Here is a 112,848-nt window from a genome sequence, read left to right as displayed (position 1 = left end):
TGGCTCATGGATCGACCGGGCACTACCCGAAACCGTCGAAAACGGAGAGCGCGGCTATTGGTTGCCTGCCAAGTTCCCCCCAACCAACAAACACGACTGGCCCGAGTGGCGTAGCTGGCTCATCGCATCTGGCTGGACCTTGTTTGCGCCATCGAAGCAGGAGCTTTGCAATGCGGTCTGAGCAAAGAGCAAGGCGACCCATGTCATACGCTGACGCTGCTGACACGGGAGCTTGCGAGGGGTGGCAAGCCTCCCCTTCGAACCCCACCGGCGCGTGCACGCCCCACGCCAAAGCACCGCTCACCGAGACCTTTGTCTTGCGTTGCAGCGTAGCTGAAAAGGCCCAGCTTCGCGCTAAAGCCGAAGCTGCGGGTGTGCCTGCCGCGACCCTTTTACGTGAAGCCTTGGGTCTGACGGAGGCTCGTCGTCGCAAGCCGACACCCCGCGTTGATCCTGCGCTTGTGCTGGCCGTCGGACGCATCGGCGGCAACCTCAACCAGATTGCGCGGTTTGTGAACCGGGTGCTTTTGGTCGGGCGGATTGACCATGATGCGCTGGCAATCGCCCGCCAGTTGGTTGTGATTGAACGTCAGCTTGCCCAGATCCTCGATGAGGCACGGCAATGCTGATCAAGTTCTTTTCCAACGGTAAAGGCCCGGGTGCCGGTCCGGTCGGCTATCTCGTCGCGCGTGAGGTGCTGGCCTACGACACCAATCGCGATCTGATCCGCGATGCTGATGGCCGACCTATGACGGTCACGCGCAATCCTTTGCCAGAAGTGCTGCGCGGCGATCCCGCCCGCACCGAGGCCCTGATTGATGCCAGCCGCAATCAATGGACCTACCGTGCAGGCGTCATAAGCTTTGCCAGCGAAGACGCCCCGACTGAAGCCCAGCAGGCCGAAGTCATGGACGCCTTCGAGCAGCTGGCTTTTGCAGGCATGGACGGCGAGCAATTCGATATGCTCTGGGTCCGGCACAGCCACGAAGACCGCGTTGAACTGCATTTCTGCACGCCTCGTTTGGAGCTGACCACGGGCAAAAGCCTCAACATTGCGTCTCCCGGCTATCAGGCAGCCTATGACAGCCTGCGCGATCTAATGAACAAGACGCATGGCTGGGCTGATCCGATGGACTTAGACCGCGCACAGGAGGTCCAAGCCACCGTTGAAGCCCCTACGCGGGCACAAGGCCGAGACGAACTACACGAATGGATTTTGGATCAGATCAGTGTCGGTACCATCATCGACCGTGCCAGCATGGTCGATGCTCTGAGCGACGCAGGTTTCGACATTCCTCGCGCAAGCAAAAACTACATCACCGCGAAAGACCCTGACACAGGGGAACGCTGGCGATTGAAAGGAGAAATTTTCCATGACGACTGGCAAGCCGAACCGCCTAGCCGAGAAATTGAACGCGGATCTAGAAGCGATCCGCAAAGAGCACGCCGACTTGATGGTGTCACAGTTGCAGAGCTTCAGGAGCGATATTCAGGACAGTGTGAGGCTCGCGCGGGATACAATCGAGACCGATACCAGCACGTTTCTGGATTGGAGCGGGAGAGCTTGGCAGGACCACATCAACACGATCAGGCGCTTGATGCGGCTTTCACCATGGATGGTGAGCTTGGCGTGTCTGTTGATGGTGTTCGCGACATTGGCGCTGACGTTTCTCTGGAGTTGGCAACTGTCCGAGATGACGAGTCGCACGCGGTTGGAGACGCTGGGCTTACAGACAGTGCAGCACGAGGGCGCGACCTATCTGATCCTGCCACCGGAAACAGCGAGCATTCGCAGTTGCACGATGGCGGGTCAGTCGGTTTCCTGCATCAAGGTGGAGGCGAACTAGATGGATCAGCCCCTGACAGCCTTGGAGCGCGACTTGCTGGCCTGCGTCGAGCGATTGGTAGCGGCCTGCGAAACCTCAGCACAGGAATTGCGCGGCTTAGAGACACGCTCGACGGACGGGATCGAAAAGAAGCTGAATGGGTTGGTGCAATGCGTACTGCTGCTCATGAAATCACATCTCTTGTCAGTGAAAACATTGGCCGACTTGCTGACCGAGGAAGAGACCTACGCGACGCTGGAAGAGAACTTGCAAGCCAGCTTGAAGCTAGTGAGAGCCGCCGAGAAACAGCTGAACGAGAGTTGAGCGAACGGCAATTTGAACGAGACCAAAGCCATGGCCTCGGACTATAATTTCAAAAGGAAAAACAATGACAATCGAACACCATCACTTCACCATGAGCTACCACCAAGCCCGCGATTACGGAATTGATTATCGCGAGTTTGAGAAAGTGGACAGCTTGCCTGAAGGCATCCCATTAATCGCCGTTGCAGGCGTCTGGGGCGACTACAGCAACATTCGATGCCTTTTCATCGACGCCGATGGCAACGGATACATGCGGAATGTTCGGAAGTGGGGAGAACATGGGTATTTGATCAAGGAGCTGGGCTTGGACGCCAAGGGTATTTCTTTTGGTGAAACATTTTGGCTGCGCTAACACGATAACAATAAAGACCACTGCGCGATCAAAGGTTGCTCAAATTAGAAATGCGCTTGCGCTCTGGATCCTGGAAATCAGGACAGATTGGGAAATTTAACCTGCAGGGTAAAACGAACAGATCCCGAACCAATAGCTAGATATATAAAATTGTTGTCAAACAGTTGGGCAGTGTGCTCATCTCGACCATGTATTTTGAATTTTTCGAAAGGACTTTTAATGGACACGCCTTCCTACCCAAACGACTTTTGGCCCGAAAAAAAACAAAAAAGCGGCGTCGAAGTCGCTATCTTCGCTGCCCTTATAATTGCTTTTATGTCAAAGTTTGTTCCCGTCAATAATGGTGGTGGTGGCGCTAAATCCACCAAAGATGCCATTAAGGAGCTGGCTAAAAAGCTATCTGAATTGCAAGCGGAGCTTGACGCTCGAAGAGAAGAAGTAAATCAGTTTCTGGACAATGACCTGATGACGGCATTGAGTGCGAAAGTCTATGGTATTGCTCGAGCTCTTGATGCGTACAAGGCCACTGGCCGAGAAGAAGTGGTCATTGGAGCTATCGCCCTAACAGAAGAAACCACGAATGCACTCGAAACAGTAATGTCTGATCGGCCTAGGTACCTTTCGGACGAGAGCAGTTTGGTGCTCGAGGATCTTCTCGTGGCAAGTTTGGCGCAACGCGCCGTCATATATGCCACTCTTAACTACCAAGGTCTAAAAGGCGACGAAGTCAAACGCGTAACAGACCTTTTGCTCTCTGTATACAAAGAGGGAAACCGTTCGGCTGAGCGAATTGAACGTAAGCGATTTTCGATATGCGAGGCGAAGCTCGATCCGGTTTATAGTGGCCCTAATCCGCCTAAACCTAAGCTAATTGATAGCCGACACTGGCTGTACCAAACATTTGTTGGCTACAAAACCGTGGGACAGTCGGGTTGTGGTCCGGGTAAAATAGTAGCCGCGCATGGGCACGAAAAATTGAGAAAGAAAATTGTCGAGCAAAGAAAGCTCGCTCAAAAAGAGATCGACCGAATTGTCGCTGAGAACGTGAGCAAGCAGAGATCGGAAGAGATTTCGTTCATTGAAAAGTTTGGAGAGCACTAGAAGCAGGACCCATTGATTTCCGAATGGATTGCGGGTCTCACGGTCCTAAACAGCCCATGGCCCTTACCGATATTTCCAAGCGGAGGATAACAAGCTCACACCCCTAGAGGCTTTTCCACCAAACCAAACGGCAATCCCTGAATTAACACCAGCTTGTATTGAATAGATTTATCTTCATCAACCGCAAAGGCTGACGCACTTGGTTAGCACGATCTAAACAATACACGCTGCAGGAGTTTGAATAATGGGATAACAGCGTGCAGGCCAGGCTTCAAGCAATTGATAAATTGTGATTTTTCACTAATCTACCACCCGTACTAGGGAGGTAATTAATTCGCGGTTTGGCGTCGTACTAAGCTGATTGCGACCATAGCATTCACGCAAAATGAAGTTGCCATGGGACAGGCTTAAGATATTCTCATACCAATTCAAACTCGGCTAATCCAGAATCCCGAAAGAGGACCCTTTGCTGCAACGTCCTTCAGTGCCTCCAAAGAGTGTCCACTCGCTTTCCAAACCGAGATTTCGTCTCCATATATGCGCTGACATACCAAACTGAGAGCAACGAATATTTTTGGCCCCATCGGCACAAGAACAAATCGAGCCTTGTCTCCAAGTGTATTGATCAAAGAAGTTAGCAAAGAAAAAGTGAACAGTGGATCAGAAACAGGATACTTAATTACGCGTTCAGGCTTAATCTGCGACAGAAGCGGTTCGTTTGCATGCTGAACAGCCTGCTCAAACCTCTCGTCTTCTCCCTTTGGAAAGAAGCAAAAAGTTGCACTCGGGTCCAGATATTCCAAGGCACCCAAGGCATGATCAGCTTCGTACCCAAGCCCGATGGCCATAACAGCTGGACGCTCTGGCGCAGAAGTCCACCCACAAAAAAGTGGAAGTGGAGTGAAGTCAAAAAACTCAAACGATGGATCCTTGGGCTCTGTAAATTCGGCAACAGCATAAACGATCGCAAATTCCACGCCTGCATAAAAATCGTCATCCAAAAATTCAGCCAACAAAGAAGAAAGAACGGTTCGACTCATTGATGATACATCAACCAGAACTTTCTTCCCGCTTAGTGTTGTTAACTCTGGGCTTTGACTTTTGATTGAAGACTTAAGGCTTTCTGATTCATCGAAAAGTACAGCCCCTTTGGCTTTAGCGTTCTTTAGGTTTTCGTCAAAACTTAACTCGCGCCCATTTTTGAATACGCACGCGAACGCCTCTTTCGACCGCTCCGAAAAGCGGTCAAATACATGGCGGGACCTTTTTTCGTATCCTACGGTAAATACAAGTATGTCGACCGCGTCGACGTCATCATCTGAGAACGTGTTTAGATTAAACTGTCTTTTAGACATCGAGAACTCCCTGCTCGACTTGGTTGCCTGCTTCAAACAAGGATGTGAGGCTGATTTCACGATCGAGGCTCAACGGTAATTTATAGTACGCTGCCAACAGGTAATTTAGCCTGAAGCGTTCTCCTACGATCGAGGAAAGAACTTGATCAGTTCCCTTCTCAGGAATGTGTATCAACGCACCTATGTTCACAGCCTTCGCTATGCACTGGAAAACATCTGGGGAGTGCCCGTGGTCCACGCGGAAAGACAACGGAATCTGGTCGCGAAATTTTGTTGCGACAATTCCCGAATAAAACCCCTGCCCAATTCGATCGAGCAAGTTGACAACTGTTTCTCCCTTTTTGTTGTAATTTGGAATCGCCCTCAGAAGGGATCTCATTACCCGGATTGACCTTTCGATTTCAGCGGCTTGGAGTTCTAGGGCAACACTCTTAACACCTTCTGAAGCCACAATTTGATCCAAAAGAGGACTGATTAGATTGATCAACGCTCTCGGGTTGCCTTCGGTTAGCGTAAGTAGAGAAGGCATACCTGCATAAAGAGAATATGTTTTGCGGGATCTGCTGGATAACTTGTCCGCAGTAAACCCGTTACGTACAGGGCGGGTGAAAAAGTTTCGTGCGATGACGATGTTCCGCGCCTTACGCAGCGACGAAGCAAGGTCATTCTCAGACATCTCTTCGATACGACTGAAGTCTATTTTCTTCCTTTGAAGATACGTTTCGAAACTCCTGTCTTTTTTGGAAAGCTCAATGAAGACTTTCCCGAGGTCCGAATCTGAACTGTATTTGCTTCTGGCTCGTTTACCGCCCGTTTCATCCAGAGAATCTTCAAATGTAAAGTCCGAGCTATCAAAAATGGATCGCAAGTCTCCCTGCAGGCCAGCACTCTTTACGAGGCTTTCGCAGAGATCACTCGCAAACTCCACAGCTTGTAGTTTTTGCGGGAACGTTAGGTCTACTCTTCGGTAGTCATTGTTCACCGAAGCATCCGTATCCGGATCGGATCTTACAAAATTGTGATTATATGGTGCCAACGCGAGTTTATAATAAATTTGCGTATCATCGTCATTTGCGCCTCGAAGATCGAAAAACAAATTCTTTTGAATCGTGGACGGAGCAACTTCCAACTCGTCAAATAAAAACAGCCAGCGTCGCCCTGGAAGGTTAGAGTGGTGGTTATGCAGATCGTGAGCCCGCCTCATACCCTCTCTGTAATTGAGATAAAGAAAGCTATTGTCGCTTTCCTCAAAAATTCGTTCACCTACATAGGAGGCTTTGTTCTTCAAGTAACCGATGACGGAGAGGCGTTTCGACAACGCTTCTCTCAATTCATAAAACGTCAATGCTGCGGGCTTAAGCATCCAGTCTTCAGCAAGCCCTTTAACCACCTCCTGTTCTTGCTCGAACGACAGCTTTGGGGTCAGCGGCGCAAGAAACTCATCTTGCCAAACTTCTTCAGACTGCCAATCAGCAAAAGCTTTCGCAATTGCTCGAAAGATGTGGGTTGTGAATGTTGCATTCCCCAAGGCTTCAGCCGCTGCTTCGCTAGGTACTTGCCTTGACAGTTCTTTTATCTGGCCATGCCAACTTCTGTCGGCGGGAATGAAGACCGACACAAAGTCCACATTGGACTTAAAGTCACGAGCCTTTTCCCCTTTCCAACTGGCCAATGCAGGCATCGTTAACATTTTCAGCAGCGTCGTTTTTCCAGACCCTCTAGGTCCTGTCAGCACAGAATGAAAATGCCCACAGAGTCTATTTAGCTTAGTTGACGGGTTAACGAAGGTACTTGCTACTTCCTGTGGGGTACGATGCTTAGCATTAAAAGTATCGTATCTTCCTTGATCGATAGTCATGCTTTTACAATCTCCCGAATGCCTTGACCTTGGCGACTGACAACAAATGCACTATCTGCCTCTAGCTCGCCGACAAGGTTCTCTAAGTCCAGAGGTAAAAAGTGTTTTAATTCAGTGAACTGAGAGACTGCGTCGCTCCATGACAACCGACCGCACTCGTTTACTTTTTCAGCCAACTTTTCTGCAAACGATGGGAGGTCGCCTCGAAAACCAAAGCCAGCTCGACCAGCAAGACAACCAGGCTTATTCTCCGCAGGATCCCATCCATAGGATGCAGCCCAATTCCAAGCGTGAACAGCCCCCTTGATGCGATGCCGCCCCCCCTGAGGTGGGTCAAATTCAACCATATAAAACTGATTTACGCCCGGATTTGTAGGATCGCCCTGAAGTGAAACAGAAAAGCTTGCACACGACAAAACAATTGGTCCGGAGTTCCCACCATCACAGTAGAGGCTTCCGCGATGCACATGGCCATGTACTACAAACCATTCACCAAATTCGGCGCGCGCCAATAACTGTAACAAGTTTTCAGCGCCTCGCATTCGGCTTTCATCTGCATATGCATCGCTGTGCTGTTCTTTAAGGTGATGGTGAACGAGGCATATGTTGAATTTCAGCCTTAGATCAGAGCCAAGCGCTTGTAATTCTTCTTTGATTTCGTCCAAAGTAATATCGCTGATCCGACCGCGAGTGAGCTCTGGCTGACTATCTTCTCCATAGCCATGGTAAGCGCATGAATTGATCGTCAAAACACGCCAATTGTCGCCTTCAACTATCGAAAAGTTGTTGGACCAGTACTTCAGATGCTCAACATCATTCTTCTGGTACTCGGGCAACGGAAAGCTTGGCGTCAACCGTCTCAAAAAACCACGAGGATCAAACTTATTTTCCTTGTGCCGAGTGTCCAAATCATGATTTCCACATGTCGCAACAAAATGCGGAATCTGGAAGTCTTTTTGAATGCTAGAAAGTTCTGTCCAGGCCCTTTCAAGAGCGAGTGGATCAGCCTTGTCCGCGATGTCGCCTGCGCAAAGCAATATGTCTGGGCGAGCGACCTTTCCGCTTGATAGCATTTCGCGCAAACCTAAGAGAGGATCGCTTTTACCATTCCTATCTGCGTCACCGAAATTCACAAGCGACGGCATCACTTTGGTCGGCATCTGAAAAGAATGCAGATCTGAAACAACAAGTAATTTCATTTTCACCAATTTCTTATCAAAAGTTCGCCGCTTTTCTTTCGACTTGCTGAGAACCCTGAAATATTTCGTTGGACCGAGTAGGTTCGATATGGCCACAAGTCCCGGATAGGATAAATGATTTCATCATCAATGAACGACAAAATGAACTTAGCGCCAACATTGTCAATTATCGAAAGCAGTTGACGCAACCTGTCCAAGTCAACTCGACTAAAATGGCCCTTCACGTACTCAGAAAAAATTCGGCCCTCAGATTTAAGGTAAGGCGGATCAAGGTAAACAAAGTCGCCTGCACGAACGTTCTCCGATACTATGTCGAAAAAATCACCACATTTCAGATCGGCGGACTGCAATCTAGTTGCGAAGTCTTCAAACTGGGATTGCGTGGGGTACGAACTCGGTTTGCTGGCTGCGAAAGGAACATTGAACATGCCCTGCTTATTGGTTCGATATAGCCCATTGAAGCAATTTCGGTTCAAGTAGAAGAACTGAACCGCACGCTCTTGGTGATTCTGTTCAGTTTTAAATTTTTCTCGAACGCTTAGGTACACCTCTTTTTCTCTGGGTATCGCCAACGCAGCATTATAGATTTCTTTAGATCCCGTCTGAACCTGCCGGTAAAAGTTTATTAGGTCTGTATTCAGATCTGACAAAAGCGCCTTCTCAGGTCTCAAATAGTCAAACAGTACCGCAGAGCCGACGAATGGCTCAATATAGCGCTCAAACTGTGCAGGGGCATCAGCTCCTAACTCGGGCAACGCGGAACGCTTGCTCCCCGCCCATCTTAGCAACGGACGAGAACGCGGGTTCGAGTGAGCTTCGTCAATCTTGTTCACTCAAATTTCTTTCTGTCACTGTTGAAAAAGTAGAAAAACCTTTGCTCCGAGACACCGTGCTTAAGGATGAGACGCCAACCCATCTCACCAAACGATATGGCACAAAGCCCCGCAGTACCCATTGCGGACAAAAAAAGCACTAAGGCTCGTTCGCCCTCTAAGCCTGAAGACGACAACCCAATGAATACGCCAACGGCCATCGTAGAAATCAACAAACCAATAAACCTCAGCGTGTTGGAGAGTTTGTTGAGATGCAATTCTAAATCAGACACTTCTGACAAAGTGCGCCTCCAATTCTTATAAAACTTCGATGAGTAGGCGTGCTTCATCGATCGGCGAAGTACCTTTGGCCGTACACTGATCCAAAACGAAACTGATTTGCTTAGCAACTTTTTCTGTCGGCGGGTGTAGATCTTTTTCCCGGTGCATTTGCAAGACCGCCAGTGCTACTGCTTCCACCAAGTTTTCCTGTTGAAGTTTCACTTTTGGCCCTTCCCCCATAGCCAGCCATTTCAGCTCAACATCAAACTCGTTGCAAAACTTCAGCGCCGTCGAAATAGGCATTTCTCTCTTTCCTAATTCGTAGAATTTGTAAGTTCGATCTGCAATCTCCAGTCGAACAGCAGCCTTGGCTTGCGAATACCCACATGCCAGTCGCACTTCTCGCATTCGTTGACCGAAGTTTGCAGTATCTGTTGACATGTTATCGAATGACCTATAATGTTATCAAACGTGCACATATTTGGCCGTTCATGCCCTAAGTATGCCGATTGTTATCACACTTTGCAAGGAGACACGTAGATGCAGAAAGTGACGCTTTATTCCCCCAGAGAGTTAGCTGAAATAAGCGGTTGGCCCGAAAAGCGGATAAGAAACTTGATTGCATCTGGAGACCTTAAGCACGTCAAGATTGGCGCAAACTACTTCACGCCAGAAGACGCCATCGACGATTTTCTGCATCGCAACATGGTAACTCCAGAAACCTCAAGTATCGCCCCTCGATCTGACGCGCAGTAGCGCTTGGACCGTTCAGAAACCTGTTCTAAATCGAAAGATGGATCACATGGGTACGACTAGCCTGAACATAAACGTAATCGAAAAACGCATGATGAACGCTACCGAGGCTGCCCATTACTGCGGGTTAGCTGTGAAACATTTCAAGTCATTCTGCCCGGTACAGCCAGTACTCATTCCACCGAAATACAAGCAATATGATCGAGTCGACTTGGACAAGTGGCTTGACAATTTGAAGGTCGGTTTAGAGACGGCAACTCGAAGCGAAATATTGGCTCGCCTGTAATGACCTTCGTGCGTGTAAAGGGGTTTAAGATTTTTGCTGATCGGCATGGACAAATGCGTTGCTATCATCGCGGCACTAATCAGAAGGTTGACCTCACCAAATCTCCGCTTGGCTCCGTAGAGTTCTTCGCAGATTGTGCCAGAATTTCTGCCGCAGCTGAGGCTATGAAAGAGCTTAAGCCCAAGCCCGGAACTCTCGGAGGGCTCTTCGCCGCCTATTTCGCAGAAGAACATTACTTAGAGTTATCCGATGCAACAAAGCGCGAATACCGAATGTGCGCTGAAGTACTGAAAAATATTCGCGATACGCCTGTCACAACGCTAGATACCCCCTTGCTGGCAGCCATTCATGACGAGCTGGCCAAAAAACACAGCTGGGATAAGGCAAATCGCGTCCGCAACTTTCTCATTCAGGTCTTTAAGTTCTGCATCCCTAAAGGTTTGATTTCCAAGAATTTTGCGGAAGGCGTCATCAAGAAGCCGCGCCCGAAAGGCACGCCTGAAGCATACAGAACATGGACTTTCAACGAGGTCCAGACCGTTCTTGAGGCAGCATCCCCTCAACTTCGCGCCGCGCTGGCTATGATTTTCTGCACTGGTCAAGATCCAAGCGACGCGCTCGAGTTTCGCAAAGATCAGGTAGATGACGGTGTCATTTGGAAAGGACGGAACAAGACAAATGTCGGCGCTGCGATCCCGATCAGCGGCATTCTTGAGGGTGAGCTAGAGAAGGCACCAGTAAACAACGCAGAAACGCTGCTTGCGAGTTCAAAAGGCACGCCTTGGACCTACGATGGCTTTGCCAGCGCATGGCAGCGACTTCGGAAAAAACTTGAAAAGGCTGGTAAGGTTGCCCCGGGACTAACCCCAAAGGGACTGCGTCACACCATGGCAACTTGGCTGCGTGAGGCGGGGCAAGACGAACGTGAGATTTCTGATTTGCTCGCGCAAGACTCGAAGGTCATGGGGCTGCACTATTCCAAGAACGCAGCCTTGGCCCGAAAGAACCGAAAGACAATGCAAGTTTGGGAAGGGGAATATAAGCGCCGTGCTCAGAAAGCAAAATTGTCAAACCCACAGAAAAAACCGTCAAACCCTGACAAGGAGATCAAGCCAGATGAATGAAAACCATTTATATTTCAAAGAGTTAAATGGTGCCCGGGGGCGGAATCGAACCACCGACACGAGGATTTTCAATCCACTGCTCTACCCCTGAGCTACCCGGGCACGGGTGAACGTTTCATCGTTCGGGTGGGCGGGTTTTAGACGCGGGGTGCGGCGGTGTCCAGAGGGAAAAGCGGGTTTTTCGAAGGTTTTTCAGTGCGGCTTCAAAGTTTCCTGTGAAAGCGCATGAGACATGGCTTCAGCGGCCTCGTCCAGATCCTCGGGGCTGTCTGCGGGGACGGCATAAGAGCCGTTTAACCAGCGGCCCAGATCCACGTCTGCACAGCGCTTCGAGCAGAAGGGGCGGTACTGGGCGTCGGTCTCTTTTTCGCAGATGGGGCAAGGCATTAGCGATCCTCCAGGCAGCGCGACAGGGGCATGCGTTCGCGTTTGCGTTGCAGTTCGAACAGACCCAGTTGCGTCCAGCCGACCATGGCGGTCTCGATCCCTTCGGCTTTCAGGGCAGCACGCAGGACCTGTTCTAACTGGCGGCGGTCTTTCTTGGGGCAGGGGGCGAAATCGACGACAATCTGACCGCCTAAGCCCCGGCATTTCAGCGCGGCGGGCAGGGCACGGGCTGCGGCGATATTGGCCTTCAGACCCGCCGCTGGGCTGGTATCACCGCCCGTGTTGACGTCTACGGCCACAAGCGCGCGGGTGGGCTCAACGTACATCGAGGCCCCGCCCGACAGACTCATAAACGCGCCACGGGCCGCATCGATCATCTCGTGCACATTATGGCGGTCAAATGCGCCTTCGGCTGCGTCCAACTGATCCGGCTCGGGCCAGTCGCGCCATGCCATTTCATGCGGATCAGGTCCGTCGACCAGAAGCTCGGCGTCGCCGTCCTGATCGGCAAGCACCGCGCGGCTCAGGTCCAGCATCGCGGCGATATCTGCTGCGACATCCTCGTCCGAGCCCTTCTCGGCCACCGAGCGGATGATCAACCCCTCGCCGGCATCACCCATAACCTCATGTGCGATCTCAAGCAGCCGCACGCGGGCCTCGTCATCGCGAATCGCGCGGCTGACATTGATGCCAGGAGCACCAGGGGTGACGATGGCATGGCGGCTTTTGAACAGCACTTTTTGCGTGACGGGAACAGCTTTGCCATCTTCGCCAAAGCCCGTGACCTGCACCAGCACACGTTCGCCCGGGCTCAAGCCTTTGCCTTGACGCAGAAATCCGGACTGGCCGTTGGGCAAACGCAGCATCATGCCGCCTTGGCCCTTCAAGGGGCGATCACAAATTGCGCGGAAAATAGCACCGGGCAAGATCACGCCTTCTGGCGGTTCAACCAGCAGATCGGTCAGTTTCCCGTCGGTGATCTGGGCTGCGGCCATACGACCCTGATAGGTATCCAGCGCGATGATGCTGCCCTTCATGATTCAACTCCGTATAGGGGAAACCCGGCGGCCTGAAGCAGACCGGCAGTTTCAGCAACGGGCAAGCCGACCACTCCGGTATAGCTGCCCTGAATCCATGGGATGAATGCGCCTGCGGGGCCTTGAATGGCATAGCCACCCGCCTTGCCCTGCCAATCACCGGTGGCCAGATAGCCGTTCAGCTCTACATTGGACAGACGCTTCATTTTGACGTTGGTCACCACGTCGCGCGCCCATGTGCCGGTGGCATTGCGCACCACGACCGAAGTGATGACGCGGTGACGTCGCCCGGACAGGGACATCAGGAATTCGGCGGCTTGGGCCGCATCCGCAGGCTTTCCCATGATGCGACGGCCAAGGGCGACGGTGGTGTCGGCGCAGAGAACAACCTCGTCGGCGGCGACAGACATCGCAGCGGCTTTAGACGCGGCAATCCGGCGGCAATAGACCAGCGGCAATTCAGCCTTCTTGGGTGTCTCATCTACGGCCGGAGGCCGCACATCGTCAGCAACAAGGCCGAGCTGCCCCAGCAACTCGGCCCGTCTTGGGCTGCCAGAGCCCAGAATCAATTTGGGACGCGACATGCGCGACGACGCTTACTTAAAGCGATAGTTGATCCGACCCTTGGTCAGATCATAGGGGGTCATTTCGACCTGCACCTTGTCGCCAGCCAGAACGCGGATGCGGTTTTTGCGCATCTTGCCTGCCGTATGAGCGATAATCGTATGGCCGTTCTCCAGCTCGACCAGGAATGTCGCATTCGGCAGGAGTTCCTTAACGACACCGGGAAATTCGAGCAGTTCTTCCTTGGCCATGTTCACTCCTGTGTTTATACCCGCCCATTGCGGGCGCGCTATAAATGGGGGGAAACGTCCCGGTTTTCAAGGGAATTCGGCAGAGAAGCACGAATTGCTGTCCGCGCGGTATGACCAAGGTCTTATGCCGGGGCTACATCCTGCGTTGGCGTGCCGAAACGTTCGATGATCCGGGTGCGAATCTGATCGCGCGCCTGGCGGTAGTTGACCAACTTTTCTTCACGCCGTGTGCCCAGACCCGTGGGATCCAGAATGGGCCAGTATTCCACGTCCAGATGGAACACGCGCGTCAACTCTAACGCGCGGCGCTGGCTGGCCGGGGACAGCGCAATCACCAGATCGAAACTGGACAGGTCGTCGCCCCATTCCTCCATCTGGTCAAAGCTGCGCACACGGTGGCCGGACAAGTGAATGCCCAGCTCATCGCACACGGCAATAGAGAACCCGTCGATTTCAAGTTCGCTGTGGACGCCCGCCGACTGGACATAGATTTCATGCCCATAAAAGGCCTTCATCATCCCTTCGGCCATTGGTGAACGCACAGAATTGTGGTCACAGCAAAACAGCACGGATTGGGGACGATCGGCGCTCAAACTTACCCCCAGTGCAGAACGCAGATCAGGGTGAACAGGCGACGAGCCGTGTCGATGTCGATCTCGGCCTTGCCTTCAAGCCGTTCCTGCAACACGCGTGCGCCTTCGTTGTGAATGCCGCGGCGGGCCATGTCGATGGCCTCGATCTGGCTGGGGGGCAGCTTTTTCACCGCGTCAAAATAGCTTTCGCAGATCGCGAAATAGTCCTTCACCACCTGACGAAACGGGCCAAGAGACAGGTGAAATTCGCCGGCCTGATCGCCCGCTTCTGTCTTGGCATCCACCACCAGACGTTTCTCGCGAATGGCCAGCCCAAGATGATAGGGGCCCTCCGGCGCGGGCTGATCCCCACGCGGGGCCAGTTCAAAGCTGTTGTCTTCCAACAGATCGAAGATCGCGACTTTACGCTCTTGTTCGATCGCAGGGGTCGGCGCAGCCAGACCAGTGTCGTCGATTTCGATATGGGTGATGCGGTTCGTTGTCATTGGCACTATCTGAGGGTCAATCGTTAAGGGCGTCAAGTCTTGCGCGTACGGACAGCCCGTGCGCCTCGAGGCTTTCGGAAATGGCAAGGGTTTCGGCAGCGGGGCCGATGGCGGCCAGCGCGCCGGGCGTCATACGCGCCAATGTGGTGCGTTTCAGGAAATCCATCACTGACAGACCCGAGCTGAAGCGCGCCGAGCGTGCGGTGGGCAGCACGTGGTTTGGGCCGCCGACATAGTCGCCGATGGCTTCGGGCGTGAACTTCCCAATGAAAATCGCGCCGGCATGCACGCATTTGTCCGACAGGGCTTCGGGGTCGGCGACACAAAGCTCAAGGTGCTCGGGCGCGATGCGGTTGGACAGGCTTGCCGCCTCGTCCAGATCGCGCACGGTGATCACCGCGCCGAAATCGCGCCAGCTTGCGCCCGCGATCTGACGCCGTTCCAGCGCTTCCAGACGTGCGGCGACTGCGTCGGCAACTTTCTGGCCGAAGGCTTCATCCGTGGTGATCAGGATCGACTGTGCACTTTCGTCATGCTCGGCTTGGCTCATCAGATCCAAGGCCAGCCAATCGGGATCGTTGTCCGCATCCGCGATGACCAGAATTTCAGACGGGCCGGCAATCATGTCGATGCCCACCTTGCCAAACACCCGGCGCTTGGCAGCGGCCACAAAAGCATTGCCCGGCCCGGTGATCTTGTCGACCGGCGCGATGGTATCCGTGCCATAGGCCAAGGCGGCAACCGCCTGCGCGCCGCCGATGCGATAGATTTCGTCCACGCCGGCGATGCGCGCCGCCAGCAACACCAATGGGTTCGCGATCCCATCGGGTGTCGGCACGGTGATGGCCAGACGTTCAACGCCCGCAACTTTCGCTGGAATGGCGTTCATCAGAACCGAGGACGGATAGCTGGCCAACCCGCCGGGCACATAAAGACCGGCAGCGGAAACCGCGCTCCACCGCCAGCCCAAATCAGCACCGCTGTCATCGGTCCAGCGCTGATCCTCGGGCATTTGACGCAAGTGATAGGCGCGGATGCGCTCGGCTGCCAATTCCAGCGCGGCGCGCTCTTTGTCCGAGACCTTGGCGCATTCTGCTTCAATCTCGGCTTCCGAGAAGCGCAGCGTCGAAGGCGTCAGGTCCATCCGGTCGAATTTCGAGGTCAGGTCGATTACCGCCTGATCCCCGCGTTCGCGCACATCGGCAATGATCCCAGCCACGGCGGCATCCACATCAGGGCTGTCTTCGCGTTTCATCGACAGAAGTTCGGTGAAGCGGGCCTCGAAATCGGCGGATGTGCTGTTCAGAAACTGGGGCATGGCGCTCTCCTTTGCGCCGTTTTAGCTGCGGCGCGGCATGGCTTCAAGCAGGGCTTGGGCGTGGATCACTCGGGCAGATCGTGCTTTGGTGTGTGTTTTGACGGCGCAATATAAGGACGGGTCACGTCTTGCAGTGTCACGTCCAGCGCTTCGACCTCAAGCGCAATCGCGCCATCACCCGCCAAAACCAATTCAAGCCGGCCCATGCCGTCTTCGCCGGGCGTGAAAGACAGGGACAAAAGCGACAAGACCATGTCTTTGTCGCCCTTCTGAACACCCTGACTTTGCACTTTTAGAACATCCGACACGGACAGCACCGATTGCACGCGTTCGACCGGGCGTCCCCTTGCTTCGGCAGCTTTCTTGTCTTCCCAGCGGAAGCGGTTGACCAGCAAAGCGAGCTGACGACGCGCCGGATTCCACGAAATTTCGCTTGCCGGAAACACTGCGTCCTGGACCAAGGCCGACACGACTTCAAGGTCGGCCGCATCCAGCGCCACCAGCTTCAGGGCATTTTCGTCGCCATCTTCGAACCGTGCGTCTTGCATGTCGGTCACTCCTTCACGCGTTCGATTTTCGCCCCGATCGAGGACAGCTTGCGCACAACTTTTTCATATCCGCGATCAAGGTGATAGACGCGGCTGACCACTGTTTCACCTTCGGCAGCCAGACCGGCCAGAATCAGCGAGACCGACGCGCGTAGATCGGTGGCCATCACCGGCGCACCTTTCAGCTTTTCAACGCCATGCACCGTGGCGGTGCCGCCATGCACTTCGATATTCGCGCCCATACGGGTCAGCTCGGGGGCGTGCATGAAGCGGTTTTCAAAGATGGTTTCGTGCAGGGTCGAAGTGCCCTCGGCCGTACACAGCATCGCCATCATCTGCGCCTGCAGGTCTGTCGGAAAACCGGGGAAGGGCTCTGTCGTGACGTCCACGGCGGAAACGCGGCCATTGCGACGCGCGACTTTCAGGCCTTTTGCGGTCTCTTCCACATGGATGCCGGCTGCATCCAGTTTTTCGCAGAAACTTTCGACCAGCGCGATTTTCCCGCCCAGACATTCGACTTCGCCACCCGCGATGGCTGGTGCCAGCATATAGGTGCCAAGTTCAATTCGGTCGGTGACAACGGGATGCGTTGCGCCGTGCAGACGATCCACGCCCTGAATGACGATCTCGGATGTGCCGTCGCCTTCGATCTGGGCGCCCATCTTGCGCAGGCAGTCAGCCAGATCGACGATCTCGGGCTCGCGGGCTGCGTTGCGAATGACCGTAGTGCCTTTGGCTAGGGTCGAGGCCATCAAGATGTTCTCGGTTGCGCCAACGGAAGCAAAGGCCAGCTCGATCTCGGCACCCTTCAGCCCGCGCGGAGCTTTCGCGTGCAGATAGCCGTCTTTCAGCTCGATTTCGGCACCCAGCTTTTCAAGGCCAAAGATGTGCAGGTCCATCGGGCGAGCGCCAATTGCGCAGCCTCCGGGCAGGGACACAACCGCATGGCCCAGACGCGCAAGCATCGGCCCCAATACAAGGTTCGAGGCGCGCATCTTCCGCACGATGTCATAATCCGCGATATGATTGTCCAGGTTATGGCTGGACAGGGTCAGAACCTGACCTTCCTGCATTGACGCGGCTTCGGCCCCAAGGCTTTCCAGAAGTTGCGTCATCGTCTTGATGTCGGACAGGCGCGGGGCGTTTGTCAGGGTCAGCGGCTCTTCCGACAGAATCGTCGCAGGCATCAGGGTCAGACAGGCGTTCTTTGCACCCGCAATCGGAATTTCACCACGCAGCTCGCCGCCGCCGGTCACTACAATCGAATCCATATACCTGCCTTACCTATTATTCTGTTCATTTTCCGCCGCTTCGTCATGCGACGCGGCGCGTGCCTTGGCCTGCGCTTTGCGCCGACCCATATTCGCTTTTAACGCAGCTTTCAGCCGCGCTTCGCGATCCGTCCCTTTGTTTGCGGGCTTCCGAGGTGTGTTTTTCCGCTCCATGGGCTCTTCTGTAACGCGGAATGAAAAAAGGGTCCAGAATACGCTTGCACACGTCCGCGAATACGTTTAGTCAGCCGCTCACGATAGGACGCTGTGGTAGCTCAGTGGTAGAGCGCACCCTTGGTAAGGGTGAGGTCGGGAGTTCAATCCTCCCTCACAGCACCATCGTAAATCCCCCACAGATCGGTATCAAAATCCCAGTACGGGTATTCGTGTGCCCGTACCAAAAACGCGCGGACCCTGGCCCGCGCGCGTTGAATATCTTCAATAAATGGTCCGTTTAGCCAACGATTAGCTGTTTCAGTTGAAGCGCTTCGTGTTCGACCTCGTTCAGACGGTTGGTGATCACGTCGCCAATGGTGATCATGCCAATCGGTCCGGCGTCACCCATCACGGGCATGTGGCGGAAACGACCGTCGCTCATCCGTTTCAGAACGGACACAAGGGTGTCGTCGGTGCTGCAGGTCTCGACCTCTTTCGTCATGACGTCTTCGACCAGTTGGGGCAGGGTCTGGCCCGGCGTGTCAGCTAGTTTGCGCACAATATCGCGTTCCGACAGGATTCCGCACAGCGCGCCCGTTTTGTCCGTGACCACCAAAGCACCGATTCGCTGATCACGCAGCACTTCGACCGCGCGGCCCAAGGTCTCGCTGGGACGAATGGCGATCACTTCGGCGCCCTCTTTGCCTTTCAGGATGTCCCCAACAACGGCTGTCTTCGCCTTAAGATTGCTGGACGGATCCTGACTTTGGCTTTTAGCTCCTTCGCGGTCCTTACGCATGGGGGCCTGATACGACGTGGGCATGTTTTGCTGTCCTCCCTGAACTGATTGCGGTTCGCCTTTATAGGAAGCATAACCCAGCCAATCGATTTCAGGAGATAAAAAATGTCGCAACTTGCACTTTCATCCCCGGTCGCGACGGTGATCTTCGTGTTGGCCTGCTTTTGCGGCTATCAATATCGGCGGGTTTGGAAGACCGAAGGGCCACGCTATCTGCTGTGGATCTATGGCGTATTGACCGCCACAGGACTGCTTGTTTTGGGCTTTGTCCCGTTGGCCGGGGCAGGTTAGAGCGAGGCTTAGGTTTCAGCCTGCATCCGCTCTAACATCTGTTTTTTGCGCGGGCACTGAGTCAAGCGCTCGCGCAAGGGGCTGTTGGGATCAATTTCCTTGCTGCACACAAGGCATTGATCCGCATCACTGATCGCATTCAGGCCACCACAGCTGCCTTTGATCGTCTTGCCCGCCATGATCACGCCAAGGGCCATGCCCAGCATGATGACAAGAAGAACGCCGAAGGTCAGAAGAAAGGTGGCCATGAATGTGCTCCGATCTGTTACGCGGTCAGGCGTGTGAAGGCGTCGCTTGCGGACGACTTGAATTGCAGGTTGGTGGCGTCGGAGTCGCGCTCCACGAACAGGACAGCAACATCGTGCTGAGCTGCGATTTCCAGTCCGCGTTCGCGGCCAAGGATCAGCATCGCGGTCGCCCAAGCATCTGCCATCATTGAGTTTTCTGCCAACACAGTGGCCGAGGCGGTGCGGTGCGTAATCGGCTGGCCAGTGGCCGGATCAATTACGTGCGAATAACGCTGACCGTCTTTCTCGAAGTAGTTGCGATAGTCACCGGACGAGGCCAGACCCAGACCCGAAATGCCAACCACATCAAAGATGCCGTTGTTCAGGGATGCAGGTGTTTCGATCCCGATCTGCCAGGGCAGGCCATCGGGGTTGCGGCCCGAGGCATACAGGTCGCCGCCGATCTCGACCATATAATCGGTGATGCCGAAGCCTTCCAACGCCTGACCCACGCGGTCTGCACCATAGCCTTTGCCGATTGCGGCCAGATAAACCTGTGCATCAGCTTGTTTCTTCTGCAGCGCGTCTGCGCCAACGCTGATGGTGTTGTGGTGACCCACAGCCGCCAGCGCGTTGTCGATCTGAGCCTGAGCAGGCATCGGCGTCTTACCCGGTGCACCAAAGCCCCAAAGCTCGATCAGCGGGCCCATCGTGGTGTCAAAGCGGCCTTCGCTGGCGGTGTATACAGTGTCGGCAGCCTTCATCACATGTGCCAGTTCCCGCGAGACCTGAACAGGTGCGGTGCTGGCAGCAGCGTTGAAGCGCGAGATTTCCGAATCGGCATCCCAGTTCGACATCTGCTGGTTCACTTGGGCCAGCGCGCCGTCGATGGCGGCTTTCACGTCAGCTTCATTCACGCTTTTCGACGAATCGATTGCGACGACATTATAAGTGGTGCCCATGGTCAGGCCCGACAAGTTGAAGACACGAGCGGCAGACCCTTTGCACGCGGCCAAAGCCAGCGGCATAAACAGGATGGAACGGCGTGAGAATTTGATCATGTCGGGCACGTGGGAACCTCTTTCAGTCGCGAACGGGTCGAATTCGTTTATTCAGTCAGGCTTGTCTTAGACAATAATGGTCAGTTCAACAAGAAAATGACCATCACAATGTAAAAAGCCCCTTTCGACCGCGCCGTACATATTGCATATAGCTGCAAGTCAATCTGAAGAGGTGAACACTGTGCAGCGCTTTAGGCTACGCAAAGGATTGAATATTCCAATCGCTGGAGCACCCAAATCGGGTGTTGAACAAGGGCCGCGTGCGCAGTCGGTTGCCATTCTTGGCGACGACTACGTCGGCTGGAAGCCAAGAATCATGGTCGCCGAGGGCGATGTGGTTGGGAAAGGCTCTCCGATTCTGATCAGCAAAGACATGCCGGATGTGCAGGTCGTGTCGCCGGTGGCTGGTACGGTCAAAGCCATCAACCGTGGCGCGCGCCGTAAACTGATCAGCGTCGAGATCGAGGTGAAGGACGGCGCAGCCGATTCTATTGACTTCTCGTCGGTTGGAAATCTGGCAACGCCCGAGGGTCTGACCCAGCGCCTCTGTGCCGCCGGTTTGTGGACTGCTTTCCGCACGCGCCCCTATTCTAAGGTGCCCGATCCAGCGACTCGTCCAGCTGCGATCTATGTGAACGCTATGGATACCGAGCCGCTGGCCGCTGATCCTGCCGTGAGCATCACCGAGGATGCCGAGGCATTTGCCAAAGGTCTGGAAGCAGTCGCTTCCTTGAGCGACGGCAAGACCTATCTGTGTCATGCCGATGGAGCGACTTTACCGGGACAGGATGTCGCCGGTGTAGAAGCTGCCGCATTTGCTGGCCCGCACCCCGCGGGTCTGGCCGGAACGCATATGCACTTCCTTGAGCCGCCCCGCGCGGACAAGACAGTTTGGACCATTGGCTATCAGGATGTGATCTTCATTGGTCGTCTGCTGGCCACCGGCACCTATGATGCCTCTTGCATCATTTCGCTGGCAGGCCCGGCATGCGCCAACCCGCGTCTGATCCGCACCATCGCAGGCGCCTCGATGGCTGATCTGTCGGCTGCTGACATTCCCGCCGATCTTCCGGTGCGCATGATCTCGGGTTCGGTCCTTAGCGGTCGGGCAGGCGAGGGCGCGGATGGCTATCTTGGCCGCTACGCCCGCCAGATCACCCTTATTGAAGAAGACAAAAAGCAGATCCCGATGGGTTGGATCCGCCCGATGTTCGCCAAATACGCGGTACAGCCGGTTCTGGGCTCGGCCTTTGCTAAGCGCGAGTTCCCGCTGACCTCGAACTTGAACGGCGGTCGCCGCGCAATGGTGCCAACCGGCACGTTTGAAGAGCTGATGCCGCAGGATTTCCTGCCCACGCAGCTTTTGCGTGCGCTTCTGGTGATGGATACGGATCAGGCACAGGCGCTGGGCGCGCTTGAACTGGACGAAGAAGACCTTGGTCTTGTCGGTTTTGCCTGTCCTGCGAAATATGAATACGGGATGGCGCTGCGCGACAACCTGACCAAGATCGAGAAAGAGGGGTAGACCTTTGGGCTTGCGTAATTTTTTCGATCGGATCGAACCGAACTTTGAAAAAGGCGGTAAGTGGGAAAAATACTTCCCCATTTACGAGATGGTGGAGAGTTTCCTTTATACGCCAAAGACGGTAACGACCGCTGCGCCGCATGCGCGCTCTTACGTGGATATGAAGCGGATCATGACCTATGTGGTCATCGCGACGATCCCCTGTATCCTAATGGCGCTTTATAACACCGGCTTCCAGACCAACATGGCGATTGCCGAGTTTGGCCCCTCGGGCTGGCGTGCTGCGATCATCGAGGCACTGGGCATCGGATTTAATCCGGCCAGTGCCTTCGCCAACATGGCGCACGGGCTGCTGTACTTCCTGCCGATTTACATCGTCACGCTGGTCGCAGGTGGCATCTTCGAGGTGATCTTCGCCACCGTGCGCAAGCACGAGGTGAACGAAGGTTTCCTTGTCTCCTCAATGCTTTACGCGCTGATCGTTCCCGCAACCACGCCCTTGTGGCAAGTGGCGCTGGGCATCATCTTCGGTGTGGTGATCGGCAAAGAGGTCTTCGGCGGCACCGGCAAGAACTTCTTGAACCCGGCACTGACCGGCCGTGCGTTCCTGTACTTTGCCTATCCGGCGCAGCTGTCGGGTGACAGCGTCTGGGTGCCAGTGGACGGCTTCACCGGTGCAACCGCGCTGGCCGTGTCCGCATCGGACGGCGTACAGGCCTTGGCCGCACGCGGCATCACCTGGTGGGACAGCTTCTATGGTTTCATCCCGGGCTCGATGGGCGAAACCTCGACCCTGGCTTGTATCCTTGGTCTGATTTTCCTGCTTGCCACAAAGATCGCCAACTACCGCATGGTGGTGGGCTGTTTGGCCGGGATGATCGGCTTCTCGCTTTTGCTGAACTGGATTGGCTCTGACACTAACCCGATGTTTGCGATGCCTTGGTACTGGCACCTTGTGCTGGGTGGCTACGCCTTCGGTCTGGTCTTCATGGTGACCGAGCCCGTATCCGGCGCACACACCAACATGGGCCGCTACATATATGGCGCGCTGATCGGCTTCATGGTCGTGATGATCCGCGTCATCAACCCGGCTTTCCCGGAAGGCATGATGCTGGCGATCCTGTTCGGCAACGTCTTCGCTCCGCTGATCGACTATTTCGTCGTCCAGGCCAACATCAAACGCAGGGCAAAACGCCATGTCTGATAACGATCTGAACACCAACAAAGGCCTCTTCCGCCGTTTTCTTGATGCGCCTGCCGATTCGGTTGGCAAAACAGTTTTCGTGGCTGTTACGCTTTGCCTTGTCGCCTCGATGATCGTGTCGGCAGCGGCCGTGGCCTTGCGTCCGCTGCAAGAGGTCAACGCGCTGAAAGATAAGCAGGTCAACATTCTGCAAGTCGCGGGCATCTATGATCCGAACGAAGACGTGGTCGAGAGCTTCGCAGCGTTTGAACCGCGCATTCTGGAACTCGAAACGGGCACCTTCACCGACGCGTTCGATGTGGCCAGCTTTGACGACCGCGCCGCTGCGGACGATCCGGCAACTTCGGTCGCGCTTGATGACGACCCGGCGGGCATCGTGCGTCAAGGCAAGTTCGTCACCGTTTATCTGCTGCGCGATGATGCGGGCGAGATCGACAAGGTGATTCTGCCGATCCACGGCTATGGGTTGTGGTCGACGCTTTACGGTTTCATTGCGCTGGAAGAGAACGGCAACGACATCTTCGCACTGCAATTCTATGAACATGCCGAAACACCCGGTCTGGGTGCCGAGGTCGACAACCCGCGTTGGAAGTCGCTTTGGAATGGCAAGAAACTGGCCGATGAAAACGGTGATCTGCAGATCAGCGTGACCAAAGCGGTTCCGGCAGCAGGTGCCGAGTATCACATCGACGCGCTTGCAGGGGCGACCCTGACGACGGTTGGTGTGCACAACCTTGTGAACTTCTGGATGGGGGAAAGCGGCTATGCTCCCTTCCTGGCAAATCTGAAAGCGGGGGATATCTGATGGCCCATAAACGCAGAGAGATGCTGATCGACCCGTTGGTCGATAACAACCCGATCACCTTGCAGGTGCTGGGGATTTGTTCGGCGCTTGCGGTGACATCGTCACTTCAGGTGGCCTTTGTTATGGCCATCGCGGTGACCTTGGTGACGGCATTTGCGTCGCTGTTCATTTCGATGATCCGCAGCCAGATCCCCGGGTCGATCCGGATCATTGTTCAGATGGTGATCATTGCTTCGCTGGTGATCTTGGTCGATCAGGTGCTGAAAGCCTTTGCTTACGAGATCTCGAAAACCCTGTCGGTTTTCGTGGGTCTGATCATCACCAACTGTATCGTGATGGGCCGCGCCGAGGCCTTCGCCATGAAGAACGGCCCCATCGACAGCTTTATCGACGGCGTTGGCAACGGGCTGGGCTATGGCCTGATCCTGATGCTGGTCGGCGTTATCCGCGAGCTGTTCGGCTCGGGCAGCCTGTTTGGCATCACCATTCTGGAGACCGTGAACAACGGTGGCTGGTATGTCCCCAACGGCATGCTGCTTCTGCCCCCGTCGGCGTTCTTCATCATCGGTCTGATCATCTGGGCCTTCCGCACATGGAAACCCGGTCAGGTCGAAGAACGTGAATACAAAATTCAAACGGTCGAGGCTCACTGATGGAAGCGCTTCTTTCCCTCGCCGTGAAGGCGATCTTCGTTGAAAACCTGGCCCTGTCCTTCTTCCTTGGCATGTGTACCTTCATCGCCGTGTCGAAGAAGATCTCGACCGCGATTGGTCTGGGCATCTCGGTCATGGTCGTGCAGTCGATCACGGTTCCGGCCAACAACCTGATCCTGACCTATCTGCTGGCCCCTGGCGCGCTAAGTTGGGCGGGCTTCGCGGATGTAGACCTGACCTTCCTTGGTCTGATTTCCTATATCGGTGTGATCGCCGCTCTGGTTCAGATCCTCGAGATGGTTTTGGATAAATACTTCCCGCCGCTCTACAACGCGCTGGGTGTGTTCCTTCCGCTGATCACGGTGAACTGTGCCATCCTTGGTGGTTCACTGTTCATGGTGGAACGTAGCTATGACTTCGCGGAATCGGTGACTTATGGCATCTCGTCAGGCTTTGGCTGGGCGCTGGCCATCACTGCGATGGCAGGTGTGCGTGAAAAACTGAAATACTCGGACATCCCTGACGGCCTGCAAGGGCTGGGGATCACCTTCATCACAGCGGGATTGATGGCGATGGCCTTCATGTCCTTCTCTGGCGTGAAACTGTAAGGGAAGAAAGATATGGCAACCTTTAGCCTTGGCATCATCCTTTTCACCTTGATCGTTTTGGCACTGGTCACGATCATTCTGGCGGCGCGATCGAAGCTTGTGTCCACCGGTGACGTGAACATCACCATCAACGGCGAAAAAACGATCTCGGTTCCGGCAGGCGGTAAGCTTTTGCAGACGCTGGCCGAACAACAGCTGTTCGTTCCGTCGGCTTGCGGCGGTGGTGGTACCTGTGCTCAGTGTCGTGTGAAAATCCACTCGGGTGGCGGGTCAATCTTGCCAACCGAAGAAAGCCACATCACCAAGCGTGAAGCAGCCTGTGGCGACCGCCTGTCTTGTCAGGTGGCCGTGAAGCAGGACATGAACATCGAAGTCCCGGAAGAGGTCTTCGGCGTCAAGAAGTGGGAATGCACCGTACGTTCCAACGACAACGTCGCGACCTTCATCAAGAACTTGGTTCTTGAGCTACCGGAAGGCGAAGATGTGAACTTCCGCGCGGGTGGCTACATCCAGATCGAAGCTCCGGCCCACCATTTGAACTATAAAGAGTTCGACATCGGCGAAGAGTATCACGAGGACTGGGATAAGTTTAACCTGTGGCAGTACGAAAGCACTGTGTCCGAGCCGATCGAACGTGCCTATTCGATGGCAAACTATCCGGATGAAAAAGGCCTGATCATGCTGAACGTGCGCGTGGCCTCGCCGCCGCCAGGTGCGCAGGGCATTCCGCCCGGTCAGATGTCGTCCTATATCTTCAATTTGAAGCCGGGTGACAAGGTCACCATTTCGGGCCCGTTCGGTGAATTCTTCGCTCGCGAGACCGAGAAGGAAATGGTCTTTATCGGCGGTGGTGCAGGTATGGCGCCCATGCGTAGCCACATCTTCGACCAGTTGAAGCGTTTGAAAAACAAGGATCGCAAGATCACCTTCTGGTACGGGGCGCGCTCGAAGAAAGAGATGTTCTTTGTCGAGGACTTCGACAGTCTGGCCGAAGAATTCCCGAACTTCACGTGGCACGTGGCCCTGTCGGATGCACTGCCCGAGGACGATTGGGGCGGCTACACCGGCTTCATCCACAACGTTCTGCATGACGAATATCTGAAGGACCACCCGAACCCCGAAGACTGCGAGTACTACATGTGTGGTCCGCCCATCATGAACCAGTCCGTGATCAACATGCTGTTGGATCTGGGCGTGGACCGCGAAGACATCATGCTGGATGATTTCGGCGGTTAAGCGGACAGGCAGACCACATTAGAATATGAAAATGCCCCGGCCCATGTGCTCGGGGCATTTTTCTATGGGCAGAGCTTGCTTGTGACAATCCATTGCCTGTTATGCATTTGGTTGATTTTGTTGCGAGCTTCCTTAATCTGGGAGAACCATCTATCGGGGGATTCATGGTTCTAAGTTCTATTGGCGCCGGGGCGCTGGATCGGCTGCGTCTGCGCGGCCGTTCCCGTAGTTTCAAAAAGAAGGACGTGGTGTTTCGGTTCGGAGATCCCGGCCTGACACTGATGATCGTTTCATCTGGCAAAGCGGAAATCAGCATGACCACGGCGCTGGGGCAGAAGTCCATTCTGGGCGTCGCTACGGCTGGCGATGTTCTGGGCGATATTGCTTGTCTGGACGGTGGACCGCGCAGCGCAGATGTGGTCGCGCTGGAGCCTATGGACGTGGTGGAGGTGCAGCGCGGAGACGTGCTTCAGCTGTTCCGTGAAGACCCTGACAGTGCAATTCTGGTGATTGAAGCCTTATGCCAGAAAGCTCGCAATGCGTCCGAGATGTTCGAGGTACAAACCATGCAAAGCGGTCAGGCACGCCTTGCAGCCTGTTTGCTAAGGCTTTTGTCGACCTCAGTGCGAACCAATTCGGGGCAGGCGGCTGTGAAAGCCAGCCAAAGCTGGCTGGGGGCCTATGCTGGCCTGACACGCGAGAATGTGAACCGTCAGCTCAAGGTTTGGGCGCGTGATGGGATTGCCCGTTTCGAGAAAGGCTTCGTCGTAATCGAGGATCAGGACCGCCTAGAAGAACTAGCGAAAGGTGACGATCCTCTTGGCTGCTACAAAGTCACACCAATAGATTGAAGATGAAGAATATTTAGCGGATTCTTCCAAACCTGTGACGCACGTCACAGCTGCGTCATGCCCCCCCTGCTATTTAGAAGGGGAAGACGCTGAAAGCTTTTGGGGAAAGTTATTTTAGCACGCTTAGATAGATGGAGCTCGCTTTGGGTGGCGCTGGCGACGGCGTTTTGGAGTGAGAATTAGGCCCGGCCTCCGGGACGCCTAAGTGTCTTCCCCCGTCAGATGACGGATGGGGTATGGTTTGGCCATTATTGGCTGCCGTGAGTGGTGAGGCGCTACGTCAGCTCTGGGTTCTCAGGTCCAGAGGCGCCGACGCACCAACTGAAAGCTGCGAAAGCTCTGTCCGTATGTCGCGGAGGGAGTGGTCCCACTCGCGCTCTCCCGTTTCCGCAGACAAATGTTCGGCCTGACCTAACAATGTTTGCGCGGTTTCGACATTGCCGTTCGTCAAATGCGCTTTCGCCAGCGCCGCCTTGTAAAAGGGGGCGTTCAGGTCGGCCCCAATCATGCTGGCCTGCTGGATCAGCATTTCCAACATTGCAGGCGTCTCTGCCGTATCGCCCTGATAAATCTTTAGAATCGTTATCCAGACGCGTCCAATCAATGACCAGAACTGTGCCTGTTGTTCGTCGGCAATTTCGACCCCGGTCTGAATTTCCTTGGCGGCCAGATCCAAGTGACCTCCGGCCAACAGGGCTTGCCCTCCGAAAATGTGGATCCACGGGATTTGCGCCACGGCACCGATGGCATTGAGATGCTCTTGTGCTTGTGTCATAGCGGCCAAGGCTCCGCTCAGGTCGCCCTTGCGGCTTAGCACATGGGCATCCGCCGACAGGACTGATGCCAAAGGATCTGCGCCAAGTTCAAGGAACAGGCGCCCGTGATCTTCGGTACGATAAAGCGCTTTCAACTGCGCACTGCGCTCAGCCGCCTCGTCAAACTCGCCTGCATAGAGCGCATGGGCGGTTTCGTTCACCAGCCAGATGACTTTCAGCTCGTCATCGCCGTCGCGCGCCAGCTTCTCCATCATCTCAACATACTCGCCGCTTTCGCGCACACGACCGCTAATGATACGGTGGGCGAATAGACCATACAAAGCGGTCATGCGCATGCGGTCGGTGCCTTGCGCAAAGGCAATCGCGTCTTCCAAAAGCTGATAGCGTTCCAGAACGACAGGGTGTGAAAAGCCCATGCGTTGCACGGTCGCACTGGCCAGAAGTGACAGGACCGGCAAGTACTCGGGGCGTGACACCTGTTCGGGCGCGGCCTGATCTTCCATATTCGCGCGCGCGTGATCTAAATAGGTCATAGACTGGTCAAAATTCACCGCCATCAGCATGTGAATGCCCGCTGCCATACAGGCTGCCGGAAGGTTTTCATGGTCACGTGCGGCCATGCGGTGATCCGCGATCAGGTGCGGGAAGGCGGCGCAATAGGCCGGGTCATGGGCCTGCATGGCGTCGGCAAAACATTTGTGCAGCGCGCGGCGACGTTTGCCGGGGATCATCTCGTATGCAGCATCGCGCAGTAGAATATGGTCGAAGAATAGGTCTTCGTCTCTATAAGGGTTGAAGATCCCGCGGATGGTTAGCACCCGCAATTCATCTTCTAAGTTCGGGCGATCCGGCAGCAGATGTGCCACGCGTGCAGGGTGGAAATCGCGCCCAAGAATCGACGCGCATTGGATCACGTCGCGCAATGCGCCAAAGCCGTTGATGATGGCCTGAAAGGTGGCCTCGATCGTTTGGGGCAGTTGTTGCGAGCCATCTTCTTCCCCAAACTGACGCGCATGCGTTGCCAGTGCAGACAGGAACAAGGGGTTGCCTTCAGCGGCACCGATAATCCGTGCGCGCTTTGTTTCGTCCAATTCGGGAAAGGCGGACAGAGCGTCCATCGCCGCCTCGTCCGACAGAGGGGCCAGAGGAACCGCAGTCAAAGGCGTGCATTCCAGCAGGGCATCCACCTTTTCAGATGGGCGGCTGGTGACCACAATACGCGGCGCTGTCCCGTCGGCTTGCAACAGGGCTTGCAGCACAGCGATTGTGTCTTCGTCGAACCAGTGCAGATCGTCGAAGGTCAGCGCCGCCATACGGGCTTGCGCCAGTCCCGCCAACGCGCTGGTGGCCAGGGTGATCCTGCGTGAATGCAGTTGTTCAGGCGTCAATAGGACGGGCAGGGCGGCCTGCACCCCAAGCAGCCCAGCCATCACCATGACGTCCTGATCGTTTAGTGCCACCCCGATAGAGCGAAACTGCGTCGACAGATCGGCCAAAGTGGACTTCTCGTGCAAATCCAACTCTCGCCGCAGGGCTTCAGCGACCGGGAACAGTGCCGATTGCTGAAGGTTCGCACGGGCGTCGATCCGGATGGTGCCAGCGTTTTTCTGGGTCCGGCTAAAAGCCTCGAGCAGGACGGACTTGCCAATACCTGCCGGGCCGATCAGCGCATAGGCGCGGTGGTCTCCTTGCAATAAAGCAAGTTCCTTGTCGCGCTCCAACAGCTCCGTTTTCTCGGTGTGATCTTCCTGAAAGTGAAACCCGGTCACTTCGATAAGCTCGACAGGCTCGTCGATGCCTTTCAATTGCCGCGTATCGCGCGAAGCTTCATCGAGCCGCGCCAGCCGCGACAGAAAGGACTTCGTTTGGCCCGAAATCACAACTCCGCCCGCCTGTGCCTGTTCTTGCAAGCGCGCAGCGCGGTTGACGTGCAGCCCGGTCAGTTGCGGAAACAAAGTCCCCTGCTGGCCCACGCGACACATGATCTGACCGGTGTCGATCCCGACCCGCACCTGCAACCCGTTCACGCGTTCTGGGATTGCCTTGGCGATGGACAGGCCCGACGCGATGGCCGACAGCGCCGAATCCTCGCCGTCATGGGATAGCCCGAAACAAGACAGCACCCCGTCGCCATAGCGCTGCAACACGCGACCGCGATAAGTCTCGACCGTTTCATTAACCTGCTTGTGGAAGGCAGCGATGGTGTCGTCATAGGTCTCAAGCTCGGTCGAGTTCGCAAATGCGGTCGAGCCCACGAGGTCAATGAACTGAATGGTCAGGATGCGAAGATCCGGGTTGTCGTCCAGCGCAGCAACCTCGGTTCCGCAAAAGCTGCAAAACCGCGCGCCCGGCTGTAACGGCTCCGCGCAGGACATACAGTTCCTAGCGTTCATCTTTACCTCATCGACCTTTGACGTACCCACTCCCTTGCCATGGCCGCGTGCCGAACTCGCTTGCTGTCCAGCGGATTGGTCATCGCCCATGAACACCAGACCCGGAATGCACCGGGAAGGCGTTCTCCAGTTTGCAACTGTAGGGGCGCGGCGTCAAACGATGTTGTTGGAAAACCGTTAGGATCCGGGTCTTTAACCTCGATCTGGGCAGAAACTGGTGCAACATAAGCGCGGTCCAGTTGAAGATCGAATGCATTGTAAAACAACCGGCCCGAGGCATTGCGCGTGACGAAGGTCATGTTCAGCAGGTTCGAGATCGCTCCTTGTGCCGGGTGGCCGGGCAGGGGGTCGGGGTCCAAATGCTGTTGGAACGTGGCCTGCATTTTCATGCCGCGGGGTCCGGTGGCCGTGAAGCGGGTGTTTTCCAGCTTGATGTCAGACCAGACCTTCGGCATCGCATAGAACACCTTGCCCGCCATGATCGCCGACTTGCTGTTTACATACAATCTGCGCGGATACAGAAGCGGCGCCTGTCGTGCTTCTGCGGTGCGGGTATAGGGGATGGCAAAGGTGGCTTCGCCATAAGGCGACATTGCCAAGAAGTCTGGCACGAACGAGCCACGAACATTGTGGTAGCTGCAGAAGGACATACCGACAGGGTGGAAGCCCGGCCGGGTCAAAGGACTTGGTCCCAGCTCGATCCCCGGTGGCAGCATGGCCTGCACTTCGGCACGTGGCACTTCATAGAAGATGAAGACACCTGTCATCTCGCCCCGTGCAAAGAACGGCGTCAGCGGCCATTTCGTGCCCGAGACCGAGTTCGTCTGGAACATCGCCTTTTCCGACACGGTTTCTTCGCGGGCGATGTCTTCGGCTCCGACATTCAGAAGTTTCTCGCCTGTGACCGCCGATGCGCAGGCGATCCCGGACATGGTCGCGCCCTCGACGCAGCCTGCGTTCAATCCGCAGCGCGTCCAGTCGCCCGCCAGATACAGATTGGCAAAGCCGCTCTGCGATGGTGCCAACCGGTGATAGACGCTGTTCGTCACCGACAGCACATAGCGCTCGGACCCGAACATGTTCACGCGGGAATAGATCCCGGCCTTGTCACCTTCGTGCAGCAAGCTGCGATCAAACTTGCCGTCCTTTTCCGCGCCGGGCCAGAGCTTGACCAAATCCTTATCCATCCAGCGCCCAAAGCTGTCGCGGAACTCGTGAATGTCTTCGCCATCTGGTGCGGGCGAGCAGAAATAGGCGATGGATTTTGGCTTTTTCGCACCCCAATCCTCGTGCGGGATCAGGTGGGACATGTCGGCCCATGTGTCCAACGGTTCGGCAAACCCGGTGATGACAGTCCGCATAGGCGAGGGGGGCAGCGACTTTTGCGAGTTATGCGCTTTGACCAGTTTTTCCCATCCCATCTGCTTGGGCGTCTTGTTCATCCAAAGCTGCATCGCATGGGTCGATACCGTTTTGACCCGATCAAGCATATTGCGCCAGCGTTCAGACGCGATGGACAGCTCTTGTGACATGTAAGGCAGTGACCCGATGGACGCGCCAAGGATCACAAGGTCGAAATCCTCGCCCCGTTTCAGGGTATAAGCCTCGCCTGTGGGCGGCGTGCGTTCGCTTTCGAAATTAATGCCGCTGTCTTTCAGGGCTGCACCGTCTTCCAGTTGATCCCACAGCGGCTCCGACGGCCAGCAGGGCAGGCCGTCCACGTCTACCAGTGGATTATAAGTGCCGGATTTCACCTTGGCCTGCCTCACCATGCTGATGCGTTCGATATGGGTCCGGTCCTCGTCCAGATGCAGGTTGCGCGCGGCGTTGAAGAATTCGAACTTCACGCCTAGCTTGTTCAGAACTTGATAATACGGTCCAAAGATCGCGTCCCCCATCCCGGCTTGCATCTTGTGGAAGATCGCCCCGGAATAGGTGAAGATCAGTCGTGTCATGGCACGTAATGCGGTGCCTGCACCAGTGTCGCCTTGACGTTCCGTATTGCCCAGTGGGAAGCCAAACACAAAGTCATAGCAGCCCCGGATCGACACCCATTTCAGCGCCTGATCGCTGACGCCGTTCATACGCAGCCAGTCGGAAAACTCCCACTGGTCCAGCACATCATAACCGTTGGTGAACGTGTCCGAGCTGACAACCCCATGCATATAGCCCAAGCCGATGTCCAAAAGGTTCAACCCCCGGCGCACACTGTCGCGCGCCATGTTATCCGGGGTTTGCTGGCTGTGCACCTCGGCCTGCGCGTCTTCGATGATTTCAAGCAGCAGATCCGAGTTGTGAGGCCCAGCGGGAAGACCAGCGCCCGGCAGTGCCTTCAGATGAGACAGGATGCGTTCGTGACGGCCCAGTAGGCCGTCCGGCACCTCGATCCCAAGAGGGCCGTCCGCGCCGCCCTCAAGCTCGCCCCGCCGCAAGAACTCCAGCATGATTTCCAAGATACGTGTCATCATCTCGAAGGGCGAAGGCACCTTGGTTTCCTCCCCCGGCACCTCGTCATTTTTGGGCAGGTCAATCACCCACGGGCGCCACGGGTTTCCATCTGGATCATCCGTCGGGACGTTCTCGGCCAGGAACAGATGCGACAGCGGCTTGAACGCCTTGTCCATCGTGCCCAGAGGGTCGCTTTCCTTGCGCAAACCCAGTTCGACCAATTGCTCATAGCAGCGGCGCATATTGCGAAAGGCGTTTTGATAGAACCCGGCCCAGACATGCAGCCCGTGTTCTTCAATCCGTTGACCAAACTCGGCGTTGCGCCCGCTGGCGCCCTTGCCACCGGTCCGCCATCCAAGTTGATAGACGGTGATGTCGTATTTCTTATCCCAATCCGCGGTCTGTGTGATCGCATAGATGGCCGTCATGGCCCCCACGCCGCCGCCGATCACGGCGATCCTCTGCTTCTCCATCCCATGTCCTTAATATTGACGCTGCTGCTGAATGTGATCGTTACAAACACGTAGTATTGGTTAACTAAGGTTAACCATTGCCGATGGTGACCAATCCGCCAACATGCTTCATTTCAAAATACAGGCAAAAAGCGATTATTTTTCGCTTCAAGTAAACCCCTGGTAGATATTCGATTTGTGCAAACATCCATGGGGCGTGGTGTGCGGCGCAAGACCCCGTCCTTGGGATAGGCGAACGCGTGGATCTGATGATCGGTTCCAGCGCGATCTGGCACTTGTATCCTCCTTGGAATACTCCAAGTGCCTATGAACCTGATATGTAGCCTGAAAAATACGATGGAGGCGAGTACCGGAATCGAACCGGTGTACACGGATTTGCAATCCGCTGCGTCACCACTCCGCCAACTCGCCATCCGTGGTGTGGGGGTTCTCTAGCGCGGGTCTTGGGGGGATGTCCAGCCCGGTTTCGCGGTTGGATGTGTGATTTTGCGGCACAGGTTTCAGAAAACACCTGATCGCGTGATCAAAGCAGCCTGACCACCTTGCAGGATTGCAGCTACAGGCCTAACTGTGGCAAGAGAAGATAAAGACCTCAGAAACATAGGCCCGCCATGACAGATTTCGCTGCCCGCCGCACCATGATGGTCGACACGCAGGTGCGTCCTTCGGATGTGACTAAATTCCCGATCATTGATGCAATGCTGACCGTCGCACGCGAAGAATATGTGCCAGACGGTATGCGCGAGGCCGCCTATGTGGGTGAAAACATCGATCTGGACGATGGACGCGTCATGCTCGAGCCACGCACGCTGGCCAAGATGCTCGATGCACTGAATGTGCAACCGGACGAGCTGGTGTTGGATCTGGGCTGTGGACTGGGCTATAGCGCTGCCGTTCTGGCGCGCTTGGCTGATTTCGTCATCGCCGTGGAAGAGACAGAAGACCGCGCCAACGAAGCGCAGGGTATTCTGTCGGCGCAGGGTGTGGATAACGTAGCCGTGGTTGCCGGTCCGCTGGCCGAGGGTAACGAAAAGAACGGTCCCTATGATGTGATTATGGTGCAGGGTGCGGTGGAAACTGTGCCTGCGGCCCTGCTTGAACAACTGAAAGACGGCGGGCGCATTGCCTGCATCTTTGCCGAGGGGATGTTGGGCACTGTCAAAATCGGGTATAAGATTGATGGAGACATGGTCTGGCGCCCGAAGTTCAGCGCCGGTGCCCCGGTTGTTTCTGGGTTCGAAGCTCCGCGCGAATTTGCGCTTTAATACGACGGGCCAAGCCCGCACTGATCTGAGAGGCAAGAGAGTAACATGCGAACTGGGTTCAAATCGAAGCTGACGGGGCTGGCTATCGCAGCCGCCTGCGCGTTTGTCGCCGCGCCTGCGGCCACCGCCGAAAGCCTGTCGGATGCGATGGCATCGGCTTACAAACACAGTGGGCTTTTGGAGCAGAATCAAGCCGTGTTGCGGGCCGCAGATGAAGATGTCGCCATAGCGCAGGCCAATCTACGTCCCGTACTCAGCTATACTCTCCAACGAAATTGGATAGACCCGACGACTGTCGTTTCTGGAGATGACTACTGGCGGACTTCGGCGAATTTGACCGCCTCGGTTCTGCTGTTCAATTTCGGCCGCGGAAAAATGGCGGTTGAAGCCCAGAAAGAAGCCGTTCTGGCCACCCGTGACAGCCTTGTTGGGGTGGAGCAGCAGGTGCTTCTGCGCGCAGTCAGCGCGTTTTTGGATGTCCGCTCGGCGATCGAAAACGCTCAGCTGCAAGCCAACTCGGTACGCGTTCTGACGCAGGAACTGCGCGCCGCCAATGATCGTTTCGAAGTGGGCGAGGTTACACAGACCGACGTCGCATTGGCGCAGGCCCGCCTTGCCGCCGCACGCTCAAGCGAAGCTTCGGCACAGGGCTCGCTTGCGATTGCGCGTGAAGAATACCGCGCCGCCACCGGCCACCTGCCGGGTGCGTTGTCTGCGCCCCCCAGTTTCCCGATGACAGCGAAAACTCTGGAAGCCGCGAAAGCCATTGCGCGCGACCGTCACCCCGATCTGCTGGCCGCACAACACAACGTGCGCGCAACAGAACTGGCTGCTGAAATCTCGAAAGCGTCGATGAAGCCTTCATTGGTTGGGTCGGCAAGCACAACTTGGGTGGACCGGTCTTCTGCGTCTTCCAGCTCGGACAATACAAACACCAGCGTCGGCATCGCTTTGCAGGGCGATATCTATTCCGGCGGTCTTAAGTCTGCCGAGTATCGTAAAGCCTTGGCTCAGATCGACTCGGCACGCGCCGTGCTGCACCAGACCCGCATTGCGGTGGATCAGGGCGTTGCAAACGCATGGGCGCAGCTGTCCATCGCGTCGGCTTCGCTTCAGGCGACCGACCGTCAGATCCGTGCCAGCCGAGTGGCCCTGCGCGGCGCGCGGGAAGAGGCCGCCTTGGGTTCGCGCACCACGCTGGACGTGCTGAACGCAGAGCAAGAGCTTTTGGACGCCGAAGCGGCCCGCATTACAGCGCAGTCGAATCAGTATCTTGCGGTTTATTCGCTGTTGTCGTCGATGGGTCTGCTGACGGTCGAGCATCTGAATCTGGGCGTCGCCACCTATGACCCCGAGGCCTACTACAATGCCGTCAAATCTGCTCCGATCCGTCAAGTCAGCCCACAGGGCGAGCGTCTGGACCTGATTCTCGAGGCTTTGGGCAAGAAATAAAGCAACTTCGGCATCTTACGCGCGGCGTGTGCGATTTACCTCGTCGCGCCGCGTTTCCATGTCTGCCTGTTGTCTGGTGAGACTGAACTGGCTAGTCTGATACGAAACAGGCCGGGAATCCGGTTACGTGTCGCAGTAGTACAGGAAGTGCCTTATGTCAGATCCGGTTTCGAATGCAGATATCGAAGATGTGCTGTCCTCGATCCGTCGTCTTATTTCTGCCGGTCAATCTGATCAGAATGACGGTGGTGATTCCGAGGCTCCGGTCGATAACAAGCTGATCCTGACGCCTGCATTCCGCGTTTTTGAAGGCGATCGGGCGGACACCTCGGATGCTGATCAAGACGCGGACGCCTCGCAGTTCAGCACGGGCCGTGACATTCCGGTCGAAAAGCTGGAGCAAGAACCCGCGACCGACGTGGCACCCGAAACGCTTGCCGAATCCGAAGACGTCGTTGACGTCGCTGAGGTTCCTGAAATGGAAGACACTTTGGGGCTTTCACCGATTGATCTGCCCCTTGAAGTAGATACGGTCGAGTCGGGTCTGCAAAGCGGGGCAGATATGCCGTTGCCTGCCGCAGATTCTCAGGTGGATTTCGAGGATAATTGGGACAGCGCCGCGCTGGGGGAAACCGCACAGGTTGCGTTCCTGCATGAACGCTTGAACCGCGCCGCAGAAGAGGCCGAGCAGGACGCTGAGGCTTCTGAACCGCTTGCCGAATCCGAGCATGAGGCCGAGCCGATTGCAGCCGAGGTTGTCGAACCCGCTTCTACGCCTGAAACCGCCGATGAGCTAAGCACAGAGGCGACAGAACTCGCCGCGACAGAGGAAACCGTCGAAGACAGTCCCGCCCAGCTGGACACCGCGCCCATGCTTACGGACACCGATCAGGACAGTACTGCCCCTGCCGACGAAGAAATTACCCCTGATCTGGGTGCCGCCAGTGTTGAAGATCTGGCCACAGACGTTGCCGCAGACGAACTGATTGTTGACGCGGTAAACGAAGACGCCGAACCGACTGTTCCCAGCGTTGACGTGGAAGACGTCCCGATGGCCGAGATTGTCGACGACGATGCTGATTTTATCGACGAAGCCCATTTGCAGGAAATCGTCTCGCGCATTGTCCGCGAAGAACTGAAAGGTGAGATCGGCGTGAAGATCACCCAAGCCGTGCGTCGTATGGTGCGCCGCGAAGTGACCCGCGCGCTGTCGCTTGAAAAGTTCGAAGACTAAGGCGCGACCGCGCGCTAGTTCGCCAGCGCAAGCAGGGCGTCGATATCCAGATGAGCTTCAAGGTGATCTGCCAGCGCGTCCAAGCTGGTCTCGATCTGCGCGTTAAAACTGACCTCGGATACCTGCGCGCCCAACCCGCTTAGGAAATGCCGCCGAAAACCGTCTGCTGCGAACAACCCGTGCAGATAACACCCCTGAATGCGCCCATCTGCGCTACTAGCGCCCTCGGGGCGATCCCCAACGGATAACCACGCGGCACTGCAATCTTGGCCTTCTGTGCGCCCCAAATGGATCTCGTACCCCTCGACCGCTTCGCCTGATGGCAGATGCGTGGCCCGCGTCAGGGCAAGCGTTTTGCGCGGCTCCAGATGTGTCACGACATCCAGATGCCCAAGACCCGCCACACGGTCTGCCGGGCCTTCAAGCCCGCCTGCATCAATGATCTCGCGCCCTAGCATTTGATAGCCGCCGCAGATGCCCAGAACGTGGCCTTTGCGCCGGATATGGGCGGTCAGGTCGATGTCCCAACCTTGCGCCCTGAAATCCGCCAGATCGGCGATGGTGGATTTTGATCCGGGGATCAGCACAAGGTCTGCGTCGCCGGGCAGGGGGCGTCCGGGTTCAACGATCTCGACCGTCACATCCGGTTCGTTCACCAGCGGGTCTAGATCGTCGAAATTGGCGATGCGATTTAATCGAGGTACCGCGATCTTAAACGTGCCGCCCTTGCGGGTTGCAATGTCCATCACATCCTCGGCCGGAAGCCGCCACGCGTCGGCGAACCAGGGCAGGGTGCCCAGGTCGTGCCACCCTGTCAGGCGGGAGATTTCGGCAGCGCCATCGGCAAACAGCGTCGGATCACCGCGAAATTTGTTGACCAGAAACGCCTTGATCCGCGCACGATCCTCGTCGGGCAAAACGGCATGCGTGCCCACCAATTGTGCAATCACGCCGCCCCGATCAATGTCACCCGCCAGAACGACCGGCAGATCGGCGGCCTCGGCGAAGCCCATATTGGCAATGTCGCCTTTGCGCAGATTAACCTCGGCCGGGCTGCCCGCACCTTCAACCAGCACCAGATCTCGGCCCGCGCCCAGACGGTGGAAGCTGTCGAGCACGCGCGGCAGCAGATCAGCCTTTGCTTTGCCATAGTCGCGCGCCTTCATGGTGGCAAAACGTTTGCCCTGAACGATCACCTGCGCGCCCGTGTCGGTCTCGGGCTTCAGCAGAACCGGGTTCATGTCCACGATCGGATCAAGCCCACAGGCCCGCGCTTGCAAGGCCTGCGCGCGCCCGATCTCGCCCCCATCCACGGTGACGGCTGCGTTGTTCGACATGTTTTGCGGTTTGAATGGGGCCACGTTTAGCCCCCGTTTCACTGCCGCCCTTGCAATCCCTGCAACCAGCAAAGACTTTCCAACATTCGAGCCCGCGCCCTGGATCATAATCGCCTTCGTCATGCCCCTGACTTAGGCGCTTTTCGGTGCGCAGCCTAGCCCCCATCCGACATGGGGCGGGGCTGAAACGAAAAACGCGCCCCATATGGGACGCGCATTTCTTGGAATGTTCTTCTGTCGCGCTTACGCGGCTTCCGCCGTTGCGGCGTTGCGACGCTCGCTTTCCTCGCGGCTCAGTGCCACCGAGGTGCGGATGCCTTTGGACACGAAGTCCATCAAGCCACTTACGACGCGTTCGTTCGGGTCGATGCCTGCACAGCTCAACACCTCGCGCCCATCGCGCGACCGGGCCCAGCGGGCGATCTGATCGGGGCCGTTGCCGTATTTTTTATCGTCAGCAATGGCGTCGTCCAAAGCGGCCAGCACGACGGCAGCGAAAAGCTTGCGCGCGCGGTTGCCTTGTTCGTTGTTGAAAGCGGTACCGTCTACGGAGTCCAGCATGGTCGTCCTTTATTATTGCTCTTGCGGTTTCTGGCGTAGCGGCCAATATGGCTTTTTCCGCGTGATTCGGTATCCCCTGAATCACATGGCAGCCATGCACCTGTCGCATAGCTGTTACATTTTGGCCGTTTCACCTGCGCTTGCCACATGCAAGCCCGCAAGATATAGGGTCGGGCCAAGAGATTTCAACCTTTTGAGAAGGTTTCAGGATATGCCCAAAATCAACGGAAACGAAATTCGCCCCGGAAACGTGCTTGAACACAATGACGGCCTGTGGGCCGCTGTGAAAGTGGATCACGTAAAACCCGGTAAAGGCGGCGCTTTTGCTCAGGTCGAGCTGAAGAACCTGCGCAATGGCTCGAAGCTGAACGAACGCTTCCGTTCTGCGGACAAGGTCGAGCGTGTGCGTCTGGAACAGAAAGACCAGCAATTCCTTTATGAAGATGACGGCATGCTGATCTTCATGGACACCGAGACCTATGAGCAGAACCAGATCCCCGCGGACCTTCTGGGCGAACGCCGCCCCTTCTTGCAAGACGGCATGACCATCGTGGTCGAGTTCTACGAGACCGAGGCCCTGAACGCGACTTTGCCGCAGAAAGTGACCTGTGTCATCGAAGAAACCGAGCCGGTCGTCAAAGGCCAGACCGCTGCCAACAGCTTCAAGCCCGCGCTTCTGGACAATGGCGTGCGCATCACCGTACCGCCCTTTGTTGGGCAGGGGGAAGCCATCGTGGTTAACACCGAAACAATGGAATATTCCGAGCGCGCCTAAGCGTCCCGGCAAAATCCCAAAAGGGCAGGGCGCAGGCTCTGCCCTTTTTCGCAGGCCCTGTTATGACAACAATCCTTTTCAACAAACCCTTCAATGTGCTGTCGCAGTTCACCGACAAAGGCAATGAAGGCAGCGATCGTCAGACTTTGTCGGACTATATCGACGTGCCTGGGGTCTATGCTGCGGGGCGTTTAGATCGCGACAGCGAGGGGCTGTTGGTGCTGACAGATGACGGAAAGTTGCAAGCCAAAATTGCAAACCCGAAGCATAAACTTGCAAAAACATACTGGGTGCAGGTCGAGGGGTTACCCGACGAAGCTGCTCTGCAAGCCCTGCGCGATGGGGTCGAACTGAAAGACGGATACACACGTCCCGCCAAAGCGCGCCTGATGGACGAACCCGCCGGGTTGTGGATGCGTGAGCCTCCGATCCGGGTGCGCAAATCCATCCCCGATTGCTGGATCGAGTTGAAGATCACCGAAGGCAAAAACCGCCAAGTCCGCCGCATGACTGCCGCTGTCGGCCACCCAACCCTGCGTCTGATCCGCTATGGTGTTGGGGCCTATACGCTCGATGGCATCGGCCACGGAAAATGGCGCCACGCCTGAGCTGTTTTTTCTTGTCCTAAGTATCCCGGGGGAGCATGTATTTCTGCAGGAAAATCATGCGGGGCAGCGCCCCTTACCCTTCCCAGCTGACCACAGCGTCCCCGGCCTGCATGTCCGGCCCAGCCCGATCAAACCGCAGATAGGCAATCGCCTGATCACCTGATTGAGTGAACAAAGTCCCAACAGGTTTTCCATCCCGCGTAATGGGGGTGCCGACAGGGGCTTTCCCTTCAACTGATACAGTCGCCAGACCCTTCTTCAACTCGGTCTTGTGCTTCATGCGCGCGGTCACTTCTTGGCCCACATAACAGCCCTTGCGGAAATCCACGCCGTTCAGCCGTTCGAACCCGACCTCAAGCAAATAGCTGTCGCCGGTCAACTCGATCCCGGTTTCCGGGATGCAATGGGTCACGCGAATGGCGTCCCAATCGACGCCCGCGTCGCCATCACGCCCGTCATAGGCGCGCCACCCCAGCGCCGTATGGCGCGGATCGGCAAAGGCGCCTTCGGGGGCGTCCCCCAGCCCACGGGCGGGTACGATATCAGTGGCCTCGATCCTAACATCAGCGCGCAATTTGTACATGGATAGGCGCTGCAGCAAGGGCTTGGCGATGGTGCCGGCAACATCGACCAAAATTGCGTCCTCGGCCGGGACCAACAGGAAGTCGGCCAAATATTTGCCCTGTGGGGTAAGAATGGCCGCATAGACCAGTCCATCCTTCAACCCTTTCAGATCATTGGACACCAGCCCTTGCAGAAAGCTCTCGCGGTCACTGCCGGTGATTTTCAGAACGGTTCGGTCGGTCATAAAGGTCTCCTGTCGCGCCGATCCAATATAGGGTCCAAGCGCGCTGCGAAAAGGGGTCAGCCGCGCTTGCGCCACAAGCCGCCCGACAGAATGCCACGAAGCGACCAGCGAGGCGGCTCTTCTTGTTCATTGGGCAGGGCAAGTTTGCGTTTCTTACGACCTGTTTGGGGTTCGGCGGGTTTGCCTCCATCCTGAAACTGCAAGTTATAAAGCTGTGCATACAGGCCCCCGCGTTCTAACAATTCGTCATGGGTGCCCTGATCAACCACGCGGCCTTGATCCATTACCACGATCCTGTCGGCGTCCCGCACAGTGGACAGGCGGTGGGCGATGACCAGCGTGGTCCGGCCCTTGGACAGCGCATCCAACGCCTGTTGCACCAGCTTCTCGGACTTGGTGTCCAAGGCCGAAGTTGCCTCGTCCAAGAGCAGAACCGGCGCGTCCCTCAACACGGCACGCGCAATGGCAACCCGCTGGCGCTGCCCGCCAGACAGGTTCGATCCACGAGGCCCCGCGGCGCTGTCCAACCCGTTTTCAAGACGCGGCAGGAAATCGGCCACATGGGCTGTGTCCAGCGCATGTTTCATGGTCGCTTCGTCTACGCCTTCGCGCCCCATCAGAATGTTGTCGCGCAGCGTTTCGTCAAACAGCAAAGCCTCTTGGCTGACGACCGAAAAGAGCCCGCGCAACTGGTCTAAGGGCAGCGACGTGACGTCCGCCCCGCCGATGGAAACCTCGCCCGATTTTGCATCGGCCAAGCGCGTCAGCAGGTTGAACACCGTACTCTTCCCTGCACCGGAGGCCCCCACCAGCGCGGTGGTTTTTCCGGCTTCGGCGGTGAAGCTGGCATTGCGAAGAATGGGCGTGTCGCCATAGGCAAAGTTTACGTCCTTCAGGACGATATCGGCCTTGTTGGATTGGGTCGGCAGGGCCGCAGGGGTGGCGGGTGTCAAAATGGTCGGGCGCTGGGCGAACACGTCGCGGATCCGTGTCAGGCTGGCCAATGCCGCCTGCCAACCGCCCGACACCTTGCCCAGCTTGCGTAAGGGGTCAAAGACCAGCGCCATGGCGGTGAAAAAGCTCATGAATTCACCCACTGTTTTGACGCCTGCATTGATCTGGATCCCGCCATAGACCAGCACGCCGAAAAAGCTGATCGCCGCGATGATATCCACCAGAGCCACGATGCCACCTTGATTGGCCTGACTTTGCAAATGTGTGCGGGCAAACACGTCGATCTCGCGGTCCACACGGGATTGTTCGTGCCGTTCGGTTCCTGAAAGTTTGATCGAGTTGATGCCGTGAAAAATCTCGTCCAACCGGGTCGAGATCTGCGCCGCCGCCGCCCGGCTGTCGGTTGTCGTCTTGCGGACACGTTTTTGCAAAATGCCCATGGGATACGTCAGGATCGGTGCCGCCGCGATGGCAATCAGCACCCACAGCCAGTCGATTGACATGGCCACGCCCAAAAGCGCCAGGACCGAAATTACGTCGCGGGCCACGGCGGCCAGCACGACTTCCCAAATCGTTGCAATGGCTTGTGCGTCCCCGCGCACACGTTCCATCAGCGTCCCGGGTGAATTGTCGCGAAAATAGCTGCTGTCCAACCGCAGCATATGCGCCACCATGTCAGATTGCAGCTTCGCAGCGACGCGCTGACCCACATGAACCATCAAGATCCGATGGCCAAAGGCTGAAAAGGCGCGGACAATGAAAACGCCCGCGACAGCCACGGCAACCCAGACAATCGACCCGGTATCCCCCGACGAAAACGCCACGTCGAACATGGGTTTGATCATATAGCTCAGCCCCCCCAACGCCAGACCTTCTGCCAGCATCAAGAGCATCGCCAAAGCCAATGGCAGCCGATAGGCGCGCATATAGCCTTTCCACAGCCAGAGGATCATTTCCTTGTGGTCAGTACGGTCGGGTTTAGAACTCATGACGTCTTCCGTTTGGCATTGAAGGCTTCGGTGATCGCCTCGGGATCATAGTGATTTGCCAGCCAATCGCGAATGGATATCGGATCGTCCCGATGGTGGTCGGCATAAGCTTCAAGCATGGCATCCAGAACACCCGCGCGAGACCAGCGTTGATGCGCGTATTTCAAGGACAGTTGTGCACGCGCTTTGCTCAGCGTCGCGCCACATTGGTCCAGCAGATACAGTGCCGCGGCCAGCCCAGTCCGGTCCGCACCGGACTTGCAGTGGATCAAAAACGGCTTCTCGGCCCGGTCCATGATGTCCAGAAGCTCTAGATAGCGTTCTGGTTCTTTCAAATGCCGGGCTTTGAGAGGGTGGTTGATCAAAGCCATCCCATAGTCGGCACAGGCTTCGGCCTCGAACAGGTAGTAAGAATAAACATCCTCGCCGCGCAGGTTGATAACAGTCTTGATCCCAGCCTTTTGAAGCGCAGGGAAATGCACTGGATCGGGCTGGTTAGACCGCCACGCATCGGGCGACAGCTGATAGCGATTGGGCAGCACGCGACGCACATATGCGTGGTCTACAAGATTGTTGTGAAGCCGGGCAGCTCGCCGTCCCTCGGGCGTGGAAATGTCCATTCCAAACCCTTTTTTCCACGTTCTTTCACGGCGTTTGAATTCGGCAAAGAGGGTTTTGAGCATAAGGTTCCCAGATGCAGCTGCGTCATAGACCCAAAGGGTACCTATGGGATGTAGCTTGTCCGCGCGCCACAAACAAGCATGCGGCCCAGACATCCCATCTCACAACGGCGTTGACGCCACCGGACACGCGCTTTACCGCTTGGCTAATAGCAGTGAAAGATCCGCCCATGTCCCTGTCCCACGGTCGCACTTATCTGGCCATTCCCGGCCCATCCGTCATGCCCGATCGCGTATTGCAAGCCATGCACCGCGCCGCGCCCAATATTTACGCAGGCGAGGTTGTGGACATGATGCCCGGCCTGATCGACGGGCTGAAATCCGTGGCGCGCACCCAGCACAATGCGGTGATCTATATCGCCAATGGCCACGGCACGTGGGAAGCCGCCCTGTCCAACACTCTCGCCCCTGGCGATAAGGTTCTGTCGCTGTGTACGGGACGTTTTGGGCATGGCTGGCACGAGATGGCGACAGGGCTGGGCATCACCCCTGTCATCGAAGAGTTTGGGTTAAAAATACCTGTCGATCCGGGGCGGGTCGAGGACCTGTTGCGCGCAGATAAAGCACACGAATTGAAAGCCGTATTGCTGACCCATGTGGACACCTCGACCTCGATCCTGAATGACGTGCAGGCTGTGCGTGCAGCAATGGATGCGGCGGACCATCCGGCGCTTTTGATGGTCGATTGCATTGCGTCCTTGGGATGCGACCGGTTCGAGTTAGATGCTTGGGGCGTGGATGTGGCGGTTGCGGCCTCGCAAAAGGGGCTGATGGTGCCGCCGGGGTTGGGCTTTGTGTTTTTCAGTGACAAAGCCGCCCAAGCCCGCGCCGCACACCCCCGCGTGTCGCGGTACTGGGATTGGGAGCCCCGTGCCAACCCCGAGGTGTTTTATCAATATTTCGGAGGCACAGCTCCCACCCATCATCTTTATGGTCTGCGAGAAGCACTCGCCATGATCACTGATGAAGGCGGGGTCGAGGCCGTATGGTCCCGCCACGCGCATCTGGCCCGCGCGATTTGGGCGGCGTTTGATGCGTGGGGGGGCGGCGGTCCACTTCAGATGAATGTGGCCGATCCCGCCCACCGCTCGACTGCCGTGACCGCGCTGCATGTTGGCGCCCCCCATGGCACCGCGCTGCGGAACTGGACTGAACAAAACATGGGTGTCACCCTTGGCATTGGCCTTGGCATGTCGACACCTGAGGACCCCAAAGGCGACGGCTTTTTCCGTTTGGGCCATATGGGGCACGTGAATGCGCCCATGGTGATGGGTGCGCTGTCTGCCATCCAATCGGGCTTGATCGCGCTGGACATCCCGCATGGGGGCGGCGCGCTGGACGCAGCGGCGAAGGTCATGTCCGAGGTGTAAGACGCCCTGCGCACACGGCCTGCTTCATGGTATCTGGTGGCTCACGTTGTGAGCCTGAGGGGCTTTGCCCCTTGCGCCAAATCTGCGATTTGACGCTACCCCAAGGTATTTTGGGCAAGAGGAAAGTGAGAGGGCTATGTCCTGGCGGCTTTTAACGCCTTGGGCAGGGCAGTTGCAAAACTGTCCAGCTCCTCGGAGCGTCCAGCAGAGATGCGAATGCAGCGGTTTTGCGGTGCGGCAAAAGGCATCCGCACGAAGACATCTAGTGCGATCAGTTGGTCCAATACTGCCTTGGCAAACGCGCCGTCCTGCCCGCAATCAATCGCGACAAAGTTGGTGGCCGAGGGCAGGGTGGTCAGGCCATTGTCTCGTGCGATCTGATCGATCCGCGCGCGCGCGTCGGTTACATGCCCGACCGTGTTGCGCAAATATACTTGATCCTTCAAGGCCGCCAAAGCCCCCGCCTGTGAGATCCGACACATGCCGAAATGATTGCGGATTTTGTTGAAAGCGGTGATCAGGTCGGCCTGTGCGATGGCATAGCCCACGCGTGCGCCCGCCATCCCATAAGCCTTTGAAAATGTGCGCATTCGGATCACTCGTGGGTCGTCCGTGTTCAGCGCAGGCGCGGTGCCTTCCGGGGCAAATTCGACATAGGCTTCGTCCAGCACCAACAGGCATCCCTGGGGTACTGTGTCAATCATCCGCTGGATCGTTTCGGCACCGTGCCATGTGCCCATCGGGTTGTCTGGGTTGGCGATGTAAACCAGTTTGGCGCCGACCTCGGCTGCCTTGGCGATCAGGGCTTCTGGGTCTTCACAATCATCCTTGTAGGGCACTGTTTCCAGCGCTCCGCCGAACCCGGCCACGTGATAGTTGAACGTCGGGTACGCGCCTTGCGAGGTAACGACCTTATCACCCGGCCCAATAAGCAACCGCACCAGATATCCAAGGATCCCGTCGATCCCTTCGCCTACCAGAATGTTTTCGGGCGCGATGCCGTGATGATCCGCCAGCGCGTTACGCAGATCGAAATTCTCGGGGTCGCCGTACATCCAGACATCGCCTGCTGCCTTGGCCATAGCGGTGATTGCGTTGGGTGACGGCCCGAACGTGTTCTCGTTCGCCCCCAATCGCGCGGCGAAGTCACGCCCGCGCGCGCGTTCCTGCGTTTCGGGGCCAACGAAGGGCACGGTTGCGGGAAGGCTGTCGGCAAGCGGGGTCAGGCGGGCATAGGTCTTGGTCATGTGCGCGTTAGAGCAGGGCACGCGCGGGCGGGCAAGGTTGAAATCGCGTGGATCGTGATTAGTTAAGAGTGGTTCTTAATAAGTGAGGAGGTCACGATGCCTCAGATCAACCGCCGAGCCTTTCTGGCCTCTGCCGCAGCTGCGGGCGCTGCCGCGCGCCTGCCACAAGTGGCAGTTCACGCCGCCAAGACCCCGCCGATGCGCCGGGTTTTGACGCTGGTCTATGACAAATCCATGGGCATGATGCGCGCCGTTGAACGGTTGGTGCCGTAACCCCGCAAAAGAAAAGGCCGGGTCGCCCCGGCCTGTCCTTTAGATTTCTTTCAACCGATCGAGTGCCGCGTTTAGCGTCGCCTCCTCCTCTTCGCGGGCGGCGAGGTTCGCCTTCGTCTCGGCCAACACCTCTGCCGGAGCGTTCTCCGCAAATTTCGGGTTCTTCAGACGCCCGCGCAACCCGCCCAATTCCTTGGCCAGCTTGCCCAGCGTCTTCTCAAGCCGCGCGATTTCCTCGTCCACGTCGATGATCTCGGCCAGCGGCAAGGCGAAGATGCCACCCGCTACAGCGACCGTGATGCAGCCCTTTGGCAGATCGGCCATTTCCGTGATTGAGTCGACACGCGCCATACGCTTGATCAATGCTTCATTGTTCTCCAAAGCCGTGCGCCCAGCCGCGTCCAGTTCCTGAAGAATAACCGGGATGTGGAGGCCCGCTTTAACATGCATTTGAGCACGCGCCGATCGGATGTTCTCGATCAGCGACGCGACCCAATTCATCTCGCGAGAGGCAGTTTCGTCGACCAACTCATCGCCAAACTTTGGCCAATCGGCGTGGATCAGCATCTTGGAGGCATCGCCAGTTTCGACACCACGGTTCTCGTCAATTTGCCCCCAAAGCTCTTCCGTGATGAAAGGCATGACTGGGTGCAACATGATCAGGCTCTGATCAATCACCCAAGCCAGCGTAGCACGCGTTTCTTCCGCCGCAGCGGTGTCACCTTCTTTGAAAACGGGCTTTGTGAATTCGACATACCAGTCACAGACCTTGCCCCAGAAGAAAGCATAAAGCGACTGAGCAACATCGTTGAAGCGATATGCCGCAAGCGCTTTGTCGACTTCTGATAGTGTCTTCGCGGTTTCCGAGATGATCCAGCGGTTCAACGTGAGCTTCACCGTGCTGGGGTCGAAATCCTCAGATGGTTTGCAGCCGTTGATCAGGCTATAGGAGGTCGATTGCCAAATCTTGTTGCCGAAATTCCGGTATCCAGCCACCCGATCCTTGGACATTTTCAACACGCCCCCGATCGAGGCCATGGCGGTGTTGGTAAACCGCAAAGCATCCGCGCCGTATTCGTCAATGATCTCGAGCGGGTCGATCACATTGCCCGTGGTCTTGGACATTTTCTTGCCCTTCTCGTCACGGACAAGCCCGTGTAGATAGACCGTGTGGAACGGGTTTTTGTGGCAGACGGCTTGGCTCATCATCATCATGCGCGCGACCCAGAAGAACAGGATGTCCTGCCCGGTGATCAGCACGTCACCGGGGAAGAAGCGGTTCAGCTCGTCCGTGTCCTGAGGCCAGCCCAGCGTGCCGAAGGGCCAGAGGCCGGACGAGAACCACGTGTCGAGCACGTCGGGGTCGCGAGTCAGGTTTACCCAGATTCTATCCGTAGCTGCGAAAGTTCCATCGCCGGTACTAGTGAAGTCCTTGAGTTCGCAGCCGATAAGGGATGAAGTAGTGACTGCACTCACTTCGAGTCCGTCGCCATTTAATAGCGGCTCATAATAGGCTCTAGCGGCTCTGATGGCGGCTTCCGCGTTGGGCGCACAGAAGGCCATCTTCTCGCCGTTCGCGTCTGCAATGAGACCATCGGCAACACCTTCAGACCGCTGGTAGTCTAAATTGGCTTTGAGATCGGCGGGAACCTTCGGCCCATACCAAACCGGCACCTGATGCCCCCACCACAGCTGACGCGAGATACACCACGGCTCGATGTTCTCCAGCCAGTGATAGAAGGTCTTCTCTCCGCTTTCGGGCAGGATTTTCACGTCACCATTTCGCACGGCGTCCAGCGCGGGGCCGGCGATCTTCTCGGCGTCAACGAACCATTGGTCGGTCAACATCGGCTCGATGACGACTTTCGAGCGGTCTCCGAAGGGCTGCATGATCGGTTTGTTTTCGACATAAGGCACGGTCTCGGTGACTTGGGTCTCGTTCCCGTCCTCGTCCTTCTCGGTCCGCGTGACGTCATGCATCACGGCCAGACCTTCGGCGGTGATTTGATCGACCACCAGCTTGCGGGCCTCAAATCGGTCCAGACCGCGATACTCATCCGGAACAAGGTTCATCGCGGCGATCTTTGCCTCGTCGAAATCCTCTTCACCATTCGCAATCCGCCGGGCAATCTCGGCTTCTTCGGCGTAAGGGCGGCCATCCGCACGCATCGCGCCACGGGTGTCCATCAGCGAATACATCGGGATGCCGCCGCGCTTCGCGACCTGATAGTCGTTGAAGTCATGCGCGCCGGTGATTTTCACCGCGCCGGACCCAAAGTTCATATCGGGGTATTCGTCGGTGATGATCGGGATCAGGCGGCGATGCTCTTTCGGACCCACGGGGATTTCGCAGAGCTTGCCAACGATGGGCGCATAGCGTTCGTCATCCGGGTGCACGGCGACCGCGCCATCGCCCAGCATGGTTTCGGGGCGGGTTGTCGCGATCGAGATATAGTTGCGCTCTTCTTCCAGCGTGATGTTCCCGTCTTCGTCCTTTTCGACATAGGTATAGGTCGCGCCACCGGCCAGCGGGTATTTGAAGTGCCACATGTGGCCGGGGGTCTCGATGTTCTCGACTTCAAGGTCCGAAATGGCGGTTTCGAAATGTGGGTCCCAGTTGACCAGACGCTTGCCGCGATAGATCAGGCCCTTGTCGTACATGTCGACGAAGACTTTCAGAACAGCGTCGTGGAAGTTGGCCGAGTTCTCGTGCCCCACACGCGGGTCGCCCGGCGCACCGGCCATGGTGAAAGCGTTGCGCGACCAGTCGCAGGTGGACCCCAGACGCTTCAGCTGTTCGATAATGGTCGAGCCGTATTCGCCCTTCCATTCCCAAACTTTCTCAAGGAACTTCTCGCGGCCCAGATCACGGCGACCGGGTTGCTGGGTTTCGGCCAGCATCTTTTCGACCTGAAGCTGGGTTGCGATGCCCGCGTGGTCCTGTCCGGGCTGCCACAGCGTGTCGAACCCACGCATGCGGTGCCAACGGATCAGGATGTCCTGCAGCGTATTGTTGAACGCGTGGCCAAGGTGCAGCGCGCCCGTCACGTTTGGCGGCGGGATCATGATTGTGAAGCTGTCAGCCCCCGGTTTGGCATTCGCGCCCGCCTTGAAGGCGCCCGAGCTTTCCCATTTCTCATAGATGCGCGCCTCTGCGGCGCTTGCGTCGAAGGTCTTGTCCATGGCCATGGTGGTCGTCCCAAATCCTATAAATCAAAGACCGTTTACCCAAGTGGGCGGCAAAGGGAAACCCCGGCTGCGCTTGCCGCCAAAGGGAATGGTGAATTTGCTTGGGATGGGGATAAAAACCGTGGGCTGAAAAATATTTAACTTTGGCAAGGATTGAGAAGGTGATCGACAAAATGACGCCATATTCAACCCCTAGCAGTGCATCCAACGCGACGGATCAATCATAGTTGTCGCGCGAAATACCGGATCAACAGGCGAATACCATGAAAAAAGCACTTCTTCTTCTGGCCCTCACCCCGACCATGGCAATGGCACAGGAACGGACATTCAATTGCGAGGTTCCAAACGGCAACCTGCCCGAGATGGCCGCGACTTTGGTGGCGAAGGATGGGGGCAAAGCTGGGCACGTGATCCTGAACGGTGAAAAGACCGAGGCGAACGTCTATCCGGGTCTAAACGCGGTGACGTTTTTGATGTTTGCGAAGGATTTCAGCTATACCATCAACTATAATGTGAATGTCGAAAGCGGCGAATACAACGTCTCGGCCTCGGGCGCGAAATCCGGCTGGGGACGTGGCACCTGTACCGAGGTTTCGGGCTGAACCACGCCAGCATTGAAACGCAAACGCCCGGTCCAATTGCCGGGCGTTTTTCTTTGTTTGTAACGCGTTAGAAGCGCATCGAATAGCCAGCGGTGGCCGTCAGGCTGGGTTTCTCGGCGTATGGCGTTTGATGCAGTCCAATCCCAACATCATAGGCGCGGCCATTGCCAAGTTGGTGGACGTAGTGGGCCTCGGCAAAGAGCCGTTGGTCGTGTTCCAAAACGGGTCCGGCAATCGCGAATGTCGTCATGCCTGGAATGTCGCTGGTGCCGGTCACGTCGCCCGTATTGCGCGATAGATCCCACTCCAGCCCCGCGGACAGGGTCAGGAAGCCCTTATCGCCAATCGCGGTTCCAACATCCGCCCCGATGGTCGCTGTTGTTTCGGAGATCTCGTAATCGTCATATTGGACGGGAAACGCCGCCGAGGTGGTTTCCGTATAGCCATCCCGCTTGGACACTGTGCGCGCAATCCGCGCAAAAGGCGTGATCATCATCGGGCCTTGGGCAAAGCCGTATCCGACCTCGACCGAGCCAGAGCGCGCGCGCATATCGCTGTCGCCCGTTCCGCGTTCGGTATTGGCCAAGTCTGTCGCGCGTGTGATTGTCACATCCGCCGCCACTTGCGAGGCGGCAACTTTCCAGATTAGCCCCTCGGCCCCCGGTTGGCCGCCGCGCAGATACAGACCAAGCGCGGTGAAGTTTCCATCGATCCCGAAATCGGCCAGATCATCGCGGTCGTTGCCAAACCCGACATAGCCGCCGAAACTCAGATTATGCCCGATAGGCGCAGCAGCAGACAGTCCGCCGATCACCAGATCCTTGCTGTCCGAGGTTCGGCTGGCCCCGGCGGAAACACGAAGCGCGATGGGCGGGCGACCCTTACCGCTGGACGCTAGGAACCCGCCGGATGTGGCATCGCCCACGGGCACAACGTCTTGGCCCAGTACGAACTGCGCCTGAGTGGCCAGCATCGTCATCCCCGCCGCCTGAGCAGACGCCGCGGTCGACACCTGCGTCAACGTGTTCACATGATCCAACATCGTGCCCGGAGTTGTCGGGGGCGTGGGGTCATCAGGCGTGGGTTTGTTTTCGCGCCAGATAAAGCCGCGCCAGTCGCCGCTGGCATCAAAGGTGGATCGACCAACCACAATTTCACCGTCGTCGCTGATGCCGGTGGCTTGCGCATTGCCGCTGTTATCTGCGGTCAAGTCGCCCAGATAGAGCCCGTCGCCCGCCGCATCCCAGCGAATTGCTTTGGACTGTTTGGGCGAAATGCCAACCGTGAACCCTGCGACATAGCTGCCATCCCCGCTGACCGCCGTGGCGCGCGATTCCCGAATATCGGCTTCGTCCGGCGCCACCAGATGTTGCATTCCCGTGGCGCGCGTCCAACGAAAGGCCCGGTTGTCGACGGGAAGCGGCGTGATCGAGCGTCCAACCACGGTGTCCCCGTCCTTGCTGACAGCCAAAGCCTCGCTGAAGCCTGTGGCCCCGCCGATGGTTCCAAGGTCTTCCATCCCATCCGCTTGGGTCCACCGGAAGGCGTGGAACGCGGAACTCGCGGCAGCTCCGCCAACCACGACTTTTCCGTTTCCGTTCACTCCATTGGCCCGCGCAAATCCCGCAAGGTCTCTGCGCAGCGTGCCAATATCCGTCACGCTGCCGCTGATCCGGTCCCAGACAAATGCCCGTTGCGGCAACGTGGTCGAGCTCATCTGACCCACGATGATCCGGCCATTTCCACTGACGGCATTGGCATTGCTGTCCCCGCCCAGCATAGGTGGTGCAGCAACCATTCCCGTGGACTGCGTCCAGTAAAACGCGCTTGTTTTGCCACCTGCGATCTCCATGTCGCCAATGACGACCGAACCGTCTTCGCTGGCGTCATAGGCCACACTATGGGGTGCACTGCCCACGGGATCCAGTGCGGTCAGAGTGCCGTTCATGAACATGAATGCAGTTTCGGTCAGGCTGCCCGAGGACGCATTGCCCACCACAACTGTTCCGTCCCCGGAAATTCCCTGCGCCTCGGCGAAAGGAGCGCCGACGCTGCTGGCGAACGGATCGATTTGTTCGATGGTCGCCTGCGCGAAAGCAGGCCCAGCGATGGGCAAAGCGGTAAGGGCGGCGATTGCGGATCGTGACCGCAGGCCCATTTTTCGGGGCGCGGTTCTGGACTTAAGACATGCCATACGTTCCTCCTGGCCCGAAAGGAATCCCGTCGCAAACGGCCCCAATCGGTGTCTCTGGTCGCAAACGTGCGGCGTGTTGAAATCCGTTTTGCGGTCTAAAAAGAGAATACCGCACGATGCGAAGTGTTAACTATTTGTTAACACTTCGCCAAACTGCGTTGAAAAAGCAAGAAAATACGGGCGCTTTGCGCCTGTTGAACGCAGAGCGCTGCAATTTTGTAGCAGTATCAGCTGATCACATCCGGGCCGTCGCGCCCGGTATGGCGTCCGATACCTGCCACATCCCGCGTGGCGGCGATGACGTCCGACAAAGCTTCTTGCACGTCCCGATCCAAACGCTCTGAGGCGTCGGCATATTGCTCTAGATAGACCCGCAGCGTCGCGCCTTCGGTTCCTGTTCCAGATAGGCGCAGCATGGCGCGCGCGCCGCCCTCGTAGGTCAGGATAACGCCTTGTCCAGTCGCAACCGATCCGTCAATCGGGTCGGTATAGGCAAAATCCTGTGCGCTTTTGATGGTCAGCCCAGCCGCTGCTTGGCCGGGCAGGGCGGGCAGTTTTTCCTTCAACTCGCCCATCAAACTGTTGGCTGCATCGCTGTCTAACCCCTCGTAATCATGACGAGAATAGTAGTCGCGCCCATACGTCTGCCAGTGATCTTGCAGCACATCCGCCACGCTTTCGCCACGCACCGCCAAGATGTTCAGCCACAACAGCACTGCCCACAGACCATCTTTTTCGCGCACATGATCCGATCCTGTCCCAGCGCTTTCTTCCCCACACAAAGTGGCACGGCCTGCGTCCAGCAGGTTGCCGAAAAACTTCCAGCCTGTCGGGGTTTGGAATGCCTCGATCCCCATTTTTTCCGCCACCCGATCCGAGGCAGCCGAAGTCGGCATCGACCGCGCAACCCCCGCAATTCCTTTGGCGTATCCGGGCGCGAGGTGGGCGTTCGCCGCCAGCACCGCCAAGCTGTCGGACGGCGCGACATACATGCTGCGCCCCACGATCATATTCCGGTCGCCATCTCCGTCCGAGGCAGCGCCGAAATCCGGTGCGACCGGCCCGTGCATGTGATCGAACAGTTCTTTCGCCCAAACCGGGTTCGGGTCGGGATGTCCGCCGCCGAAGTTTTCCGATGGGATACCATTCACAACCGATCCCGATGCCGCGCCCAAGCGGCGTTCTAGTATCTCAACCGCGTACGGCCCAGTGACGGCGTGCATTGCGTCAAACCGTAGAGTAAATCCGCCTGCAATCAACTTGCGGATGGCGTCAAAATCGAACAGCGTTTCCATCAGCGCGGCATAATCTTCGACCGGATTAACAATCTCGATTTCCATTCCGTCGAAGTTGAAGTCGCCCAGATCGCCCAAATTTGGCAGTACCCCAGACAAATCCCCGCTGATCTTGTAGTCAGCGATGCTCTCGGCGCAGGCGACAATCTGATCGGTGATCGCCTCCGGCGCGGGACCGCCATTGGCCGTGTTGTATTTCAGCCCGAAATCTCCGTTTGGCCCGCCGGGATTGTGACTTGCCGACAAGATAAACCCGCCATCCGCGCCACGCTTGCGGATCAGGTGACTGACCGCCGGGGTCGACAGGATGCCGCCTTGCCCAAGGATGATTTTCGCCACGCCGTTGGCCGCCGCCATGCGCAGGATCGTTACAATCGCCTTGTCGTTAAAGAACCGTCCATCGCCGCCCAGAACATAGGTCTTCCCGGCGGGATCAATCGCGTTGAAAATGGCCTGCGTATAGGTCTCGAGATATCCCGGTTGCGAGAATACAGCGACCTTCTTGCGCAGCCCGGATGTGCCCGGTTTTTGCCCCTCTATCGGGGCAGTTTTGACGGTTTGAGCATCTTTAAAATTCACGGGCTTTCCCCTTGAAAAAGGATTGAACTTAATATCGACAGTCTTAGCCCAACCGATCAATCCGCGTCGAGAGGTGGATAAGACTTTCTGAACCCTTCACCCCGTCGATTTCACCAATCGCATCCAAGACTTCGTCAAGCAGCGCCGTCGATGGGGCGGCCAGCTGCAGCACCATATCCCAACGTCCCGAGGCCGTGTGCGCCGCTTCCACCTGTGTTAGGGTTTTCAAGCGCGCCAGAACAGCTGGGGTCGAGCGCGGTTCGATGGAAATCAGAACGGTTGCGCGGATCCGATCCCCCCGCGCAGCATCCCCCAGCCGAAGCGCATAGCCAGCGATTATGCCTTTCTCTTCAAGGCGTTCAATGCGCGCCTGAACGGTCGAACGTGCCAACCCCAATCGCCGCGCCAAAGTGGCGACGGGCAGCCGGGCGTTGCTTTCAAGCTGAACCAGAAGTTCGCGGTCGGTATCGTCCATTTGTGTGGTGTTCCCTTCAATGTGTCGGTATTTAACCGTCATTTTGCCCGGAGTGCCACTGGAAATCGACGGCGCGGCTTGAGATTCTAAGGTTAGCGACAACAGGATCTCGGAAGTAACACCATGAGCAGACAACCCTCGATTTGGCTGACGCCGCTTTCCCATTTGAAGACCGAGCGCCCGATGCAGCCGGTGATGTACTTCGCCCCCGCTGTGCTGCAAGCGACCGCGCGTCGTTTCATTGCTGGGTTCGACGGGCTGGTGACCTATGCGGTCAAGGCAAACGACACGCCTATGGTTTTACAGAACCTTGTAGCGGCTGGGCTGCAAGCCTTCGACGTGGCCAGCCCCGCCGAGATGCGCGCGCTGCGGGCCGTGTCGCGCGATGTGGAAATGCACTATAACAACCCTGTCCGGTCCCGTGACGAAATCGCCGAGGCCGTGGCCCTGAACGTCCGATCCTATTCGGTGGACAGCACCCGCGAGCTGGACAAGTTGATCGCGCTGGTTCCGTCACAAGGCGTTGAAATTACCGTTCGTTTGGCGCTTCCTGTCGATGGCGCTGCATATAACTTCGGGGCGAAGTTCGGGACTGACCCAGATCAGGCGGTCGCGCTTTTGAAGCGGGTGAAACAGGCAGGGTTCATCACATCCATGACCTTTCATCCCGGCACACAATGCGCAGATCCGTCGGCTTGGGTGGCTTACGTCTCGCAATGCGCAGAGGTCGCAAAACGCGCGGGTATTCGCCTGCATCGCCTGAATGTTGGCGGAGGGTTTGCCGCGAACCGTGGCGTCGCACCAGACCTTGAAGCGATCTTTCACGCCATCCACGCCGCTGTCGTGGTCGAGTTCGGCGATGACGTCCCCGAACTGGTCTGCGAACCCGGCCGCGCCATGGTCGCCGAGGCATTCAGCCTTGCCACTTGCGTCAAAGCGATCCGCGAAGACGGGGCGGTCTATCTAAACGACGGTATCTACGGCGCATTGTCAGAAGCGCCGTCCATTGGCGTGCCGGATCGGCTGAAAACCGTCCGCGCGGACGGGGAGCCGCATCAAGGCGCTTTGCAAGACCGCGTGGTGTTCGGCCCAACTTGCGATTCCATCGACCAGTTGCCGGACCCTCTGCCGCTGCCAGAAGACCTAGCGGAAGAGGACTATCTTCTGGTTGCTGGCATGGGCGCCTACAGCTTTGCAACAGTCACGCGGTTCAACGGCTATGGCGCGATCGAGACCGTGACGGTTCAGTCGCTGGCGGTCTAAATGACCTTCATAATAATACAGGTGGTCGAGCCGGTGGCATAAAGTTTGCCATCCTCGACGCCCCGAATCTCGCCATTGGAAATGCCTGTGGATCTGCCAGCATGTTGGACCTGCGCGGTTGCAGCGATCAACATGCCGCGCGGGATGGGGCGCAGGATATTCACTTTATATTCCAACGTGGTATAGACTGATCCCTTTGGCACACGGGTCATCACCGCGCAGGCCATCGCGCTGTCCAGAAGCGTGCCGTACCAGCCACCGTGAACCGTGCCCATCGGGTTGCAGTGCTCAAACTCGGGCGTGCCGTGAAACGTGACTTTCCCGTCTTCGACAGCGTGCAAGTGATAGTTCAACGTGGCCCCGATGGGCGGCCCGGGCAGGGTGCCTTTCAGGATGCCTTGCATGAACTCCAACCCGGACATGGACGCGGTCGCGTCAAGGGTGGGCAGTTGGTCAAACGAGGTCGCGGTGAACATGAAAAAGCCTTTCCGAAGCGGTGTTCGGAAAGGCTAGGCCGTGAGGGTATGCGTGCAAGACTTACGCGGGGTCACGGAAGTTGTGACGTCGTGGCCTTCCCAAAGTCAGGCGACATTCGCCAAGCTGACTTGGGGCGTGACGCCCAAGGCGTGGGCCACGTCACGGGTTAGGCTGGGTTTGTTCAGCGTATAGAAATGCAGGTCTTCAACACCGCCCTCGATCAGATCGGTGCACAGTTCGGTGCAGATCGCGGTGGCCAGAAGCTCGGTGCGGTCGTCACGCTCGGCCTTGTGGAAGGCGTCGTCCAGCCAACTGGGAATGGTTGCGCCGCAGCGCTCGGCGAATTTGCGCACGCCTTTCCAGTTTTCGATCGGAAGAATGCCGGGAATGATCGGAACGTCGATACCGGCTTTTTCGCATTTGTCGCGGAAACGGAAGAAGGTCTCTGCCTCAAAGAAGAATTGCGTGATGGCAGAGTCCGCGCCCGCATCGACCTTGCGCTTCAGCCAGGCCACATCGGCGTCCAGATCGGCGGCTTCGGGGTGGGGGTCGGGATAGGCGCCGACGCGGATGTGGAAGTCACCGGTGTTTGCAAGGGCTTCGATCAGCTCGACCGAGTTGCCAAAGCCGTCTTCGCGCGCCGAAAATCGATCAGCACCTTTCGGTGCATCGCCGCGCAAAGCAACAATTTCTTTCACACCGACGTCCGCATAGCTTTTTGCAATTGCCAGCGTTTCCTCGCGCGAGGCTTCAACGCAGGTCAGGTGGGCCGCGACGTTCAGCCCATAATGCTTGTGGATCGTACCAACCGCATCATGGGTCAGCTCGCGCGTGGTGCCGCCAGCGCCATAAGTGACCGAGACAAATTTGGGATCCAGCGGGGCCAATTGGCGCACGGTCTCCCACAGGCGGAACGAAGCGTCCAGCGATTGCGGGGGGAAGAACTCGAACGAGATATTGGGCGTGATCATGATGTCCTCGGCGTCAGTTTGGCGGCGTTGTCCCCTTGTGCCTCATGTGCGATTGTGAGACAAATTCATAATTCTCAAAAAGAACATGAGGTTCGTGCATGTATATCGAATTTAGGCATCTGCGCACCGTGCGGGCCATTCATCATGCAGGGTCTTTGGCGCGGGCAGCAGACATTCTGCACATCACGCAATCCGCGCTGAGCCATCAGATCAAGGGGCTGGAGGATCAGGTCGGGATGGAGCTGTTCCACCGCCGGACCAAGCCAATGCGCCTTAGCCCAGCGGGGATGAAGCTGCTTCGACTGGCCGAACAGGTCTTGCCCGAGATTGACCGGCTAGAAGAGGAGTTCCGCGCGTTGCAGTCGGGCCGCTCGGGCCGGTTACACATTGCAATCGAATGCCACGCCTGTTTTGACTGGTTGTTTCCAGTGCTTGACAAGCTGCGCCACGCCTGGCCCGAGGTCGATCTGGACATCCGCCAACGCCTTGCTTTTGATGCAATCGAAGCGTTGCGGCGCGAGGAAGTGGACTTCGTCATTTCCTCGGACCCGGTGGAAATGCCGGGCATTACCTTCTCGCCACTCTTTGCCTATGAGCCACGATTTGTGGCACCTGCGGGACATCGTCTGGCGGGTGAAGACTTTGTCGTCGCCGAAGATTTCGAGCAGGAATTTTTGCTGACCTATCCCGTGGAACGCTCGAAAATCGATGTTTTCACTGCGCTTTTGACGCCTGAACGGGTTGAGCCGCGCGGAGTTAGACAAGTCGAGATGACTGAAGTGATGTTGATGTTGGTGGCTGCTGGGCGCGGCGTAGCCGTGCTGCCTGACTGGGTGTTGGGCGATGTAAAGCAGAACCCAGATTTCATCACCAAACCCCTGACCGAAGGCGGTGTTCGCAAGCAAATGTATGCCGCCACGCGGGACGAAGACACGATGGTTCCCTTCATGGCCCATATGATCCGGCTGTGCCGGTCAGAACCTGTGAAACTTCAACGCAACTGACGCCCTTTCAGGCTTGGCAAACAAGGCTGACAGGCGTATACGCGCCGTTTGAAACATCAGGAGTCCTTTCCATGCAAGGCAGTGCAAATCTGAACGTGATGATCAAGGCAGCCCGCAAGGCTGGCCGCAGCCTTGTGAAGGACTTTCGCGAGGTTGAGAACCTTCAGGTCTCGATGAAAGGGGCTGGCGACTTCGTATCAAAGGCCGATATCGCAGCCGAAAAGATCATCCGGGACGAATTGATGGAAGCCCGCCCGAATTATGGCTGGCTGGCCGAAGAAGGTGGCGAAGCCGAAGGCAAAGACCCAACCCGCCGCTGGATCGTCGATCCGCTGGACGGCACCACCAACTTCCTGCATGGCCTGCCGCACTGGGCGATTTCCATCGCGCTGGAACATAAAGGCGAGATCGTCGCCGCTGTGGTCTTCGACGCTGCCAAGGACGAAATGTTCTATGCCGAAAAAGGCGAAGGCGCATGGCTGAACCAAAGCCGCCTGCGCGTGTCGGGCCGCTCGCGTCTGATTGAATGCATTTTTGCCACCGGGCTTCCTTTCGGGGGCCGTTCGGATCTGCCGGAAACCCTTCAAGATCTGGCTCGCATCCTGCCTGCAACAGCCGGTGTTCGCCGTTTTGGCTCTGCCGCGCTGGATTTGGCCTATGTCGCCGCAGGTCGCTATGATGGCTATTGGGAGCGGAACCTGAACGCTTGGGATATCGCAGCCGGCCTGCTGATCGTCAAAGAAGCCGGCGGCATGGTTGCGCCGGTCACAGGGGACGCGATTCTGGACAGCGGCAGCATTGTCGCCGCAAACGAACCAATCTTCGAAAAATTTAACGGTTTGGTTCAAAACAGCTGATCCAAAGGCGTATTTGGCGAAAAATGCCAGACAGGCGACATATTCGTGCCGCAAACGCTGTCGATATTTCAGGATATGTTTACGTTGTTACATAATTTGCGCCGTTTACCTCGATTTGCCCGAGACGAGAGTGGTGCCGTCACAGTTGACTGGGTTGTCATCACGGCGGTGGTTGTTGGTCTAGGCGCTACGGCAGCAGCTCTGGTGCGTGGGAATGTACCCGCTCTGGCAGATAAAATCAGTACCTACATTTCGGTCATTTCGGTGGGCAACTAACCCAACGCAAAAAAAGCGATCTATCGACGCCGCCCGGTTCGAGGAATGCTCGACCGGGTGAGTTTGTATTTCGCCTCGGGGTGATCGGGGTGCCCGTCGGTACGATCCCAAAACCGTTGTGCCCCCAGTCGCAACCAAAGTGGCGCAATCAGCGCGAACCCCGCGATAAAGCCGCCAGCATGGGCCCAATGGGCGACGCCGCCTCCTTCTGCGCCGAAGGAAGAGACACCGTTGAAAAGTTGAAGGCCAAACCAGACCAAAAGGGCAGCCCAAGCCGGGATCGGGATGATCTTGAATATGATCACGATGATGAACAGCACGTCCACTTTGGCCTTAGGGAACAAAAGCAGATAGCCCCCCATCACACCCGCAATCGCACCCGAGGCGCCGATCATCGGAACCTGACTGCTGGGGTCCGTGGCATATTGCAAAAGTGCTGCGGCGATCCCGGTGGCCAGATAGAACAGCAAAAACCGGACATGGCCCAGCATGTCTTCCAGATTGTCTCCGAAAATCCATAGAAACAGCATGTTGCCCGCGAAATGCATGAAGCCCCCATGCACAAACATCGAAGTGATCAGTGTTTCCGGCGCAAATCCATACGATAGGCGATTGGGGATTAAGCCATAGTCGACGAAGATTTGCGAAGCGGCGATCGTTCCATAAAGCGGCCACATGTAAAGGAAAACCAGCGCATTCAACACCACCAAAGCATAGGTGACAAAGGGCACACGTTCCGACGGGTTATGGTCGCGAATGGGAAACATGGGCTGACTTGACCCGATGCACGTCACCGGGTCAAGTCATTGGTCGGTCAGGCCTTGGTTTGCGCCAGCATTAACAGCTCGGCATTCCCGCCAGATGCGGTTGTGTCGACGCAAAGGTGGCGTTCGTGGGTCACTGTTTCCGCTGTGGGCGCGCCGGTTATCAGGGGCAGGATGGCCCCTGGACGGCTGGCCAAAGCGGTGACGATCTGGCGGGCCACATCGTCGACGCCCCAGAAGACCACGCCACCGATCCCGTCGATCTCCTTAAGGATCTCAGGCGAAAGGTTCGGGGCCAGAACGGCAGCACCTCCAAGAGCTTCGATGGCCTGTTTCTGCGCCTCGGCCGCCGAACTTCCCGGTCCCATGCACAAGAACGGCGCGCGCGGGTGGACCGAGAGCTGGTTTAGCTCTCCGGTTGGGCCGGGCAGGCGGCTTGACGACAAGGTCGCGTCACTGTGGGCCTTTGCGATCAGGTCGGCCAACACGGCTGGGCTGGGGGCGGTGCTGTCATCGTTGTCAAAGCGGTCCACTGACGCGGGCTGGCAGAACCTATCCATATACATTGGGCCGCCCGCCTTGGGGCCAGTACCAGAAAGCCCCTCTCCGCCAAAGGGTTGCGAGCCGACGATGGCGCCGATCTGGTTGCGGTTTACATAGGCGTTGCCCACATTCATCCGGTCACAAACATGCTGCACGCGATCGTCAATGCGGGTGTGCAAACCGAAGGTCAGCCCGTATCCGGTCGCGTTGATCGTGTCGATCACTTGATCCAGTTCGTGTGCCTTGAAGGTGGCAATGTGCAAGACTGGGCCGAAAATTTCGCGCTTCATATCCTCGATCCCGTTTACGCGGATCAGGGTCGGGGCGACGAAATACCCGCCCTCGGGCGCGGTCAGTTCATGCGCGATACGGCCCTCGGCACGGGCGGCATCTATATAGGTTGTGATGCCTTGATACGCCTCGTCATCAATCACCGGGCCAAGATCCGTGTGCAGATGCCATGGGTCGTCCTGCTTCAGCTCGTTCATCGCGCCGACCAGCATGTCGGTCATGGCTTCGGCCACGTCCTCTTGCACATAGAGGCAACGCAGGGCCGAGCAGCGCTGGCCCGCTGATTGGAAGCTCGAGGCGACCATATCGCGCACGGCTTGTTCTGGCAGTGCTGTCGAGTCCACGATCATTGCGTTCAAGCCGCCAGTTTCCGCGATCAGCGGCGCGGACGGGGCCATATTCGCGGCCATTGCGCGGCGGATGATCTGGGCGGTTTCGGTTGAGCCGGTGAAGGCCACGCCGCCGATCCGCGCATCCGAAGTCAGCGCAGCACCGACGGTTGCGCCGTCGCCCGGCAGAAGTTGCAGAACATCACGCGGGACGCCCGCCTGATGCAGCAGTTTTACGGCTTCGATGGCGACCAATCCGGTTTGCTCGGCGGGCTTCGCCAAAACGCCGTTACCAACAGCCAAGGCCCCAGCGATCTGTCCTGTGAAGATGGCCAGCGGGAAATTCCACGGCGAAATACAGGTGAACAGCCCCACAGGCGCACGGGTGTGGTCGTCGACGCGGCTGGCGTAATAGCGCAGGAAATCAACGGCTTCGCGCAGTTCCCCCATGCAGTCCAGCCAGATTTTACCCGCTTCACGCGACAGAAGCGCGAAGAAAAGACCTAGGTTTTCTTCGTACAGATCCGCAGCCTTGTTCAAAACTTCGGCGCGCTCTGTCGGTGTTGCATCCCACGGTTTTGCGGCGGTCAGGGCTGTCTCGACATCCTCGGCACTGGCCCATGTGATCTGGCCAATGGGCGCATGGGTCGAGGGGTTCTTGACGGTAATCACCGGTCCGCCCTTTGGTGTGCCAGCAATCAGAGGCTCGCCCGCGAAATCGATCTTGGCGAACGCGCCACGCGCGGCCTCGATCTGATCCAAATGCGGATCATAGGTCAGGTCCAGACCCATCGAGTTTTTGCGCGCGCCGAAAATTTCGGGCCCGGTGGGCACGTGAGGTGCTTCCACGGCGAGGGCATCAAACGGGCAGGCGGCGACCTCTTCGGGTGTCACGCTTTCGTCGACAATCTGGTTCACGAAGGAACTGTTCGCGCCGTTTTCCAGCAGGCGGCGCACCAAATAGGCCAGCAGATCACGATGCGCACCGACGGGGGCGTATATCCGGCAGCGGGATTGGTTTGCATCCATGATGATCTGGTGCAGACGCTCGCCCATGCCGTGCAGGCGCTGGAATTCATAGGCCTGCGTGTCCACACCCGTGGTCTGGGCAATGTCCAGAATGGCAGCTGCGGTGTGGGCGTTGTGGGTGGCGAATTGCGGATAGATGCGGTCGGTCATGCCAAGCAGTTTTTTGGCATTGGCGATATAGCTGACGTCCGTGGCGACCTTGCGGGTGAAAACGGGGAAGCCCTCCAACCCTTCGACCTGCGCGCGCTTGATCTCGCTATCCCAATAGGCGCCTTTTACCAGACGCACCATGATTTTGCGGTCCAGACGCTCGGCGGTCTGGTGCAGCCAGTCGATGACAGCACCCGCACGGTGGCCATAGGCCTGCACCACAACGCCAAACCCGTCCCACCCGGCCAGAGCGGGGTCTTCCAAGACTTTCTCGATCACGTCCAGCGAGATTTGCAGGCGGTCGGCTTCCTCGGCGTCGATGTTGAAGCCCATGCCGGCCGATTTTGCCAACTGCGCAAGGGCCGAGACACGTGGAACAAGGGTTTCCATCACTCGTGCGTGTTGTGCGCGTTCATAGCGCGCAAACAGGGCCGACAGTTTTACTGAAATGCCGGGGTTGGACCGGATGTCATTGGACGTACAGGCGCCAGCGATCTCGGAAATCGCCTTGGCATAGGCCATTTGATATCGGCGCGCGTCGCTGTCAGTCAGGGCCGCTTCGCCCAGCATGTCATAGGAATAGGTAAAGCCCTTTTCTTCCATCTTGGATCCGCGTTTCATCGCGGCCCCGATGGTTTCGCCCAGCACGAACTGGCTGCCCATTTCTTTCATGGCGCGACCGACGGCGGTGCGGATCACGGGTTCGCCCAAGCGCTTCACAGCCCCACGCAGCGCGCCTGCAATGCCCGGTTCACGGTCTTCCAGCACCTTGCCGGTCAGCAACAGAGCCCAGGTCGAGGCATTCACCAGCGACGAGGATGAGCGCCCAAGGTGCTTGCCCCAATCCGACGGGGCGATCTTGTCTTCGATCAGTGCATCAATCGTTTCGGCGTCCGGCACACGCAGCAATGCCTCGGCCAGACACATCAGTGCGATGCCTTCATCGGTGGACAGGCCGTATTCGGCCAAAAAGACCTCCATCAAACCGGGGTCCGAGCTTTCGCGGATGCCGCGTACCAGCTGCGCGCCGCTTGCAGCAATCCGCGCGCGATCCGTATCTGACAGATTGGCAGCATCCACAAGACCCGCGATATGTCGCTCCTCGTCCGTATAGGCGAGGTTATCAATCAATGTGCGCAGGTCGTGGTTCATGCGGATATCCTTTCTTGTCATTGTGGGTAGTATATCTCAAAAAGACAGGTCGATATTCCTTATGATATGGGATATAGAAGTGATAAAGAGTGAAATTTAAGAAAAAAGCAGGACGAAAGAATATGGAATTTGATCGCTTCGACCGCTTGATTCTGGACATTCTATCGACGGATGGCCGGATTTCGATCACCGATTTGGCTTTAAAGATTGGACTTTCCAAGTCGCCGACACAGGCCAGATTGAAGAAGCTGGAAAAATCCGGCGTGATCACCGGATACCGCGCGCAGATCGACCCAATCCGCATGGGCCGTGACCACGTCGCCTTTGTCGAGGTCAAGCTGTCCGACACGCGCGAGGCCGCGTTGAGCGCGTTTAACGAAGGCGTCGCTGCCATTCCCGAGGTCGAGGAATGCTATATGCTGGCCGCTCATTTCGATTACCTTTTGAAAGTTCGCACACAAGACATGAGCGATTATCGCCGTGTTCTGGGCGAAAAGATCAGTTCGTTGCCATATGTGGCGCAAAGCTCGACCCATGTGGCGATGCAGGCGGTGAAGGAAGATGGCACATCGCTGTGATCCGCCGTTGCCCCTGCCTGACAGAACGGATAGGGAAAGGGGACTGTGCCCGCGTGGTGGAATGGTAGACACAGGAGACTTAAAATCTCTAGGCCGGATAGGCCGTGCCGGTTCGAGTCCGGCCGCGGGTACCAAGATATTCAGCGTTTGAAACGCAAACGGCGCGCCCGAAAGGACGCGCCGTTTTCTTTTTAAGGTCAGTGACTTACTTCAGGGCCGCGTCGGTGATGGCGCTGGTCCATGCGCCTTCAGGCGCTTTTGTGATCACTGGGTCTGAGCCTCCGCCCAGAAGGGTGTCGACTGTGCGCTGATAGGCAGCTTCGTCAAGCGATCCATCTGACCCAGCGGTCAGCTTGCCGATCTCGCCGATCATACGAATCTGGTGGGTCTCGGTCTGAGCGCCGGTTTCGTCATAGTCGAGAATGATCTGGGCGGCAGCTTCGGCGTTTTCTTCAGCCCATTTCCAACCCTTCATCGAGGCGCGCACGAAACGCTCCATCTTGTCGGTGAAGGCGGCGTCCGACAGGTTCTCTTCCAGCACGTACAAGCCATCTTCCAGCGTTGCTACGCCTTGGTCTTCATACTTGAAGGTCACTAGTTCGTCCGGGCTGACGCCCGAGTCAATGACCTGCCAGTATTCGTTATAGGTCATGGTCGAAATACAGTCGGCTTGGCGCTGCAACAGAGCGTCCACGTTGAACGCTTGCTTCAGCACTTCAACCCCGGTTTCGCTTTTGCCATCAGTAGACAGCCCCAACTTGCCCATCCAGTTCATGAAGGGGAATTCGTTTCCGAAGAACCAAACGCCAAGGGTGCGGTTTGCCAGATCAGCAGGGGACGAAATCCCAACGTCTCCCCAGCAGGTCAGCATCATTCCGGACGAGGCAAAGGGCTGGGCGATATTGACCAGAGGAAGGCCCTTTTCGCGTGCGGCGAGGGCTGCTGGCATCCATTCAACAACCACATCTGCGCTGCCACCTGCAATCACCTGCGTGGGCGCGATGTCGGGGCCGCCGGGCAGGATCGTGACGTTCAGGTCTTCTTCCGCGTAATAGCCGTTTTCGAGCGCTACATAATAGCCCGCGAATTGGCCTTGCGTGACCCATTTCAGCTGAAGCGTGACGTCATCTGCCGCGCTGGCCGCGCTTGCGCTGATGGCAAGGGCAGCTGCGCCGATCATTGATTTAAGGTTCATGTCTCTCTCCTTGTTGGTTTGTTTTTGGGTGCGGGCTGATTTGCTCAGCCTCTTTGTGATGGGTGCCAGAAGGTCACCTTTTTCTCGATAAATGCGACGACGCCATAAAAGGCAGTACCTGCAAGAGCGGCGACGACAATTTCAGCCCAGACCAGATCAATCGACAGGCTGCCGACTCCCGTTGAAATTCGGAACCCCATCCCGCGGGTCGGGGATCCAAAGTATTCAGCCACAATTGCCCCGATTAGGGCAAGCGTCGCGGCCACTTTCAGCCCGTTGAAGATAAAGGGCGTGGCGGCTGGGATGCGCAGTTTTATCAGCGTTTTAACGTATCCGGCGGCATAGGTTTTCATCAGATCGCGCAACATCGCGTCGGTTTCGCGCAGGCCTTGCACGGTGTTCACCAGCACCGGGAAGAACACCATGACGACGACGACAGCGGCCTTGGATTGCCAGTCAAACCCAAACCAGCTGACCAAAATAGGAGCGACGCCGACGATGGGCAAGGCCGCCACGAAGTTCCCGATGGGTAAAAGCCCGCGCGTCAGGAAGGGTGATCGGTCGATCAGGATCGCAACGACGAAGGCCGCGAGCACGCCGAAAATATACCCACGCAGAGCGCCCTTCAGGACGGTTTGAACGAAGTCCTCCCACAACATGCCGGTCGAGTTGACGAACCGGTCTGCCACGGCGGAAGGCGCGGGCAGGATGGCAGGGGAGATTGCGAAGGAGTGCACGACGGCCTCCCACAAGACAACGATGGTCAGGCCGAACAGAATCGGCACTGTGTATTTCACCAGCGTCGTGTCGGACAGGCGCGAGCGGACAAGGGCGATGTTTGTACCCCATGCGAAGGTCCAGAAGACAAGGGCGAGGATCATCCAGCTCATGTGCGCATCCCCATCTTACGCAGCAGCACATGCTGCGTTCGGTCAAGCAGCGTGACCAACACGCCTGCCAGAATGGCGGCGGCAAACAGCGCCGACCAGATTGCCAAAGGCGTTCCGAACTGATCCCCGATCAGGATCCGCGCGCCCAGCCCGCTGATCGCTCCTGTCGGAAGCTCGCCTACGATGGCACCGACCAAAGCCGCAGCCACGCCGATTTTCAGTGAGGTGAACAGATAGGGCAGGGACGCAGGCACCCGCAATTTCAAGAATTGCTGAGGCCCCGAGGCCGAATAGGTTTTCAGAAGGTCCAGTTGCTCGCCACTGGGGGATCGCAGCCCTTTGATCATCCCGACCATCACTGGGAAGAAACACAGGTAAGACGAGATCAGCGCCTTGGGAAAGGCGCGCCCCTCGATCCCGGCCTGAGACGACAGGACGATGATCATCGGAGCCAGCGCCACAATCGGCACCGCTTGCGAGATGATGGCCCAAGGAACCAATGACATCTCCATCACGCGCGATTTCACCACCAGAACAGCGCCAAGGATGCCGACCGTGGTGCCCAAAAGGAAACCCCAGAAGGTAGATTGGAGCGTGATCCAACCATGATAGATCAGCGACCGTTTTGACCACGTGCGGCCCTTCAGGATCATCGCGCCCGTGGTCTTCCAAAGCTCTTGCCCGACCTGTGCGGGCGTCGGCAGCCGCGGACGGTCAAGGTCATAGCCGCCTGCGATATGGCTGCGGTTGTTCAGCAGTAATGATAGGGTCGAGGCTTCGCGCCGTTCGACCGCTTCTGCCGGGACGACGTTTGCTCCTGCGCGGGCAGCCTGATCCAGCGTGACGCGGATGTTCATCGGGGCCACGGCCAGAAACCAGATCACCAGAATGCCAAACAGCACCGTCAGGACAGGAAACAGCGTTCTAGTCATAAGAATGCCCCGCGCGCAGCCCCTCGCGGACCCTATGTGCCACGTCCAGAAACTCTTGCGTGTCGCGAATATCCAGCGGACGTTCGGCGGGCAGGGGGCAGTCGATCACGTCGGAAATCCGGCCCGGCCGCGGGGACATGACGACGATTTTGGTCGACAGGTACACGGCCTCGGGGATCGAGTGGGTGACAAAGCAGATCGTCTTCTGCGTCTTGGCCCAGAGCTTCAATAGCTGCTCGTTCAGGTGATCGCGCACGATCTCGTCCAGCGCGCCGAAGGGCTCGTCCATCAACAGGATATCGGCATCAAAGGCCAGCGCGCGGGCGATCGAGGCCCGTTGCTGCATCCCGCCAGACAGCTGCCACGGGAACTTCTTTTCGAACCCCGCCAGATCGACCAACTCAAGCACCCGCTTAATCCGCTCGTCTTGCTCGGCCTTGGGATAGCCCATGATTTCCAGCGGCAGGCGCACATTCTTTCCAATCGTACGCCATGGATACAGCCCCGCATGCTGGAAGACATAGCCATAGGCACGCGATCGGCGCGCCTCGTGCGGGGTCACGCCGTTGACCGTAATCTTCCCGCCCGTGGGCGTTTCCAAATCCGCCATGCAGCGTAGGAAGGTGGTTTTGCCACAGCCCGAGGGGCCAATGAAGCTGACAAAATCACCCTTCTTGATGTCCAGAGACACGTCCTTCAACGCATGAACCGGGCCGTCATTGGTCTGAAAGGTCAGATCAAGGTTCTCTGCCTTGATTACCGTATCCGAAGTCACGTGCATTAAACTCCTGTTGCCGGAATGCCGGTGCGTTTCACGGGCTGAGGCGCGGTAAGCTCTTTCCATTTCGAAAGCGCGGTGTTGACGGTTGCGTTGGGTTCGCGGGCGACAAATTTGCCATGGCCTTCCTGCGTGCGGATCTCTCCGTCATGCACGGCCACCTGACCGCGTGTCAGGGTGAAGCGCGGCAGGCCTTTGACCTCGTGACCCTCGAAGACGTTATAGTCGATGGCCGATTGCTGGCTGCTGGCCGCGATGGTTTTTTCCTTCTCAGGATCCCAGACCACAAGGTCCGCATCCGCGCCGACCAAAACGGCCCCCTTGCGTGGGTAGCAGTTCAGGATCTTCGCGATATTGGTCGAGGTCACAGCGACAAATTCATTCATCGTCAGACGGCCCGTGGCCACGCCGTGGGTCCACAGCATCGGCATCCGATCCTCAAGCCCGCCGGTGCCGTTCGGGATCTTGGTGAAGTCGCCCACGCCATAGCGTTTCTGCTCGGTCGTGAAGGCGCAGTGGTCAGTGGCGACAACCGAAAGGCTGCCCGATTGCAGACCCGCCCACAGGCTGTCTTGGTGCTTTTGATTGCGGAAGGGGGGCGACATAACACGGCGGGCGGCGTGGTCCCAATCCTTGTTGAAATACTCGCTTTCATCCAGCGTCAGGTGCTGGATCAGAGGCTCGCCCCACACGCGCTTGCCCTGCATACGGGCGCGGCGGATGGCCTCATGCGCTTCCTCGCAGGACACATGCACCACATAAAGTGGCGCGCCTGCCATATCCGCAATCATGATCGCGCGGTTGGTGGCCTCGCCTTCGACTTGGCTCGGGCGGGAATAGGCGTGGGCCTCAGGCCCGGTGTTGCCCTCGGCCAGCAGCTTGGCCGACAGCTCGGCGATCACATCGCCGTTTTCGGCATGGACCATCGGGGTCGCGCCAAGTTCTGCAAGCCGGGTGAATGACGAATAAAGCTCGTCATCATTCACCATGAGCGCGCCCTTATAGGCCAGGAAGTGCTTGAACGTGTTGATGCCGCGCTCCTGCACGACGGTCTGCATGTCGTTAAACACCTGCTCGCCCCACCACGTCACGGCCATGTGGAACGAGTAATCACAGTTCGCGCGGGTCGATTTGTTGTCCCACCGCTTCAGCGCGTCCAGCAGGCTTTCGCCTTGGTTGGGCAGACAGAAATCAACCACCATCGTCGTGCCGCCCGCCAGCCCGGCGCGCGTGCCGCTTTCGAAATCATCCGACGAGTACGTGCCCATGAACGGCATTTCGAGGTGCACATGCGGGTCGATCCCGCCGGGCATGACATAGCAGCCAGTGGCGTCGAGGGTCTCGTCGCCCTTTAGGTCCGGTCCGATCTCGATGATCTTGCCATTGTCGATTAGGACGTCTGCCTTATAGGTCAGATCGGCTGTGACGACGGTTCCGTTTTTGATGACTTTGGTCATTTGTTGTCTCCCTGTTCAACCCATTCAATCTCCCAAGAATCAGGTCCGGTTTTCCAAGCTAGCTGTCCAAGCTGAAGCTCTTTCAGAAAATCCAATCCTTCTTCCCAATCAAACAGGTGATGCAAAGCAATTAGCTTTGGTTGGTCACTGGTGTTTTCTTCGTGGTGGTCATGGCGGCAAACCGCCTGAGGTCCTTCATCATCGAAGATCACCATCCTTATTTCTTCAGATCGATCAAAGACGTGGCCGCAAACCAAGAGCGCGGTGCTTTCTTTGAGGTCTCCAAGTTTCACTCCACAATCTCCGCCGTTTCCAACACCGCATGCAGCAACACATCCGTGCCCGCCGCGGCCCAGTCCTTGGAAATCTCCTCGGCCTCGTTATGGCTCAGACCATCCACACAGGGGCACATGATCATCGCCGTTGGATAGATCTCGTTGATCCAACAGGCGTCGTGGCCTGCGCCGGACACGATATCCATGTGACTATAGCCCAGCTCTTCCGCCGCATCGCGGACCGCTTTCACACAACCCTCGTCAAAGGCGGGCGGGTCGAAGGTGCCGACCATTTCCCAGCTCATATCGACGCCGATACCCTCGCAAAGCTTCGGCGCACGTTCATCAAACTCGGCGATCATCGCGTCGATCACCACTTGCAGGTGCGAGCGGAAATCGACGGTGCAGACGACTTTGCCGGGGATGATGTTGCGTGAGTTTGGATAGACGTCGATATGCCCGATGGCCCCCACCGCATTGGGCTGGTGCTTCATCGCGATCTCGTGGACCAGTTCGGTGATCAGCGCCAGACCACGGCCCGCGTTGATCCGCATATGCATGGGGGTCGAACCCGTGTGGCTTTCCTTGCCCGTGATAGTCACTTCCAGCCAGTTTAGACCCTGACCGTGGGTGACAACGCCGATGTCTTTGCCCTCGGCCTCCAGAATGGGGCCTTGTTCGATGTGTAGCTCGAACATCGCGTGCATCTTGCGCGCGCCGACCTCTTCATCGCCGACCCAGCCGATCCGCTTCAGCTCGTCGCCGAACTTCTTGCCCTCGGCATCTTCGCGGTCATAGGCCCAGTCTTGCGTGTGCTTTCCCGCAAACACGCCCGAGGCCAGCATGGCGGGCGCAAAGCGGGTGCCTTCTTCGTTGGTCCAGTTGGCCACGACGATCGGGTGCTTCGTTTTGACGTTCAGGTCGTTCATCGTGCGAACGGCTTCCAGCCCGCCCAGCACGCCCAAAACGCCGTCATATTTGCCGCCCGTGGGCTGCGTATCCAAATGCGAGCCCATATAGACGGGCAGGGCATCTGGGTCTTCGCCGGGGCGGGTGGCAAACATGTTGCCCATCGTATCGACGCCCATCGTCATGCCCGCCGCTTCGCACCATGTCTGGAACAGCGCGCGCCCCTCGGAGTCTTCATCGGTCAATGTCTGGCGATTGTTGCCGCCTGCGATGCCGGGGCCGATCTTGGCCATCTCCATCAGACTGTCCCACAGCCGATCCGGGTCAATACGCAGGTTCTTGCGATTGGTCATATTCATCTCCCTTTGGGTACACATGAATGTGTTCGCGGAATTTAGATTCCGTCTTTCCCTCAGGCTGGATGATTTCTGCACGATCGGTCAACATTTTTCTGACCGACCGTGCAGAAAGCCCCTGTTTTCCGGCGAAATCTCGTGCCACAAATAGGGTCATTGCGCATTTTTTGCGCAGGATTTTGATGAAAAGTGCAGATGTGAACAAAGCGACCCAAGGCATCCAGAGCCGAAATCGGCAGGAAGTGACCGCGCGGATTCTAACCGCAGCGGAACGTGTGTTTGCCGAGTTCGGATATGCCGGTGCGTCCATCAGCCGAATCGCGGCTGAGGCGGGCATTCCGAAATCCAACGTGGTCTATTACTTCGAGACCAAGGAACAGCTCTATCGCCGTGTTGTGGGCGAGATCTTTGACATCTGGCGTGCGGCGGCTGACAGCATTGCGGTCGACAATGATCCCATACAAGCGCTTGGCGATTACATCGACACAAAGCTCGATCTGGCGCGGACGCGGCCCTATGGCTCGAAGGTTTGGGCCAACGAAATCATTCAGCGCGCGCCCATCGTGCAGGATTATCTGGAAGACGAATTGCGGTCCTGGACCGAGGACCGGATCGTGGTGATCGAGGCATGGATTGCGGGCGGAAAAATCCGCCCCATCAGCGCGCGTCATTTGCTTTATGCGATTTGGGCGACGACGCAGCATTATGCGGATTTTACCCATCAGATCACCACGCTGAACGAAGGTGTTGAGCTGACAAACCGTCAGTGGGACGATACCAAAACGGCGGTGAAAGATTTGCTTTTGTCGGGCGTTATAAAGCACGGTGATGCGTAATGGCGCGAGCGGGGGCCACAGCGCGCAAGACGCGCAATCAGGTGGAAAAGCGGCAGGCGATTTTCGAGGCTGCTTTAGATGTGTTTTCCGAAAAAGGCCTGCGCGGGGCAACGTTAGAACAGGTCGCGAAGGCAGCCGGATTGTCCAAGCAGAACGTGGTCTATTACTTCGCCGGCAAGGACGAGATCTATGCCGAGCTTTTGGAGAGCTTGCTCGAAAAATGGGTGCAGCCGCTGCGGGATTTAACGGCGGATGGCGATCCCTTGGACGAGATCCTGACCTATGTTTCGCGCAAGGTTCAAATGTCGCGCAACATGCCCCGCGAAAGCCGCCTGTTCGCGACGGAAATCCTGCACGGCGCCCCGCGTCTGGGCGAGGTACTGCCGACGGAACTGAAGACATTGGTCGACGAGAAAGCCACCATCATTCAGGGCTGGATGGATGCCGGGAAGCTGGTGCAAGCCGACCCGCATCATCTGATCTTTTCGATCTGGGCGATGACACAGCATTATGCCGATTTCGACGTTCAGGTGCGCTCGGTTCTTGGGCCGGACCGGTCGGAAACGCGGTTTGAGGATGCAGAAGTCTTTATTAAGAATATGCTGATCAGGACGCTTCAGCCCTAAGCAGCATAAGCAGCGCCAGAAGCGTCGCACCGACCCCCAAAAGCAGCATCATCGGCTGGGTTTTGCCATGCAGCAGCAAATCCCACAGCACGACCCAGCTTGGCACCAGATAAGTATAGGCCATGACCTTGCCCGCGGGCAGGCGTTGGGCGGCGTATTGCAGCAGGAAGAACGACCCGGCGGTGGCCGCAACAGCCAAATAGATGATCACCAGCCAGACGGCAGGGCGCAGGGCTGCATAATCCGTTGCGATCAAGTCCGGCGCGCCGTAGATGGCCGTGACCATCAGTGCGCCCAGAATGGTCCCGATTGAAGTCTGCACCGGTTTCACATCATGCGCCAACTTGCGAGCGAGCGCTGGGACCATTGCGTGGGCGAAAGCGCCGATGGTGAACAGGGCTTCACCAAAGCCAATCTCGAACCTGAAAAGCGCGTTTAGATCGGCGCGGAAGATTACCCAAATGGCACCCAATGCGCCGATGGACAAAGCGATCAGCGTCCAACAGCTGGCGTGTTGACGCGCGATGACATAGCCGAACCCGGCAGCCATCAACGGGGTCAGGGTAAACACGGCGGCGGTTGATACGGCAGATGTGACGCGCAGCGCCTCGAACATCGTGATGAAATAGATGGCCATCAGCCCGCCCATCAATCCAAAGCGCCAGAAGCGTTGAAACACTGGGGCAATTGGTACCCGCATCGCCTTGGCAACCGCCATTAGCAACAAGGCCGCCAATGCAAACCGTACGGTGCTTAACGCCGCCGGGGCCATGTCGCGGGCCACGATATGTCCAAAGGTGAAGGACAGCGACACCAACATCGAAAAGCTGAGCATCGCGAAATGGCCCTGCCACGCAGGCAGCAGGGCCGAAGGTTGCTTATTCCGCAGCGGTTGCGCTGGGGTTGTTGGGGTGGGTTGTCCAGTTCGCATATTCATCCGCAACAGGCTTTCCGGTCCGTTCGTCCATAGCGCCGGGCGCGATGGTTTCCATCGTGATACAGCCTTCGACGGGGCAGACATTGACGCACAGGTTGCAAGCAACGCATTCGTCGTCTTTCACATCAAAAACCCGATCCTCTGACATGCTGATTGCCTGATGCGAGGTGTCTTCGCAAGCGGCATAACACCGACCGCATTTGATGCAATCCTCTTGGCTGATCCGCGCCTTGGTAACGTGGTTCAGATTCAGATACTGCCAATCTGTGACATTCGGAACGGCACGACCAACAATTTCATCAATCGAATTGTAACCCTGTTCATCCATCCATTGGCTGAGGCCCGAGATCATCTCTTGCACCACTTTGAAGCCATAGGTCATGGCGGCGGTGCAAACCTGCACATTGCCTGCGCCAAGCGCCATGAACTCGGCCGCGTCACGCCATGTGGTCACACCGCCAATGCCCGAGATGGGCAGGCCATGCGTGCCGGGGTTGCGCGCGATTTCGGCGACCATGTTCAGGGCAATGGGCTTCACCGCTGGGCCGCAATAGCCACCATGGGTGCCTTTCCCGTCGATCATAGGCTCGGGCGACATAGCATCTAGATTGACCGAGGTGATCGAGTTGATCGTGTTTATCAGGCTGACCGCATCGGCGCCCCCATCCTTGGCGGCTTGTGCCGGGTGCAGGATGTTGGTGATGTTCGGCGTCAGCTTCACAATCACCGGCAGGTCGGTGGCGGCTTTGCACCAGCGGGTGACCATTTCGATATATTCGGGCACCTGACCCACGGCGGATCCCATGCCACGTTCAGCCATGCCATGCGGGCAACCGAAGTTCAGTTCAAACCCATCACAGCCGGTCTCTGCGATGCGGGGAATGATCTCTTTCCACGCCTCTTCCTCGCAGGGCACCATGACCGAAGCGATCAGGGCATGATCAGGATAGTCCTTCTTCACGCGGGTCATTTCGGCGAGGTTCACCTCGAGAGGGCGGTCCGTAATCAGCTCGATGTTGTTCAGTCCCAGAAGACGACGATCCGCACCGTGAATGGCGCCATAGCGTGGGCCATTCACGTTGACGACGGGCGGGCCTTCCGCGCCCAGCGTTTTCCAAACCACGCCGCCCCAGCCGGCTTCGAATGCCCGGCGGACGTTGTATTCCTTATCCGTGGGCGGAGCCGAGGCCAGCCAGAACGGGTTCGGGGAGGAAATTCCAAGAAAGTTTGATGTCAGATCAGCCATTAGCTTGCCCCTTTCAGGCTGGCGTGGATGTCCATGGCCGCATCGCGACCTTCGGCAACGGCGGTGACGGTCAGGTCATCTCCACCCGAGGCACAGTCACCCCCGGCCCAGACACCTGAGACACTGCTGCGCTGCGCGTCATCGACCTTGATCTTGCCGCCTTCCAAGGTCAGAGCGTCAGGCGTGTCGCCCAGCTTTTGACCGATGGCTTTGAACAGCTGATCGGCAGGCAAGGTGAAGGTCTCGTCCAGCGTGACCAGCTTGCCGTTTTGCGTTTCAGTATAGGCAAAAGTAACGCCGGTCAGCGATCCGTTGCCTTCGACACCCACCGGAGTCGCGTTGCAGATCAGGGTCACACCCTTTTGCTGCGCCAGCTCCTGTTCGAAACTGGATGCAGCCATCGCTTCTTGCCCGCGGCGATAGACGATGGTGACATCTTCCGCGCCCAGCAATTTGGCCTGCACGCCCGCATCAATCGCGGTCATGCCGCCACCGATGACGACAACGCGCCGCCCGACGGGCAGGGCGGTCATGTCTGATGCCTGACGCAGATCTGCGATGAAGTCGACGGCGTCCAAGACGTTGTCCTTGTCTTCGCCGTCCATGCCCAATGCGTTCACGGCGCTAAGCCCCATGCCAAGGAAGACCGCGTCGAAATCGCTTTGCAGCGCGTCCAGAGTGATTGTCTGCCCAAGCGATTGGCCATAGCGGATTTCGATCCCGCCGATGGACAGAAGCCAGTCCAGCTCGCGCTGGGCGAAGTCGTCGGTGGATTTATAGGCGGCGATGCCGAACTCGTTCAGACCACCGCCTTTCGCGCGTGCCTCGAACACCACAACGTCATGTCCCAGCATGACCAGACGGTGTGCGCAGGCCAGGCCTGCGGGGCCAGCACCAACGACGGCAACTGATTTGCCTGTCTTATCGGCGCGGGCGAACGGATGGGTGTTTGAGGCCATTACGGTGTCAGTCGCATAGCGCTGAAGGCGTCCGATTTCGACTGGCTTGCCTTCGGCGGTTTCGCGCACGCAGACTTCTTCGCACAGTGTTTCTGTAGGACAAACGCGAGCGCACATGCCGCCTAGAATGTTCTGGTTCAGAATGGTCTTCGCCGCGGCCTCGGGCGTGCCGGTGGCGATCTGACGGATAAAAAGCGGAATGTCGATCGAGGTCGGGCAGGCGGTCATGCATGGTGCGTCGTGGCAGAAGTAACAGCGATCTGCCGCGACGAGAGCCTCGTGTTCATCATATTCCGGGTGAAGGTCTGTAAAGTTGTCGGCAACTTGCGTCGGGTCTAACCGCCCGGCTGCAACGCCGTTTTCCCTGTTGATATGTGCCATAGCTAGTTCCTTGAATTGGCTTTGGTCCATTCAGTAAGGCACAGAAATGGATACTTGGCCAGAAATTTTACCCAATGGTAAAAGTTTTTCGCGGATGCCAAGGAATTGAGCAGCTAAAGGCCAGCGTTGATCAACGTGCTGGCATCTTTGGTGCAAATAAAAAGCCGCAACGGGCAGTTGCGGCTTTAGCTTATTGATATGTAAGTCAGATTAGGCGTTGAACAAGAAGTGCAGCACGTCGCCGTCCTTGACCATATAGCCCTTACCCTCGGCCCGCATCTTGCCTGCCTCTTTCGCTGGACCTTCGCCGCCCAATTCGACGTAATCCTCATAGGCAATGGTCTCGGCTCGGATGAAACCGCGTTCGAAATCACCGTGAATCACACCAGCGGCCTGCGGGGCCATAGTGCCTTCGCGGATGGTCCAGGCGCGCGCTTCTTTCGGGCCGACGGTGAAATAGGTTTCAAGGTGCAGAAGCTCGTAACCGGCGCGGATCAAGCGGTCCAGACCAGCTTCGGCCAGTCCAAGTTCTTCCAAGAACATCTCCATGTCCTCGTCATCGAGCTGGCTAATCTCTTCTTCGATCTTGGCCGAAATCACGACGGATGCAGCACCCTGAGCGGCGGCCATTTCTTCCACCGCTTTCGAATAGGCGTTGCCAGTGGCCGCATCGCCTTCGTCAACATTGCAGACATAGAGGATCTTCTTGGTGGTCAGAAGCTGAAGCATCTTCCACGCTTTCTTGTCTTCCTCGTCCACCTCGACGGTGCGGGCAGGCTGACCGTTCTCCAGCGCCTCTTGCGCGGCGGCCAGAAGGCGATCCTGCTGCTGGGCGTCCTTGTCGTTGCCCTTCAGCTTGCGGACCAGACCGGCGCGGCGCTTTTCGATGCTTTCCAGATCGGCTAGCATCAGCTCGGTCTCGATCACTTCGGCGTCTTCAACCGGGTTCACGCGGCCATCGACATGGGTCACATCGCCATCGTCAAAGCAGCGCAGCACATGGGCAATCGCGTCCGTTTCGCGAATGTTGGCCAGAAACTGGTTGCCCAGCCCTTCGCCTTTGGACGCGCCTTTTACCAACCCGGCGATGTCCACAAAGGTCATGCGGGCGGGAATGATCTCTTTCGAGGACGCAATTGCAGCCAGTTTATCCAGACGCGCATCGGGGACGTTCACTTCGCCCGTATTGGGTTCAATGGTGCAGAACGGAAAGTTTGCAGCCTGCGCGGCAGCCGTCTTGGTCAGTGCATTGAAAAGCGTCGATTTGCCCACATTCGGCAGACCCACGATACCCATCTTGAAACCCATCACGGCCTCCGTCGTTGAAACACCCGCGCGTTCTAGGGCTTTGACAGGCCGGGCGCAAGCGTGGTGGGATCGTCGGGAGCAATAGGAGGAAGAGAAATGCAACCCATTCCCTATGTCTTCATTAAAGGTAAATGCCGCGAGGCCGTCACAGCCTATGGCGAAATCTTCGGCACAAAGCCAGAAATCATGGCTTTCTCGGACATGCCCGCAGAGGATCAAGCCCAGATGCCCGGTATATCTCCGGATGCGGTCATGCATGCCTCTGTTAAGATCGGTGATGGTTTTTTGTTTGCCTCGGACGAGGGTGATGACAATGCGCCCGATATGGTAGGGTGCAATGTTTGCGTATCCTTGGCGGGTGACGACGAAACCCGTCGCGTATTCGATGCCTTGGCTAAGGGCGGCGAAGTGCGAATGCCGCTGTCACCGATGTTCTGGACCTCTCTTTTTGGGACATTGACCGACAAGTTCGGTGTGCGTTGGATGATCATGGCGGACAGTGATTACGAGTGACCCATTGATTTTCCTGTCCCGCTTGGGCAAACCGGGCGGGACCAAGGAAAGGACCGGGCATGACTCGCATCGACGCCAAATTCGCAGCACTTAAGGAAAAGGGCCAGAAAGCCTTTGTTGCCTATATCATGGGTGGTGATCCGGATGTGGAAACCTCGCTTGAAGTGATGAAGGGGCTGCCCGCCGCTGGTGTCGACGTGATCGAGCTGGGCGTGCCTTTCACCGATCCGATGGCAGACGGCCCAACCATTCAGCTGGCCGGTCAGCGTGCGCTTGAAGGTGGCATGACGCTGCAAAAGACGCTGGATATGGCCACCGAGTTTCGCAAGGAAGACGACACCACACCGATCGTGCTGATGGGGTATTACAACCCGATCTATAACCGTGGCGTGGACAAGTTTCTCATCGATGCGAAAGCCGCTGGCGTAGACGGTCTGATCGTCGTGGATCTGCCACCTGAAGAGGACGACGAGCTGTGCATCCCTGCGCAGAAAGCGGGTCTGAATTTCATCCGTCTGGCGACCCCGACCACAGACGACAAGCGCCTGCCGAAGGTTCTGCAAAACACTTCGGGCTTTGTTTATTACGTCTCGGTCACCGGCGTGACCGGATCGGCGGAAGCGCAAGCGGGCAATGTTGGCCCCGAAGTGGCCCGCATCAAAGCGGCCACGGATATTCCGGTGATTGTGGGCTTCGGTGTGAACACCCCAGACAAAGCCGAGGCGATTGCCAGTGTGGCGGATGGCACCGTGGTCGGATCGGCCATCGTGTCGAAGATCGGCGCGGGCGAGCCTGTTGCCGATATTCTGGACTTCGTGAAGACCTTGGCTGACGGCGCGCACCGCGGCTAAGGCACGGCTGGCTAGATCACGGCGCGTTCGCCAAAGGGGGTGCCGGTGACGATCCGTTCATACCCAAAGGGCGACAGATCCATACTGTGGAAGTGGCCATGGGTGATCAACTCGGCCAGTCCACGTCCCATCGCGGGGGCTTGTTGCAGCCCGTGGCCCGAGAACCCATTGACGAAATGGAAGTTTTCGACCTCGGGGTGCGGGCCAAGGACAGCGTTCTGATCCAACGTGTTATAGGCATAATGCCCCGCCCATTCGGTAACGATTTTTAACGCCTCGAACTGAGGGATGCGCGTGGCGATATGCGGCCAGACATGGGTTTCCCAGATGCTGTGATCCATGTGGAAATCATCCGGCGCGACGGCCACATCGTCGAAGGGCGCGGCCCCGACCATGTAAGTTTCCGGCCCGTCTTGGCGGACGTGAATGCCGCTGGGATCGATCGTCAGGGGAAGCGGACGGTCCAAGGGGTTGGCGGCGCTGAACACCCAAGTGAAGCGTTTGCGCGGCTCGATAGGTACGTCCAGCCCGGCCAGTGTCGCAAGCTGCGCGGCACGTGGTCCCGCCGCATTCACCAACTGCCCGCAGCCGATTTCGGTGCCGTCTGACAGAGTAACCGACGTGGCGCGTGCGCCGTCCGTCTGGATGTCCGTCACCTCGCCGGACAGGTACTCCACGCCCGCTTCCATTGCCTTGCGCCGGAACCAGTCGAACAAGGCACCGCCGTCCCAATAGCCTTCGTCGACCGCTCCGTGACTGCCCAGCAGGATGTCGTCCAGATCGTAGAACGGGTACGCCTCGGCCAGTTCGTCGCGGGACATGATGCGGGTGCCAGCGCCAAGGGTGGATTGCATGGCTTGGGCTGCCTTCAATTCCTCGGCCCGCGCGGCGTTGTCGGCCAGATAGAGATATCCGAAATCCTGCACCTCGATGTTTTCGATGCGAGGATCTCCGCCCATATTGGCGCGCAGGTCTTTGATGAACTGAAGAGTGAATTGTGAAACTTTTACGTTTAATTCTTCAGAGAACTGCTGCCGAATGCAGGAATTTGTATGGGCGGTGGAACATTGCGTAAAGCTGGGATCGCGCTCGATCACCAGCACTTGCCCATCAAAATCCGCGTCCTGCGACAGCCACCACGCGACCGAAGATCCCATGATCGCGCCGCCGACAATCACGACGTCATAGCTGTTATGTGCGGGCTGCGTGCGGAAGGTTCGTTGGTTCACCGAAGGCTCCTGACTTACGCGCGACCGGTGGCGGACAGCGCCCAGCTCAATACGGCGTCATGTTCGGGCGCGATTTCCTCGGCCTCGCCCACGAAGGTCATGAACGCATCGCGCGACCTTTCGCTAAGCCCGATGATGGCGGGAATATCCTGCGCCAGCGCTTGCCCAATGGCTTCACGAAAGCCGCGGCCCTCGGCCTCTTGCTTGCCGAACTTGTTGACCAGCAGCAGATCAGCCCCGGACCGCAGGCGTTCCTCGGTCTGGCCGACAGCGGTTTCCAGCGCCTCGGGGTTCAGTTTGCAGCCCCGCGCATTGGCGCCAAGGTATTGGCTGATGCGGATTTTCGGCCCATCAGGCAGCACCAACACGTCCATGTCGCAATGGTGTTCCTCGGCCCGTTCGGTGTCCAGTTGCACGGTCCCGCACAGGGTCACGCCCTTGTCGGCCAAAGCCTGTGCCACACCGGCCAAAAGCAGGTTCGTCGTGCCCCGTCCGGGCGCAATCACATAAGCAAGTTTCATCAGCTTTCCCTTCGCCTCTGACTTGGCAAGCCTGCGGGGTCTTGTCAATTGGGCGCGGGGCGTGTCTTGATGCATTCAGTCAATCGGAGCACCCTATGAAACCCCAGAACCCGTCCCACAGCGCCCCTGCAGATGCGGAAGCCATGAAGGCGATGAAGCCGGTGATTTGTTACCCGGTGGACAGCTTGCTGGCCCCGGAGCTGGAGCTGTACCGCGCGGCACGTGCGACAGCGCAGAAGGTGGACGAAGTTTTGGTCCCAGCGCGCGACGCACGCACATTCACTGTGCCAGCGGGGCAATTTCTCCGTATATCTTCGGTCGACGGGCCGCAGGTCGGCGACCTGAACCTGTGGAACGCGGATGACCTGAATGAGCGCTTTTACTCGGGCAAAACACGTGCTTTGCACGGCACGCATCTGTCGGTCTCAGACCGCATGTGGACCAGCTTTCCCGCCATGCGTCCGATGGCAACGATCATTGACGACACGCTGGATTGGTACGGGTTTGACGACTTCGGAGGTTCAGTCCACGACGTCATCGGCACGCGCTGCGATCCCTATACCAACAATCTGCTGTCCGGTGGGCAGTATCACCATTGCTGCCACTCCAACCTGACCCGTGCTTTGGCGGATCATCTGGGCTGTTCGCTGGACGAAGCACAACCTCATGTGCATGACGTGCTAAACGTCTTCATGTGCACGGGCTTTACCCGCGACACCGGCCAGTATTTCATGAAAGCCAGCCCGGTACGTCCCGGCGACTATCTTGAATTCTTTGCGGAAATCAACCTTCTGGGGGCACTCAGCGCGTGTCCCGGTGGGGACTGTTCGGACCAACATAGTTCGGACAGCGCCGCGTGCTATCCGCTGTTGGTCGAGGTCTTCGCACCGGAAGCTGGCGTGCTGGGCGATTGGCGCTCACCGCCGGTGAACCGCTATGACCAAAGTCACGGGCGTTAGGGAAACCCCGCCCTTGTAAGTTGTGGCGGCGCGCATACCTTACACCCAATTTGAATAAGGAGTTTGCCATGCGATCCCTTGGCTGGCGGTTTATTATCGTAGGCGTTCTGTGCCTTGTGATGTTCATCCCACTGATGATGGTGTCGGATATCGTGAACTCCCGGAAACATTATTCCGAAGACACGATCCGGTCGGTCGGACAGGAATGGGGCGGACAGCAGACAATCGCCGGGCCCAAGGTCGTGATCCCAGTCAAGGCGCGGGTCAAAGTGACCGAGCTGCACAATGTGATCGACCCGGAAACCGGTCTGATCGAGCGTGACAAGGAAACTGGCACGAACCTGCAAAAGATGGTCGAGGTCGAGCGGATCGAAAACAGACAGCCGCTGTTTGTCTATCCGGACGTGTTCGACGTGCAGATCACCACCGAAACCCAGATGCGCCATCGCGGTATCTTTCAGGTGCCGGTCTATCAGGCGCAGGCAAACATCAAGACCGAGTTCCCCTTTGACCGGGTCGAGGCCACGCTGGAAGAAGGCGAGTTCGCCGTCTGGGACGAGGCCAGCCTGCGTCTGACTGTCAGCTCGAACCGCGCATTGCGAGGTGAAGCGCATTTGACCTCGGGCGCGGATGAAATCCTGATGGAGCCCTTGGGCGAAGCTGCGGGTTTGACGGCGTCCTTGCCGGGCGGCAAGGAGCAGACGCAATTCGATCTGGCGCTGGGATTGAACGGCGCAGCCGAACTGCGGGTGGCTCCCGTTGGCCGCAACTCTACTGTTCAGATGAACAGTGACTGGCCCGATCCCAGCTTCGGCGGGGCGTTCCTGCCAGACGGGTCCGAGATCTCGGAAGCCGGCTTTCAAGCCACGTGGACCATCCCGCATCTGGCGCGCAGCTTGCCCCAGATCTCGCGTCAGGATTACGAGCAAACCGCGCGACGGGATACGGCATTTGGGGTCAGTTTCTATCAGCCCAATGACTTCTATCAAAAGGCTTGGCGCGCGGCGCGCTATGGCATTCTGTTCGTTTCACTGACCTTCCTGACGGTTCTGCTGATGGACATGCAAAGCAAACGTCCGGTGCATCCGGTGCAGTATTTGCTGATCGGGTTGTCGCAGGCCGTGTTCACCCTGTTGATGCTGGCCTATGCGGAACAAGTGGGCTTTACAGCGGCCTATGTCGGCTCGGCGGCGGCGTTGATCCTTTTGCTTTTGATGTTCGGGAAGTTTGCCCTGAAACTGGGCACGCGGACATGGGTCTTGGGCGGCATGTTGGTGCTGCTTTACGCGGTGCTCTATCTGATCCTCTATTCAACCGATTATGCCCTTCTGGCGGGCGCGACGCTGGCCTTCGTGGCGATCGGCGCGACCATGTACGCCACACGGAACGAGGAATGGTACGGAGAAGACGGGCCGGGGCCGGGGCTGTTTGCGCGGCGGGCCGCACGGAAAGCCGAGGCAGCGACCAAGCCGGGCGCCGCACCAAGGGCGGAAGGACCGTGGCCCACATTACCTGCGGGTGACAATTCCAAGGACGACTAAGAAAAGAGGCGCCGCAGGGCGCCTCTTTCACGTTCTGGACTGTGTGCTTTGATCAGGCGAATGCCGCCTCAAGCGCAATCTCGACCATATCGCCAAAGGTCTTCTCGCGCTGGTCTGATGGCAGTGCCTCGCCGGTTTGCAGGTGATCTGAAACTGTCATGATCCCCAGCGCCCGCACGCCATGTCGGGCAGCGAGGATGTAAAGCTCGGCGGCTTCCATCTCGACCCCCAGAATGCCGTGGCGGGTCATTTCTTTGTTCAGGTCCGGGCGTTCGTCATAAAACGTATCCGAGCTGTAAATCCCGCCGACATGCACACCCACGTCGCGCCCACGCGCGGCGGCAACGGCGGCTTCCAGTAGGCCATAATCGGCGCAGGGCGAATAATTCAGCTCGCGGAAAATGGTGTTCGAGGGTGTGCCCACTGTCGTGCAGGTCATCGCAATAACCACGTCGCGCACTTTCACCTGCGGCTGCATTCCGCCACAGGACCCGATGCGGATCAGCGTTTTCGCACCGTAGTCGCGGATCAACTCGTTGGCGTAGATCGAGATCGACGGCATCCCCATGCCTGACCCCTGAATGGTCACACGGTTGCCTTTGTAAGTGCCGGTAAAGCCGAACATCCCGCGCACCTCGTTCACCAGCTCGGCCTCTTCCAGAAAGGTCTCGGCGGCCCAGCGGGCACGGTACGGGTCGCCCGGCATCAAAACGGTTTCAGCGATTTGGCCCTGTTCGGCCCCGATATGGACGGTCATGCTTGACTCCTAAAGTCATGGTGTTGCGCTGGCAAAGGGATCCCCCATGCGCTGGCGCGTTTCCCATTCTTTATCATGCCATGTTTGCACCAAGCGCAAGAGGAAGCCGCCTTGACGCTGGTGCAATAAAGTTTCTCGGTGCCGGTCTTAGTTATGCTTGGGCTTGCCCGCTGGGTCTTTGGCATCCCCGAACCAGATCGACCAGAAGGTCCGGTATTGCCCCTGAACTTTTGCGCGACCAAAGCCAATCCCGACCGAACGCCACGTCTTTCGCTTCCACATGCCTTGGTTCAGGATGACCTTGCGGTGATTGGGCGAGTTCAGGAAGCCCTTGATCACGACCTCGGGGTCGCTATAGCCCCATGCGGTGATCTCATAGGCGTTTTTGCGATACTTGGTGCGCAACCGTTTGGGCGCATCCCACATAGCCTTTGGGGCCTTGTGATTGGCGTAGTAGGGTGCGTCGCTCCAACTGTGTGTGTTTGTGCCGCGCAGGGGACCGCCCCGTGGGGCAATGTTGCGGGTGAAATCTTCGACATGGCGTCCGGCCACAAGGGTCAGGCTTGACGAAAGCGGGATCGGCGCCAATCCGTGCTTTCTACGCTCGCGCATGAGGATGTCATAGGCCTGTTTTTCAATGGCGCTCAGGTGATCATTGGCGGTCGGCTTATAGTAATTGAATTTCGCGCCCGTCGAGCTGACCAAGACAAGATCGCTTGCCAAGGCAGGGGTCAGAGAGGTGAGCAGCCCCAAAGCTGCCGACAGGAAGAGCTTTTTCATTTGGACGCACGCCTTTGATTGGACACAACAAACCACTTTCCCGAGAACTACCCGCGAAATAAGGCCGAATTCCGCACCGATTGGTGCAAAATCGCGTCATTTGTTTCCAATGCGAAGTGTTGCGCGTGCTATTCAGCTGCGACCGGGGCAGGGGCCACCAGTGTCACGATGTCTTCCATGATCGTGTTGAGCTCGAAATCCTTGGGCGTATAGACCTTGGCTACACCCATCGCACGCAGACGTTCAGCGTCTTCGTCGGGGATGATACCACCGGCCACGACGGGGACGTCACCCAAACCGGCTTCTTTCATGCGCTCCATCAGCTCTTCCAAAAGCGGGATGTGGCTGCCAGACAGGATCGACAGGCCAACAACATGCGCTTTGGTCTCAATTGCTGAAGCGACGAGTTCTTCTGGCGTCAGACGGATGCCTTCATAGGTGATATCCATGCCGCAGTCGCGCGCGCGGGCGGCGATCTGTTCGGCCCCGTTCGAGTGTCCGTCAAGCCCCGGTTTGCCGACCAAGAAGGTCAAGCGGCGGCCCAGAGCGTCGGACACAGCGTCGACACGGTTTCGGATTTCATCCAGCCCCTCAGTGCGGTTCGAGGGGTTCTTCGACACGCCGGTTGGTGCGCGATACTGGCCAAAGGTCTGGCGCATCACTTCGCCCCATTCGCCGGTGGTCACACCGGCTTTGGCGGCAGCGATGGACGAGGGCATGATGTTCTCGCCGGATTTTGCGGCAGCGCGCAGGGCGTTCAGCGCGTCCTGCACCGCTTTGTCATCGCGGTCCGCACGCCAATGTTCCAAACGCGCGATCTGATCAGCTTCGGCTTCCTTGTCGGCGACCATGATGGCCCCGTCGCCAGCGGTCAGCGGGCTTTCGGTGGTCTCGAGCCATTTGTTCACGCCAACCACGGTTGTGTCGCCAACCTCGATCTTGCCGATGCGGGCAGCGTTGCTCTCGACCAGCCGCGACTTCATGTATTCGATGGCGGCAACAGCGCCGCCCATGCCGTCGATCTGCGCCAGTTCCGCACGTGCGCCGTCTTTCAGTTCCGCCACTTTGCGTTCCACGGCGGGGTTTTCGTCGAACAAGTCGTCAAACTCCAGCAGGTCGGTTTCATAGGCCAGAATCTGTTGCATACGCAGCGACCACTGCTGATCCCACGGACGCGGCAGGCCAAGCGCTTCGTTCCACGCGGGCAGCTGCACCGCGCGGGCGCGGGCATTTTTCGACAGGGTCACGGCCAGCATCTCGATCAGGATGCGGTAGACGTTGTTTTCCGGCTGCTGCTCGGTCAGGCCAAGGCTGTTCACCTGAACGCCATAACGGAAGCGGCGGAATTTTGGGTCTTCGACGCCATAACGCTCGCGGGTGATTTCGTCCCACAGCTCGACAAAAGCGCGCATTTTGCACATCTCGGTGACGAAGCGGATGCCGGCGTTCACGAAGAAGCTGATGCGGCCGACCATGGCGGGGAAGGCCTCGGCGGGCACTTTGTCCTTCAGATCGTCCAGCACGGCAATGGCAGTGGCCAGTGCGAACGCCAGCTCCTCCTCTGGCGTCGCACCGGCTTCCTGCAGGTGATAGGAACACACGTTCATGGGGTTCCATTTCGGCAGGTGTTCACGGGTATAGGCAGCAACGTCGGTGATCATGCGCAACGACGGCTTTGGCGGGCACACATATGTGCCGCGCGACAGGTATTCTTTGATGATGTCGTTCTGAACGGTGCCTTGCAGCTTCGAGATATCGGCGCTCTGTTCCTCGGCCGCAGCAATATAAAGCGACAACAACCACGGCGCAGTGGCGTTAATCGTCATCGAGGTGTTCATCTGCTCGAGCGGGATGTTGTCAAACAGCGCGCGCATGTCGCCCAAGTGGCTTAGCGGAACACCTACCTTACCCACTTCGCCGCGCGACAGTTTGTGATCGCTGTCATAGCCCGTCTGTGTCGGCAGGTCGAAAGCAACAGAAAGCCCTGTCTGCCCTTTTGCCAAATTGGTGCGATACAGCTCGTTCGAGGCTTTGGCGGTCGAGTGACCGGCATAGGTGCGGAAAAGCCAGGGGCGGACCGTGGATGTTGGGCTGTTCGAAGACATGTCAGAGACTCACCTTATGTTGCGCTGCAGCATTTTTAGTCGCGCAAGAAAATTACGCAAGGGGTAAAATGAAGAGAATAAAGTTACGTGGGGTGGTGCGCGGTCCCTAGGCGGCTTGTGCTTTACCTTTGAGCAAAATGGTGAGACAGGTTTTATATGACGCGTGTGGTGGAACTTCCTCTTTGGTTGCTTGTTCTTATCCTGGCTTTCGCCACGGTGACCTTCGCGTCGCATTTCCTGTTTCCATCCGTGCGCTGGTTCTTTCGGAAGCGTCTGGAGCGCGCGGTTGAACAGCTGAACGAGCGTCTTGAACGCCCGATCGAGCCGTTCAAGCTAGCGCGACGTTACGACATGGTGCAGCGCCTGTCTTATGATCCCGAGGTCGCAAAAGCGATTGTCGATCACGCGCGCAAGGCAGGCATCCCGGAACAGGTTGCCTTTGAAAAAGCGCAGCGTTACGCCCGCGAGATCGTGCCGCGCTTCTCGGCCACAGCCTATTTCGGGTTCGGCATCCGTTTGGCAAAACTGATCAGTCGCGCCTTTTATCGCGTCCGTCTGGGTGCGTTTGACGAAGCGCGACTGGGCGAGATCGACCCTGACGCCACGGTGATCTTTGTGATGAACCACCGTTCCAACATGGATTACGTGCTGGTCACATGGCTGGCGGCTGAGCGGTCTCACCTGTCTTATGCAGTGGGGGAATGGGCGCGGGTTTGGCCCTTGCGGACGTTGATCCGGTCCATGGGCGCGTATTTCATCCGGCGCAAAAGCCGCAATAACCTGTATCGTAAAGTGCTGTCGCGCTATGTGCGCATGGCAACCGATGGGGGCGTGACGCAAGCCATGTTCCCTGAGGGCGGATTAAGCCTGAATGGAGAAGTCGGTGATCCGAAGCTGGGGTTGCTTAGCTATATCGTGCAAGACTTCATCCCGGGCGAAAGCCGCAACGTGGTCTTCATCCCCGTGGCCATGAACTATGACCGTGTGCTGGAAGACCGGGTGCTGGTGTCCGCCGACATTAAGGGCAGTCGCCGCTTTGGGCTGCGCTTTAAATATGTAGCCCGCCATGTGGGACGGCACCTGTGGCAGAGGATCACTGGCCGCTTCCACAGCTTTGGCTATGCGTCCGTATCTTTCGGGGACCCGGTGTCGTTGATTGACTATCTTGATGGGCGCGCACCGGAAGACGTTCTGGAACCCTTGGGGCATGAGCTTATGTCGCGGATCCGGGACGTGGTACCCGTGCTGCCCGTACCACTGGTCTCGGCCATTTTGTTGGAAGGCGACGGGCTAAACCACGCTGAAATCGAAGCGCGGTTCCAAGCTTTGGTGCAGGATATGGAGGCGCAAGATGTTCATGTCCACATTCCACGCAGCGATATGGCTTATGCAGCCGAGTTCGGACTGCGCGAACTTTTGTTGCGCAAACTGATCACCAAGACGGGCGAGGGGCCTGGTGCGACCTATCACATCCACAAGCCCGACCGTCTTATCCTTGCCTATTACGCGAACTCGATTGCGCATCTCAGCACCAAGATCGAGCCGATTCACATTTCGGACCTGACGCCTGCAGAAGTGGCAGATGCCGCTATTTTGCCCTGAGGTAAATTTTGCCGCGACATAAAATTACAAAATATTGCTGATTGTGGTTGCAATCTTACCCTCCGATCCGTAATGCTGCACTAGCAGCCGCAATTCTGCACTGCGGCAATGGAATCAGTTAACGCGCAAGATCAGGAGGCCACCATGGCTTTGGACACACAGACCGGCATCGCCGAATACGACGCCCCGAAGAAAGATCTTTACGAGATCGGTGAAATGCCCCCGCTGGGCCACGTTCCCGCTCAGATGTATGCATGGTCGATCCGCCGTGACCGTCAGGGTGAACCCGATCAGGCCATGCAGGTCGAGGTCGTCGAGACCCCCAAGCTGGACAGCCACGAAGTGCTGGTTCTGGTGATGGCCGCTGGCGTGAACTATAACGGCATCTGGGCTGGCCTAGGTGTGCCGGTCAGCATGTTCGACGTTCACAAGCAGGACTATCACATCGCTGGTTCCGACGCCTCGGGTGTTGTTTGGGCCGTGGGTGACAAGGTCAAAGGCTGGAAAGTGGGCGACGAGGTCGTGATCCACTGTAACCAGGATGACGGTGACGACGAAGAATGTAACGGCGGTGACCCGATGTTTTCGCCCAGCCAGCGGATCTGGGGTTACGAAACTCCGGACGGGTCGTTTGCCCAGTTTACCCGCGTTCAGGCTCAGCAGCTTCTGCACCGCCCCAAGCATCTGACTTGGGAAGAAAGCGCCTGCTATACGCTGACGCTGGCCACCGCATACCGCATGCTGTTCGGTCACCACCCGCATGAACTGAAGCCCGGTCAGAACGTTCTGGTTTGGGGTGCTTCGGGCGGTCTGGGTTCGTACGCCATCCAGCTGATCAACGCGGCTGGCGGCAACGCCATTGGTGTGATCTCGGACGAAAGCAAACGTGACTTTGTTATGGGTCTGGGCGCGAAGGGCGTAATCAACCGCAAGGACTTTACATGCTGGGGTCAACTGCCGACCGTGAACACACCGGAATACGACACATGGTTTAAAGAAGCTCGCCGCTTTGGCAAAGCCATCTGGGATATCACCGGCAAAGGTAATAACGTGGACATCGTGTTCGAACACCCGGGTGAAAGCACGTTCCCGGTGTCGAACCTGGTCTGTAAAAAAGGTGGTATGGTTGTGATCTGCGCCGGCACCACCGGTTTCAACTGTACCTTCGACGTCCGCTATACTTGGATGCACCAGAAGCGTTTGCAGGGCTCGCACTTTGCGCATCTGAAGCAGGCCGCAGCCGCCAACAAGCTGATGATCGAGCGTCGGATCGACCCTTACATGTCGGAAGTGTTCCCTTGGGCTGAAATCCCGGACGCACATATGAAGATGTATAAGAACGAACATAAGCCCGGCAACATGTCGGTGCTGGTTCAGTCCCCGAAGACCGGATTGCGGACTTTTGAGGACGCACTGGAAGCTGGCCCAAAATAAGCCACAGCTTTTCCCGACAATACGACCCGCTGCCTTCCTAAAGGCGGCGGGTTTTTTTGTTCCCACATGCGAAGTGATTCGCGAAAATGGCCGGAATTGATCAAATTGACCCTAGGGAAGGTGGATTCCGGGTCTTTCCCGACCTCGCTATTTATGGGGAGTTTCGATCCGCGAGTTAGAAGTGCCTAATTTACCTGCTAAAGTTGTCACTAGCTTCACATTCGAGGGATTTCTCATGCAGGATAAATGGATTGTTGATGTACTTAGCGACCTCATGGCCTATGCTGAGGAAAACGGTCTGAGTGTGACAGCTGACTGGCTGGATGACGCACGCCTTGTCGCTTTGACCGAGATTGCAGACATGACCCGCGAGAAGAATGGGAACGCGCGCGCCTATGACAAACCGGCTGGAAGACCTTCTCTCTACCTTGCAAGCGGCGGCCACGCTTGAAGATCTTCAGTCGATCCTTGAAGACCTGCGCGATCACTATGAAGTCGAGCATATTGTCTATCACTGGGTGAATTCCGTCGGCGAGCGTTATGGTGCAGGAACGTATTCGGCGGAATGGGTCGATCGCTATCTCGAAAAAGATTATCTTCGATTGGATCCTGTAATTTTCGGGTGTTTTCAGCGTTTTACACCCGTTTCTTGGACCGAGCTGGATTGGTCTACAAAGCACGCCCGCGAGATGTGGCAGGATGCTTTGGACCACGGGCTTGGCAATCAAGGCTATACAATTCCCATTCGCGGCCCCAACGGACAGTTTGCTTTGTTCACCCTGAATGCAACCTTGAGTGATGAAAACTGGGGGAAGTTCATTGACGAAAATGCGCGAGATTTGATGATCCTAGCGCATGAGTTCAACAAGAAAGCTTTGGACTTCGAGAAGTGGGGCGAGGAAGGCAGCGTGCCTGCCTTATCCCCCCGCGAACTGGAATCGATGAGTTGCCTTGCCCGCGGGATGAGCCGCGCACAAGCGGCGGCCGAGTTGAAAATCTCGGAACATACGCTTCGTGTTTACATCGAAAGTGCACGTCACAAACTGGGCGCGATGAACACAACTCATGCGGTAGCGCGCGCACTTTCAACGGGCATCATCATAATTTAAACATCGCTCTACCCCACGATGTATTTGCCATACGTTAACTAAGAAGCGAGCATTGTCCTGTTAATCACTCGGACAAAGGAGCTCCACTCATGCTGCGTTACCTCTATGGCAATGATCTTTCGAAATTCCCTCTGCTGGCAGAAACCATGTTTCAGGATCGGGCGGAACAATTCTCGCGCCGTCTTGGCTGGGATGTTTCGGTCGATGAAAACGGTTACGAGCGCGACGAATACGACGCCATGAACCCGCTTTACGTGATCTGGGAAATGGCAGATGGCCGCCACGGCGGATCTATGCGTTTTCTACCAACGGTTGGTCAAACAATGGTGAATGATCACTTCAGCCACCTTACCGACGGCGTTCATATCGAAAGCCCGCTGATCTGGGAATGCACTCGCTTCTGCCTATCCCCAAGCGCGGATCGTCGTGCATCGGCGGCGTTGGCGCTGGGCGCGGGCGAGATCATGGACACATTCAAGCTAGAACATTTCGTTGGTGTCTTTGACCCGCGGATGGAACGGATCTATCGCCTGATGGGTCTGGTGCCGGATGTGATAGGAATGGGCGGCGAAGGTCGCGATCGTATCGGCGTCGGCCTGTGGTCGATGGACGAAGCTGCGTTTGAACCCACTTTGAAACGGGTCGGCGTCAGCCGCGAGGTCAGCCAGGACTGGCTTCGTTATTCGCTGTCTACGGCCAACCGTGCCCCAGCGCCGCAAGCGATGCCGCGCAGCGCTTGATCTTGCACATAGATTCCTGAGAAAATCGGCTATCAGCGTCTTCGGGCGCTGGTGCTGCCAAGGTCTGCGCGATAGGGTCGCGCCATGACCAATCGATCCCCTGTGACATTCTCGGACGACCAAGCCGAAGCGCATGACCGCGTGTCGGACATGCTGCGCCTATCGGGCGTCAATCTGGACGATGCGCTGCTAACGCCGGTTGCCGACGGCAAATCGCAGGTGATGGCAGTGATCGGCAAGGCAGGGTCCGGTAAGACCCTGCTGCTGGCCGAGCTTTACCGCGCGCTGGAAGATGCGGGCGTCGACATAATTTCGGGCGATTGGGAGGGCAAGCGCCGCAAGGAACGCCGCACGTTGGCCATTCTTGCCCCGACCAACAAGGCTGCCAGCGTCTTGCGCAACCGGGGTGTGCCAGCGACGACCATTCACCGGATCCTTTATACGCCGGTTTATGATCCCGAATACGAAAAGATCGCGGAATGGCTGGCTGGAAACGGCGACCGACCCGAGATCGAAGGCCTGACGGACGAGGCACTGGACCGCGCCTTTGCCTTCTATCAAACGCAAAAATCCATCCCCGGTGCGTTGGCGGCGGCCGGGCTGCGCGGGTCTGACTTCATCACCGGATGGAAGCGACGCGACGATCCTTTGGACATTGGATTTGTCGACGAAAGCTCGATGCTGGATGAAAAGCAGTTCGACGACCTGCGCGAGATCTTCCCCACGCTGGTCCTGTTCGGAGATCCCGCTCAGCTGGCCCCGGTCGGGCAGTCCGGCAAGATGATCTTTGATGACATCAAAGGCCCGCGCAAACAGGTTTTGCACCGTATTCACCGACAGGAAGACGATAACCCGATCTTGGATTTGGCCCACGCTCTGGCGGATGACAGTCTTGATTTCGATGCGTTTGAACGGATGATCCATCAGGCCGCTGCACGCGATGACCGCGTGGTGGTGTCACCGCGCGCCAATGCAGATTTGATGGCGCGTTCGCCGGTGCTGGTCTGGCGCAACAAGACCCGGGTGCGGTTGATCCAAGCCTTTCGGTCCGCCTTTCATGCCCCCGAGATCGAGCTGCTGCCCGGCGAACCCTTGATCTGTGACGGGATTGAGCTGCCCCTGAAACACCGAAAGAAGCGCATCGACCTTGAGGCGCGTGGCCTGATTAAAGGGGCGCAATGTGTCTATTTGGGGCCGGGGAAGCGCCCCGGATTTTCGCGTCTACATGTGCTGGGGGCAGAGGATCCTCAGGTCTCGGCCGCGTCGATTGTGAAGATCGAAAAACCGGACGAGGAAGAACCCTTTATTCCCTTCGCCGCCCGCATGGGGGCTGCCTTCCTGCATGGGGCGGCCGTGACTATCCACAAGGCGCAGGGCTCGCAATGGCCCGAGGTGCAGGTTTTTGCCCCGGACATCGCCGCAGCGGCTTGGGCGGGACGCTCAGAGGCCGGATTGCCCCTGTGGAAGCGTCTGGCCTATGTGGCGATCACGCGTGCCGAGACGCGGCTGCATTGGGTGACGCGCTATGCGATGGCGCGTCCGCATGGGGATTTGTCGACCGCCGATTTGCCCGCCAAGCCCACGGCCCTGACGCTGGAAGCACAAGGGGCGGATGATGCCTAGTATTCTGATCACAGGGGCCAGCGCAGGCATTGGCCGCGCCGCGGCCGAGCTGTTTCTGGCCGAGGGTTGGACGGTTGGTCTATTGGCACGGCGCAAAGAGGTGCTGGACGAGATCGCCGCGGGGCAGGGTGATGCGCATGTGCTGGTCGCGGATGTCTCGGACCCGGATGCGGTCAGTGCGGCGTTTGACCAGTTCGCGGCCCAAGCGGGCCGTCTTGATGTGCTTTTCAACAATGCCGGGCTGTTCATGCCAGCTGCCCCGATTGACGAGGTTTCGGTCGAGGATTGGACCCGTGCAGTGTCGGTCAATCTTACAGGAATGTTCCTGTGCGCCCGCGCAGCCTTTGCCCAGATGCGCGGGCAGTCCCCGCAAGGCGGGCGGATTATCAATAATGGCTCGATCAGCGCCCATGTGCCGCGCGAAGGGGCCGTGACTTATACCGTGACCAAGCACGGGATCACTGGGCTGACAAAGCAACTGAGCCTTGATGGCCGTCCCTTTGACATCGCCTGTGGTCAAATCGACATCGGCAACGCGCGGACGGACCTTCTGCAAGGGATCATTGATGAAGCTGTGGCACAGGGCGAGGTGCCGCCCCCAGCGATGGATGTGGACGCGGTGGTCAGATCGGTCCTGCATATGGCGACGCTGCCGCCTGACGCGAATGTGCAGTTCATGACGGTGATGGCGACCAAGATGCCCTATATCGGGCGTGGTTGACGCGCGGGCTGTCACGTGGATTTTTGCTGGCTCACTGCGTGAGCCTGTGGGGGCGTTGCCCCCGTGCAAAAGCCTGTGGCTTTCACACTCCCCCAAGGTACTTGGAACAAGAAAATAAGGGTCAGTTGCGCAGGATCATGCGGAAGGCGGCTGATGCGCCCCAGCCGGCAGCGATGGCGATGACCAGCGAAAGAAGGCCGTAGATCAGCGGCTGTTCATGGGCCAGATTAAAGATCCAGCGTTCCAGCCCGACTTTCTGCACGTTGATGATGGTCTCGTATTCCGATGTTACCTGGCCCCCACGTGTCAGCAGGATCCGAGTGCGGTAGTTGCCTTCAGTCAGGTTGGCGGGCAGGGCTACACGGGTTTCAAACAGGGTGTCCTGTTTCAGCTTCACCGAGTTTTCAAGCTGCTTGTAAAGCCCGGCCTTTTCACGGATGCGGATCAGGGCGTCCGTGAACTCGCGCGGGTCGAGGTTGTTGAACGGATTGTCCGAGATCTGGATCGAGCGATCAACCGAGATCAAGTGGCGCAAATTTTCCAGCGTAGAGATGCTGTTGCCCAATGTACCGGACGTCGCGACTGCATAAAAGCTGGGCGCGGCGGCCAGTTCCATCGCGTCGGTGTTGATCCAGATGCCAAAACGCTTGTCCTTTTTGCGGACGGTGATTGGAGAGCTTGGGCCTTCGATCACCACAACAACCTCGAGCGAGCTGTCTTCTGGCGGCGGGCTTTCGCGTTTGACCGCGCCGAAAATCAGGATCTCTGAGCCAACAAATGTGGCCGTGATCGACACGCGGTTTTGGCTAAGGCCGGCGACGATTTCTTCGGCCCGCGTGGGCAGGGCGGACAGCAGGAACAGCGCGATAAGCGAGACGATACGCAGCATCAGTGCCCCCCTGCCGCGCCAAGTTCAAAGAGCTCAGCAGGTTGGATCAGCAGGTCCAGCCCCAGCTTGCCGCAAACAACCAGCACCATGATGGCCAGAAGAACGCGCAGTTGCTCGGCCTTCAAACGCACCCCGATCTGGGCGCCGATCTGGGCACCGATGACGCCCCCGACCAGCAGAAGTACAGCCAGACCCATATCCACGGTGAAGTTGGTCGTTGCGTGCAAAAGCGTGGTGAAAGCGGTCACAAAAATGATCTGGAACAACGAGGTCCCTACGACGACTTTTGTTGGCATTCCAAGCAGATAGATCATGGCGGGCACCATGATGAAGCCTCCGCCAACGCCCATGATCGCGGCCAGAATGCCGACCAACACACCGACCAAGATCGGCGGAATGACCGAGATATAAAGCCCCGAGGTGCGGAACTTCATCTTGAAAGGCAGGTTATGGACCCATGTGTGCTTGCGTCGCTTGGGCACGCCCCCGCCTTTGCGGGATTTCATGATCGCGCGCAGGCTTTCCACAAACATCAGTGCCCCGATGATGCCCAGAAAGACCACATAGGATAGCTTGACCAGCAGATCGACCTGACCAATGGCTTTCAGCGCGTTGAAAAGCTGCACGCCCAGTGCCGCGCCGATCAGGCCCCCGACCAAAAGCACGCAGCCCATTCGCAGGTCTACGGTTTTTCGCTTCAGATGCGCCAACACGCCGGAAAACGAACTTGCGACGATTTGGTTTGCCTCGGTCGCAACGGCTACTGCGGGTGGGATTCCGATGAAGAACAAAAGCGGCGTCATCAAGAAGCCGCCGCCCACGCCGAACATGCCTGATAAGATGCCCACAATCCCGCCAAGACCCAGCAGAAGGAACGCGTTCACGGACACTTCGGCAATCGGCAGGTAAATCTGCATGTTGGAGCAACTCTAATCTAGTGGTCTTGGGTATGGGCTATTACATGCGAAATTTATTCGGACTAGTCACGCGTTAAGTAGCGTCGAACCAGTTTTTCTAACTTTTCTGCTCCAAGTGGTGCCATTTTCTTGGTGTGTTCGTGGCTTATGGACTCATCAGATAGACCCTGAGCCATGTTTGTCACGGTCGAAAAGCCTGCAACGCGCAAGCCAAGGAAGCGCGCCAGAATCACTTCGGGTACCGTGGACATGCCGACCGCGTCTGCACCAAGGGTGTGAATGGCGCGGATTTCGGCAGGGGTTTCAAAAGACGGGCCGGAATACCAAGCGTAGGTTCCCTGTTGCAGGGGGATGCTTTCATCGGCGGCGATGCGTTGAAATTCTGCGATCATGTCAGGATCATAGGCCCCGCCCATCGGGACAAACCGCGCATCGGTTCTTTCGCCAATCAGAGGGTTCAGGCCCGAGAAATTGATGTGATCGGTGATCTGCATCAGATCGCCCGGCGGGATGTCCGGGCGCATGGAACCAGCGGCATTGGTTAGGATTAACCGATCCGCACCCAGTTCGCACAGAACCTCAAGCGGCAGGCGCATCGCGTCTGCACGACCGTTCTCGTAATAGTGCTCGCGCCCGCCAAAGACGGCGACGCGCGTGGTACCTAGTGTGCCGATGGCAAGGTTCGGGTTGTGGCCCGAAACGCCCGCATGGGGAAAGCCATCAAGCTGGTCATAAGGGATCGCGACGCCGTCCACGGCATCGGCCAAATGGCCCAAACCAGAGCCCAAGACCAGACCCACGGCAACAGGTTCGTCCCCTGCCAAAGCGCGGATCTGATCCGCAACCGCCTTAGCGTTCTTTGACATAGGGCTGGCCCCCGGCTTTTGGTGCGACTGACTTGCCGACAAAGCCGGCAAGGATAACCACGGTCAGGATATACGGCAGAGCCTGCATGAACTGGACCGGGATCACGACGCCGCCAAGGTCAATGTTTTGATAACGGTTGGCGATGGCTTCCAAGAGGCCAAAGAGGAACGTCGCCCCCAGTGCAGGCACGGGTTTCCACTTGGCAAAGATCAATGCGGCCAGCGCGATATAGCCGCGCCCCGCCGACATTTCCTTGATAAAGCCTGCGCCAAGGCCGGTGGCCAGATACACGCCCGACAACCCGCAAAGGGTGCCTGCGATGGCCATCGAGGCATAGCGCAGTTTGATGACCGAGACGCCTGCTGTGTCCACGGCAGCGGGGTTTTCACCCACGGCACGCAGGCGCAGGCCGAAACGGGTGCGGAACAAGACGAACCATGACAGCGGCACCATCAGAAGCGCGACGTAAACAAGAATCGTGTGGCCCGAAATGAACTCGGAATAGACCTGCTGGATTGGGTTGGCTTGGTCGATCAGTATGCGCAGGGGAACGCCTGCGGCTTCTGCGTCGGATTTTCCAAGGGCGAAGGGCAGCTCGATCGGCAGGAAGCGGTCTGTGCCGGTCAGGGGCGGGGTGCGTCCGCCTTGGCTGAACCACGCTTGCGCTGCCAATACCGTGATGCCTGACGCCAAGAAGTTCAGTGCCACGCCCGAAATCAGCTGGTTGCCGCGGAAGGTGATCGAGGCCACGCCATGCACCGCCGAAAAGCAGATCGAGGCGAAAACACCGCTGAGAAGGCCGAACCAAACCGAGCCCGAGGCAAAGGCCACCGCGGCCGACAGAAAAGCCGAGGCCAAGATCTTGCCTTCCAGACCAATATCAAAAATACCGGCGCGTTCGGAAAACAGACCCGCTAGACAGGCAAACAAAAGAGGCGTCGCAAGGCGCAGGGCCGAGTCGGCAATCTGGATGATGGTCAGGAAATCCATCTTACGCGTCCTTTCGTTTGGCAGCGGCAATAAACATGCGTTCGACCGGCATCCGCACCATATTGTCCAACGCGCCGGTGAATAGGATCACCAGACCCTGAATAACAACGATCAGCTCGCGTGGGATTTTCGACCACAGCGACAGCTCGCTGCCACCTTGATAGAGAAACCCGAACAGAAGCGCGGCCAGAAGCACCCCGAACGGGTGGTTGCGTCCCATCAGGGCGACCGCGATGCCGATAAAGCCTGCGCCCTCGACCGCGTTCAGGATCAGACGTTCGTGCTGGCCCATCGTGGCGTTGATCGCCATCAGACCCGAAATCGCGCCCGATAGCATCATGGCAACGATGATAATTTTGGTGGGCGAGATGCCCGCATAGACCGACGCTGTGGAGCTTTCCCCAAAGGCCCGGATCTCATACCCCAGTCGTGACCGGTTCATCAGCAGGTAAACCACCACACACATGGCCAGCGCGATGAAAAGCGACACGTTGGCGGGCGCGGATTTCGAAAAACTGATGCCCAGAGGGGCCAAAAGCTCGTGCAAAGTGGGCAGGTTTGTCACCTCGGGGAAGGATGCCGAGGCACTTTCCTGAGCGCGTTTCAGCTTCAAAGGGCCGATCAACAGATAGCCCATCAAAGCGGTTGCGATGAAGTTGAACATGATTGTGGTGATCACCACGTGGCTGCCGCGTTTGGCTTGCAGATAGGCTGGGATCAATGCCCAGCCCGCGCCAAACAGGCCACCTGCGATCATCGCAAAGATCAGCGCGATGGTCCAATGGGGCATCAGAACTGTTGGGATGAACAGGCATGCAATGCCTACGCCTAAGCCGCCAATCATCGCCTGACCTTCGCCGCCAATATTGAACATCGCAGCTTTGAAAGCGATGGACACAGCAAGGCCCGTAAAGATGAAGTTGGTGGTATAGTAAAGCGTATAGCCCCAGCCATAGGTGGACCCAAATGCGCCGTTGATCATGGTCATCAGCGCCTTGAAGGGGTTTTCCCCAATGGCGAAAATCACCAGTCCGGACAGGACAAAAGCGATCAGCAGGTTCAGGAAGGGGATCAGGGCGACATCCGCCCATTTCGGCATCTTGTCCATCAGCTGTCTCCGTTTCCTGTGACGCCCGCCATCAACAGGCCAAGCTCTCGTTCATCGGTTTGGTCGGGCAGGCGTTCGCCCATGATATGCCCGTCGAACATGACGGCGATCCGGTCAGACAGCGACAGGATCTCCTCCAGCTCGACCGAGACAAGCAGCACGGCTTTGCCTTGATCACGAAGACCGATGATCTGCTTGTGAATGAACTCGATCGCGCCGATATCCACGCCGCGGGTGGGCTGGCCGACCAGCAGAAGGTCGGGATTGCGTTCGATCTCGCGGGCGACAACGATTTTCTGTTGGTTGCCACCGGAAAAGTTCTTGGCTGCAAGATCGGGCAGGGGCGGGCGCACGTCGAAACGGTCCATCTTGTCCTGCGCCACCTCGACCATCTTGGCGTTGTCCATCAGAAGCGCGTTCTTTTGGTATTCGTCAGCGTGGTGATAGCCGAAGACGACGTTCTGCCACGCGGGGAAATTCATGATCAGACCGTGTTCCTGCCGATCTTCCGGCACATGCGCAATCCCGCGTTCTCGGCGTGACCGTCCATCCGAGTATTTCCCTGTCAGATCAATGGGGTCCCCGTTGATCCGAATTTCGCCAGTGGCTGTCGCATAGCCGCCCAATACTTCCAAAAGCTGCGTCTGGCCATTGCCCGAGACACCCGCGATCCCCAAGATCTCGCCCGCGCGGACATTCAGATTGATGCCTTTCAGGCGCTCGACCCCGTGGTCATCGACCATGTGCAGGTTCTCGACCTCGAGGATCTTTTTGCCGGGTTGGGCAGGTACCTTATCGACGCGCAGCAGAACTTTGCGGCCGACCATCAGCTCGGCCAGTTCTTCCGGGTTGGTGTCTTTGGTCTTGACCGTGGCCGTCATCTGTCCGCGGCGCATGACGGATACGGTGTCGGTGATCTCCATGATCTCGCGCAGCTTGTGGGTGATCAGGATGATGGTTTTACTCTGATCGCGTAGCCCGTTCAGGATGCGAAACAGGTGGTCGGCCTCGGCGGGGGTTAGCACGCCGGTGGGCTCGTCCAAGATCAGAATATCGGCTTCGCGATAAAGCGCTTTAAGGATCTCGACACGTTGCTGCACCCCAACGCCCAAATTCTCGATCAGGGCTTCGGGATCAACGTGGAGCTCATACTCATCTGCCAGTGCTTTCAAAGACTTACGTGCCTTGGCCAAGGACGGTTGCAGCATCGCGCCGTCTTCGACTCCAAGGATCACATTCTCAAGCACCGAGAAGTTTTCGACCAGTTTGAAGTGCTGGAACACCATCCCGATACCGGCGCGGATCGCGGCCTGACTGTCGGGGATCTGGGTCTCTTTGCCGTGGATGAAGATCTGACCTTCATCGGCCTTATAGAACCCATACAGAATGGACATCAGCGTCGATTTGCCCGCGCCATTTTCGCCGATGATCCCGTGGATCGTGCCCGGCTGGACGGAAATCGAGATGTCCTTGTTCGCCTGCACCGGCCCAAAGGCTTTCGAGATGCCGCGAAGTTCGATGGCGGGGGCAACAGTTGCCTGTTGCCCCTCGGTTTTTGTGCCAACCATGATCGGATCAGAAGTCCAGAACCGGGCAGCTGTCGTCGGACATATAGTCGTGAACAGCAATTTCGCCCGAGATGATCTTGGCTGCCGCGGCATCCACGGCGGCTTTCATCTCGTCCGAAACAAGCGCTGCGTTGTGTTCGTCCAGCGCATAGCCAACACCTTCGGCTGCCAGGTTCATGACCTGTACGCCCGGCTTGATGTCAGCACCCATTTTCATGGCTTCATAGACGGCCACGTCAACGCGTTTCAGCATCGAAGTCAGGACTTTGCCCGGTTGCAGATGGTTTTGGTTCGAATCCACACCGATCGACAGGATGCCTTCGTCGGCTGCGGTTTGCAGAACACCCAGACCGGTGCCGCCAGCAGCAGCGTACACAATGTCAGCACCTTGGCTGATCTGCGCTTTGGTCAGCTCGCCGCCCTTTACCGGGTCGTTCCAAGCTGCTGGGGTCGTGCCGGTCATGTTGGCAATCACGGTCGCATCCGGGTTCACGGCCAGAACGCCCTCGGCATAGCCACAAGCGAACTTGCGGATCAGCGGAATGTCCATACCGCCGATGAAGCCCACGGTGCCCGATTTCGACGCCGTCGCGGCCATCATGCCCACCAGATACGAGCCTTCATGCTCGGAAAATGCAACGTTCAGAACGTTCGGGGCATCCGACCAGCCGTCGATGGTGACGAAGGTGGTGTCTGGGTAATCGGGGGCAACTTCCGAGATCGGGGTCGACATGGCAAAACCCATGGTGATCACCGGGTTGGCGCCGGTTTCAGCAAAGCGGCGCAGGGCCTGTTCACGCTGAGCTTCCGACTGCAGTTCGACTTCCAAATACGAACCACCAGTGTCCTTGGCCCATTTCTCAGCGCCATTGAAGCCAGCTTCGTTGAAGGATTTGTCAAATTTACCGCCCAAGTCGAAAATGATTGCGGGCTCGGCCAGCGCGGCACCTGCGGTCAGGGCCAGCGACGCGGCGGCGCCTAGAAAGCTTTTCATCAGGGTCATTTCAATTCTCCCGGTTGTTGTTGTGGGGCCGAGCGGACCGAGTGTCTGCCGATTCCCCAAAATTCTGCGAGCAGATCGCTGCAAGGGATCATCCGGGATTTTCAAGCAAGGGCAAGAGGGGATGCCAATTTTGTTCGCCGCAGCGCCGCGAAACTTGGGGGAAATCAGATGGTTCACCTTAGGTCAGGTGCTTTTCCATTAAAATTGCATCACAGTTAGAACCATCTTGGCGAGTGTAATAGGCCACGCGCAGGCCGCTGACCTCCCAGTTCGCGCGCTGGTAAATCGCCACTGCTGGAAGGTTGTCTGCAGCCACTTCCAGAAAGGCGCGAATGGCGCCTTTGGCCGCTGCGGCCTGTTCGAACTTTTGTAAAAGTTCCGCCCCCAAGCCGCGCCCTTGGGCCGAGGGCATGACGGCAATGGTCAGAAGCTCGGCCTCGTCCACCACAACGCGGCCCATGGCGAACCCTTCTGCGTGCGTGACCGTGAAAACATGGGGGGAGGCCAAGAGGCCCACGATTTCATCAGCGCTCCAACCGCGCGACGTTTGGAACGCGGCGGTGTGGATTTCGGACAGAGATTTGGCGCAGCTGTCGCTCACGGCAGGATAACCGGGGCCGGGTCGCGCGGCGGGGCGGCGTCGGCGGACCGGATGTAAAGGGGAGCTGGGCGGTCGATTGTCTCGCCAGATTGCAAGCGGTCAGCCGCGATTCGCGCGATGGCCGGGGCGGGGCTGGTGGGTAGTGCAGGGCCGACACGGTCCCCGGACAGGGCGTTTGCTTCGGCCCCTGTGATCAAGCTGGGCGTGGTGTTGCCACCTTCGGTGAACTTCTGCGCATAGACGTGATCCCGCCGCGCGTCGATCAGTGACCAGATGGGGCGTGTGGTGCCATGGGCCTGCGCTTCAAGCGACGAGACTCCAATGGCGGGGATGCCCAAAGACAAGGCCAAGCCACGTGCGGCCGAGACTGAAATACGAATGCCTGTGAAGTTGCCCGGACCGATGCCCACGCCGATGGCTGTCAGGTCAGTCCATGCGGCATCGCCGTCAGCCAGAACCACTTCCAAGAGCGGAAATAACCTTTCGGCTTGTCCCTTCGCCATGTCCTCGTGCCGTTCAGAGACAATTTGGTCCCCGCACAGCAAAGCGGCCGCGCAATGCGCGGCCGATGTGTCAAATGCCAAGATCATCGGATCAGGCTGCAACGGGGCGAACCTCGACCACTTCGGGGATGTAGTGCTTCAGCAGGTTCTCGATCCCCATTTTCAGCGTCAGGGTCGAGGACGGGCAGCCCGCGCAAGCGCCCTGCATGTGCAGGTAAACGATGCCGCGATCAAAACCGTGGAAAGTGATGTCGCCACCATCTTGGGCCACAGCTGGGCGCACGCGGGTATCCAGCAGTTCTTTGATCTGCTCAACAATCTCGCCATCTTCGCCAGTGTGCTCAGAGTGGCCCGAAGCCGTTGCTTCGCCTGCCATGACCGGTTGGCCCGACTGGAAATGCTCCATAATCGCACCAAGAATGGCGGGCTTGATGTGATCCCAATCGACCGCGTCATCTTTGGTTACGGTAACGAAATCCGCGCCAAAGAACACGCCAGCCACGCCGTTCACTTTGAACACGCGTGCCGCCAGCGGCGAGCCTTCGGCCGCATCAGCGGTCGGGAAGTCGGCAGTTCCGGCCCCCAGAACGTCCTGCCCGGGCAGGAATTTCAGCGTCGCGGGGTTCGGGGTGGATTCGGTTTGAATAAACATGGGCGCACCTATCTTGTTGGTTCTGATATGGGCTGCGACCTGACACCTGTCAAGCGGATGGACCTATCTTTACGTGATCGCTTCAAGACGTTCCTTGGTCATCGTGCCGGGCACAATGGTGATCGGGATCGGCAGCTCGGCGGCGGCGCGGGTCATTTGCGTGACCAGCGGGCCGGGGCCGGCTTTTCCTTCGCCCGCGCCCAGAACCAGCACGCCCACGTCGGGGTTTTCACGCACATGCGCCAGAATTTCCGGTACGGCCTCGCCCTCGCGGATGACCAATTCGGGCTCCACATGCTGACGGTCGCGCATCCACTTGGCGAAGACCTCATAATGTACGGTGATCCGCTCGCGTTCTTCCTCGCGCATCAGCTCGCCCACGCCAATCCAGTGATTAAACTCGTCCGGTGGGATGATCGATAGAACCGTTACGCCGCCGCCCGTATGGGCCGCACGCATTGCAGCAAACCGCATTGCGTTCAGGCATTCGCGGCTGTCGTCCAGAATTACGAGAAACTTGCGCATAGATGTCCTCCAAAACGGGATCACTCTGCCCGAGCGGTCGGGGAGTGTCTATCGTTTTTCTGTACCTGTCCGACTTAGCTTGCGTCGGACAGCGCCCAGTCCCAATACAGCTCGCGCACGCGCTGGGTCACGGGGCCTACGTTATATTGCGTGTCGTCAAACGCGCTGACCGGGGTGACTTTGGACATGTTGCCCGAGGCGAAAACCTCGTCCGCGCCATGGAAATCTTCGTAACTCAGCACGGTTTCATGCACGGTTACGCCTTCGGCGCGCAGGTTCTTGATGTGGCGGGCGCGGGTGATTCCGGCCAGAAAACATCCATTGGCGATGGGGGTGAAGATCTCGCCGTCCTTGACCATGAAGATGTTAGCGGTGGCGGTTTCCGCCACATTGCCAAGCGCATCCAGCGCCAGTGCATTGTCAAAGCCCTTAGAGCGGGCTTCCAGCAGCATCCGCGCGTTGTTGGGGTAAAGGCATCCGGCCTTTGCATTCACAATCGCGCTGTCCAAAGTGGGGCGGCGGAACCGGGTGGTGGTCAGCCGCGACGAGGCCTGTGCGGGAGCCATGGCAATTTGTTCCAGCGAGATGGCGAAACCGGTGCTGTTTTCTTTTGGAGCAACGCCCATATGTCCCCCGTCCACAGCCCAATACATCGGGCGGATATAGACGGCGGCATCTTTAGGGAACTGCGCCAGACCTTCTTTCACGATCTCGATCATCTGCTCGGTGGTCACGGTCGGCGTGATCATAAGCGCCTCGGCAGATCGGTTGGCCCGCGCGCAATGGGCCTCTAGATCCGGGTGGACGCCTTCAAAGAATCGCGCGCCGTCGAACACGTTCGTGCCCAGCCACGATCCGTGATCTGCGGCTTTCATCACCGCCAGATCTTCGTCATGCCATGTCCCGTTAAAATAGGTGCGGATTTTGGTGCCGAGTGCCATGATGTCCTCCCGTTAGCACGCGGACGCTATCAGTGTTTGAAGGTCGTTCCAAGAGCAACAAACAAAGTCGCTCTGACGGTTTGGGGAGACCGCCAGAGCGTTTGTATGCGTGCGAACGGACCAGACGGGCACGCTGTGTACCGTCGGATTTGGCCAAGAGGGCAGTCGGCGAAATCGGAATCAGGCACGGGCTTAGTGTGCGGTGTCGATGCAAAACTTTTGTGACAGGTCAGCGGATGCCAATCTCCGCCAAGGCCGAGGCGAGTTCAGCGGGCAGGGGGTCTTGGTCCGACAGGGTATCCGCTTTCAGGTCACGCGGCGCGTCTTCAGCAGACAGATAGCGCCAGCCCTGAAACGCCCGGCGCGGTTGGCTTTCGGTCAACACAACCTCTGGATCCAGCACCAAGCCGCAGCGGCGAATGCCGTCCTGACCGATGACCTCGTCCAGTTCCAGAATGCGTTGGCGGGCAAGGATTAGCCCCTTGAATACCCAGTACAAAGAGCCGCCATTCACAAGCTCTGCCTCGCGCTTTGGCCACATACGGGTGATGTGGCGCGGGTTTGGCAACCCTGTCTGTCCCATGCGCATATTTTGCCATGCGGTTAGGTCCTCGACTTTTTCGGCGCCGACGCAAAGTTTTACCAGATTTACGTGGGTGGTCATGGGGTTCTACTAGATATTGTGGTTTGGGCGTCGATTTTAATGCGAAGCTCGGGCTTTTGCAATTGACCTTTCCGGGTCAAGTCGCCTATTCTGAAACACCCTCCAATCCAACAGGATAGACGCTGACATGACTCGCTTTGCTGCCCCCATCGCTGAACAAATCTGGGATATGAAATATCGCCTAAAGAAGGCCGATGGGACGCCTGAGGATCAGACGGTTGAAGACACGTGGCGTCGAATCGCACGGTCTTTGGCAGCCTCGGAACCAGGACAGGAAGAGCGATTCTATGACGCGCTGGAGGATTTCAAATACCTGCCGGCTGGCCGCATCACGGCGGGTGCCGGCACAGGGCGCGCCGTCACCCTGTTCAACTGCTTTGTGATGGGCACGATCCCGGACAGCATGGGCGGCATTTTCGACATGCTGAAAGAAGCGGCACTGACCATGCAGCAGGGCGGTGGGATCGGCTATGACTTTTCGACCATTCGGCCGCGCGGCGCGGATGTGAAGGGCGTCGCGGCGGATGCCTCTGGCCCGTTGTCCTTCATGGATGTGTGGGATGCGATGTGCCGGACGATCATGTCGGCGGGCTCGCGTCGTGGCGCGATGATGGCCACGATGCGCTGCGACCACCCGGACATTCAGGATTTTATTACCGCGAAATCGGACGCCGCTCGCCTACGCATGTTCAACATGTCAGTTCTGGTCACTGATGATTTCATGGAGGCCGTCAAGTCGGACGGCAGCTGGGATTTGAAGTTTGACGGCAAGATCTATCACACCGTTGAAGCGCGTGATCTTTGGAACAAGATCATGAAAGCGACTTATGATTACGCCGAGCCGGGCGTGATCTTCATCGACCGCATCAACCAGATGAACAACCTGAACTACTGCGAAACGATCGCCGCCACCAATCCGTGTGGTGAACAGCCCCTGCCGCCTTATGGCGCGTGTCTGTTGGGCTCGATCAACCTTGCGAAAATGGTCAAGGATCCGTTCGAGGCGACCGCCGAACTGGACGGCGACGCACTGACCGAGCTGGTCGCGACCGCTGTGCGCATGATGGACAACGTGGTAGACGAAAGCCGCTTCCCGCTGGAAGCCCAAGCGCAAGAAGCCCAAGCCAAGCGTCGGATTGGTCTTGGTGTGACCGGTTTGGCTGACGCGCTTTTGATGCTGGGTCTGCGTTACGGCTCGGACGAGGCAGCGGCCCAGACCGAAGCATGGATGAAGCAAATCGCACGTGCGTCCTATCTGGCATCGGTCGAACTGGCCAAGGAAAAGGGCCCGTTCCCGTTGTTTGATGCGGACAAGTTTCTGGCGTCCGGTTCGCTTCAGGCGATGGACGACGATGTGCGTGACGCCATCCGCGAGCACGGCATTCGCAACGCGCTGCTGACCTCGATCGCGCCGACCGGAACGATCAGCCTTTACGCGGGCAACGTGTCGTCAGGGATCGAACCGGTCTTCGCCTATGCCTATACCCGTAAAGTGTTGCAGCCCGATGGCACGCGCACCGAAGAAGAGGTCGTGGATTACGCCGTCCAACTTTGGCGCGACAAGTTCGGCGACAAGGAACTGCCGGACTATTTCGTCAACGCCCAAACGCTGGCTCCGATGGATCACGTGAAGATGCAGGCGGCTGCGCAGAAATGGATCGACAGCTCGATTTCCAAGACGATCAACTGCCCGGAAGACATCAGCTTTGATGACTTCAAGGACGTCTATATGGAAGCGTGGGAGACCGGCTGTAAAGGCTGCACCACCTATCGTCCGAATGACGTAACTGGATCGGTTTTGTCTGTGTCCGAGGAAAGCGAAAAAGCGCCCGAGGCCGACAATGGTGCGGATGTGGTTTATATTTCCGAGCCGCTGGACCGCCCGCAATCGCTGGAAGGTCATACCTATAAGGTCAAATGGCCCGATAGCGAGCACGCGATTTACATCACCGTCAACGATCTGGTCATGAATGGTCATCGCCGTCCATTCGAGGTCTTCATCAACTCGAAAAACATGGAGCATTTCGCCTGGACTGTGGCCCTGACCCGCATGATATCGGCCGTGTTCCGTCGCGGTGGAGATGTGAGCTTCGTCGTGGAAGAGCTTAAAGCCGTGTTCGATCCGCGCGGGGGCGCGTGGATGGATGGGAAATACATTCCGTCGATCCTTGCGGCCATCGGTTCGGTCATCGAACGCCACATGATCGCGACCGGGTTCCTGGAAGGCGAGGGCATGGGCCTGAAATCAGACCCACAAGCCGAAGTGGTGAACCTTGGCGAGCAACCGCGCGGCAAAGCCTGCCCCAGCTGCGGCCAATACGACATGCGTATGGTTGAAGGCTGCATGACCTGCGGATCCTGCGGCCATTCGAAATGTGGCTGAACATCTAGACCGTTGAACGAAACGCCCGCCGCAACCTTGTGGCGGGCGTTTTTTGCGCGTTTGGGCTCTGATTTAGATAAAGGAACACAAGAAACGCTGTGTTTAAGGCGGCCAATGCAGGTTTTGATTGCTTTTTCGGGCTGAATGTTGGTGAATCTCACCTAGGGGAAGCTGGTCGGTATATTTTTTTGACCGGTTTGGTAAATACGTTTTGCTCTGCGCTGCTGTTAGTGAATATTAGAGGTGTTCGTGAACGCATATGAATTTGTTCAGTGATGAAAAGCAGCTTCACTTGATGACCCAAACCGCTCCTACCTTTATCCATATCGGGATACATAAGACCGGCTCGTCTACGCTGCAGCACAAGTTTCGCACGCATGGTTCGATTTACTATGTTGAACGTGCGGACGTTAGGAATGCGTTCATCGGGCATACGCTGGACTTCAACGAAACCCCCTTTCAGGTCGAGGCCGAGCGCGCCCTTGAACAGTCCAAAACGCTGGTCATGTCGCACGAGCGGCTGTCGGGCTATCCTGCGTCAGGCGGGTTTGACCGTGAGCTGATCGCGGGGCGGCTGGCCAAGTCCTTTCCCGATGCGAAAATTCTGGTTATATTCCGCGAGCAGTCCCGCTGGATCAAAAGTTTCTATCAGCAATATGTGGCGGATGGCGGTAGCCTGAAACTGCGCGAGTTTCTGACCAATCCACAGCCCCAGATCTATAAGCTGCCTGCGTTCGAGCTGGATTATCTGAACTATCATCAGCTTGTGACGCTGTATCACACACATTTCGGGGCCAAGAATGTTCTGGCGCTTCCCTATGAATTGATGGCGCAGGATTTCGATGCCTTTGCCGCGCGCCTTAACACGTTCTTCGGCTTCGATCTTGAGCTTGAAAACGAGCTGACAAACCAGTCCCGTCCGTTGATGCCGCTGTTGTTGATGCGGGTGGTGAATGGAACGATCGGGAATACGCAACTGTCGCCGGGCGGCTTCGTCCCGCTTGGCTATCTGAAATTGACTACCAAGTTTCTCAGCGCCCTGCCTGGGGCGCGGGCGTTCGATGACCGCATTTCGGCCCGATATGACCGTCTGATCAATGAAAAAATTGAAGGCCATTACGAGGCCAGCAATCGCGAACTGGCTGACCTTGTGGGGGTGGACCTGAAACAATACTCGTATCGCTGCTGACCTGTATCACCGCCTCTCTCAACCCATTCTTTTTTCTGTGTTTACGGGGGCTTCCGTAGTAATCTTTTCATACCATAAGCCGTTTTCGGCAATTTGAATTTCGTTGATTAAGGAGTTCGCATGACGCGCTCGGAACTTTCCATTCTTGTCTGCTCGGCTGGCCGCCGTGTTGGTCTTATCGAAGCGTTTCGCGCTGCCGCCAATCGGCTGTCCTTGGATCTGACCGTTCTGGCCTGTGACCTTGACCCTGACCACAGTGCAGCCTGTGCCGTGGCAGATCACGCCTTCAAGGTGCCGCGTTGTGATGATCCGGGCTATGTGGATGCGATCAAGGATATCGTGCGCAAGTTTAACGTGGCGCTGGTGGTGCCGACCATTGACCCGGAGCTGCTGCCGCTGGCGCAATCGGTTGCGGACTTTCAAGCGCTTGGCGCGCGGGTGCATATATCGGATCTGTCTGTGATCGAGGTCGCACGCGATAAGGCCATGACCTCTCGGGTTTTTGCTGATGCGGGCGTCCCAGTCCCCCGCACCATGGACGAGGCACAGTTTTGGGAAGATCCCACGGCGCTGACATGGCCGGTTTTTGCGAAACCCAGCGGGGGTAGTGCCAGCCGAGGTTTGGCGGTCTATCAGGACATCAATGATGTGCCCAAGCAGTTTGACGAACCAATGATTTTTCAGGACACGCTTGAGGGGTCGGAATACACGATCAACATGTTTGTCGATCAGTCCGGCACGCTGAAATGCGTGGTGCCGCATATCCGGCTAAGCATCCGCGCGGGCGAGGTCGAAAAAGGTCGCACGGAACGGCGGCAAGACCTGAAAGACATTGCGCAAGGAATTGCCCGCGCTCTTCCGGGGTTGCGCGGTGTGGCCTGCTTTCAGATCCTTGATGACCCGCGATTTGGTCCCTGCGTGATCGAGATTAACGCCCGCTTTGGTGGCGGGTATCCCTTGGCTGATCACGCTGGCGCGACGTTTGCGCAGTGGCTTCTGGAAGAGATTTGCGAACTTCCCTCGACCGCCAATGACGACTGGCGCGATGGCGTTTTGATGATGCGCTATGACAGCGCTGTTTATCAGGGATAACCTTCTGTGCTGGTGTTTGATTTAGACGACACGCTGTATCTTGAGCGCGACTTTGCCTTCAGCGGTTATCGCTACGTTGGGGATTGGGTGCACGAACACTTTGGGCGCGCCGGGTTCGGACAGAAATGCCGCGCGCTCTATGAGAGCGGCGAGAGGCGTCACATCTTCAACCACGCGTGCGAGGCCGTGGGGATTGAGGCGGATCGAGAGCTTATTTTGCAACTGGTCGAGGTTTACAGAAACCACCCACCGTACATTCAGTTGTCTGACGATGTACTGCGGTTTTTCGCGCGGGTGCCGGGCCCATTTGGATTGATCACGGACGGACCCGAGCAGATGCAGCGCAACAAGGTCTCGGCATTGGGGCTTGTGGCGCATCTGGCACATATCTGCCCGACTGGGGCATGGCCGCAGGGATACGGAAAGCCGCACTCGCGGGCCTATGAACTGATGGAGGATGCGGCGCCGCAGGGCGCGCAGATGGTTTATGTTGCAGACAATCCCGCGAAGGATTTCGTGACGCCTAAAGCGCGGGGATGGCGCACCGTTCAAGTCAACCGGCCGGGACGAGTGCACGCGCCCGACGCTCCAGATGATCTTCACGCCGCAGACAGTCAGATCGAGAGTTTTGACGAATTGGACGGGGTGCTGGCGGGTTAACGCGCTATGGCCCGCACAATCACCTGATCCCAATCCGCCAAGATCCGCTCGGGCGTCAAGCGATCACGGTTGATCGCTGCTTGTCCGGCCATATGCGCACGTAGTTCGTGGTTTTGCATCAGTCCGATCACCGCATCCGCCAGCGCGGGTGCATCATCCACCGGCACAAGCAGTCCGTTTTCGCCCTCGACCACAATCTCGCGCGGGCCGAAATCGCAATCGGTGGACACAACGGGCAGGCCCGAAACTGTCGCCTCGGCCAACACGTTGGGGAAGCCTTCAAACCGCGAGGGCATGATCAGAAGATCGGCCTCAGATAGCCAGGCACCGGGCGAGGGGCTGGAGCCGGGCAAGGCGACGTGATCGTTCAAGGCCAAATCGGATCGTAAGGCTTCCAATGCTGCACGTTCCGGTCCTTCGCCATGAATGGTCAAGGATGTTTTAGGCAAAGCCTCGACGATGGACACCATCGCGCGCAGAAGGACATCAAAGCCCTTTTGGGCATCAAGTCGCCCGACAGCAACTAAGCGATAGCCGGCGGGATCGGGCTTTGCCGGGTGGTCAGGATTTGGCGCGCAGAGATTCGGAATTACGACGGCTGCACGCTGAACCGTTTTCGGTAAATCCGCCCGCGCGCGTTCGGTCTGCATCACCGCACAGGCTGCGCGGCGTGCCAACAGGTTTTGCGCGTGTCGCCAGATCGGATGTGCGTTCTGAGCGCGCGGATTATTGCGTTCCGAGATCACAATGGGCACCCCGGTTCCGATGCCCGCCGCAAGGCTGAGGACGTTGACCTTGGTCAGAAAGCTCAGCAACACATCCGGCTTTGTTTCACGGATCGCGCGGCGGATCACACGAAGTCGCGCCAAAGGACTGCAGCGCTGTGCGCCATCAGGCAGCAAAAGCTGCACATTGGCGGGATAGGGGAAATATGATCCACCGTCGGGCATATCGAAGCCCATGACGGTTACTTCGTCCCCCAATCGGGCACGGTGCGCGGCGATCAAGGCAACGACTTTTTCAGCCCCGCCCGCTCCGAAACCACCTTGGATCAGCAACAGCTTCATGGCAGGCCCTTTGCCGCGCTGTTGATAACGCGGTCCCAATCGCCAAGAATCCGGTCCGGATCAAGATAGTCTTTGTTCAGGTTTGCCGCCTTAGTCATGCTTTGGCGCAGCGTGGCATCCTCGATCAAATGGCGCAGGTTTTCGGTCAGTTTCTCGACATTTCCAGTCGGAACCAACAGCCCGTTCACCCCGTGCTTGATCATCTCGCGTGGGCCAAAGTCGCAATCGAACGAGACGATAGGAACGCCGGATAAGGTCGCCTCGGCCACCACATTGCAGAAGCCCTCATAGCGCGAGGTGACGACAACAATCTCGCCTTTGCCAAGCCACGCCCCGTGGGTTTGCGTTGTGCCGGGCATCGACACTACGCTGTCGAGCTTCAGTTCAGAGCGCAGCCGTTCCAAACTCGGGCGCTCGGGGCCTTCGCCGAAGATGGTCAGATTGATGTCGGGATGCGTGGTGCGCAGTTTCGCCATGGACTGCAACAGCAGGTCGAAGCCTTTCTGCCAATCCAAGCGGCCGACCGCGACAAGATCGGTGGCGCGTTCCGCTGTCAGGTCGCGCCTGCCGCTCATTGGGAGGCACGGATTGGGGATCACATGGGTACGACGATGCAGTTTTGCAGGCAGTTGATCGCGGCCACGCTCGGTCAAGGTGACGATGGCTTTCGCCCGAGGTCCCAGCAGTTTTGCTGCGCGTCGCCACGCCGGATGATTGTTCTGGGCGTTTGGATTGTTGCGTTCCGAGATCACAATAGGCACCCGCTGCCCCAAACCTGCCACAAGGGTCAGGACATTGATCTTGGTCAGGAAAGACACAACTACATCGGGCTTTCGGTCGCGGATCAACCGGCGCA

At 57.6% G+C, this 112,848-nt stretch carries 109 protein-coding genes and 4 tRNA genes (2 of these 113 only partly in view); 46 read left to right on the top strand and 67 right to left on the bottom strand.

Features of this window, described 5'->3' with window-relative positions; all coding sequences use genetic code 11:
* The 5 genes from ACXAH3_RS10455 to ACXAH3_RS10435 all read left to right on the top strand — a co-directional run.
* A protein-coding gene (locus tag ACXAH3_RS10455; protein WP_474862023.1) for a helix-turn-helix domain-containing protein crosses the window boundary here: on the top strand, window positions 1–181 show its end. 551 nt of this gene lie to the left of the window's left edge; the window shows 181 of its 732 coding nt (coding positions 552–732); its start codon lies beyond the left edge, outside the window; it ends in the stop codon at window positions 179–181.
* A 19-nt stretch (window positions 182–200) separates the two neighbouring features.
* Window positions 201–629, top strand: a complete 429-nt coding sequence (locus ACXAH3_RS10450; RefSeq protein ID WP_474862022.1) for a plasmid mobilization protein — start codon at window positions 201–203, stop codon at window positions 627–629.
* Complete coding sequence (locus ACXAH3_RS10445) at window positions 623–2,197, top strand: relaxase family protein (RefSeq protein WP_474862021.1); 1,575 nt, start codon at window positions 623–625, stop codon at window positions 2,195–2,197. The genes ACXAH3_RS10450 and ACXAH3_RS10445 overlap by 7 nt, the downstream gene beginning before the upstream one ends.
* Window positions 2,198–2,214: 17 nt before the next feature.
* Complete coding sequence (locus tag ACXAH3_RS10440) at window positions 2,215–2,502, top strand: hypothetical protein (protein ID WP_474862020.1); 288 nt, start codon at window positions 2,215–2,217, stop codon at window positions 2,500–2,502.
* Between the two features lie 219 nt (window positions 2,503–2,721).
* Complete coding sequence (locus ACXAH3_RS10435) at window positions 2,722–3,603, top strand: hypothetical protein (RefSeq protein WP_474862019.1); 882 nt, start codon at window positions 2,722–2,724, stop codon at window positions 3,601–3,603.
* A 428-nt stretch (window positions 3,604–4,031) separates the two neighbouring features.
* On the opposite strand, the gene ACXAH3_RS10430 is transcribed toward ACXAH3_RS10435, so the two are convergent.
* From ACXAH3_RS10430 to ACXAH3_RS10405, 6 genes are read right to left on the bottom strand one after another with little or no spacing between them, the layout of a single operon-like run.
* A complete protein-coding gene (locus tag ACXAH3_RS10430) occupies window positions 4,032–4,958 on the bottom strand; it encodes a hypothetical protein (RefSeq protein ID WP_474862018.1) in 927 nt (308 codons plus the stop codon).
* A complete protein-coding gene (locus ACXAH3_RS10425) occupies window positions 4,951–6,816 on the bottom strand; it encodes an ORC-CDC6 family AAA ATPase (protein ID WP_474862017.1) in 1,866 nt (621 codons plus the stop codon). The genes ACXAH3_RS10430 and ACXAH3_RS10425 overlap by 8 nt, the downstream gene beginning before the upstream one ends.
* Window positions 6,813–8,015, bottom strand: a complete 1,203-nt coding sequence (locus ACXAH3_RS10420; RefSeq protein WP_474862016.1) for a metallophosphoesterase family protein — start codon at window positions 8,013–8,015, stop codon at window positions 6,813–6,815. Before ACXAH3_RS10420 ends, ACXAH3_RS10425 begins: the two co-directional genes overlap by 4 nt.
* Before the next feature lie 2 nt (window positions 8,016–8,017).
* The gene (locus ACXAH3_RS10415; RefSeq protein WP_474862015.1) at window positions 8,018–8,848 is read right to left on the bottom strand and encodes a DNA adenine methylase; all 831 of its coding nucleotides are present in this window, start codon (window positions 8,846–8,848) and stop codon (window positions 8,018–8,020) included.
* Window positions 8,845–9,129 carry a hypothetical protein gene (locus tag ACXAH3_RS10410; RefSeq protein ID WP_474862014.1) on the bottom strand — a complete coding sequence of 95 codons (285 nt, stop codon included), beginning with the start codon at window positions 9,127–9,129 and terminating at the stop codon, window positions 8,845–8,847. Before ACXAH3_RS10410 ends, ACXAH3_RS10415 begins: the two co-directional genes overlap by 4 nt.
* Window positions 9,130–9,145: 16 nt before the next feature.
* Window positions 9,146–9,550 carry a helix-turn-helix domain-containing protein gene (locus tag ACXAH3_RS10405; protein ID WP_474862013.1) on the bottom strand — a complete coding sequence of 135 codons (405 nt, stop codon included), beginning with the start codon at window positions 9,548–9,550 and terminating at the stop codon, window positions 9,146–9,148.
* 99 nt (window positions 9,551–9,649) lie between these two features.
* Here ACXAH3_RS10405 and ACXAH3_RS10400 point away from each other — a divergent pair, with 99 nt between their 5' ends.
* Both ACXAH3_RS10400 and ACXAH3_RS10395 read left to right on the top strand, forming a co-directional pair.
* Window positions 9,650–9,865 carry a helix-turn-helix domain-containing protein gene (locus ACXAH3_RS10400; RefSeq protein WP_474862012.1) on the top strand — a complete coding sequence of 72 codons (216 nt, stop codon included), beginning with the start codon at window positions 9,650–9,652 and terminating at the stop codon, window positions 9,863–9,865.
* 282 nt (window positions 9,866–10,147) lie between these two features.
* The gene (locus ACXAH3_RS10395; protein WP_474862011.1) at window positions 10,148–11,272 is read left to right on the top strand and encodes a tyrosine-type recombinase/integrase; all 1,125 of its coding nucleotides are present in this window, start codon (window positions 10,148–10,150) and stop codon (window positions 11,270–11,272) included.
* Window positions 11,273–11,299: 27 nt separating this feature from the next.
* Here the strand turns inward: ACXAH3_RS10395 and ACXAH3_RS10390 are convergent.
* The 10 genes from ACXAH3_RS10390 to murA form a co-directional block, all read right to left on the bottom strand.
* Window positions 11,300–11,374, bottom strand: a tRNA-Phe gene (locus tag ACXAH3_RS10390).
* Window positions 11,375–11,464: 90 nt separating this feature from the next.
* Entirely contained in the window at window positions 11,465–11,659 is a 195-nt protein-coding gene (locus tag ACXAH3_RS10385; protein ID WP_474862010.1) for a DNA gyrase inhibitor YacG, read from the bottom strand.
* Window positions 11,659–12,696 (bottom strand): ribonuclease E/G, encoded by a 1,038-nt coding sequence (locus ACXAH3_RS10380; RefSeq protein WP_474862009.1) that lies wholly within the window; start codon window positions 12,694–12,696, stop codon window positions 11,659–11,661. The genes ACXAH3_RS10385 and ACXAH3_RS10380 overlap by 1 nt, the downstream gene beginning before the upstream one ends.
* Window positions 12,693–13,280: a Maf family protein gene (locus tag ACXAH3_RS10375; protein ID WP_474862008.1), complete on the bottom strand. Its 588-nt coding sequence runs from the start codon at window positions 13,278–13,280 to the stop codon at window positions 12,693–12,695. The genes ACXAH3_RS10380 and ACXAH3_RS10375 overlap by 4 nt, the downstream gene beginning before the upstream one ends.
* A 12-nt stretch (window positions 13,281–13,292) precedes the next feature.
* A complete protein-coding gene (infA, locus tag ACXAH3_RS10370) occupies window positions 13,293–13,511 on the bottom strand; it encodes a translation initiation factor IF-1 (RefSeq protein WP_008186030.1) in 219 nt (72 codons plus the stop codon).
* Between the two features lie 122 nt (window positions 13,512–13,633).
* On the bottom strand, window positions 13,634–14,041 hold the full coding sequence (locus ACXAH3_RS10365) for an arsenate-mycothiol transferase ArsC (protein ID WP_474862319.1): 408 nt from the start codon (window positions 14,039–14,041) through the stop codon (window positions 13,634–13,636).
* A 65-nt stretch (window positions 14,042–14,106) separates the two neighbouring features.
* Complete coding sequence (locus ACXAH3_RS10360; RefSeq protein WP_474862007.1) at window positions 14,107–14,589, bottom strand: UPF0262 family protein; 483 nt, start codon at window positions 14,587–14,589, stop codon at window positions 14,107–14,109.
* Window positions 14,590–14,605: 16 nt separating this feature from the next.
* Window positions 14,606–15,907 (bottom strand): histidinol dehydrogenase, encoded by a 1,302-nt coding sequence (gene hisD, locus ACXAH3_RS10355; protein ID WP_474862006.1) that lies wholly within the window; start codon window positions 15,905–15,907, stop codon window positions 14,606–14,608.
* A 65-nt stretch (window positions 15,908–15,972) separates the two neighbouring features.
* On the bottom strand, window positions 15,973–16,455 hold the full coding sequence (locus ACXAH3_RS10350; RefSeq protein ID WP_474862005.1) for a DUF2948 family protein: 483 nt from the start codon (window positions 16,453–16,455) through the stop codon (window positions 15,973–15,975).
* A gap of 5 nt (window positions 16,456–16,460) precedes the next feature.
* A complete protein-coding gene (gene murA / locus ACXAH3_RS10345) occupies window positions 16,461–17,726 on the bottom strand; it encodes a UDP-N-acetylglucosamine 1-carboxyvinyltransferase (RefSeq protein ID WP_474862004.1) in 1,266 nt (421 codons plus the stop codon).
* 264 nt (window positions 17,727–17,990) lie between these two features.
* On the opposite strand from murA, the gene ACXAH3_RS10340 reads away from it, so the two are divergent.
* Window positions 17,991–18,065: transfer RNA gene (locus ACXAH3_RS10340), tRNA-Thr, on the top strand.
* A gap of 115 nt (window positions 18,066–18,180) precedes the next feature.
* Here ACXAH3_RS10340 and ACXAH3_RS10335 read toward each other — a convergent pair.
* Window positions 18,181–18,705, bottom strand: coding sequence for a CBS domain-containing protein (locus ACXAH3_RS10335; RefSeq protein ID WP_474862003.1), 525 nt, complete (start codon window positions 18,703–18,705; stop codon window positions 18,181–18,183).
* Between the two features lie 81 nt (window positions 18,706–18,786).
* Here ACXAH3_RS10335 and ACXAH3_RS10330 point away from each other — a divergent pair, with 81 nt between their 5' ends.
* Entirely contained in the window at window positions 18,787–18,972 is a 186-nt protein-coding gene (locus tag ACXAH3_RS10330) for a hypothetical protein (protein WP_163038728.1), read from the top strand.
* An 8-nt stretch (window positions 18,973–18,980) separates the two neighbouring features.
* Here ACXAH3_RS10330 and nqrM read toward each other — a convergent pair whose 3' ends face one another.
* Together nqrM and ACXAH3_RS10320 are read right to left on the bottom strand one after the other, a co-directional pair.
* Complete coding sequence (gene nqrM, locus ACXAH3_RS10325) at window positions 18,981–19,220, bottom strand: (Na+)-NQR maturation NqrM (protein WP_474862002.1); 240 nt, start codon at window positions 19,218–19,220, stop codon at window positions 18,981–18,983.
* Between the two features lie 17 nt (window positions 19,221–19,237).
* Window positions 19,238–20,260 (bottom strand): FAD:protein FMN transferase, encoded by a 1,023-nt coding sequence (locus tag ACXAH3_RS10320; RefSeq protein WP_474862001.1) that lies wholly within the window; start codon window positions 20,258–20,260, stop codon window positions 19,238–19,240.
* 181 nt (window positions 20,261–20,441) lie between these two features.
* Here ACXAH3_RS10320 and ACXAH3_RS10315 point away from each other — a divergent pair, with 181 nt between their 5' ends.
* From ACXAH3_RS10315 to ACXAH3_RS10285, 7 genes are all read left to right on the top strand, one after another.
* Window positions 20,442–21,785 carry a Na(+)-translocating NADH-quinone reductase subunit A gene (locus ACXAH3_RS10315; RefSeq protein WP_474862000.1) on the top strand — a complete coding sequence of 448 codons (1,344 nt, stop codon included), beginning with the start codon at window positions 20,442–20,444 and terminating at the stop codon, window positions 21,783–21,785.
* A 4-nt stretch (window positions 21,786–21,789) separates the two neighbouring features.
* Window positions 21,790–22,989 carry an NADH:ubiquinone reductase (Na(+)-transporting) subunit B gene (locus ACXAH3_RS10310; protein WP_474861999.1) on the top strand — a complete coding sequence of 400 codons (1,200 nt, stop codon included), beginning with the start codon at window positions 21,790–21,792 and terminating at the stop codon, window positions 22,987–22,989.
* Window positions 22,982–23,794, top strand: coding sequence for a Na(+)-translocating NADH-quinone reductase subunit C (locus tag ACXAH3_RS10305; protein ID WP_474861998.1), 813 nt, complete (start codon window positions 22,982–22,984; stop codon window positions 23,792–23,794). Before ACXAH3_RS10310 ends, ACXAH3_RS10305 begins: the two co-directional genes overlap by 8 nt.
* Window positions 23,794–24,447 carry an NADH:ubiquinone reductase (Na(+)-transporting) subunit D gene (locus tag ACXAH3_RS10300; RefSeq protein ID WP_246936217.1) on the top strand — a complete coding sequence of 218 codons (654 nt, stop codon included), beginning with the start codon at window positions 23,794–23,796 and terminating at the stop codon, window positions 24,445–24,447. The genes ACXAH3_RS10305 and ACXAH3_RS10300 overlap by 1 nt, the downstream gene beginning before the upstream one ends.
* Window positions 24,447–25,055, top strand: a complete 609-nt coding sequence (gene nqrE, locus ACXAH3_RS10295; RefSeq protein ID WP_108856976.1) for an NADH:ubiquinone reductase (Na(+)-transporting) subunit E — start codon at window positions 24,447–24,449, stop codon at window positions 25,053–25,055. Before ACXAH3_RS10300 ends, nqrE begins: the two co-directional genes overlap by 1 nt.
* 12 nt (window positions 25,056–25,067) lie before the next feature.
* Window positions 25,068–26,291: an NADH:ubiquinone reductase (Na(+)-transporting) subunit F gene (gene nqrF, locus ACXAH3_RS10290; protein WP_474861997.1), complete on the top strand. Its 1,224-nt coding sequence runs from the start codon at window positions 25,068–25,070 to the stop codon at window positions 26,289–26,291.
* Between the two features lie 164 nt (window positions 26,292–26,455).
* Window positions 26,456–27,142 (top strand): Crp/Fnr family transcriptional regulator, encoded by a 687-nt coding sequence (locus tag ACXAH3_RS10285; protein ID WP_474861996.1) that lies wholly within the window; start codon window positions 26,456–26,458, stop codon window positions 27,140–27,142.
* A gap of 280 nt (window positions 27,143–27,422) precedes the next feature.
* Here ACXAH3_RS10285 and ACXAH3_RS10280 read toward each other — a convergent pair whose 3' ends face one another.
* The 3 genes from ACXAH3_RS10280 to ACXAH3_RS10270 form a co-directional block, all read right to left on the bottom strand.
* Entirely contained in the window at window positions 27,423–30,311 is a 2,889-nt protein-coding gene (locus tag ACXAH3_RS10280) for an adenylate/guanylate cyclase domain-containing protein (RefSeq protein ID WP_474861995.1), read from the bottom strand.
* A gap of 2 nt (window positions 30,312–30,313) precedes the next feature.
* The gene (locus ACXAH3_RS10275; RefSeq protein WP_474861994.1) at window positions 30,314–33,232 is read right to left on the bottom strand and encodes an acetoacetate decarboxylase family protein; all 2,919 of its coding nucleotides are present in this window, start codon (window positions 33,230–33,232) and stop codon (window positions 30,314–30,316) included.
* 337 nt (window positions 33,233–33,569) lie between these two features.
* Window positions 33,570–33,643, bottom strand: a tRNA-Cys gene (locus ACXAH3_RS10270).
* Between the two features lie 200 nt (window positions 33,644–33,843).
* Here ACXAH3_RS10270 and ACXAH3_RS10265 point away from each other — a divergent pair.
* The 3 genes from ACXAH3_RS10265 (at window position 33,844) to ACXAH3_RS10255 (ending at window position 37,183) form a co-directional block, all read left to right on the top strand.
* Window positions 33,844–34,497 carry a protein-L-isoaspartate O-methyltransferase family protein gene (locus ACXAH3_RS10265; RefSeq protein ID WP_474861993.1) on the top strand — a complete coding sequence of 218 codons (654 nt, stop codon included), beginning with the start codon at window positions 33,844–33,846 and terminating at the stop codon, window positions 34,495–34,497.
* Between the two features lie 45 nt (window positions 34,498–34,542).
* Window positions 34,543–35,949, top strand: coding sequence for a TolC family outer membrane protein (locus tag ACXAH3_RS10260; protein ID WP_474861992.1), 1,407 nt, complete (start codon window positions 34,543–34,545; stop codon window positions 35,947–35,949).
* A gap of 154 nt (window positions 35,950–36,103) precedes the next feature.
* Window positions 36,104–37,183, top strand: coding sequence for a hypothetical protein (locus ACXAH3_RS10255; protein ID WP_474861991.1), 1,080 nt, complete (start codon window positions 36,104–36,106; stop codon window positions 37,181–37,183).
* Between the two features lie 14 nt (window positions 37,184–37,197).
* Here the strand turns inward: ACXAH3_RS10255 and ACXAH3_RS10250 are convergent, their stop codons facing one another.
* The gene (locus ACXAH3_RS10250; protein ID WP_474861990.1) at window positions 37,198–38,643 is read right to left on the bottom strand and encodes a cobyric acid synthase; all 1,446 of its coding nucleotides are present in this window, start codon (window positions 38,641–38,643) and stop codon (window positions 37,198–37,200) included.
* Window positions 38,644–38,763: 120 nt separating this feature from the next.
* Window positions 38,764–39,081 carry a DUF6280 family protein gene (locus ACXAH3_RS10245; RefSeq protein WP_108856960.1) on the bottom strand — a complete coding sequence of 106 codons (318 nt, stop codon included), beginning with the start codon at window positions 39,079–39,081 and terminating at the stop codon, window positions 38,764–38,766.
* A gap of 211 nt (window positions 39,082–39,292) precedes the next feature.
* Between ACXAH3_RS10245 and efp the strand changes: the two genes are divergently transcribed.
* Together efp and ACXAH3_RS10235 are read left to right on the top strand one after the other, a co-directional pair.
* A complete protein-coding gene (gene efp, locus ACXAH3_RS10240; protein WP_474861989.1) occupies window positions 39,293–39,856 on the top strand; it encodes an elongation factor P in 564 nt (187 codons plus the stop codon).
* A 62-nt stretch (window positions 39,857–39,918) separates the two neighbouring features.
* Complete coding sequence (locus ACXAH3_RS10235) at window positions 39,919–40,464, top strand: rRNA large subunit pseudouridine synthase E (protein WP_474861988.1); 546 nt, start codon at window positions 39,919–39,921, stop codon at window positions 40,462–40,464.
* A 73-nt stretch (window positions 40,465–40,537) separates the two neighbouring features.
* Here the strand turns inward: ACXAH3_RS10235 and ygfZ are convergent, their stop codons facing one another.
* Genes ygfZ through ACXAH3_RS10220 form a run of 3 tightly spaced genes read right to left on the bottom strand, consistent with a single transcriptional unit; the run spans window position 40,538 to window position 43,835 of the window.
* Window positions 40,538–41,272 (bottom strand): CAF17-like 4Fe-4S cluster assembly/insertion protein YgfZ, encoded by a 735-nt coding sequence (gene ygfZ, locus ACXAH3_RS10230; RefSeq protein ID WP_474861987.1) that lies wholly within the window; start codon window positions 41,270–41,272, stop codon window positions 40,538–40,540.
* A 56-nt stretch (window positions 41,273–41,328) separates the two neighbouring features.
* Entirely contained in the window at window positions 41,329–43,215 is a 1,887-nt protein-coding gene (locus ACXAH3_RS10225; protein WP_474861986.1) for an ABC transporter ATP-binding protein, read from the bottom strand.
* Complete coding sequence (locus ACXAH3_RS10220) at window positions 43,212–43,835, bottom strand: tyrosine-protein phosphatase (protein WP_474861985.1); 624 nt, start codon at window positions 43,833–43,835, stop codon at window positions 43,212–43,214. The genes ACXAH3_RS10225 and ACXAH3_RS10220 overlap by 4 nt, the downstream gene beginning before the upstream one ends.
* Before the next feature lie 230 nt (window positions 43,836–44,065).
* On the opposite strand from ACXAH3_RS10220, the gene ACXAH3_RS10215 reads away from it, so the two are divergent.
* A complete protein-coding gene (locus ACXAH3_RS10215) occupies window positions 44,066–45,265 on the top strand; it encodes a pyridoxal-phosphate-dependent aminotransferase family protein (RefSeq protein WP_474861984.1) in 1,200 nt (399 codons plus the stop codon).
* A 134-nt stretch (window positions 45,266–45,399) separates the two neighbouring features.
* Here ACXAH3_RS10215 and ACXAH3_RS10210 read toward each other — a convergent pair whose 3' ends face one another.
* Entirely contained in the window at window positions 45,400–46,512 is a 1,113-nt protein-coding gene (locus tag ACXAH3_RS10210) for a pyridoxal phosphate-dependent aminotransferase (protein WP_474861983.1), read from the bottom strand.
* A gap of 96 nt (window positions 46,513–46,608) precedes the next feature.
* On the opposite strand from ACXAH3_RS10210, the gene ACXAH3_RS10205 reads away from it, so the two are divergent.
* The gene (locus ACXAH3_RS10205; RefSeq protein WP_474861982.1) at window positions 46,609–46,785 is read left to right on the top strand and encodes a Tat pathway signal protein; all 177 of its coding nucleotides are present in this window, start codon (window positions 46,609–46,611) and stop codon (window positions 46,783–46,785) included.
* 39 nt (window positions 46,786–46,824) lie between these two features.
* Here the strand turns inward: ACXAH3_RS10205 and ACXAH3_RS10200 are convergent, their stop codons facing one another.
* Window positions 46,825–49,974: a valine--tRNA ligase gene (locus ACXAH3_RS10200; protein ID WP_474861981.1), complete on the bottom strand. Its 3,150-nt coding sequence runs from the start codon at window positions 49,972–49,974 to the stop codon at window positions 46,825–46,827.
* Window positions 49,975–50,237: 263 nt separating this feature from the next.
* Between ACXAH3_RS10200 and ACXAH3_RS10195 the strand changes: the two genes are divergently transcribed.
* On the top strand, window positions 50,238–50,576 hold the full coding sequence (locus tag ACXAH3_RS10195) for a hypothetical protein (RefSeq protein WP_474861980.1): 339 nt from the start codon (window positions 50,238–50,240) through the stop codon (window positions 50,574–50,576).
* Window positions 50,577–50,643: 67 nt separating this feature from the next.
* Here ACXAH3_RS10195 and ACXAH3_RS10190 read toward each other — a convergent pair whose 3' ends face one another.
* From ACXAH3_RS10190 to ACXAH3_RS10180, 3 genes are all read right to left on the bottom strand, one after another.
* A complete protein-coding gene (locus tag ACXAH3_RS10190) occupies window positions 50,644–52,770 on the bottom strand; it encodes an autotransporter domain-containing protein (RefSeq protein WP_474861979.1) in 2,127 nt (708 codons plus the stop codon).
* Window positions 52,771–52,997: 227 nt separating this feature from the next.
* Complete coding sequence (locus ACXAH3_RS10185; RefSeq protein WP_474861978.1) at window positions 52,998–54,644, bottom strand: alpha-D-glucose phosphate-specific phosphoglucomutase; 1,647 nt, start codon at window positions 54,642–54,644, stop codon at window positions 52,998–53,000.
* A 43-nt stretch (window positions 54,645–54,687) separates the two neighbouring features.
* Complete coding sequence (locus ACXAH3_RS10180) at window positions 54,688–55,119, bottom strand: Lrp/AsnC family transcriptional regulator (protein WP_142854587.1); 432 nt, start codon at window positions 55,117–55,119, stop codon at window positions 54,688–54,690.
* A gap of 123 nt (window positions 55,120–55,242) precedes the next feature.
* On the opposite strand from ACXAH3_RS10180, the gene ACXAH3_RS10175 reads away from it, so the two are divergent.
* The gene (locus tag ACXAH3_RS10175; protein WP_474861977.1) at window positions 55,243–56,382 is read left to right on the top strand and encodes a type III PLP-dependent enzyme; all 1,140 of its coding nucleotides are present in this window, start codon (window positions 55,243–55,245) and stop codon (window positions 56,380–56,382) included.
* Here the strand turns inward: ACXAH3_RS10175 and ACXAH3_RS10170 are convergent.
* Both ACXAH3_RS10170 and metF read right to left on the bottom strand, forming a co-directional pair.
* Complete coding sequence (locus ACXAH3_RS10170) at window positions 56,379–56,858, bottom strand: PaaI family thioesterase (protein WP_474861976.1); 480 nt, start codon at window positions 56,856–56,858, stop codon at window positions 56,379–56,381. The genes ACXAH3_RS10175 and ACXAH3_RS10170 overlap by 4 nt on opposite strands.
* A gap of 105 nt (window positions 56,859–56,963) precedes the next feature.
* Window positions 56,964–57,830 carry a methylenetetrahydrofolate reductase [NAD(P)H] gene (metF, locus tag ACXAH3_RS10165; RefSeq protein ID WP_474861975.1) on the bottom strand — a complete coding sequence of 289 codons (867 nt, stop codon included), beginning with the start codon at window positions 57,828–57,830 and terminating at the stop codon, window positions 56,964–56,966.
* Between the two features lie 98 nt (window positions 57,831–57,928).
* Between metF and ACXAH3_RS10160 the strand changes: the two genes are divergently transcribed.
* Window positions 57,929–58,834: a LysR substrate-binding domain-containing protein gene (locus ACXAH3_RS10160; RefSeq protein ID WP_474861974.1), complete on the top strand. Its 906-nt coding sequence runs from the start codon at window positions 57,929–57,931 to the stop codon at window positions 58,832–58,834.
* Window positions 58,835–58,905: 71 nt separating this feature from the next.
* Window positions 58,906–59,691, top strand: coding sequence for an inositol monophosphatase family protein (locus ACXAH3_RS10155; RefSeq protein ID WP_474861973.1), 786 nt, complete (start codon window positions 58,906–58,908; stop codon window positions 59,689–59,691).
* Between the two features lie 296 nt (window positions 59,692–59,987).
* On the opposite strand, the gene ACXAH3_RS10150 is transcribed toward ACXAH3_RS10155, so the two are convergent.
* A complete protein-coding gene (locus ACXAH3_RS10150; protein ID WP_474861972.1) occupies window positions 59,988–60,734 on the bottom strand; it encodes a rhomboid family intramembrane serine protease in 747 nt (248 codons plus the stop codon).
* A 47-nt stretch (window positions 60,735–60,781) separates the two neighbouring features.
* Window positions 60,782–64,225, bottom strand: a complete 3,444-nt coding sequence (gene putA, locus ACXAH3_RS10145) for a bifunctional proline dehydrogenase/L-glutamate gamma-semialdehyde dehydrogenase PutA (RefSeq protein ID WP_474861971.1) — start codon at window positions 64,223–64,225, stop codon at window positions 60,782–60,784.
* Between the two features lie 122 nt (window positions 64,226–64,347).
* Between putA and ACXAH3_RS10140 the strand changes: the two genes are divergently transcribed.
* Together ACXAH3_RS10140 and ACXAH3_RS10135 are read left to right on the top strand one after the other, a co-directional pair.
* Window positions 64,348–64,803 (top strand): Lrp/AsnC family transcriptional regulator, encoded by a 456-nt coding sequence (locus ACXAH3_RS10140; protein ID WP_474861970.1) that lies wholly within the window; start codon window positions 64,348–64,350, stop codon window positions 64,801–64,803.
* 47 nt (window positions 64,804–64,850) lie between these two features.
* Window positions 64,851–64,937, top strand: a tRNA-Leu gene (locus tag ACXAH3_RS10135).
* A 71-nt stretch (window positions 64,938–65,008) separates the two neighbouring features.
* Here ACXAH3_RS10135 and ACXAH3_RS10130 read toward each other — a convergent pair.
* From ACXAH3_RS10130 to ACXAH3_RS10100, 7 genes are read right to left on the bottom strand one after another with little or no spacing between them, the layout of a single operon-like run.
* The gene (locus ACXAH3_RS10130) at window positions 65,009–65,998 is read right to left on the bottom strand and encodes an ABC transporter substrate-binding protein (protein WP_474861969.1); all 990 of its coding nucleotides are present in this window, start codon (window positions 65,996–65,998) and stop codon (window positions 65,009–65,011) included.
* A gap of 44 nt (window positions 65,999–66,042) precedes the next feature.
* On the bottom strand, window positions 66,043–66,888 hold the full coding sequence (locus ACXAH3_RS10125; RefSeq protein ID WP_474861968.1) for an ABC transporter permease: 846 nt from the start codon (window positions 66,886–66,888) through the stop codon (window positions 66,043–66,045).
* Complete coding sequence (locus ACXAH3_RS10120) at window positions 66,885–67,820, bottom strand: ABC transporter permease (protein WP_474861967.1); 936 nt, start codon at window positions 67,818–67,820, stop codon at window positions 66,885–66,887. Before ACXAH3_RS10120 ends, ACXAH3_RS10125 begins: the two co-directional genes overlap by 4 nt.
* Window positions 67,813–68,601, bottom strand: coding sequence for an ABC transporter ATP-binding protein (locus tag ACXAH3_RS10115; protein WP_474861966.1), 789 nt, complete (start codon window positions 68,599–68,601; stop codon window positions 67,813–67,815). Before ACXAH3_RS10115 ends, ACXAH3_RS10120 begins: the two co-directional genes overlap by 8 nt.
* Window positions 68,601–70,055, bottom strand: a complete 1,455-nt coding sequence (gene hydA / locus ACXAH3_RS10110; protein WP_474861965.1) for a dihydropyrimidinase — start codon at window positions 70,053–70,055, stop codon at window positions 68,601–68,603. Before hydA ends, ACXAH3_RS10115 begins: the two co-directional genes overlap by 1 nt.
* The gene (locus ACXAH3_RS10105; RefSeq protein ID WP_474861964.1) at window positions 70,052–70,348 is read right to left on the bottom strand and encodes a hypothetical protein; all 297 of its coding nucleotides are present in this window, start codon (window positions 70,346–70,348) and stop codon (window positions 70,052–70,054) included. The genes hydA and ACXAH3_RS10105 overlap by 4 nt, the downstream gene beginning before the upstream one ends.
* Window positions 70,345–71,592, bottom strand: a complete 1,248-nt coding sequence (locus ACXAH3_RS10100) for a Zn-dependent hydrolase (RefSeq protein ID WP_474861963.1) — start codon at window positions 71,590–71,592, stop codon at window positions 70,345–70,347. The genes ACXAH3_RS10105 and ACXAH3_RS10100 overlap by 4 nt, the downstream gene beginning before the upstream one ends.
* Window positions 71,593–71,777: 185 nt before the next feature.
* On the opposite strand from ACXAH3_RS10100, the gene ACXAH3_RS10095 reads away from it, so the two are divergent.
* Both ACXAH3_RS10095 and ACXAH3_RS10090 read left to right on the top strand, forming a co-directional pair.
* Window positions 71,778–72,431 (top strand): TetR family transcriptional regulator C-terminal domain-containing protein, encoded by a 654-nt coding sequence (locus ACXAH3_RS10095; RefSeq protein ID WP_474861962.1) that lies wholly within the window; start codon window positions 71,778–71,780, stop codon window positions 72,429–72,431.
* Window positions 72,431–73,057, top strand: a complete 627-nt coding sequence (locus ACXAH3_RS10090) for a TetR family transcriptional regulator C-terminal domain-containing protein (protein ID WP_474861961.1) — start codon at window positions 72,431–72,433, stop codon at window positions 73,055–73,057. Before ACXAH3_RS10095 ends, ACXAH3_RS10090 begins: the two co-directional genes overlap by 1 nt.
* On the opposite strand, the gene ACXAH3_RS10085 is transcribed toward ACXAH3_RS10090, so the two are convergent.
* The 4 genes from ACXAH3_RS10085 to ychF form a co-directional block, all read right to left on the bottom strand.
* The gene (locus ACXAH3_RS10085; protein ID WP_474861960.1) at window positions 73,038–73,892 is read right to left on the bottom strand and encodes a DMT family transporter; all 855 of its coding nucleotides are present in this window, start codon (window positions 73,890–73,892) and stop codon (window positions 73,038–73,040) included. The genes ACXAH3_RS10090 and ACXAH3_RS10085 overlap by 20 nt on opposite strands.
* Before the next feature lie 43 nt (window positions 73,893–73,935).
* A complete protein-coding gene (gene preA, locus ACXAH3_RS10080) occupies window positions 73,936–75,240 on the bottom strand; it encodes an NAD-dependent dihydropyrimidine dehydrogenase subunit PreA (RefSeq protein ID WP_474861959.1) in 1,305 nt (434 codons plus the stop codon).
* On the bottom strand, window positions 75,240–76,580 hold the full coding sequence (locus ACXAH3_RS10075) for an NAD(P)-dependent oxidoreductase (protein WP_474861958.1): 1,341 nt from the start codon (window positions 76,578–76,580) through the stop codon (window positions 75,240–75,242). Before ACXAH3_RS10075 ends, preA begins: the two co-directional genes overlap by 1 nt.
* A gap of 210 nt (window positions 76,581–76,790) precedes the next feature.
* Entirely contained in the window at window positions 76,791–77,888 is a 1,098-nt protein-coding gene (gene ychF, locus ACXAH3_RS10070; RefSeq protein ID WP_474861957.1) for a redox-regulated ATPase YchF, read from the bottom strand.
* 96 nt (window positions 77,889–77,984) lie between these two features.
* On the opposite strand from ychF, the gene ACXAH3_RS10065 reads away from it, so the two are divergent.
* Together ACXAH3_RS10065 and trpA are read left to right on the top strand one after the other, a co-directional pair.
* Window positions 77,985–78,401, top strand: a complete 417-nt coding sequence (locus tag ACXAH3_RS10065; protein ID WP_474861956.1) for a VOC family protein — start codon at window positions 77,985–77,987, stop codon at window positions 78,399–78,401.
* 59 nt (window positions 78,402–78,460) lie between these two features.
* A complete protein-coding gene (trpA, locus tag ACXAH3_RS10060; protein WP_474861955.1) occupies window positions 78,461–79,252 on the top strand; it encodes a tryptophan synthase subunit alpha in 792 nt (263 codons plus the stop codon).
* A gap of 11 nt (window positions 79,253–79,263) precedes the next feature.
* On the opposite strand, the gene ACXAH3_RS10055 is transcribed toward trpA, so the two are convergent.
* Window positions 79,264–80,481, bottom strand: coding sequence for an NAD(P)/FAD-dependent oxidoreductase (locus ACXAH3_RS10055; protein WP_474861954.1), 1,218 nt, complete (start codon window positions 80,479–80,481; stop codon window positions 79,264–79,266).
* 14 nt (window positions 80,482–80,495) lie between these two features.
* Window positions 80,496–81,002: a DUF2478 domain-containing protein gene (locus tag ACXAH3_RS10050; protein WP_474861953.1), complete on the bottom strand. Its 507-nt coding sequence runs from the start codon at window positions 81,000–81,002 to the stop codon at window positions 80,496–80,498.
* Between the two features lie 95 nt (window positions 81,003–81,097).
* Between ACXAH3_RS10050 and ACXAH3_RS10045 the strand changes: the two genes are divergently transcribed.
* Window positions 81,098–81,961, top strand: a complete 864-nt coding sequence (locus tag ACXAH3_RS10045) for an urea carboxylase-associated family protein (RefSeq protein ID WP_474861952.1) — start codon at window positions 81,098–81,100, stop codon at window positions 81,959–81,961.
* 68 nt (window positions 81,962–82,029) lie between these two features.
* Entirely contained in the window at window positions 82,030–83,502 is a 1,473-nt protein-coding gene (gene creD, locus ACXAH3_RS10040; protein ID WP_474861951.1) for a cell envelope integrity protein CreD, read from the top strand.
* A 52-nt stretch (window positions 83,503–83,554) separates the two neighbouring features.
* Here creD and deoD read toward each other — a convergent pair whose 3' ends face one another.
* The 3 genes from deoD to ACXAH3_RS10025 all read right to left on the bottom strand — a co-directional run bounded on the left by deoD (window position 83,555) and on the right by ACXAH3_RS10025 (window position 87,144).
* Complete coding sequence (deoD, locus tag ACXAH3_RS10035) at window positions 83,555–84,259, bottom strand: purine-nucleoside phosphorylase (RefSeq protein WP_474861950.1); 705 nt, start codon at window positions 84,257–84,259, stop codon at window positions 83,555–83,557.
* 147 nt (window positions 84,260–84,406) lie between these two features.
* Window positions 84,407–85,039 (bottom strand): CAP domain-containing protein, encoded by a 633-nt coding sequence (locus ACXAH3_RS10030; RefSeq protein ID WP_474861949.1) that lies wholly within the window; start codon window positions 85,037–85,039, stop codon window positions 84,407–84,409.
* A gap of 128 nt (window positions 85,040–85,167) precedes the next feature.
* On the bottom strand, window positions 85,168–87,144 hold the full coding sequence (locus ACXAH3_RS10025; RefSeq protein ID WP_474861948.1) for a methylmalonyl-CoA mutase family protein: 1,977 nt from the start codon (window positions 87,142–87,144) through the stop codon (window positions 85,168–85,170).
* A gap of 156 nt (window positions 87,145–87,300) precedes the next feature.
* Here ACXAH3_RS10025 and ACXAH3_RS10020 point away from each other — a divergent pair, with 156 nt between their 5' ends.
* From ACXAH3_RS10020 to ACXAH3_RS09990, 7 genes are all read left to right on the top strand, one after another.
* On the top strand, window positions 87,301–88,746 hold the full coding sequence (locus tag ACXAH3_RS10020) for a 1-acyl-sn-glycerol-3-phosphate acyltransferase (RefSeq protein WP_474861947.1): 1,446 nt from the start codon (window positions 87,301–87,303) through the stop codon (window positions 88,744–88,746).
* 144 nt (window positions 88,747–88,890) lie between these two features.
* Window positions 88,891–90,180, top strand: a complete 1,290-nt coding sequence (gene ccrA, locus ACXAH3_RS10015; RefSeq protein ID WP_474861946.1) for a crotonyl-CoA carboxylase/reductase — start codon at window positions 88,891–88,893, stop codon at window positions 90,178–90,180.
* A 235-nt stretch (window positions 90,181–90,415) separates the two neighbouring features.
* On the top strand, window positions 90,416–90,631 hold the full coding sequence (locus ACXAH3_RS10010; RefSeq protein ID WP_474861945.1) for a hypothetical protein: 216 nt from the start codon (window positions 90,416–90,418) through the stop codon (window positions 90,629–90,631).
* Window positions 90,576–91,289 carry a helix-turn-helix transcriptional regulator gene (locus tag ACXAH3_RS10005; RefSeq protein ID WP_474861944.1) on the top strand — a complete coding sequence of 238 codons (714 nt, stop codon included), beginning with the start codon at window positions 90,576–90,578 and terminating at the stop codon, window positions 91,287–91,289. The genes ACXAH3_RS10010 and ACXAH3_RS10005 overlap by 56 nt, the downstream gene beginning before the upstream one ends.
* A gap of 89 nt (window positions 91,290–91,378) precedes the next feature.
* Entirely contained in the window at window positions 91,379–92,029 is a 651-nt protein-coding gene (locus tag ACXAH3_RS10000; protein WP_474861943.1) for an acyl-homoserine-lactone synthase, read from the top strand.
* Window positions 92,030–92,113: 84 nt separating this feature from the next.
* A complete protein-coding gene (locus ACXAH3_RS09995) occupies window positions 92,114–93,652 on the top strand; it encodes an ATP-dependent DNA helicase (protein ID WP_474861941.1) in 1,539 nt (512 codons plus the stop codon).
* The gene (locus tag ACXAH3_RS09990) at window positions 93,645–94,373 is read left to right on the top strand and encodes an SDR family oxidoreductase (protein WP_474861940.1); all 729 of its coding nucleotides are present in this window, start codon (window positions 93,645–93,647) and stop codon (window positions 94,371–94,373) included. The genes ACXAH3_RS09995 and ACXAH3_RS09990 overlap by 8 nt, the downstream gene beginning before the upstream one ends.
* 121 nt (window positions 94,374–94,494) lie before the next feature.
* Here the strand turns inward: ACXAH3_RS09990 and ACXAH3_RS09985 are convergent, their stop codons facing one another.
* The 13 genes from ACXAH3_RS09985 to ACXAH3_RS09925 form a co-directional block, all read right to left on the bottom strand.
* On the bottom strand, window positions 94,495–95,262 hold the full coding sequence (locus ACXAH3_RS09985) for a TIGR02186 family protein (RefSeq protein WP_474861939.1): 768 nt from the start codon (window positions 95,260–95,262) through the stop codon (window positions 94,495–94,497).
* Complete coding sequence (locus ACXAH3_RS09980; RefSeq protein ID WP_474861938.1) at window positions 95,262–96,179, bottom strand: sulfite exporter TauE/SafE family protein; 918 nt, start codon at window positions 96,177–96,179, stop codon at window positions 95,262–95,264. The genes ACXAH3_RS09985 and ACXAH3_RS09980 overlap by 1 nt, the downstream gene beginning before the upstream one ends.
* A 62-nt stretch (window positions 96,180–96,241) precedes the next feature.
* Window positions 96,242–97,045 carry a purine-nucleoside phosphorylase gene (locus ACXAH3_RS09975; RefSeq protein ID WP_474861937.1) on the bottom strand — a complete coding sequence of 268 codons (804 nt, stop codon included), beginning with the start codon at window positions 97,043–97,045 and terminating at the stop codon, window positions 96,242–96,244.
* On the bottom strand, window positions 97,029–98,036 hold the full coding sequence (locus ACXAH3_RS09970; RefSeq protein WP_474861936.1) for an ABC transporter permease: 1,008 nt from the start codon (window positions 98,034–98,036) through the stop codon (window positions 97,029–97,031). Before ACXAH3_RS09970 ends, ACXAH3_RS09975 begins: the two co-directional genes overlap by 17 nt.
* A gap of 1 nt (window position 98,037) precedes the next feature.
* On the bottom strand, window positions 98,038–99,144 hold the full coding sequence (locus ACXAH3_RS09965) for an ABC transporter permease (RefSeq protein WP_474861935.1): 1,107 nt from the start codon (window positions 99,142–99,144) through the stop codon (window positions 98,038–98,040).
* Window positions 99,144–100,712, bottom strand: coding sequence for an ABC transporter ATP-binding protein (locus tag ACXAH3_RS09960; RefSeq protein ID WP_474861934.1), 1,569 nt, complete (start codon window positions 100,710–100,712; stop codon window positions 99,144–99,146). The genes ACXAH3_RS09965 and ACXAH3_RS09960 overlap by 1 nt, the downstream gene beginning before the upstream one ends.
* A gap of 7 nt (window positions 100,713–100,719) precedes the next feature.
* On the bottom strand, window positions 100,720–101,715 hold the full coding sequence (locus ACXAH3_RS09955) for a BMP family lipoprotein (RefSeq protein ID WP_474861933.1): 996 nt from the start codon (window positions 101,713–101,715) through the stop codon (window positions 100,720–100,722).
* 178 nt (window positions 101,716–101,893) lie between these two features.
* The gene (locus ACXAH3_RS09950) at window positions 101,894–102,316 is read right to left on the bottom strand and encodes a GNAT family N-acetyltransferase (protein WP_474861932.1); all 423 of its coding nucleotides are present in this window, start codon (window positions 102,314–102,316) and stop codon (window positions 101,894–101,896) included.
* Window positions 102,313–102,906, bottom strand: a complete 594-nt coding sequence (gene tsaB / locus ACXAH3_RS09945) for a tRNA (adenosine(37)-N6)-threonylcarbamoyltransferase complex dimerization subunit type 1 TsaB (RefSeq protein WP_474861931.1) — start codon at window positions 102,904–102,906, stop codon at window positions 102,313–102,315. The genes ACXAH3_RS09950 and tsaB overlap by 4 nt, the downstream gene beginning before the upstream one ends.
* A 4-nt stretch (window positions 102,907–102,910) precedes the next feature.
* Window positions 102,911–103,471, bottom strand: a complete 561-nt coding sequence (locus tag ACXAH3_RS09940; protein WP_474861930.1) for a NifU family protein — start codon at window positions 103,469–103,471, stop codon at window positions 102,911–102,913.
* Between the two features lie 69 nt (window positions 103,472–103,540).
* A complete protein-coding gene (locus tag ACXAH3_RS09935) occupies window positions 103,541–103,996 on the bottom strand; it encodes a universal stress protein (RefSeq protein ID WP_474861929.1) in 456 nt (151 codons plus the stop codon).
* Window positions 103,997–104,070: 74 nt separating this feature from the next.
* The gene (locus ACXAH3_RS09930; RefSeq protein ID WP_474861928.1) at window positions 104,071–104,937 is read right to left on the bottom strand and encodes a branched-chain amino acid aminotransferase; all 867 of its coding nucleotides are present in this window, start codon (window positions 104,935–104,937) and stop codon (window positions 104,071–104,073) included.
* Window positions 104,938–105,166: 229 nt separating this feature from the next.
* Entirely contained in the window at window positions 105,167–105,601 is a 435-nt protein-coding gene (locus ACXAH3_RS09925; protein ID WP_474861927.1) for a DUF1489 family protein, read from the bottom strand.
* Window positions 105,602–105,728: 127 nt separating this feature from the next.
* On the opposite strand from ACXAH3_RS09925, the gene ACXAH3_RS09920 reads away from it, so the two are divergent.
* The 4 genes from ACXAH3_RS09920 (at window position 105,729) to ACXAH3_RS09905 (ending at window position 110,925) form a co-directional block, all read left to right on the top strand.
* Entirely contained in the window at window positions 105,729–107,984 is a 2,256-nt protein-coding gene (locus ACXAH3_RS09920) for an adenosylcobalamin-dependent ribonucleoside-diphosphate reductase (protein ID WP_474861926.1), read from the top strand.
* A gap of 259 nt (window positions 107,985–108,243) precedes the next feature.
* Window positions 108,244–109,173 (top strand): sulfotransferase, encoded by a 930-nt coding sequence (locus ACXAH3_RS09915; protein WP_474861925.1) that lies wholly within the window; start codon window positions 108,244–108,246, stop codon window positions 109,171–109,173.
* A 120-nt stretch (window positions 109,174–109,293) separates the two neighbouring features.
* Window positions 109,294–110,265 (top strand): ATP-grasp domain-containing protein, encoded by a 972-nt coding sequence (locus tag ACXAH3_RS09910; RefSeq protein ID WP_474861924.1) that lies wholly within the window; start codon window positions 109,294–109,296, stop codon window positions 110,263–110,265.
* Window positions 110,266–110,271: 6 nt separating this feature from the next.
* Window positions 110,272–110,925, top strand: a complete 654-nt coding sequence (locus ACXAH3_RS09905; protein WP_474861923.1) for an HAD family hydrolase — start codon at window positions 110,272–110,274, stop codon at window positions 110,923–110,925.
* Here ACXAH3_RS09905 and ACXAH3_RS09900 read toward each other — a convergent pair.
* Entirely contained in the window at window positions 110,922–111,992 is a 1,071-nt protein-coding gene (locus ACXAH3_RS09900; protein WP_474861922.1) for a glycosyltransferase family 4 protein, read from the bottom strand. The genes ACXAH3_RS09905 and ACXAH3_RS09900 overlap by 4 nt on opposite strands.
* Window positions 111,989–112,848, bottom strand: the 3' portion of a protein-coding gene (locus ACXAH3_RS09895; RefSeq protein WP_474861921.1) for a glycosyltransferase. The gene runs 229 nt beyond the window's last position; only the last 860 of its 1,089 coding nucleotides appear in the window; its start codon lies off the right edge, out of view; it ends in the stop codon at window positions 111,989–111,991. The genes ACXAH3_RS09900 and ACXAH3_RS09895 overlap by 4 nt, the downstream gene beginning before the upstream one ends.

The organism is Aliiroseovarius sp. ABM4_368 (assembly GCF_056161205.1).
This window is presented reverse-complemented; position numbering and strand designations above follow the sequence as displayed.

Bases quoted from the DNA above. Each gene is read 5' to 3' on its own strand.
- metF (WP_474861975.1), bottom strand. From the start codon at position 57,830: ATGATCACGCCCAATATCTCGTTCGAGTTCTTCCCCCCGCAATCGCTG.
- ACXAH3_RS10360 (WP_474862007.1), bottom strand. From the start codon at position 14,589: ATGACAACGAACCGCATCACCCATATCGAAATCGACGACACTGGTCTG.
- ACXAH3_RS10235 (WP_474861988.1), top strand. From the start codon at position 39,919: ATGACAACAATCCTTTTCAACAAACCCTTCAATGTGCTGTCGCAGTTC.
- ACXAH3_RS10140 (WP_474861970.1), top strand. From the start codon at position 64,348: ATGGAATTTGATCGCTTCGACCGCTTGATTCTGGACATTCTATCGACG.
- ACXAH3_RS10150 (WP_474861972.1), bottom strand. From the start codon at position 60,734: ATGTTTCCCATTCGCGACCATAACCCGTCGGAACGTGTGCCCTTTGTC.
- ACXAH3_RS10200 (WP_474861981.1), bottom strand. From the start codon at position 49,974: ATGGCCATGGACAAGACCTTCGACGCAAGCGCCGCAGAGGCGCGCATC.
- ACXAH3_RS10320 (WP_474862001.1), bottom strand. From the start codon at position 20,260: ATGATCAAATTCTCACGCCGTTCCATCCTGTTTATGCCGCTGGCTTTG.
- preA (WP_474861959.1), bottom strand. From the start codon at position 75,240: ATGGCTGATCTGACATCAAACTTTCTTGGAATTTCCTCCCCGAACCCG.
- putA (WP_474861971.1), bottom strand. From the start codon at position 64,225: ATGAACCACGACCTGCGCACATTGATTGATAACCTCGCCTATACGGAC.
- ACXAH3_RS10125 (WP_474861968.1), bottom strand. From the start codon at position 66,888: ATGAGCTGGATGATCCTCGCCCTTGTCTTCTGGACCTTCGCATGGGGT.
- ACXAH3_RS10025 (WP_474861948.1), bottom strand. From the start codon at position 87,144: ATGTCTTCGAACAGCCCAACATCCACGGTCCGCCCCTGGCTTTTCCGC.
- ACXAH3_RS10100 (WP_474861963.1), bottom strand. From the start codon at position 71,592: ATGACCAATCGCAAGAACCTGCGTATTGACCCGGATCGGCTGTGGGAC.
- ACXAH3_RS10170 (WP_474861976.1), bottom strand. From the start codon at position 56,858: ATGTTCACCGCGACCTCGTTTGACCAACTGCCCACCCTTGACGCGACC.
- ACXAH3_RS10275 (WP_474861994.1), bottom strand. From the start codon at position 33,232: ATGGAGAAGCAGAGGATCGCCGTGATCGGCGGCGGCGTGGGGGCCATG.
- ACXAH3_RS09930 (WP_474861928.1), bottom strand. From the start codon at position 104,937: ATGGCACTCGGCACCAAAATCCGCACCTATTTTAACGGGACATGGCAT.
- trpA (WP_474861955.1), top strand. From the start codon at position 78,461: ATGACTCGCATCGACGCCAAATTCGCAGCACTTAAGGAAAAGGGCCAG.
- ACXAH3_RS10045 (WP_474861952.1), top strand. From the start codon at position 81,098: ATGAAACCCCAGAACCCGTCCCACAGCGCCCCTGCAGATGCGGAAGCC.
- ygfZ (WP_474861987.1), bottom strand. From the start codon at position 41,272: ATGACCGACCGAACCGTTCTGAAAATCACCGGCAGTGACCGCGAGAGC.
- ACXAH3_RS10030 (WP_474861949.1), bottom strand. From the start codon at position 85,039: ATGAAAAAGCTCTTCCTGTCGGCAGCTTTGGGGCTGCTCACCTCTCTG.
- ACXAH3_RS10000 (WP_474861943.1), top strand. From the start codon at position 91,379: ATGCTGCGTTACCTCTATGGCAATGATCTTTCGAAATTCCCTCTGCTG.
- efp (WP_474861989.1), top strand. From the start codon at position 39,293: ATGCCCAAAATCAACGGAAACGAAATTCGCCCCGGAAACGTGCTTGAA.
- ACXAH3_RS10350 (WP_474862005.1), bottom strand. From the start codon at position 16,455: ATGCAAGACGCACGGTTCGAAGATGGCGACGAAAATGCCCTGAAGCTG.
- ACXAH3_RS10130 (WP_474861969.1), bottom strand. From the start codon at position 65,998: ATGAACCTTAAATCAATGATCGGCGCAGCTGCCCTTGCCATCAGCGCA.
- ACXAH3_RS10210 (WP_474861983.1), bottom strand. From the start codon at position 46,512: ATGACCAAGACCTATGCCCGCCTGACCCCGCTTGCCGACAGCCTTCCC.
- ACXAH3_RS10160 (WP_474861974.1), top strand. From the start codon at position 57,929: ATGTATATCGAATTTAGGCATCTGCGCACCGTGCGGGCCATTCATCAT.
- hydA (WP_474861965.1), bottom strand. From the start codon at position 70,055: ATGACCAAAGTCATCAAAAACGGAACCGTCGTCACAGCCGATCTGACC.
- ACXAH3_RS10285 (WP_474861996.1), top strand. From the start codon at position 26,456: ATGGTTCTAAGTTCTATTGGCGCCGGGGCGCTGGATCGGCTGCGTCTG.
- ACXAH3_RS10395 (WP_474862011.1), top strand. From the start codon at position 10,148: ATGACCTTCGTGCGTGTAAAGGGGTTTAAGATTTTTGCTGATCGGCAT.
- ACXAH3_RS10335 (WP_474862003.1), bottom strand. From the start codon at position 18,705: ATGCCCACGTCGTATCAGGCCCCCATGCGTAAGGACCGCGAAGGAGCT.
- hisD (WP_474862006.1), bottom strand. From the start codon at position 15,907: ATGCCCCAGTTTCTGAACAGCACATCCGCCGATTTCGAGGCCCGCTTC.
- ACXAH3_RS10405 (WP_474862013.1), bottom strand. From the start codon at position 9,550: ATGTCAACAGATACTGCAAACTTCGGTCAACGAATGCGAGAAGTGCGA.
- ACXAH3_RS10215 (WP_474861984.1), top strand. From the start codon at position 44,066: ATGTCCCTGTCCCACGGTCGCACTTATCTGGCCATTCCCGGCCCATCC.
- ACXAH3_RS10440 (WP_474862020.1), top strand. From the start codon at position 2,215: ATGACAATCGAACACCATCACTTCACCATGAGCTACCACCAAGCCCGC.
- ACXAH3_RS10090 (WP_474861961.1), top strand. From the start codon at position 72,431: ATGGCGCGAGCGGGGGCCACAGCGCGCAAGACGCGCAATCAGGTGGAA.
- ACXAH3_RS10190 (WP_474861979.1), bottom strand. From the start codon at position 52,770: ATGGCATGTCTTAAGTCCAGAACCGCGCCCCGAAAAATGGGCCTGCGG.
- ACXAH3_RS10375 (WP_474862008.1), bottom strand. From the start codon at position 13,280: ATGTCGCGTCCCAAATTGATTCTGGGCTCTGGCAGCCCAAGACGGGCC.
- ACXAH3_RS10085 (WP_474861960.1), bottom strand. From the start codon at position 73,892: ATGCTCAGCTTTTCGATGTTGGTGTCGCTGTCCTTCACCTTTGGACAT.
- ccrA (WP_474861946.1), top strand. From the start codon at position 88,891: ATGGCTTTGGACACACAGACCGGCATCGCCGAATACGACGCCCCGAAG.
- nqrM (WP_474862002.1), bottom strand. From the start codon at position 19,220: ATGGCCACCTTTCTTCTGACCTTCGGCGTTCTTCTTGTCATCATGCTG.
- murA (WP_474862004.1), bottom strand. From the start codon at position 17,726: ATGGATTCGATTGTAGTGACCGGCGGCGGCGAGCTGCGTGGTGAAATT.
- ACXAH3_RS10380 (WP_474862009.1), bottom strand. From the start codon at position 12,696: ATGAAGGGCAGCATCATCGCGCTGGATACCTATCAGGGTCGTATGGCC.
- infA (WP_008186030.1), bottom strand. From the start codon at position 13,511: ATGGCCAAGGAAGAACTGCTCGAATTTCCCGGTGTCGTTAAGGAACTC.
- ACXAH3_RS10450 (WP_474862022.1), top strand. From the start codon at position 201: ATGTCATACGCTGACGCTGCTGACACGGGAGCTTGCGAGGGGTGGCAA.
- ACXAH3_RS10075 (WP_474861958.1), bottom strand. From the start codon at position 76,580: ATGGCACATATCAACAGGGAAAACGGCGTTGCAGCCGGGCGGTTAGAC.
- deoD (WP_474861950.1), bottom strand. From the start codon at position 84,259: ATGACCGTCCATATCGGGGCCGAACAGGGCCAAATCGCTGAAACCGTT.
- ACXAH3_RS10180 (WP_142854587.1), bottom strand. From the start codon at position 55,119: ATGGACGATACCGACCGCGAACTTCTGGTTCAGCTTGAAAGCAACGCC.
- ACXAH3_RS10420 (WP_474862016.1), bottom strand. From the start codon at position 8,015: ATGAAATTACTTGTTGTTTCAGATCTGCATTCTTTTCAGATGCCGACC.
- nqrE (WP_108856976.1), top strand. From the start codon at position 24,447: ATGGAAGCGCTTCTTTCCCTCGCCGTGAAGGCGATCTTCGTTGAAAAC.
- ACXAH3_RS10300 (WP_246936217.1), top strand. From the start codon at position 23,794: ATGGCCCATAAACGCAGAGAGATGCTGATCGACCCGTTGGTCGATAAC.
- ACXAH3_RS09965 (WP_474861935.1), bottom strand. From the start codon at position 99,144: ATGGACAAGATGCCGAAATGGGCGGATGTCGCCCTGATCCCCTTCCTG.
- creD (WP_474861951.1), top strand. From the start codon at position 82,030: ATGCGATCCCTTGGCTGGCGGTTTATTATCGTAGGCGTTCTGTGCCTT.
- ACXAH3_RS10065 (WP_474861956.1), top strand. From the start codon at position 77,985: ATGCAACCCATTCCCTATGTCTTCATTAAAGGTAAATGCCGCGAGGCC.
- ACXAH3_RS10220 (WP_474861985.1), bottom strand. From the start codon at position 43,835: ATGGACATTTCCACGCCCGAGGGACGGCGAGCTGCCCGGCTTCACAAC.
- ACXAH3_RS10400 (WP_474862012.1), top strand. From the start codon at position 9,650: ATGCAGAAAGTGACGCTTTATTCCCCCAGAGAGTTAGCTGAAATAAGC.
- ACXAH3_RS10120 (WP_474861967.1), bottom strand. From the start codon at position 67,820: ATGACTAGAACGCTGTTTCCTGTCCTGACGGTGCTGTTTGGCATTCTG.
- ACXAH3_RS09940 (WP_474861930.1), bottom strand. From the start codon at position 103,471: ATGTTTATTCAAACCGAATCCACCCCGAACCCCGCGACGCTGAAATTC.
- ACXAH3_RS10430 (WP_474862018.1), bottom strand. From the start codon at position 4,958: ATGTCTAAAAGACAGTTTAATCTAAACACGTTCTCAGATGATGACGTC.
- ychF (WP_474861957.1), bottom strand. From the start codon at position 77,888: ATGGGTTTCAAGATGGGTATCGTGGGTCTGCCGAATGTGGGCAAATCG.
- ACXAH3_RS10330 (WP_163038728.1), top strand. From the start codon at position 18,787: ATGTCGCAACTTGCACTTTCATCCCCGGTCGCGACGGTGATCTTCGTG.
- ACXAH3_RS09925 (WP_474861927.1), bottom strand. From the start codon at position 105,601: ATGACCACCCACGTAAATCTGGTAAAACTTTGCGTCGGCGCCGAAAAA.
- ACXAH3_RS09900 (WP_474861922.1), bottom strand. From the start codon at position 111,992: ATGAAGCTGTTGCTGATCCAAGGTGGTTTCGGAGCGGGCGGGGCTGAA.
- ACXAH3_RS10095 (WP_474861962.1), top strand. From the start codon at position 71,778: ATGAAAAGTGCAGATGTGAACAAAGCGACCCAAGGCATCCAGAGCCGA.
- ACXAH3_RS10250 (WP_474861990.1), bottom strand. From the start codon at position 38,643: ATGACGAAGGCGATTATGATCCAGGGCGCGGGCTCGAATGTTGGAAAG.
- ACXAH3_RS10115 (WP_474861966.1), bottom strand. From the start codon at position 68,601: ATGCACGTGACTTCGGATACGGTAATCAAGGCAGAGAACCTTGATCTG.
- ACXAH3_RS09990 (WP_474861940.1), top strand. From the start codon at position 93,645: ATGCCTAGTATTCTGATCACAGGGGCCAGCGCAGGCATTGGCCGCGCC.
- ACXAH3_RS10175 (WP_474861977.1), top strand. From the start codon at position 55,243: ATGAGCAGACAACCCTCGATTTGGCTGACGCCGCTTTCCCATTTGAAG.
- ACXAH3_RS10280 (WP_474861995.1), bottom strand. From the start codon at position 30,311: ATGAACGCTAGGAACTGTATGTCCTGCGCGGAGCCGTTACAGCCGGGC.
- ACXAH3_RS10245 (WP_108856960.1), bottom strand. From the start codon at position 39,081: ATGCTGGACTCCGTAGACGGTACCGCTTTCAACAACGAACAAGGCAAC.
- ACXAH3_RS10435 (WP_474862019.1), top strand. From the start codon at position 2,722: ATGGACACGCCTTCCTACCCAAACGACTTTTGGCCCGAAAAAAAACAA.
- ACXAH3_RS10305 (WP_474861998.1), top strand. From the start codon at position 22,982: ATGTCTGATAACGATCTGAACACCAACAAAGGCCTCTTCCGCCGTTTT.
- ACXAH3_RS09915 (WP_474861925.1), top strand. From the start codon at position 108,244: ATGAATTTGTTCAGTGATGAAAAGCAGCTTCACTTGATGACCCAAACC.
- ACXAH3_RS10225 (WP_474861986.1), bottom strand. From the start codon at position 43,215: ATGAGTTCTAAACCCGACCGTACTGACCACAAGGAAATGATCCTCTGG.
- ACXAH3_RS10260 (WP_474861992.1), top strand. From the start codon at position 34,543: ATGCGAACTGGGTTCAAATCGAAGCTGACGGGGCTGGCTATCGCAGCC.
- ACXAH3_RS09975 (WP_474861937.1), bottom strand. From the start codon at position 97,045: ATGTCAAAGAACGCTAAGGCGGTTGCGGATCAGATCCGCGCTTTGGCA.
- ACXAH3_RS09920 (WP_474861926.1), top strand. From the start codon at position 105,729: ATGACTCGCTTTGCTGCCCCCATCGCTGAACAAATCTGGGATATGAAA.
- ACXAH3_RS10050 (WP_474861953.1), bottom strand. From the start codon at position 81,002: ATGAAACTTGCTTATGTGATTGCGCCCGGACGGGGCACGACGAACCTG.
- ACXAH3_RS10195 (WP_474861980.1), top strand. From the start codon at position 50,238: ATGAAAAAAGCACTTCTTCTTCTGGCCCTCACCCCGACCATGGCAATG.
- ACXAH3_RS09955 (WP_474861933.1), bottom strand. From the start codon at position 101,715: ATGACCCTGATGAAAAGCTTTCTAGGCGCCGCCGCGTCGCTGGCCCTG.
- ACXAH3_RS09935 (WP_474861929.1), bottom strand. From the start codon at position 103,996: ATGCGCAAGTTTCTCGTAATTCTGGACGACAGCCGCGAATGCCTGAAC.
- ACXAH3_RS09910 (WP_474861924.1), top strand. From the start codon at position 109,294: ATGACGCGCTCGGAACTTTCCATTCTTGTCTGCTCGGCTGGCCGCCGT.
- ACXAH3_RS09970 (WP_474861936.1), bottom strand. From the start codon at position 98,036: ATGGATTTCCTGACCATCATCCAGATTGCCGACTCGGCCCTGCGCCTT.
- ACXAH3_RS10020 (WP_474861947.1), top strand. From the start codon at position 87,301: ATGACGCGTGTGGTGGAACTTCCTCTTTGGTTGCTTGTTCTTATCCTG.
- ACXAH3_RS10205 (WP_474861982.1), top strand. From the start codon at position 46,609: ATGCCTCAGATCAACCGCCGAGCCTTTCTGGCCTCTGCCGCAGCTGCG.
- ACXAH3_RS10265 (WP_474861993.1), top strand. From the start codon at position 33,844: ATGACAGATTTCGCTGCCCGCCGCACCATGATGGTCGACACGCAGGTG.
- ACXAH3_RS10365 (WP_474862319.1), bottom strand. From the start codon at position 14,041: ATGGCCGAAGGGATGATGAAGGCCTTTTATGGGCATGAAATCTATGTC.
- ACXAH3_RS10385 (WP_474862010.1), bottom strand. From the start codon at position 11,659: ATGCCTTGCCCCATCTGCGAAAAAGAGACCGACGCCCAGTACCGCCCC.
- ACXAH3_RS10445 (WP_474862021.1), top strand. From the start codon at position 623: ATGCTGATCAAGTTCTTTTCCAACGGTAAAGGCCCGGGTGCCGGTCCG.
- ACXAH3_RS09985 (WP_474861939.1), bottom strand. From the start codon at position 95,262: ATGCTGCGTATCGTCTCGCTTATCGCGCTGTTCCTGCTGTCCGCCCTG.
- ACXAH3_RS10005 (WP_474861944.1), top strand. From the start codon at position 90,576: ATGACAAACCGGCTGGAAGACCTTCTCTCTACCTTGCAAGCGGCGGCC.
- nqrF (WP_474861997.1), top strand. From the start codon at position 25,068: ATGGCAACCTTTAGCCTTGGCATCATCCTTTTCACCTTGATCGTTTTG.
- ACXAH3_RS09995 (WP_474861941.1), top strand. From the start codon at position 92,114: ATGACCAATCGATCCCCTGTGACATTCTCGGACGACCAAGCCGAAGCG.
- ACXAH3_RS10010 (WP_474861945.1), top strand. From the start codon at position 90,416: ATGCAGGATAAATGGATTGTTGATGTACTTAGCGACCTCATGGCCTAT.
- ACXAH3_RS10425 (WP_474862017.1), bottom strand. From the start codon at position 6,816: ATGACTATCGATCAAGGAAGATACGATACTTTTAATGCTAAGCATCGT.
- tsaB (WP_474861931.1), bottom strand. From the start codon at position 102,906: ATGATCTTGGCATTTGACACATCGGCCGCGCATTGCGCGGCCGCTTTG.
- ACXAH3_RS10255 (WP_474861991.1), top strand. From the start codon at position 36,104: ATGTCAGATCCGGTTTCGAATGCAGATATCGAAGATGTGCTGTCCTCG.
- ACXAH3_RS09960 (WP_474861934.1), bottom strand. From the start codon at position 100,712: ATGGTTGGCACAAAAACCGAGGGGCAACAGGCAACTGTTGCCCCCGCC.
- ACXAH3_RS09980 (WP_474861938.1), bottom strand. From the start codon at position 96,179: ATGCAGATTTACCTGCCGATTGCCGAAGTGTCCGTGAACGCGTTCCTT.
- ACXAH3_RS10155 (WP_474861973.1), top strand. From the start codon at position 58,906: ATGCAAGGCAGTGCAAATCTGAACGTGATGATCAAGGCAGCCCGCAAG.